Origin of the sequence: Natrinema salifodinae (assembly GCF_900110455.1) — an archaeon.
Taxonomy (GTDB): Archaea; Halobacteriota; Halobacteria; order Halobacteriales; family Natrialbaceae; genus Natrinema; species Natrinema salifodinae.
Genome location: NZ_FOIS01000001.1, coordinates 230,687 through 342,625 on the forward strand (window position 1 = coordinate 230,687; position 111,939 = coordinate 342,625).

112 protein-coding genes and 1 tRNA gene (1 of these 113 running past the window's edge) are annotated in these 111,939 nt (G+C 63.6%); 63 read left to right on the forward strand and 50 right to left on the reverse strand.

What is annotated here, in order from left to right; genetic code table 11:
* A protein-coding gene (larC, locus tag BMY29_RS01025; RefSeq protein ID WP_049990996.1) for a nickel pincer cofactor biosynthesis protein LarC crosses the window boundary here: on the reverse strand, positions 1 to 136 show its start. It extends 1,277 nt beyond the left edge of the window; the window shows 136 of its 1,413 coding nt (coding positions 1-136); the start codon lies at positions 134 to 136; its stop codon lies beyond the left edge, outside the window.
* Positions 137 to 361: 225 nt separating this feature from the next.
* Here larC and BMY29_RS01030 point away from each other — a divergent pair, with 225 nt between their 5' ends.
* A complete protein-coding gene (locus tag BMY29_RS01030) occupies positions 362 to 2,593 on the forward strand; it encodes a CDC48 family AAA ATPase (RefSeq protein WP_049990995.1) in 2,232 nt (743 codons plus the stop codon).
* A gap of 210 nt (positions 2,594 to 2,803) precedes the next feature.
* Here BMY29_RS01030 and BMY29_RS01035 read toward each other — a convergent pair whose 3' ends face one another.
* Together BMY29_RS01035 and BMY29_RS01040 are read right to left on the reverse strand one after the other, a co-directional pair.
* Positions 2,804 to 5,095, reverse strand: a complete 2,292-nt coding sequence (locus BMY29_RS01035) for an AAA family ATPase (protein ID WP_049990994.1) — start codon at positions 5,093 to 5,095, stop codon at positions 2,804 to 2,806.
* Positions 5,096 to 5,161: 66 nt separating this feature from the next.
* On the reverse strand, positions 5,162 to 5,800 hold the full coding sequence (locus tag BMY29_RS01040) for a helix-turn-helix domain-containing protein (RefSeq protein WP_049990993.1): 639 nt from the start codon (positions 5,798 to 5,800) through the stop codon (positions 5,162 to 5,164).
* An 86-nt stretch (positions 5,801 to 5,886) separates the two neighbouring features.
* Here BMY29_RS01040 and BMY29_RS01045 point away from each other — a divergent pair, with 86 nt between their 5' ends.
* Together BMY29_RS01045 and BMY29_RS21555 are read left to right on the forward strand one after the other, a co-directional pair.
* A complete protein-coding gene (locus BMY29_RS01045; protein WP_049990992.1) occupies positions 5,887 to 6,789 on the forward strand; it encodes a ribonucleotide-diphosphate reductase subunit beta in 903 nt (300 codons plus the stop codon).
* 61 nt (positions 6,790 to 6,850) lie between these two features.
* Complete coding sequence (locus BMY29_RS21555; RefSeq protein ID WP_049990991.1) at positions 6,851 to 6,985, forward strand: DUF7128 family protein; 135 nt, start codon at positions 6,851 to 6,853, stop codon at positions 6,983 to 6,985.
* A gap of 18 nt (positions 6,986 to 7,003) precedes the next feature.
* On the opposite strand, the gene BMY29_RS01050 is transcribed toward BMY29_RS21555, so the two are convergent.
* Both BMY29_RS01050 and BMY29_RS01055 read right to left on the reverse strand, forming a co-directional pair.
* Complete coding sequence (locus BMY29_RS01050; RefSeq protein ID WP_049990990.1) at positions 7,004 to 7,249, reverse strand: DUF7508 domain-containing protein; 246 nt, start codon at positions 7,247 to 7,249, stop codon at positions 7,004 to 7,006.
* Positions 7,249 to 7,737, reverse strand: a complete 489-nt coding sequence (locus BMY29_RS01055; RefSeq protein ID WP_049990989.1) for a DUF5796 family protein — start codon at positions 7,735 to 7,737, stop codon at positions 7,249 to 7,251. The genes BMY29_RS01050 and BMY29_RS01055 overlap by 1 nt, the downstream gene beginning before the upstream one ends.
* 139 nt (positions 7,738 to 7,876) lie before the next feature.
* On the opposite strand from BMY29_RS01055, the gene BMY29_RS01060 reads away from it, so the two are divergent.
* Positions 7,877 to 8,755 (forward strand): shikimate kinase, encoded by an 879-nt coding sequence (locus tag BMY29_RS01060; RefSeq protein ID WP_049990988.1) that lies wholly within the window; start codon positions 7,877 to 7,879, stop codon positions 8,753 to 8,755.
* On the forward strand, positions 8,752 to 9,108 hold the full coding sequence (locus tag BMY29_RS01065; RefSeq protein WP_049990987.1) for a chorismate mutase: 357 nt from the start codon (positions 8,752 to 8,754) through the stop codon (positions 9,106 to 9,108). Before BMY29_RS01060 ends, BMY29_RS01065 begins: the two co-directional genes overlap by 4 nt.
* Positions 9,109 to 9,130: 22 nt before the next feature.
* On the opposite strand, the gene BMY29_RS01070 is transcribed toward BMY29_RS01065, so the two are convergent.
* The 5 genes from BMY29_RS01070 to BMY29_RS01090 form a co-directional block, all read right to left on the reverse strand.
* The gene (locus BMY29_RS01070) at positions 9,131 to 9,514 is read right to left on the reverse strand and encodes a PIN domain-containing protein (RefSeq protein WP_049990986.1); all 384 of its coding nucleotides are present in this window, start codon (positions 9,512 to 9,514) and stop codon (positions 9,131 to 9,133) included.
* A complete protein-coding gene (locus BMY29_RS01075; protein ID WP_049923550.1) occupies positions 9,511 to 9,756 on the reverse strand; it encodes a hypothetical protein in 246 nt (81 codons plus the stop codon). The genes BMY29_RS01070 and BMY29_RS01075 overlap by 4 nt, the downstream gene beginning before the upstream one ends.
* A gap of 290 nt (positions 9,757 to 10,046) precedes the next feature.
* On the reverse strand, positions 10,047 to 11,030 hold the full coding sequence (locus BMY29_RS01080; protein WP_049990985.1) for a tyrosine--tRNA ligase: 984 nt from the start codon (positions 11,028 to 11,030) through the stop codon (positions 10,047 to 10,049).
* Positions 11,031 to 11,035: 5 nt separating this feature from the next.
* Positions 11,036 to 11,335, reverse strand: coding sequence for a hypothetical protein (locus BMY29_RS01085; protein WP_049991047.1), 300 nt, complete (start codon positions 11,333 to 11,335; stop codon positions 11,036 to 11,038).
* A gap of 275 nt (positions 11,336 to 11,610) precedes the next feature.
* Positions 11,611 to 12,258: a helix-turn-helix domain-containing protein gene (locus BMY29_RS01090; protein WP_074854598.1), complete on the reverse strand. Its 648-nt coding sequence runs from the start codon at positions 12,256 to 12,258 to the stop codon at positions 11,611 to 11,613.
* A 302-nt stretch (positions 12,259 to 12,560) separates the two neighbouring features.
* Here BMY29_RS01090 and BMY29_RS01095 point away from each other — a divergent pair, with 302 nt between their 5' ends.
* From BMY29_RS01095 to BMY29_RS01105, 3 genes are all read left to right on the forward strand, one after another.
* A complete protein-coding gene (locus tag BMY29_RS01095; RefSeq protein ID WP_206539064.1) occupies positions 12,561 to 13,058 on the forward strand; it encodes a hypothetical protein in 498 nt (165 codons plus the stop codon).
* A 613-nt stretch (positions 13,059 to 13,671) separates the two neighbouring features.
* Positions 13,672 to 14,934: an NRAMP family divalent metal transporter gene (locus tag BMY29_RS01100; protein ID WP_049990983.1), complete on the forward strand. Its 1,263-nt coding sequence runs from the start codon at positions 13,672 to 13,674 to the stop codon at positions 14,932 to 14,934.
* A 470-nt stretch (positions 14,935 to 15,404) separates the two neighbouring features.
* Positions 15,405 to 17,939 carry a BGTF surface domain-containing protein gene (locus BMY29_RS01105; protein ID WP_143067637.1) on the forward strand — a complete coding sequence of 845 codons (2,535 nt, stop codon included), beginning with the start codon at positions 15,405 to 15,407 and terminating at the stop codon, positions 17,937 to 17,939.
* A gap of 520 nt (positions 17,940 to 18,459) precedes the next feature.
* Here the strand turns inward: BMY29_RS01105 and BMY29_RS01110 are convergent.
* Both BMY29_RS01110 and BMY29_RS01115 read right to left on the reverse strand, forming a co-directional pair.
* Positions 18,460 to 19,785 (reverse strand): FAD-dependent oxidoreductase, encoded by a 1,326-nt coding sequence (locus BMY29_RS01110; RefSeq protein WP_049990292.1) that lies wholly within the window; start codon positions 19,783 to 19,785, stop codon positions 18,460 to 18,462.
* Between the two features lie 57 nt (positions 19,786 to 19,842).
* Entirely contained in the window at positions 19,843 to 21,159 is a 1,317-nt protein-coding gene (locus BMY29_RS01115) for a DUF389 domain-containing protein (RefSeq protein WP_049990385.1), read from the reverse strand.
* A gap of 123 nt (positions 21,160 to 21,282) precedes the next feature.
* Here BMY29_RS01115 and BMY29_RS01120 point away from each other — a divergent pair, with 123 nt between their 5' ends.
* The 4 genes from BMY29_RS01120 (at position 21,283) to BMY29_RS01135 (ending at position 23,581) form a co-directional block, all read left to right on the forward strand.
* A complete protein-coding gene (locus BMY29_RS01120; protein WP_049990293.1) occupies positions 21,283 to 21,570 on the forward strand; it encodes a DUF357 domain-containing protein in 288 nt (95 codons plus the stop codon).
* A 216-nt stretch (positions 21,571 to 21,786) separates the two neighbouring features.
* Positions 21,787 to 22,770: a transcription initiation factor IIB gene (locus tag BMY29_RS01125; protein WP_049990294.1), complete on the forward strand. Its 984-nt coding sequence runs from the start codon at positions 21,787 to 21,789 to the stop codon at positions 22,768 to 22,770.
* 112 nt (positions 22,771 to 22,882) lie between these two features.
* Entirely contained in the window at positions 22,883 to 23,062 is a 180-nt protein-coding gene (locus BMY29_RS21355) for a DUF7836 family putative zinc-binding protein (protein ID WP_049990295.1), read from the forward strand.
* Positions 23,063 to 23,344: 282 nt separating this feature from the next.
* On the forward strand, positions 23,345 to 23,581 hold the full coding sequence (locus tag BMY29_RS01135; RefSeq protein ID WP_049990296.1) for a UPF0058 family protein: 237 nt from the start codon (positions 23,345 to 23,347) through the stop codon (positions 23,579 to 23,581).
* A 277-nt stretch (positions 23,582 to 23,858) separates the two neighbouring features.
* Here the strand turns inward: BMY29_RS01135 and BMY29_RS01140 are convergent, their stop codons facing one another.
* The gene (locus BMY29_RS01140; protein WP_049990297.1) at positions 23,859 to 24,353 is read right to left on the reverse strand and encodes a DUF555 domain-containing protein; all 495 of its coding nucleotides are present in this window, start codon (positions 24,351 to 24,353) and stop codon (positions 23,859 to 23,861) included.
* A 206-nt stretch (positions 24,354 to 24,559) separates the two neighbouring features.
* Here BMY29_RS01140 and BMY29_RS01145 point away from each other — a divergent pair, with 206 nt between their 5' ends.
* Positions 24,560 to 25,441 (forward strand): DNA-3-methyladenine glycosylase family protein, encoded by an 882-nt coding sequence (locus BMY29_RS01145; RefSeq protein ID WP_049990298.1) that lies wholly within the window; start codon positions 24,560 to 24,562, stop codon positions 25,439 to 25,441.
* Positions 25,442 to 25,513: 72 nt separating this feature from the next.
* Here BMY29_RS01145 and BMY29_RS01150 read toward each other — a convergent pair whose 3' ends face one another.
* Entirely contained in the window at positions 25,514 to 25,762 is a 249-nt protein-coding gene (locus BMY29_RS01150) for a hypothetical protein (RefSeq protein ID WP_049990299.1), read from the reverse strand.
* A gap of 183 nt (positions 25,763 to 25,945) precedes the next feature.
* On the opposite strand from BMY29_RS01150, the gene BMY29_RS01155 reads away from it, so the two are divergent.
* Positions 25,946 to 26,482 carry a metal-dependent hydrolase gene (locus BMY29_RS01155; RefSeq protein WP_049990300.1) on the forward strand — a complete coding sequence of 179 codons (537 nt, stop codon included), beginning with the start codon at positions 25,946 to 25,948 and terminating at the stop codon, positions 26,480 to 26,482.
* Positions 26,483 to 26,535: 53 nt separating this feature from the next.
* Here the strand turns inward: BMY29_RS01155 and BMY29_RS01160 are convergent, their stop codons facing one another.
* Complete coding sequence (locus tag BMY29_RS01160) at positions 26,536 to 27,576, reverse strand: MBL fold metallo-hydrolase (RefSeq protein ID WP_241471284.1); 1,041 nt, start codon at positions 27,574 to 27,576, stop codon at positions 26,536 to 26,538.
* Between the two features lie 124 nt (positions 27,577 to 27,700).
* Between BMY29_RS01160 and BMY29_RS01165 the strand changes: the two genes are divergently transcribed.
* Positions 27,701 to 27,979, forward strand: a complete 279-nt coding sequence (locus tag BMY29_RS01165; RefSeq protein WP_049990386.1) for an acylphosphatase — start codon at positions 27,701 to 27,703, stop codon at positions 27,977 to 27,979.
* 27 nt (positions 27,980 to 28,006) lie between these two features.
* On the opposite strand, the gene BMY29_RS20810 is transcribed toward BMY29_RS01165, so the two are convergent.
* Complete coding sequence (locus BMY29_RS20810) at positions 28,007 to 28,165, reverse strand: hypothetical protein (protein WP_160290100.1); 159 nt, start codon at positions 28,163 to 28,165, stop codon at positions 28,007 to 28,009.
* Positions 28,166 to 28,349: 184 nt separating this feature from the next.
* On the reverse strand, positions 28,350 to 28,847 hold the full coding sequence (locus BMY29_RS01170) for a hypothetical protein (RefSeq protein ID WP_049990302.1): 498 nt from the start codon (positions 28,845 to 28,847) through the stop codon (positions 28,350 to 28,352).
* 75 nt (positions 28,848 to 28,922) lie between these two features.
* Here BMY29_RS01170 and BMY29_RS01175 point away from each other — a divergent pair, with 75 nt between their 5' ends.
* From BMY29_RS01175 to BMY29_RS01210, 9 genes are all read left to right on the forward strand, one after another.
* The gene (locus tag BMY29_RS01175) at positions 28,923 to 30,356 is read left to right on the forward strand and encodes a bifunctional ADP-dependent NAD(P)H-hydrate dehydratase/NAD(P)H-hydrate epimerase (RefSeq protein ID WP_049990303.1); all 1,434 of its coding nucleotides are present in this window, start codon (positions 28,923 to 28,925) and stop codon (positions 30,354 to 30,356) included.
* Entirely contained in the window at positions 30,349 to 30,864 is a 516-nt protein-coding gene (gene moaC, locus BMY29_RS01180; protein WP_049990304.1) for a cyclic pyranopterin monophosphate synthase MoaC, read from the forward strand. The genes BMY29_RS01175 and moaC overlap by 8 nt, the downstream gene beginning before the upstream one ends.
* A gap of 16 nt (positions 30,865 to 30,880) precedes the next feature.
* Positions 30,881 to 31,909, forward strand: coding sequence for an NAD(P)H-dependent flavin oxidoreductase (locus tag BMY29_RS01185; RefSeq protein ID WP_049990305.1), 1,029 nt, complete (start codon positions 30,881 to 30,883; stop codon positions 31,907 to 31,909).
* A gap of 190 nt (positions 31,910 to 32,099) precedes the next feature.
* Positions 32,100 to 32,609, forward strand: a complete 510-nt coding sequence (locus BMY29_RS01190) for an SHOCT domain-containing protein (protein WP_049990306.1) — start codon at positions 32,100 to 32,102, stop codon at positions 32,607 to 32,609.
* A 457-nt stretch (positions 32,610 to 33,066) separates the two neighbouring features.
* Positions 33,067 to 34,242, forward strand: a complete 1,176-nt coding sequence (locus BMY29_RS01195) for a sugar phosphate nucleotidyltransferase (RefSeq protein WP_049990307.1) — start codon at positions 33,067 to 33,069, stop codon at positions 34,240 to 34,242.
* Positions 34,243 to 34,244: 2 nt separating this feature from the next.
* A complete protein-coding gene (gene glmS / locus BMY29_RS01200) occupies positions 34,245 to 36,047 on the forward strand; it encodes a glutamine--fructose-6-phosphate transaminase (isomerizing) (RefSeq protein WP_049990387.1) in 1,803 nt (600 codons plus the stop codon).
* A 119-nt stretch (positions 36,048 to 36,166) separates the two neighbouring features.
* A complete protein-coding gene (locus BMY29_RS01205; RefSeq protein WP_049990308.1) occupies positions 36,167 to 36,994 on the forward strand; it encodes an undecaprenyl-diphosphate phosphatase in 828 nt (275 codons plus the stop codon).
* A gap of 94 nt (positions 36,995 to 37,088) precedes the next feature.
* Positions 37,089 to 37,253, forward strand: coding sequence for an HVO_A0556 family zinc finger protein (locus tag BMY29_RS20815; RefSeq protein WP_173424908.1), 165 nt, complete (start codon positions 37,089 to 37,091; stop codon positions 37,251 to 37,253).
* A 69-nt stretch (positions 37,254 to 37,322) separates the two neighbouring features.
* Entirely contained in the window at positions 37,323 to 39,776 is a 2,454-nt protein-coding gene (locus tag BMY29_RS01210) for a hypothetical protein (RefSeq protein WP_049990309.1), read from the forward strand.
* Between the two features lie 354 nt (positions 39,777 to 40,130).
* Here the strand turns inward: BMY29_RS01210 and BMY29_RS01215 are convergent, their stop codons facing one another.
* On the reverse strand, positions 40,131 to 40,532 hold the full coding sequence (locus tag BMY29_RS01215; RefSeq protein WP_049990310.1) for a DUF7522 family protein: 402 nt from the start codon (positions 40,530 to 40,532) through the stop codon (positions 40,131 to 40,133).
* A gap of 745 nt (positions 40,533 to 41,277) precedes the next feature.
* Positions 41,278 to 42,009 (reverse strand): histidine kinase N-terminal 7TM domain-containing protein, encoded by a 732-nt coding sequence (locus BMY29_RS01220; RefSeq protein WP_049990311.1) that lies wholly within the window; start codon positions 42,007 to 42,009, stop codon positions 41,278 to 41,280.
* Positions 42,010 to 42,725: 716 nt separating this feature from the next.
* Here BMY29_RS01220 and BMY29_RS01225 point away from each other — a divergent pair.
* On the forward strand, positions 42,726 to 43,145 hold the full coding sequence (locus tag BMY29_RS01225) for a type IV pilin domain-containing protein (protein ID WP_074854600.1): 420 nt from the start codon (positions 42,726 to 42,728) through the stop codon (positions 43,143 to 43,145).
* Positions 43,146 to 43,825: 680 nt separating this feature from the next.
* Here the strand turns inward: BMY29_RS01225 and BMY29_RS01235 are convergent.
* Positions 43,826 to 44,113 carry a hypothetical protein gene (locus BMY29_RS01235; RefSeq protein ID WP_244887440.1) on the reverse strand — a complete coding sequence of 96 codons (288 nt, stop codon included), beginning with the start codon at positions 44,111 to 44,113 and terminating at the stop codon, positions 43,826 to 43,828.
* A 381-nt stretch (positions 44,114 to 44,494) separates the two neighbouring features.
* Between BMY29_RS01235 and BMY29_RS01240 the strand changes: the two genes are divergently transcribed.
* The 5 genes from BMY29_RS01240 to BMY29_RS01260 all read left to right on the forward strand — a co-directional run bounded on the left by BMY29_RS01240 (position 44,495) and on the right by BMY29_RS01260 (position 50,578).
* The gene (locus BMY29_RS01240) at positions 44,495 to 44,803 is read left to right on the forward strand and encodes a hypothetical protein (protein ID WP_049990313.1); all 309 of its coding nucleotides are present in this window, start codon (positions 44,495 to 44,497) and stop codon (positions 44,801 to 44,803) included.
* A 146-nt stretch (positions 44,804 to 44,949) separates the two neighbouring features.
* Positions 44,950 to 46,761 carry an ABC transporter ATP-binding protein gene (locus BMY29_RS01245; protein ID WP_049990314.1) on the forward strand — a complete coding sequence of 604 codons (1,812 nt, stop codon included), beginning with the start codon at positions 44,950 to 44,952 and terminating at the stop codon, positions 46,759 to 46,761.
* Positions 46,762 to 47,189: 428 nt separating this feature from the next.
* Positions 47,190 to 48,356, forward strand: a complete 1,167-nt coding sequence (locus tag BMY29_RS01250) for a glycosyltransferase (RefSeq protein WP_160290101.1) — start codon at positions 47,190 to 47,192, stop codon at positions 48,354 to 48,356.
* Positions 48,357 to 48,438: 82 nt separating this feature from the next.
* Positions 48,439 to 49,377, forward strand: a complete 939-nt coding sequence (locus BMY29_RS01255; RefSeq protein WP_049990315.1) for an alkaline phosphatase family protein — start codon at positions 48,439 to 48,441, stop codon at positions 49,375 to 49,377.
* Between the two features lie 106 nt (positions 49,378 to 49,483).
* Entirely contained in the window at positions 49,484 to 50,578 is a 1,095-nt protein-coding gene (locus tag BMY29_RS01260) for a glycosyltransferase (protein WP_074854602.1), read from the forward strand.
* Here BMY29_RS01260 and BMY29_RS20475 read toward each other — a convergent pair.
* On the reverse strand, positions 50,570 to 51,721 hold the full coding sequence (locus tag BMY29_RS20475; protein ID WP_143067639.1) for a hypothetical protein: 1,152 nt from the start codon (positions 51,719 to 51,721) through the stop codon (positions 50,570 to 50,572). The two genes, BMY29_RS01260 and BMY29_RS20475, sit on opposite strands and share 9 nt — an antisense overlap.
* Positions 51,722 to 51,906: 185 nt before the next feature.
* Here BMY29_RS20475 and BMY29_RS01265 point away from each other — a divergent pair, with 185 nt between their 5' ends.
* Positions 51,907 to 53,370, forward strand: a complete 1,464-nt coding sequence (locus tag BMY29_RS01265; RefSeq protein ID WP_049990316.1) for a sulfatase family protein — start codon at positions 51,907 to 51,909, stop codon at positions 53,368 to 53,370.
* Here BMY29_RS01265 and BMY29_RS01270 read toward each other — a convergent pair.
* From BMY29_RS01270 to BMY29_RS01280, 3 genes are read right to left on the reverse strand one after another with little or no spacing between them, the layout of a single operon-like run.
* The gene (locus BMY29_RS01270; protein WP_049990317.1) at positions 53,364 to 54,455 is read right to left on the reverse strand and encodes a glycosyltransferase family 4 protein; all 1,092 of its coding nucleotides are present in this window, start codon (positions 54,453 to 54,455) and stop codon (positions 53,364 to 53,366) included. The two genes, BMY29_RS01265 and BMY29_RS01270, sit on opposite strands and share 7 nt — an antisense overlap.
* Complete coding sequence (locus tag BMY29_RS01275) at positions 54,452 to 55,414, reverse strand: NAD-dependent epimerase/dehydratase family protein (protein ID WP_074854603.1); 963 nt, start codon at positions 55,412 to 55,414, stop codon at positions 54,452 to 54,454. Before BMY29_RS01275 ends, BMY29_RS01270 begins: the two co-directional genes overlap by 4 nt.
* On the reverse strand, positions 55,411 to 56,898 hold the full coding sequence (locus BMY29_RS01280) for a sugar transferase (protein ID WP_049990318.1): 1,488 nt from the start codon (positions 56,896 to 56,898) through the stop codon (positions 55,411 to 55,413). Before BMY29_RS01280 ends, BMY29_RS01275 begins: the two co-directional genes overlap by 4 nt.
* Before the next feature lie 161 nt (positions 56,899 to 57,059).
* Between BMY29_RS01280 and BMY29_RS01285 the strand changes: the two genes are divergently transcribed.
* Together BMY29_RS01285 and BMY29_RS01290 are read left to right on the forward strand one after the other, a co-directional pair.
* Positions 57,060 to 58,046, forward strand: a complete 987-nt coding sequence (locus tag BMY29_RS01285; RefSeq protein WP_049990391.1) for a GDP-mannose 4,6-dehydratase — start codon at positions 57,060 to 57,062, stop codon at positions 58,044 to 58,046.
* A gap of 150 nt (positions 58,047 to 58,196) precedes the next feature.
* On the forward strand, positions 58,197 to 58,616 hold the full coding sequence (locus tag BMY29_RS01290) for a VanZ family protein (RefSeq protein ID WP_049990319.1): 420 nt from the start codon (positions 58,197 to 58,199) through the stop codon (positions 58,614 to 58,616).
* A 147-nt stretch (positions 58,617 to 58,763) separates the two neighbouring features.
* Here BMY29_RS01290 and BMY29_RS01295 read toward each other — a convergent pair whose 3' ends face one another.
* From BMY29_RS01295 to BMY29_RS01310, 4 genes are all read right to left on the reverse strand, one after another.
* Positions 58,764 to 59,123: a DUF7344 domain-containing protein gene (locus BMY29_RS01295; RefSeq protein ID WP_049990392.1), complete on the reverse strand. Its 360-nt coding sequence runs from the start codon at positions 59,121 to 59,123 to the stop codon at positions 58,764 to 58,766.
* A 59-nt stretch (positions 59,124 to 59,182) separates the two neighbouring features.
* On the reverse strand, positions 59,183 to 59,851 hold the full coding sequence (locus BMY29_RS01300) for a helix-turn-helix domain-containing protein (protein WP_049990320.1): 669 nt from the start codon (positions 59,849 to 59,851) through the stop codon (positions 59,183 to 59,185).
* Positions 59,852 to 60,132: 281 nt separating this feature from the next.
* Complete coding sequence (locus tag BMY29_RS01305) at positions 60,133 to 62,112, reverse strand: hypothetical protein (RefSeq protein WP_049990321.1); 1,980 nt, start codon at positions 62,110 to 62,112, stop codon at positions 60,133 to 60,135.
* The gene (locus BMY29_RS01310; protein ID WP_049990322.1) at positions 62,109 to 62,618 is read right to left on the reverse strand and encodes a hypothetical protein; all 510 of its coding nucleotides are present in this window, start codon (positions 62,616 to 62,618) and stop codon (positions 62,109 to 62,111) included. The genes BMY29_RS01305 and BMY29_RS01310 overlap by 4 nt, the downstream gene beginning before the upstream one ends.
* A gap of 222 nt (positions 62,619 to 62,840) precedes the next feature.
* Here BMY29_RS01310 and BMY29_RS01315 point away from each other — a divergent pair, with 222 nt between their 5' ends.
* From BMY29_RS01315 to BMY29_RS01330, 4 genes are all read left to right on the forward strand, one after another.
* Positions 62,841 to 63,374, forward strand: a complete 534-nt coding sequence (locus tag BMY29_RS01315; RefSeq protein WP_049990323.1) for an OB-like fold-containing membrane protein — start codon at positions 62,841 to 62,843, stop codon at positions 63,372 to 63,374.
* Complete coding sequence (locus BMY29_RS01320) at positions 63,367 to 63,855, forward strand: hypothetical protein (RefSeq protein ID WP_049990324.1); 489 nt, start codon at positions 63,367 to 63,369, stop codon at positions 63,853 to 63,855. Before BMY29_RS01315 ends, BMY29_RS01320 begins: the two co-directional genes overlap by 8 nt.
* 91 nt (positions 63,856 to 63,946) lie before the next feature.
* Positions 63,947 to 64,774 carry a DUF4330 domain-containing protein gene (locus BMY29_RS01325; protein ID WP_049990325.1) on the forward strand — a complete coding sequence of 276 codons (828 nt, stop codon included), beginning with the start codon at positions 63,947 to 63,949 and terminating at the stop codon, positions 64,772 to 64,774.
* 2 nt (positions 64,775 to 64,776) lie between these two features.
* Complete coding sequence (locus BMY29_RS01330) at positions 64,777 to 65,400, forward strand: hypothetical protein (protein ID WP_049990326.1); 624 nt, start codon at positions 64,777 to 64,779, stop codon at positions 65,398 to 65,400.
* Positions 65,401 to 65,503: 103 nt separating this feature from the next.
* Here the strand turns inward: BMY29_RS01330 and BMY29_RS01335 are convergent, their stop codons facing one another.
* From BMY29_RS01335 to BMY29_RS01355, 5 genes are all read right to left on the reverse strand, one after another.
* Positions 65,504 to 66,247, reverse strand: coding sequence for a beta-ketoacyl-ACP reductase (locus BMY29_RS01335; protein ID WP_049990327.1), 744 nt, complete (start codon positions 66,245 to 66,247; stop codon positions 65,504 to 65,506).
* Positions 66,248 to 66,399: 152 nt separating this feature from the next.
* Positions 66,400 to 68,034, reverse strand: coding sequence for a class III poly(R)-hydroxyalkanoic acid synthase subunit PhaC (gene phaC / locus BMY29_RS01340; RefSeq protein WP_049990328.1), 1,635 nt, complete (start codon positions 68,032 to 68,034; stop codon positions 66,400 to 66,402).
* Positions 68,031 to 68,582 (reverse strand): poly(R)-hydroxyalkanoic acid synthase subunit PhaE, encoded by a 552-nt coding sequence (locus BMY29_RS01345; protein WP_049990329.1) that lies wholly within the window; start codon positions 68,580 to 68,582, stop codon positions 68,031 to 68,033. The genes phaC and BMY29_RS01345 overlap by 4 nt, the downstream gene beginning before the upstream one ends.
* Before the next feature lie 43 nt (positions 68,583 to 68,625).
* Positions 68,626 to 69,111 carry a hypothetical protein gene (locus BMY29_RS01350; protein WP_049990330.1) on the reverse strand — a complete coding sequence of 162 codons (486 nt, stop codon included), beginning with the start codon at positions 69,109 to 69,111 and terminating at the stop codon, positions 68,626 to 68,628.
* Positions 69,112 to 69,119: 8 nt separating this feature from the next.
* Positions 69,120 to 69,434, reverse strand: a complete 315-nt coding sequence (locus BMY29_RS01355; protein ID WP_049990331.1) for an AbrB/MazE/SpoVT family DNA-binding domain-containing protein — start codon at positions 69,432 to 69,434, stop codon at positions 69,120 to 69,122.
* Positions 69,435 to 69,713: 279 nt separating this feature from the next.
* Here BMY29_RS01355 and BMY29_RS01360 point away from each other — a divergent pair, with 279 nt between their 5' ends.
* The 7 genes from BMY29_RS01360 (at position 69,714) to cdd (ending at position 77,682) form a co-directional block, all read left to right on the forward strand.
* Positions 69,714 to 70,358, forward strand: coding sequence for a MaoC family dehydratase (locus BMY29_RS01360; protein ID WP_049990332.1), 645 nt, complete (start codon positions 69,714 to 69,716; stop codon positions 70,356 to 70,358).
* A 202-nt stretch (positions 70,359 to 70,560) separates the two neighbouring features.
* Positions 70,561 to 71,952: a phosphohexomutase domain-containing protein gene (locus BMY29_RS01365; protein ID WP_049990333.1), complete on the forward strand. Its 1,392-nt coding sequence runs from the start codon at positions 70,561 to 70,563 to the stop codon at positions 71,950 to 71,952.
* Between the two features lie 168 nt (positions 71,953 to 72,120).
* Entirely contained in the window at positions 72,121 to 73,173 is a 1,053-nt protein-coding gene (locus BMY29_RS01370) for a BMP family lipoprotein (protein WP_049990334.1), read from the forward strand.
* A 4-nt stretch (positions 73,174 to 73,177) separates the two neighbouring features.
* The gene (locus tag BMY29_RS01375) at positions 73,178 to 74,869 is read left to right on the forward strand and encodes an ABC transporter ATP-binding protein (RefSeq protein WP_049990335.1); all 1,692 of its coding nucleotides are present in this window, start codon (positions 73,178 to 73,180) and stop codon (positions 74,867 to 74,869) included.
* Positions 74,866 to 76,095, forward strand: coding sequence for an ABC transporter permease (locus BMY29_RS01380; RefSeq protein ID WP_049990336.1), 1,230 nt, complete (start codon positions 74,866 to 74,868; stop codon positions 76,093 to 76,095). Before BMY29_RS01375 ends, BMY29_RS01380 begins: the two co-directional genes overlap by 4 nt.
* Positions 76,088 to 77,164, forward strand: coding sequence for an ABC transporter permease (locus tag BMY29_RS01385; RefSeq protein WP_049990337.1), 1,077 nt, complete (start codon positions 76,088 to 76,090; stop codon positions 77,162 to 77,164). The genes BMY29_RS01380 and BMY29_RS01385 overlap by 8 nt, the downstream gene beginning before the upstream one ends.
* Positions 77,165 to 77,274: 110 nt before the next feature.
* Positions 77,275 to 77,682 carry a cytidine deaminase gene (gene cdd, locus BMY29_RS01390; RefSeq protein WP_049990338.1) on the forward strand — a complete coding sequence of 136 codons (408 nt, stop codon included), beginning with the start codon at positions 77,275 to 77,277 and terminating at the stop codon, positions 77,680 to 77,682.
* Positions 77,683 to 77,738: 56 nt separating this feature from the next.
* On the opposite strand, the gene BMY29_RS01395 is transcribed toward cdd, so the two are convergent.
* Positions 77,739 to 78,173, reverse strand: coding sequence for a DUF488 domain-containing protein (locus BMY29_RS01395; protein ID WP_049990339.1), 435 nt, complete (start codon positions 78,171 to 78,173; stop codon positions 77,739 to 77,741).
* A gap of 59 nt (positions 78,174 to 78,232) precedes the next feature.
* Between BMY29_RS01395 and BMY29_RS01400 the strand changes: the two genes are divergently transcribed.
* Complete coding sequence (locus BMY29_RS01400; RefSeq protein WP_049990340.1) at positions 78,233 to 79,054, forward strand: nucleoside phosphorylase; 822 nt, start codon at positions 78,233 to 78,235, stop codon at positions 79,052 to 79,054.
* A 29-nt stretch (positions 79,055 to 79,083) separates the two neighbouring features.
* On the opposite strand, the gene BMY29_RS01405 is transcribed toward BMY29_RS01400, so the two are convergent.
* The 3 genes from BMY29_RS01405 to BMY29_RS01415 form a co-directional block, all read right to left on the reverse strand.
* Complete coding sequence (locus tag BMY29_RS01405) at positions 79,084 to 79,851, reverse strand: mechanosensitive ion channel family protein (RefSeq protein ID WP_049990341.1); 768 nt, start codon at positions 79,849 to 79,851, stop codon at positions 79,084 to 79,086.
* Between the two features lies 1 nt (position 79,852).
* Positions 79,853 to 80,665 carry a diadenylate cyclase DacZ gene (gene dacZ, locus BMY29_RS01410; protein ID WP_049990342.1) on the reverse strand — a complete coding sequence of 271 codons (813 nt, stop codon included), beginning with the start codon at positions 80,663 to 80,665 and terminating at the stop codon, positions 79,853 to 79,855.
* Between the two features lie 84 nt (positions 80,666 to 80,749).
* On the reverse strand, positions 80,750 to 81,274 hold the full coding sequence (locus BMY29_RS01415; RefSeq protein ID WP_049990343.1) for a hypothetical protein: 525 nt from the start codon (positions 81,272 to 81,274) through the stop codon (positions 80,750 to 80,752).
* A 261-nt stretch (positions 81,275 to 81,535) separates the two neighbouring features.
* On the opposite strand from BMY29_RS01415, the gene BMY29_RS01420 reads away from it, so the two are divergent.
* Positions 81,536 to 81,775 (forward strand): hypothetical protein, encoded by a 240-nt coding sequence (locus BMY29_RS01420; RefSeq protein WP_206539060.1) that lies wholly within the window; start codon positions 81,536 to 81,538, stop codon positions 81,773 to 81,775.
* Positions 81,776 to 81,988: 213 nt separating this feature from the next.
* Here BMY29_RS01420 and BMY29_RS01425 read toward each other — a convergent pair.
* Positions 81,989 to 82,073: transfer RNA gene (locus BMY29_RS01425), tRNA-Leu, on the reverse strand.
* Positions 82,074 to 82,130: 57 nt separating this feature from the next.
* Entirely contained in the window at positions 82,131 to 82,304 is a 174-nt protein-coding gene (locus BMY29_RS20820) for a hypothetical protein (protein WP_173424909.1), read from the reverse strand.
* A gap of 232 nt (positions 82,305 to 82,536) precedes the next feature.
* Here BMY29_RS20820 and BMY29_RS01430 point away from each other — a divergent pair, with 232 nt between their 5' ends.
* Entirely contained in the window at positions 82,537 to 82,845 is a 309-nt protein-coding gene (locus tag BMY29_RS01430) for a transcription initiation factor IIB family protein (RefSeq protein WP_049990345.1), read from the forward strand.
* Positions 82,846 to 82,985: 140 nt separating this feature from the next.
* On the opposite strand, the gene BMY29_RS01435 is transcribed toward BMY29_RS01430, so the two are convergent.
* A complete protein-coding gene (locus BMY29_RS01435; protein ID WP_049990346.1) occupies positions 82,986 to 83,453 on the reverse strand; it encodes a phosphopantetheine adenylyltransferase in 468 nt (155 codons plus the stop codon).
* 147 nt (positions 83,454 to 83,600) lie between these two features.
* On the opposite strand from BMY29_RS01435, the gene BMY29_RS01440 reads away from it, so the two are divergent.
* Together BMY29_RS01440 and BMY29_RS01445 are read left to right on the forward strand one after the other, a co-directional pair.
* The gene (locus tag BMY29_RS01440) at positions 83,601 to 85,856 is read left to right on the forward strand and encodes an NADP-dependent malic enzyme (protein ID WP_049990347.1); all 2,256 of its coding nucleotides are present in this window, start codon (positions 83,601 to 83,603) and stop codon (positions 85,854 to 85,856) included.
* A gap of 109 nt (positions 85,857 to 85,965) precedes the next feature.
* The gene (locus BMY29_RS01445) at positions 85,966 to 86,337 is read left to right on the forward strand and encodes a 30S ribosomal protein S8e (protein WP_049990348.1); all 372 of its coding nucleotides are present in this window, start codon (positions 85,966 to 85,968) and stop codon (positions 86,335 to 86,337) included.
* 114 nt (positions 86,338 to 86,451) lie between these two features.
* Here BMY29_RS01445 and BMY29_RS01450 read toward each other — a convergent pair whose 3' ends face one another.
* The 3 genes from BMY29_RS01450 to BMY29_RS01460 form a co-directional block, all read right to left on the reverse strand.
* Complete coding sequence (locus tag BMY29_RS01450) at positions 86,452 to 87,435, reverse strand: aldo/keto reductase (RefSeq protein WP_049990393.1); 984 nt, start codon at positions 87,433 to 87,435, stop codon at positions 86,452 to 86,454.
* A gap of 97 nt (positions 87,436 to 87,532) precedes the next feature.
* On the reverse strand, positions 87,533 to 88,528 hold the full coding sequence (locus BMY29_RS01455; protein ID WP_049990349.1) for a phosphate uptake regulator PhoU: 996 nt from the start codon (positions 88,526 to 88,528) through the stop codon (positions 87,533 to 87,535).
* A gap of 272 nt (positions 88,529 to 88,800) precedes the next feature.
* Positions 88,801 to 89,028 carry a DUF7511 domain-containing protein gene (locus BMY29_RS01460; protein ID WP_049990350.1) on the reverse strand — a complete coding sequence of 76 codons (228 nt, stop codon included), beginning with the start codon at positions 89,026 to 89,028 and terminating at the stop codon, positions 88,801 to 88,803.
* Positions 89,029 to 89,356: 328 nt separating this feature from the next.
* On the opposite strand from BMY29_RS01460, the gene BMY29_RS01465 reads away from it, so the two are divergent.
* Together BMY29_RS01465 and ggt are read left to right on the forward strand one after the other, a co-directional pair.
* Positions 89,357 to 90,022: a 2,5-diamino-6-(ribosylamino)-4(3H)-pyrimidinone 5'-phosphate reductase gene (locus BMY29_RS01465; protein WP_049990351.1), complete on the forward strand. Its 666-nt coding sequence runs from the start codon at positions 89,357 to 89,359 to the stop codon at positions 90,020 to 90,022.
* 221 nt (positions 90,023 to 90,243) lie between these two features.
* A complete protein-coding gene (ggt, locus tag BMY29_RS01470; protein ID WP_049990352.1) occupies positions 90,244 to 92,115 on the forward strand; it encodes a gamma-glutamyltransferase in 1,872 nt (623 codons plus the stop codon).
* A gap of 6 nt (positions 92,116 to 92,121) precedes the next feature.
* Here ggt and BMY29_RS01475 read toward each other — a convergent pair whose 3' ends face one another.
* On the reverse strand, positions 92,122 to 92,892 hold the full coding sequence (locus tag BMY29_RS01475) for an enoyl-CoA hydratase/isomerase family protein (protein WP_049990353.1): 771 nt from the start codon (positions 92,890 to 92,892) through the stop codon (positions 92,122 to 92,124).
* A 151-nt stretch (positions 92,893 to 93,043) separates the two neighbouring features.
* On the opposite strand from BMY29_RS01475, the gene msrA reads away from it, so the two are divergent.
* From msrA to BMY29_RS01490, 3 genes are all read left to right on the forward strand, one after another.
* Positions 93,044 to 93,577, forward strand: a complete 534-nt coding sequence (gene msrA, locus BMY29_RS01480; protein ID WP_049990354.1) for a peptide-methionine (S)-S-oxide reductase MsrA — start codon at positions 93,044 to 93,046, stop codon at positions 93,575 to 93,577.
* A 72-nt stretch (positions 93,578 to 93,649) separates the two neighbouring features.
* Positions 93,650 to 94,075, forward strand: coding sequence for a CBS domain-containing protein (locus BMY29_RS01485; RefSeq protein WP_049990355.1), 426 nt, complete (start codon positions 93,650 to 93,652; stop codon positions 94,073 to 94,075).
* A gap of 136 nt (positions 94,076 to 94,211) precedes the next feature.
* The gene (locus tag BMY29_RS01490; protein ID WP_049990356.1) at positions 94,212 to 95,444 is read left to right on the forward strand and encodes an FAD-dependent oxidoreductase; all 1,233 of its coding nucleotides are present in this window, start codon (positions 94,212 to 94,214) and stop codon (positions 95,442 to 95,444) included.
* Between the two features lie 103 nt (positions 95,445 to 95,547).
* Here BMY29_RS01490 and BMY29_RS01495 read toward each other — a convergent pair whose 3' ends face one another.
* On the reverse strand, positions 95,548 to 95,907 hold the full coding sequence (locus tag BMY29_RS01495; protein WP_049990357.1) for a winged helix-turn-helix domain-containing protein: 360 nt from the start codon (positions 95,905 to 95,907) through the stop codon (positions 95,548 to 95,550).
* 153 nt (positions 95,908 to 96,060) lie between these two features.
* On the opposite strand from BMY29_RS01495, the gene BMY29_RS01500 reads away from it, so the two are divergent.
* From BMY29_RS01500 to BMY29_RS01515, 4 genes are all read left to right on the forward strand, one after another.
* Entirely contained in the window at positions 96,061 to 96,774 is a 714-nt protein-coding gene (locus BMY29_RS01500; protein ID WP_049990358.1) for a cob(I)yrinic acid a,c-diamide adenosyltransferase, read from the forward strand.
* Between the two features lie 101 nt (positions 96,775 to 96,875).
* Positions 96,876 to 97,637 carry an ABC transporter ATP-binding protein gene (locus BMY29_RS01505; protein ID WP_049990359.1) on the forward strand — a complete coding sequence of 254 codons (762 nt, stop codon included), beginning with the start codon at positions 96,876 to 96,878 and terminating at the stop codon, positions 97,635 to 97,637.
* Positions 97,634 to 99,160, forward strand: a complete 1,527-nt coding sequence (locus BMY29_RS01510; RefSeq protein WP_241471287.1) for a hypothetical protein — start codon at positions 97,634 to 97,636, stop codon at positions 99,158 to 99,160. Before BMY29_RS01505 ends, BMY29_RS01510 begins: the two co-directional genes overlap by 4 nt.
* 60 nt (positions 99,161 to 99,220) lie before the next feature.
* Positions 99,221 to 100,900, forward strand: a complete 1,680-nt coding sequence (locus BMY29_RS01515) for a cobyric acid synthase (RefSeq protein ID WP_049990360.1) — start codon at positions 99,221 to 99,223, stop codon at positions 100,898 to 100,900.
* Positions 100,901 to 100,935: 35 nt separating this feature from the next.
* Here the strand turns inward: BMY29_RS01515 and BMY29_RS01520 are convergent, their stop codons facing one another.
* Positions 100,936 to 101,325 (reverse strand): ribbon-helix-helix domain-containing protein, encoded by a 390-nt coding sequence (locus BMY29_RS01520; RefSeq protein WP_049990361.1) that lies wholly within the window; start codon positions 101,323 to 101,325, stop codon positions 100,936 to 100,938.
* A gap of 227 nt (positions 101,326 to 101,552) precedes the next feature.
* Here BMY29_RS01520 and BMY29_RS01525 point away from each other — a divergent pair, with 227 nt between their 5' ends.
* From BMY29_RS01525 to BMY29_RS01540, 4 genes are all read left to right on the forward strand, one after another.
* Positions 101,553 to 101,801 carry an MTH865 family protein gene (locus BMY29_RS01525; RefSeq protein ID WP_049990362.1) on the forward strand — a complete coding sequence of 83 codons (249 nt, stop codon included), beginning with the start codon at positions 101,553 to 101,555 and terminating at the stop codon, positions 101,799 to 101,801.
* Between the two features lie 174 nt (positions 101,802 to 101,975).
* Positions 101,976 to 104,024, forward strand: coding sequence for a bacterio-opsin activator domain-containing protein (locus BMY29_RS01530; RefSeq protein WP_049990363.1), 2,049 nt, complete (start codon positions 101,976 to 101,978; stop codon positions 104,022 to 104,024).
* A gap of 254 nt (positions 104,025 to 104,278) precedes the next feature.
* Positions 104,279 to 104,539, forward strand: a complete 261-nt coding sequence (locus BMY29_RS01535; RefSeq protein WP_049990364.1) for a hypothetical protein — start codon at positions 104,279 to 104,281, stop codon at positions 104,537 to 104,539.
* Positions 104,540 to 104,614: 75 nt separating this feature from the next.
* A complete protein-coding gene (locus BMY29_RS01540; RefSeq protein ID WP_049990365.1) occupies positions 104,615 to 105,364 on the forward strand; it encodes a zinc metalloprotease in 750 nt (249 codons plus the stop codon).
* A 154-nt stretch (positions 105,365 to 105,518) separates the two neighbouring features.
* Here BMY29_RS01540 and BMY29_RS01545 read toward each other — a convergent pair whose 3' ends face one another.
* The 3 genes from BMY29_RS01545 to BMY29_RS01555 all read right to left on the reverse strand — a co-directional run bounded on the left by BMY29_RS01545 (position 105,519) and on the right by BMY29_RS01555 (position 108,768).
* Positions 105,519 to 105,869 carry a winged helix-turn-helix domain-containing protein gene (locus BMY29_RS01545; RefSeq protein WP_049990366.1) on the reverse strand — a complete coding sequence of 117 codons (351 nt, stop codon included), beginning with the start codon at positions 105,867 to 105,869 and terminating at the stop codon, positions 105,519 to 105,521.
* 410 nt (positions 105,870 to 106,279) lie between these two features.
* Entirely contained in the window at positions 106,280 to 107,131 is an 852-nt protein-coding gene (gene otsB / locus BMY29_RS01550) for a trehalose-phosphatase (protein WP_049990367.1), read from the reverse strand.
* A gap of 2 nt (positions 107,132 to 107,133) precedes the next feature.
* Entirely contained in the window at positions 107,134 to 108,768 is a 1,635-nt protein-coding gene (locus BMY29_RS01555; RefSeq protein WP_049990368.1) for an alpha,alpha-trehalose-phosphate synthase (UDP-forming), read from the reverse strand.
* Positions 108,769 to 109,025: 257 nt separating this feature from the next.
* On the opposite strand from BMY29_RS01555, the gene BMY29_RS01560 reads away from it, so the two are divergent.
* Positions 109,026 to 110,213 carry a M24 family metallopeptidase gene (locus tag BMY29_RS01560; protein WP_049990369.1) on the forward strand — a complete coding sequence of 396 codons (1,188 nt, stop codon included), beginning with the start codon at positions 109,026 to 109,028 and terminating at the stop codon, positions 110,211 to 110,213.
* A 246-nt stretch (positions 110,214 to 110,459) separates the two neighbouring features.
* Here the strand turns inward: BMY29_RS01560 and BMY29_RS01565 are convergent, their stop codons facing one another.
* Entirely contained in the window at positions 110,460 to 111,665 is a 1,206-nt protein-coding gene (locus tag BMY29_RS01565; RefSeq protein WP_049990370.1) for an orc1/cdc6 family replication initiation protein, read from the reverse strand.
* Positions 111,666 to 111,939 lie beyond the last annotated feature (274 nt).

A 111,939-nucleotide genomic window follows, 5' to 3' on the forward strand; every position in this document is an offset into this window, starting at 1 on the left:
CGTCGATCCGGTACTCCACGTCGAGGGCGTCGGTCACGGGTTCGAGGGCCGCCGGATCGGCCCCGGCATCGAGGAGCGCGGCCAGGATCATGTCGCCGCTGGCGCCCATCCGACCGTCGAAGGCGAGGAGTCGCATACGAACGACCCGGAGCGGAAGACGCAAAAAGCCACCTCTCCTAGCCCACCCGGGCGAGACGCGATAGGATCAAAACCCACCGAGGCCGGTACATCTTTGTAGCGTCCGGTCTCACCTACGTGTGATAGCTACTAGCACAGGTCCCTGACCTGGGTTAGCAAAAAACCTATCCGCTCACGAATCGGAGTCAATCACATCGCCGTCCATCCCTGAAAGCATTCAATCATGAACGAAGTCCAACTGGAGGTTGCGAAGGCGTACCCGAACGATTCGGGTCGTGGTATCGCCCGTCTCGACCCGGACACGCTGTTGCATCTGAAGCTCAGTCCGGGCGACATCATCGAGATCGAGGGTGCAGACACCACCGCCGCGAAGGTCTGGCGCGCAGACCGGCAGGACTGGAACACCGACACCGTCCGCATCGACGGCTTCACCCGACAGAACGCCGACGTCGGCATCGGCGAACGCGTCACCATCCGCAAGGCCGAAGCGACGAAAGCCGACAAGCTGGTGCTGGCCCCGCCGGAGGAGGCGTCGGTTCAGTTCGGCTCCGACGCCGCCGGCATGGTGAAACGCCAGATCCTGAAGCGCCCGGTCGTCGGCCGCGACATCGTCCCCGTCATGTCCTCGACGAACCACCCGTTCATGCGGTCGCCCGGCCAGGCGATCCCGCTGATCGCCGTCGAGACCGAGCCCGAGGGGGTCGTCCTGATCACCGAGGATACCGACGTCGAACTCCGCGAGGAGCCGATCTCGGGCTTCGAGAAGACCGGGGGCGGCATCACCTACGAGGACATCGGCGGCCTGCAAAACGAGATCCAGCGGGTCCGGGAGATGGTCGAACTCCCGATGAAGCACCCGCAGATCTTCAAGAAGCTCGGCATCGAGCCGCCACAGGGCGTCTTGCTGCACGGCCCGCCGGGCACCGGGAAGACGCTGCTCGCGAAGGCCGTCGCCAACGAGACCTCCGCCAGTTTCTTCTCTATCGCCGGACCGGAGATCATCTCGAAGTACTACGGCGAATCCGAACAGCAGTTACGCGAGATCTTCGAGGACGCCACCGAGGAGTCGCCCTCGATCATCTTCATCGACGAACTCGACTCGATCGCCCCCAAGCGGGAGGACGTCACCGGCGAGGTCGAGCGCCGCGTCGTCGCCCAACTGCTGACCATGATGGACGGCCTCGAGTCGCGCGGTCAGGTCATCGTCATCGCGGCGACCAACCGCGTCGACTCGGTCGACCCCGCGCTGCGTCGCCCCGGTCGGTTCGACCGCGAGATCGAGATCGGCGTCCCCGACGAGACGGGCCGCGAGGAGATCCTCCAGATCCACACCCGCGGCATGCCCCTCTCGGACGACGTCAACCTCGGCCACCTGGCCGACGAGACCCACGGCTTCGTCGGCGCCGACATCGAGAGTCTGACGAAGGAGGCCGCGATGAAGGCGCTCCGACGCTACTTGCCGGAGATCGATCTCGACGAGGAGGACATCCCGCCGAGCCTGATCGACCGGATGATCGTCAAGCGCGAGGACTTCCGCGGCGCCTTGAACGAGGTCGAACCCTCGGCGATGCGGGAGGTGCTGGTCGAACTCCCGAAAATCTCCTGGGACGACGTCGGCGGCCTGCAAGATGCCAAAGACCAGGTCAAGGAGTCCGTCGAGTGGCCGCTGTCGAACCCCGAACGGTTCGACCGGCTCGGCATCGATCCGCCGGCCGGCGTCCTCCTGTACGGCCCGCCCGGCACCGGGAAGACGCTGATGGCCAAGGCCGTCGCCAACGAGACCAACGCCAACTTCATCTCCGTGCGCGGCCCGCAACTGCTCTCGAAGTGGGTCGGCGAATCGGAGAAGGCCATCCGCCAGACCTTCCGCAAGGCCCGCCAGGTCTCGCCGACGGTCATCTTCTTCGACGAGCTCGACGCGCTCGCGCCGGGCCGCGGCGGTGAAGTCGGCTCGAACGTCTCCGAGCGGGTCGTCAACCAGCTCCTGACCGAACTCGACGGGCTCGAGGAGATGGAGAACGTGATGGTCATCGGCGCGACCAACCGGCCGGACATGATCGACCCCGCGCTCTTGCGCTCCGGCCGGTTCGACCGCCTGGTCATGATCGGCGAGCCCGACGTCGAGGGCCGCGAGCGGATCCTCGATATCCACACCCAGGACACGCCGCTGGCCGCGGACGTCACGCTGCGCGAGATCGCCGAGATCACCGACGGCTACGTCGGCAGCGACCTCGAGTCGATCGCCCGCGAGGCGGCCATCGAGGCCCTGCGCGAGGACGAGGAGGCCGACGTCGTCGAGATGCGCCACTTCCGCCAGGCCATGGAGAACGTCCGCCCGACGATCACGGACGACATCCTCGACTACTACGAGCAGATCGAAGAGGAGTTCCGCGGCGGCGCCAGCGGCGGGCCGGACCCGACCGGCCGCCGCGGCAGCCGGATCGGCTTCCAGTAGCCGCGATCGTCACGTTCGATTGAGCATGCGGATCAGCTCTATTTTTCGTCGCCGAACGCATCCCGGACGTTTTCGGAAGTAGAATTAGCAGTAGCTTGAGCGACCACGTCCCGATATTCGCTGACAGCTTCACTATCGGGATGAACGTGCCCATGAAGATTCTTGCGGACCGCGAGATCGGATCACTCAGTCGAATTCGGTGCATCCGAACTATCTCGTGTCCGTATTCTCTCGAGCCGCATCGAAGTGACGTCGCTCGATGCTGACCTCGTCGGCCTGTTCGTTCGCCGTCTCGGGGCCGTGCTCGGCGGCGACCTCGCGGATCGCCCACATCGAGGCGTCCCTGACCAGGGCCTCGATGTCCGCGCCCGTGTACCCCTCGAGTTCGGCCGCGAGGGTGTCGATATCGACGTCGTCGGCGAGCGGTTTGCCGTCGGCGTGGACCGCGAGAATCTTCTCCCGCGCCTCGCGGTCGGGTTCGTCGACGAAGACGTGGGTGTCGAGCCGCCCTGGTCGCAACAGTGCGGGGTCGATGTGGTCCTTCCGGTTGGTCGCGGCCAGGACGACCAGGTTGGGATTCTCCCGCATCCCGTCAAGTTCGGTCAGCAGCTGGGAGACGACCCGCTCGGTGACCTCGTGGCCCTCGCCGCGGGCGGCCGTGATCGCGTCGATCTCGTCGAAGAAGACGATCGACGGGGCCGCCTGGCGGGCGCGCTCGAAGACCTCCCGAATCGCCTTCTCGCTCTCGCCGACGTAGCGGTCGACGATCTCGGGGCCGTCGACGCGGACGAAGTTGACGTCCGTTTCGCCCGCGAGTGCGCGTGCGAGCAGCGTCTTCCCGGTTCCCGGGGGGCCGTACAGGAGGACACCGGAGGGCGGCGCGGTGTTGGTCTCCTCGAAGAGCCGATCGTAGGTGAGGGGCCACTCGACCGATTCCCGGAGCGTCTGTTTCGCGTCGTCTAAGCCGCCGACGTCGGAGAAGTCGGTGGACGGCGACTCGGCGACGTACTCGCGCATGGCCGAGGGTTCGACGGACGCGAGCGCGGCGTCGAAGTGGGTCTTTCGCACTGTCGGCTCGCGGTTCCATTCGCGGCGCTCGTCGGCGTCGGTCGGCCGATCGCGGATGGCGGCCATCGCGGCCTCGCTCGCGACGGCGTCCAGATCCGCGCCGACGAAGCCGTGGGTTCGCCGCGCGATCGCGTCGACGTCGACGTCGTCGGCCAGCGGCATGCCGCGGGTATGGACTTCGAGGATCTCCCGGCGGCCCTCCTTGTCGGGGACGCCGATCTGGATCTCGCGATCGAAGCGGCCGCCTCGGCGGAGCGCGGGATCGATGGCATCGACGCGGTTGGTCGCGCCGATGACGATCACCTCGCCGCGGGCGTCGAGGCCGTCCATCAGGGTCAGCAGTTGGCCGACGATCCGGTTTTCGGCGTCGCCCTCGTCGTCGCGCGTGCCGGCGATCGAGTCGATCTCGTCAAAGAAGATGATCGTCGGCGCCTCCTCGCGGGCTTTCTCGAAGGTTCGCCGGAGCTGCTCCTCCGACTCGCCTTTATACTTCGACATGATCTCCGGACCGGAGATCGTCTCGAAGCGAGCGTCGACCTCGTTGGCGACCGCGCGCGCGATCAGCGTCTTCCCGGTCCCCGGCGGCCCGTACAGCAACACGCCGGAGGGAGGTTCGACGCCGAGTCGCCGGAACAGGTCCGGCTCCGAGAGGGGGAGTTCGATCATCTCCCGGACGAGTTCGAGTTCCTCGTCCAGGCCGCCGATGTCCTCGTAGGTGATGCCGGAGCTCGGGGCCGGCTCCTCGGCCGTTCCCGTGGGTCCGACACCGGAGCCGGAACCGGCACTGGAACCGGATTCGGCGTCCGGTCCGCCCACCCCCGTCGAGCCACCGCCGCGATCACTGGACCCGGCTCCGGCTCCGGTTCCCGCTCCCCCCTCGCTTCGCGAACTCGCCTGGCCGCCCGCTCCCCCCGTCCCCCCGGCATCGACGATCCGGATCGTCGTCGCGCTCGTGATGCGGACGTCGCCGTCGGGGTCCGTGTCGGTGACCCGGAACGGCTGGTGGTCGAACCCCTCGATCCGGACCTGTTCGCCGGCCCGCACTGGTCGGTTGCGCAGCTTCTCGGTCGCCTCGCGCTCGGCCGCCTGGCGCTGTTGCTCGGCGAGGCTCGGCGGTGCGACCAGCGTGACCCGGTCGGCGTCGCTGATGGTGGATTTGTCCTTCGCGCGGACGGTGACCGCGTCGCCGACGTGGACGCCGGCGTTCGCGCGGGTGTCCCCGTCGATCTGGACGGCGTCGTCCGGGATCGAGGGATCGGCGGGCCACATCTTGGCGACGGTCGTCTCTGCGCCCTCGATCACGACGGCGTCGCCGCTCAGGATGCCGAGTTGGCGCCGCGCTGGCTCGGGGATCCGCGCGACGCCCCGACCCGCGTCTCCCTTTTCGGCAGCACGCACCGACAGCGTCACGCCGTCCGATTCCGACGAACTCATACCCGTTCCTTTCGCGCCAGTCGCCTTGAGAATTGTCCCGTCGAGTCCCGCATCGAGTCACGCGACTCAGAGGGCGTTCGCGAGGAGTCGATCGATGCCGCGGCGGATCCGTTCGGACGCCGACGGCGCCGAAATTCCCAGTTCGTCGGCGACCACCTCGGTCGAGGCCTCGCGCGGGACCGCGAAGTACCCCGCCTCGCGAGCCGCGATCAGGGCCTCGTACTGCTTGCAGGTGAGTCCGAACGGCGGGTCGTCGGACGACGGGTCGCGGGTGAGCCGTTCGAGTTTGAACGACGCGCCGCGGTCGGTACAGAACGCGCGGTACGACGCGAGCGCCTCCCGGTCCGGAAACCGCGCCCGCCCCCACCAGCCGTCGACGGTGACGATTCCGCTCAGGGGCGTCGCTCCCAGTTCGACGTACGTCCGGTAGATCGGCAGCGGCGGATCGCGGAGTCCGATCCGGTACAGCGCGTCGCCGTCGCCGTTGGCGTCGTCGACCGTCGCGTACGTCTCGACCGTTGGATCAGCCGCCAACGCCTCGTCGAACCCGTCGGGCTCCTCGAGCGCTCGACAGAGGACGATCGGCCGATCCGGATCGACGACCAGAATCCGTTCGATAGCGAGCGTCGTCTCCGGAACCGCCGCCACGGTGTCCGTTAGCGGCAGCTCCGTCGATTGCAGTCGGAACTCCGCGATGATGGCCATGGGTAGATTTCACCTCGAATGTACTTAAACACCCTAACGCATGAGAGACAGGCACATCGGCACACGTCGCATACGTCCGGGTGACCATGGGAACCGATGGCCAGCCCGCGATGCAACTCGACTCGACGGCGCGTCCGTACCGATACTACCGCAACGCGGTCGAGAAACACTGGGATCCCCACGAGATCGACCTCGAGGCGGACCGCGACGGCGTCGCCGACCTCCCGGACCCAGCGTTCGAGGGGCTCAAGCGCTCGCTCGCGCTGTTCGGCGCCGGCGAGGAGTCAGTGACCGAGGACCTCGCGCCGCTTTCGGTCGTCCTCGACGACATCGCCGACCAGCTGTTCATCACGACGCAACTGTACGAGGAATCGAAGCACACCGACTTCTTCGACCGGTACTGGCGCGCGGTGATCCACCCCGAAGCGGACCGGCGCGGCCAGGCGCGCTCGTCGCCGACCGACGAGCGGTGGTTCAACGAACCGTACGACGAACTGTTCGCGCGCAACGAGCGCGCGATGGCGCGGCTCCTCGAGGCCGACACCCCGGCGAACCGCGCGCGAGCCCACTGTCACTACCACCTGACGATCGAGGGGATCCTCGCCCAGACCGGCTACTACGGGCTCACCCTCGCGTACGGCGAGGATGAACCGGACTTGCCCAATCTGCCGGGCCTGGTCGAGGGACTCAAACTGATCCGCAGCGACGAGGGCCGCCACGTCGGCTTCGGCATGGCGAAACTCAAGTCGCTCGTGATGGCCGACGAGGTCGATCCCGACCTCCTCCGCGAGACGGTCGACGACCTGGTCCCGCTCGTCCAAGAGAGCCTGACCGGCGACGACGGTGCCAGTACCGAGGAGGGGCCCGGCCCGAGCCCGTCCGACCTGACCGGGTATGCAGCCGCGAAACACGAACAGCGAATGCGACAGATCACCACCGCGAGCGAGAAGATTCCGGACGTCGAGGAGCTAACCGAACTCGACGCGTAGCGACGGCGTACCGTCGCTCACCGGAGAAACGCCTTTTGTCGTTCGTGTCCGATTCACTACTATGGTCGTCCAAACCGAGCGCGACGACGCCACCTGGTACGAGTGCGAGACCTGCGGGCTGCTCTTCGACGAGCAGTCGGACGCGAGCGAGCACGAAAAGCGGTGCGACGGCTCCGATCCGACCTACATTCAGTAACGGGATTCGCCCGGCCGATCACCCGAGTCGCTCGCGGTGCTCGGCTGCGAGGTCGCGCGCCTGGTCGAGCGTGTGGGTCTCCGACCAGCGAACGCGGTCGCCGTCGCCGTAGGCCAGCGCACTTTTGAGTTCGTCACGGAGGACGCCGTGGTCGACCGCGACCACCGTCCCCGACTCGTCGCCCAGTTCGTAGACGCCTGGCCGGTCCGGAGCGGCGGCGATTGCGTCCCGGTCGAGGTCGCGCCAGGGCTTTTGGAGGGGCATCAGACTCCCTCGGCGTCCTCGGAGTCGCCTGCGCCGGTTTCGTCACCGGCGCCGGCGTCGCGGTCGCGCTCGACGAGTTCGTAGGCGTGCTCGCTCAGTTCGTCCTCGGCGAAGACGAACACGCGCCCGTCGACGACCGAGAGGTCCGCCTCGACGCGGATCGAATAGGCCTCGGTCGCGACGGTGACGCCGGGGAACAGCTCCTCCTCGTCGTTGCGCTCGAGCATCACCCGTCCGACGCCGGTCGTCTCGAGGATGTCGTCGTGGGTGTTCCGGTCGTTGACGTAGGTCATGACGCCCTCGACGCCGTCGGGGTCGGTGACCAGGACGTGGACCTCCTTGCCTGGCGGGGTCGCTACCGACTCCTCGACGGGTTTCGGCGGGCCGTGATAGAAGACCTCCCGTCCGTCGAGGTACTGGACGACGACGCCACCGTCGACGAGATCGACGCCGATCGTGCTGGGGGCGACGTTGTTGCGCGCGCTCATTGCCCGGCAGTTCGGTCGGATCGGGGAAAAGGGGTGCGTTCTCCCAACGGTCGCACGCCGCGGGGTGGGATTCGGACGACCCGTGTCGACGAGTTGCGCGGATCGTCAGCCGTAAGTAGCCGGTCTGAGAGTATTCGGTATGGACGGCCGTGCTGTCGCCCCCGCAGCCGGGACGGTGCTCAACGCGCTCGCGACCGGCACCGGGTCGGCGTTTGCGATCGACCTCGAGACGACGGCGACCGTCGAGCTCACCGACGACGGCGAGGTCGTCGGTGAGGTCGCCGGCCAGCCCGAGGCCGACACGACGCTCGTCGAGCGCTGTGCCGAACTGACGATCGACGAGTACGCCGACACGGCCGGGTTGGATGAGCCCGATGTAGGCGCTCGTATCGAGACCGAAAGCGAGGTTCCGATGGCCTCGGGACTGAAGAGTTCCAGCGCCGCGGCCAACGCGACCGTACTCGCGACGCTCGACGCCCTCGAGGTCGCCGACGCGGTCGAACGAATCGAAGCCTGTCGGCTCGGCGTGCGGGCTGCCCGCGATGCCGGCGTGACGGTGACCGGCGCGTTCGACGACGCCAGCGCGAGCATGCTCGGCGGCGTGACGGTAACCGACAACACGAGCGACACGTTGCTCGCCCGTGAGGAAATCGACTGGCAGGCGCTGGTTTACACGCCCCCGGAACGGTCCTACAGCGCCGACGCCGACGTCTCAGCCTGCGAACGCATCGCGCCGATGGCCGATCTCGTCGAAGAACTCGCGCTCGACGGCCGCTACGGCGAGGCCATGACCGTCAACGGTTTCGTCTTCTGTGGCGCGCTGGGATTCCCGACGGGTCCGATGATCGACGCCCTCCCCGACGTGACCGGCGTTTCGCTGTCCGGAACCGGGCCGAGCTACGTCGCCGTCGGGGAGCGGGAGACCCTCGAGACGGTGCGAGACCGGTGGGACGAACGCGACGGAACGACACGATTACTGCGGACGCGAACGGACGGTACACGAACGACCAGACCATGACTCGAGAGCCAACGATCGACACGAACACGAGCCCCGAGGTGGCGACCGACGGCGGCACCGACGAGGAGCGACGCACGCCGGACGAGATGAATCTCGACGAACTCCGCGAGGAGATCCGATCGATCGATCAGGAGATCGTCGAACTGATCGCCCAGCGAACCTACGTCGCGGACACCATCGCGGCGGTCAAGGAAGAGCAGGAGCTGCCGACCACCGACGAGAAACAGGAACAACAGGTGATGGAGCGGGCCGGCGAGAACGCCGAACAGTTCGACGTCGACGCGAACCTGGTCAAGGCGATCTTCCGGCTATTGATCGAACTGAACAAGGTCGAGCAACGCGAGAATCGGTAGCACGCGATAGAGATATTGCACGTCATTCATCAGCCGGTTCTAGCGGGACTCGTTCCACCTCGATGTCTTCGTAGTCTTTCTCCGATGAGAGCACGTTCAGCGTCCGTGTTTCTGCAGTCGCGGCGTGGAACGCATCGAACGCCGTCATTCCCTCGTCGTAGTAGTTGACGGCCTTCAGAACGATTTGTCGTTCTTCCTCGTCCCGGACAGGGACGAGTTCGAGCAGATTTGCCACGAGTGGGACGTAATCGAACTCGTACCGTTCTCGGGCGAGAAGGAGTTCGAGATAGGAGAAGGCCGACGTTTCTACGTCGTACTCGTCGAGTGCTTCTTCTGCTGATTGCTGCAACCAGTCCGAGTCTTTGACGAGTGCGAGTAAAAAGTTGGTTTCAACGTAGACCGTCATCTATCGTCTCCTTTCTCACGAGCCTCTGCTTTCGCTTCTGCTTCGATGTCCGCACGAATATCATCGACGGACGCGTCACGTAACTCGCCTGCCGCTTCGCGGACTGCAGCGAGCGGGTCGTCTGCAACCGGAACGAGTTCGATTCTGTCCTCGTACGTGACGATGTGGTACTTCTCGCCGTATTTTTCTCGTACGTCTTTGGGGATGTACAGCCTCCCCTGCCCGTCCGTTTCTGCTGACATAGATATGACTATGGTACCATAGACAAAGAATCTTACCACCAGCAGGGAACCAATGGTACAGTCATCAGTGTTTAATCTGTTTGCACATTGGATATTGTCTATCTGAACAAGGTCGAGCAGCGGGACAAGAGATAGCGCTAAATGGATTTCTGAGCGCGTATTTCACCAGATAACCGATCAGAAGTTTTCCGGTTGCTGTTCAGTTAGTTCGCGTCGGTTGGGAAAACGACGGGCAATGGCGGGAGTTCGAGCAGTGGACCAATACTACGTGCGAACTGAATGACGGTGGCTTATTTGCTCCGAAGGTCGCGGAGTTTCTCACGACCGGGGGCAATCAACTCGTCGAGATAGTCCGCTACCGTCTCTTTTGCGTCTGTTGGATGAAGTTCTTCAGTTTCGAGAGCCGACGCGAGATCATCGAAACACTCGTACGTGCGATTTCCGCCGTACCTTTCGGACCGTCTCACGGTCACTGACTCGAAGCGCGGAAACACGTAATACTCGAACAACTGAAGGACAGGGTTCTCACGGTCCTCTTCAGGATCACGAGTCGGGGGACAAAATGCCGACTCGATCTTCCGCTTCAGATCTACAGTGGAGTCTTCCATCGAGATTGTCGTCCCCTCGCTCGACGACATCTTTCCCTCGCCGGTTTCGAGATCGGCGAGGATGGGCGTGTGTAAACACGGTCGCGTCTCGTATCCCAGTTCCGGCAGTTTTTCCCGGGCGAGCATGTGTACTTTCCGTTGATCGGTTCCACCGACAGCGAGGTCGATGCCGAGGAACTCCAAATCGAGTACCTGCATCAACGGATACACCGTATGGCTCACCGTTGCGGTTTCGTCGCTTTGGAGTTCGGCAACCGCTCGCTGGGCACGGTTGAGCGTCGTCGAGACAGCGAGTTCGTAAAGATCGAGCGAATAGTACGCTTCGAGTTGGAAGTCGGACCCGTAGACGTATTCGACCTTGTCTTCGTCGAGGCCGTATGCGACGAACTGTGCTTTCATTCGTTCCGCCATCTCGTGTATTTCATCGAAACTACCCTTGTCGTTGAGATGTGCATGAACGTCTGCTAACAGAACGACGACGTTCATTCCAGCTTCCTGAAGGTCGATGAGCTTGTTCGCCGTCAGGAGGTGGCCGAGATGAAGGACGCCAGACGGTTCGTAGCCGACGTAGACTCGTTTGTCTGCCGGATTATCGGCAAGTTTACGTACCTCTTGCTCGGTGACGACTTCCGCCGTATTCTGGGTAAGTAACTCGTAGGTATTCATACCGATTACAGCCCCGCTGATTCGGAAATCTTCATATCATCCAACGCGTCAATCACAGACGCCAGATCATCGTTTAGCGTCTCGACGAATTGCTGGGCGTGATCTGTCGTCGTTGCACCTGCTGAACACGGTTCGATGAGGTCTTCTTCCTCAAGAACGCGCAGCGAGTACCGAACCTTGTGGTGCGGGAGATCAGTCCGGTCAGATAGTTCGACGATGCCAATTGGTTCGGCCTGCCAAACGAGTACGAATACCGCTAAATGCCGAGTGAGAACGTCGATCTCTTTGTCAAGGCGGTCAATTATGGTTTGTTCGACCATACCATCTTATCCTATTCACCGAGAGCATATAAAATAGTTTAAGGTATGATATGATGTCTCCATTACCAAATGCTATTCTACCACATGACGTCCAAACCGCCGGATGTGGTACCTCTACTGAACGCTAGGTATCAAATTCATCATACGTATGGGAGAGTAGTGAGCAGATAGCCGTTTTGCTGTTCTCCACCGTGTGGATCGGTTCGAGGAAAGCCACACTCGTGGATTCGTCTCTTCACTGACCGCTTCGGCGTCTCAGTCTATTCGACCGCCGTAGCGAAGAATTCCTTGACGATCGTTTCTTCAGCGCTGTGGAGTACGACGCTCGCCGTCGATTTGCTGACGTCAAGCGCAGCCGCGAGGTCAGTGAGCGAACACTGGCGTGGAGTATCGTAATACCCGCGTTCGATGGCTTCGGCCACGAACCTGCGTTGGCGGTCGGTTAAAAGGTCGGTCGAGTCGACCGACTGGATAACCCAGTTGACCTCGAACGCGAATCCGGTCTCTTCTAGCTCGTCTCTGAACTGCGACAGCCGGTCATGGGAGGTAGTGAGCTCACAGACAATCCAGCCGTCCTCGATAGTATACGGAAATTGTGGCAGATTGCCCGAGGCGAAGAGTGCGCGATACGGCGAAGGAACGAACGGCAGTTGGAACTGAAGCAAGACCGTCTGCTCGTCGGCGTGAAGGGCGTCGTAAGAGGGAACCCTTGATTGCGGCGCACTCTCGAACAGATCGAGAACGACCGCCGGATCTGCCAGCGTCGCTTCCAAGACGACGAGCAGTCCGTCCTCGGTTGGGTGGGCGCTCAGGATTCGAAACTCACCGTCCGGATAGTCGCTCGACAACCGGAACGGACCGCCACGCTGCGGTCCGGGTGGTTTGAATCGTACTCGCGCTCTGGGCATACGCTCTCCTACGGTGGTCACCCTTATCCACGTAGCTGCGAACATGTTGGCGTGAACGGCTACGACCAGGCCTCACCTCCACTGTTGTATGCGGTGACTTGATGAAAACGAAGCCGAGACCGGATCTGCCTTGCCAGCGCCGCGAAGCTGTTCGCGGAAGGCGTTCCGCGCGAGTGAATTACTACAAAATGCTCAACCGGGCATCAGGTTCGGCCGTTCGGTGGACGCCTGGCTTCTTTGAATCGTCCGTTCCGTAGTGTACGGAGAAGCTTCTTCGCCGATCGTCGATCCCGCAGTAGAACATGTTCGAGCGAACTCCCATTGCCACTATCCTCGTTCTATCCCCTATGGAACCGTCTAAGAGCGGAACGTCGAAGAGAACCTCGAACCACGGCGGGGCGGGCCCGTCCGATCAGGCCCGATGGACCGAGACGCTCCCGAGAACGATCCGCGTGTTGTTAGGGGTGGAAACGGTCTCCTTCTTCCTTGCCGCCACGGTCCACGCAGGTGTACTCGTCCGCGGGTACGAACATTCCGAAGCGCTGATCGCCGAGAGTGTACTCGGTGCTGTTCTACTCGGTGGCCTCCTGATGACCTGGGTCCGTCCGCGCTCGATGGTCACTGTTGCCGCTGGCGTGCAGGGATTCGCGCTCTTGGGGACGCTCATCGGTATCTGGACGATCATCGTCGGCGTCGGCCCTCGAACTGTTCCGGACATCGTGTACCACGTCGCCATCGCGCTCGTGCTGGTGGTCGGCCTTTGGGTAGCGTGGCGGGCCCGCGGAACTGAACCGGTCTGAACGACGAACGACGAATGACCACCCCTCGTAACCGAGGGAAGCCGATTTGGTCGTCTCTCGTCGACTGAACCAGGCTGTTGAACGGACCGGTGACCAGTCCGAAGCCGTCCACGGGTATTGCCATCCGACTGCCGCTGATCTAACTTCCGCCGCTCTCCATTATATACGGCTGAGCTACGGAACCCATATCCGCCTGTTTTCGTAGCTTCAGGCATATCTTTTAGCGGTATTGCTCCTCGTCGATCCGTCTCGTTGGAGATTCTCCATAGCAATTCCGAGATACATCTCGGGTTCGATGGGTGAGTTGCATTCATGCAACTTATCCCTCTTCAGTAACTATCAGCGATATACCCCACTCCCATTCTGTTCGATTGATTCGGATTGTCTGGCGCCACGAGTGCGTGGAGTAGGACCAGAGATTTCGTCAGCAGATGCACGAGTGAGACTAGACGGTCCTCTCAGAGCAAACCTGACCAGGCGGGAGATCCGACTCCCACCAACACAATACCATGAGATTCATCTTAACTAACGTCTCGTTTCGAAGAAGAGCGTGGGCGTGTATCGGATTCCAGTCGCTGTTGCAAATTGATCGTCGAAGAATTGCCGGCTGTATATGAGTACGAAAAACTTCACTCCGGTTCAGGATCTGGCGGGGATCTCGCAGAAGTATGGACTAGCGTTCGTGATGGTTGCCAGTTACTTCGGCTCCGGCTCGGTGTTCATTGCGAGCCAGGCTGGCGTCATGCACGGGTACACACTACTCTGGGCCGTCGTCGGAGCGGCGTTCCTCGGATTTATTGCCCAGGATATGAGCGCTCGACTGGGTATCCACGGCGAGTCGCTGATGGTGTTCACTCGCGAGAAACTGGGTCGGCCACTAGCAACGACGATCGCACTTTTCTTGTCGATCGGCTGCGTTGCCTGGACGCTCGGGCTCGTCGCTGCGGTCGGTGCTGGCATCTCGTTCCTGCTCGGAGGTGCTGTGGCGTGGCAGCCCATTGCCGTACTCACGACGGTCGCTGCGATCGGCGTCGGACTGCTCCACTACGACACCGTCGAGAACATGATGATCGCGATGATGGTCTCGCTAATGGTCGTCTACGTGGTCGTCGCCCTACCAAGCGGTGCCGACCCGACCAGTGTCACGACTGGATTCGTTCCGGGTACCGATACACTGGATGCGCTAGCAATGGCAGCAGGTCTACTCGGTACAACCGCACTATGGCCGAACTTCTTCCTGGAGTCGATTCTCGTCCATACCAAGGGCTGGACGAGCGAGAGCGACCTGCCGGCGGCTCGGACGGACCTGGCGATCGGCTATGCCGTCGGTGGGATCACGACGATCGTGATCTTGATCGCCGCGGCGGCGCTGTTGCGCCCGATGGGCTTTACCGAACTCGAGTCGTTCATCACGCCAGGCAAAGCGATGGTCGAGGTGCTCGGAAGGTGGGCGATGGTGTTATTCGTTGGCGGAGTAATTGCTGCGGCGTTCAACAGCATCATCCCGATTATGTGGGCGCCGGCGTATATTATCCCGCAGGCCGCGGGTTACACCGTTCAGAAGGGGGATCGGCTGTTCAACGTGCTGTTCGCGTCGCTGACCGGGATCGGCGTATTCTCGCCGTTGGTGAGCTGGTGGCTAGATCTCTCGGTCGTCGATATGGTGATCCTGTTTCCGATGTACAACGGAATCTTCGCGCTGCCGGTCGCGGCTACGTTGCTGTTCTGGGCGGTCAACGACCGTGAGATGATGGGTGAGTACCGCAACACCAAGGCACTAAACGTCGTCAATGCGTCGCTCGTACTCCTTGCGGTCATCTTGGCGGCCCTGTCGATTCAGGACTTTACTGAACTCATCACCGACGGCGGGTTCTAGCGCTCTACCCCCTTGTACTCCCCGTACTGTAAGGCCGAGCAGCGCGAGAACCGATAACGACGAGCGCGGTTCGAACTGCGCCGATTCGGTACCGTATTTTCGAGACTGTCGGTGTGTTCGAAGCTGTCGATACGAATCTCGGTCGCAGGCGAAGATTCGATTTCAGTAGCGACAACGATAGCTGATTGGGGGTGTCACTAAACTAACTTGCAGCAGTAGAGTTCGGTCTTCGAATTCAGTTGAAACAGACTGTCAGTTGTATAATAATATTACTACGTTCTCGGCGGCAGATATGGGATGTAACCTATCGATACCCGTGACTGCTTACTACTACAAGGCATCGCAGCCGTAGTACACGGATCAGGGCTCCATCCCCCGGTAATGAGATCTTTCTATATGTCGCTCCTGAAACGTGTGATACAGAAAGCTTATTACGGAGTTGTGTAAAGAACTGGTTACCCCTACCCGGTGTGAGCCTCTCCAGCCCGGTCGGACGTGGCTGGGATCGGCTCGCTCTCCAGCAGAACCGCGCGCTAACCAATCGAAACCAAACAAATAACACACAACATATGACAAGCGAAACGACCTACCGCGAAAAGGGACGTGCAGTCGTCCTGGCCGCGCTGATGGTCATGTCCGTTGTCGCAATGTCCGCAGCGTTTGCGGGCGGTGTGGCAGCAAAGCAACCAGCAAGTGCAACTAATGACGTAGTGTACACCTCCTCTGATGACTTAGACGGAGACGATCTTTGGCTAGGTCAAGAGGTAACTGTCGGCGATTCCATTAGCCAGTCCGGATTTGAGATCCACTCCGGTCTCTCTGGAAGCGATAACTACGTGACGACTGTCAAGGTCGATGAGGGTCAGGGTACTTTCGAGGTCAATCCTGATGACTTCGAAACCGGTGAACCGTACCACATTCAAACGGAAACCGGTGACACCTGGCACAACGTGGAATTCTGGGTTGAATCCGAGAACCTCAACGTCGAATTCACGCGTGACACCGTCAGCTCAAACGACGAAGCCGTTCCTGTTACCTTCGAGTCCGAGCGTGACGACCAGTGGGTGAACGTTACCGCTGATAATCTCGAAACGAGCGAACTCGAGCGACTCTTCCATAAGGAAGAGACCGAAACCAATGACGGTACGGTTGCGCTAGATGTCTCGGTCGACGGCTCGACGGAACTGACCGCCGACTTCAACAATGCTGACCTCGACACTGGTGAGTACAACATCACCTTCGATGTGACGGATTCGGCCGCATCCGACACTGCAACGGTCGAGGTAACTGATTCTCGCCTCGACTACGCCTTCGCTGACGTTGAGCAGACCACGCAGGGCGAGATCACCAACATCACCGTTGATGTTTCGGAGAGCAGCACCCCGGTTATTACCCTCGGTGGCACTGAATACGGATACGCTACGCACGCCAAGCTGACGAACGTCGAAGAGGAAGAAGTCGTCGTTCAGTTCGACACGCACGACGTGCACAGTAATCCGTGGAGCGTCCACGAGGATTCCGACGCTGAGATCGCTGAGAGCGACACGAGCGTCTACACCGCCGACGGGTTCGAATCTGGGGATCCGCTCCCCAGCTACAACTGGGACCTGTCGATCGGTGACGAACTTGACTCAAGCACCTCTGACGATTACGATCTCGTCAACGAACACGACCGAGATCGACTAGTCGTCCAGGACCGAGCGGCAATCGGTGACGTGACGACTAACACCGCGCCGGCAGCAGACACTCTGGAGACCCTCGACGACCTTGAGGACACCACGGTCACTGAAACGAACACGATCGCCGAAGGTGACCACCTCATCGTCAGCGTCGAAGACTTCGGCGCAGAGGGACTTGTCGAAGACATCGCGAACGATGACTCCGTTGCCCTCGAGAATGCCCTTACCAGCGAGGGTATCTTCGTGGAACTCACCGAACAGAACTCGGGCCCCATCGGCACCGCTACGGCCTGGAACTCGTCTACTGAGAACCCCGACGCCGAGCCGCTTGACCTCACCGGCATCACTGTCGATGAGTACAGTGGCGACCTCATCCTCAAAGTCGACGTCTCTGGGGATGCTTCCGAAGAGCTACAGACGGGCGAGACCTACGACTTCTCGTTCAACGTCACGCAGAAGAACACCTACGTTGACGATGAAGATGAGACATTCGGCCACGAGTCCACGATCTCGATCGAGGACCGTGAAGTCGAGTGGGACGCGATTGAGTCGCTCCCTGCTGCTGAAGACGCAACCGCAACCGGTACGACCACGGTCGCACCCGGTACGGAACTCAGCGCTGAAGCCGACTCGCCGACCGACCAGGGCGGCTTCGTTCAGGTGGCTGACGCAGTCGTCACCGCTGGCGACGACGGCAACCACCAGTTCGCCGCTGAGTTCGACCTCAGTGAGGAAACCCCTGGCGTTACCTTCGACCTCTACGTCGACGATCGCTATGAATCCTCCGTGAGCGACGAACTCTCGGATGTCAACCTCACGGCAGCTGACGAGCCTGTGGTCGCCATCGACGTCTCCGGTGACGCACCCTCGACCGTCAACGTCGACGAAGACGCGACGCTCAATGTGACCGTCACCAACAACGGCGACGCCACCGAGACCGTCGACTACCACATCGAAGTCAACGATGACACTGTTGTGAGTGACGAGCTCGAACTCGAAGCCGGTGAGGAATTCACCGACAGCTACGAGTTCGACACCAGCGAAGCTGGTGACCTCGTCTGGAACGTCCACGCGGGTGACGCCTCTGACTCCGGCACGCTGACCGTCGAAGAAGAGTCCACTGACGGCACCGGTGACGACTCCGGTTCCGACGACAGTGGCTCCGACGACAGCGGCTCGGACGACAGTGGCTCGGACGACAGTGGCACGGACGACAGTGGCTCCGACGGCGATGACGGCGAAGACGGCACCCCCGGCTTCGGTGTCAGCGTCGCTGCTGTCGCGCTGCTCGCCGCTGCGCTGCTGGCCCTGCGCCGCGACAACTAAGCTGTAGAATCACCGGACACACGTCCGGCTCCCTAATTTCCGCGGTTTTCTTTTATCGAACGCTACACCCGATAGCGCCGGCTCTTCTCACCACGACGATTGCACCACGATCGGTGGCTGTTCTCAACGGAGCGGTCAGCGGTGGCCCCGAGTGATCGATCCGTACGACCAGGCTCCACCTCGGATCCTGAACAGGTAATCGGTCAGAACGAAGCGACAGCTGTCAAGTTGCTGCGCGGCTCACAACAGCCCACTCGAACCGTCGCCGTGTCGGACGGACTGCGACCCTAAATAGTACGTTGGCCTCGGTTTCAGCTCCCCATCTCGAACTGTGACCGGTTCTCCGCAGCCAGGCGCTCCGCACGACGATACAAGCTCCATCGAGTGTCCGGTAACTATGAGACAATGGCTTCCGACCGGAGTAACTGATCCGAAGATCCGCGTACTCTACATCTCGCTCGTTTCGAACGGCAACAGAAAACCAGGCCAGCCAACGAGCGACTCGCCGTTTAGGTCGTAGTTAGTCGTCCGCGGTCGCGGGCTCGGCGTCCTCGGCGGTCGACTCGGCTCGCTCTAGGTCCTCGAGGTATTCGTCGGCGTCCAGCGCGGCCTTCGAACCCATACCGGCGGCCGTTACCGCCTGCTGGTAGTGGTAGTCGACGACGTCGCCGGCGCCGAAGATGCCGGGGACGTGGGTTTCGGTCTGGCCGCCGCCGTCGCCGCCGGTGGTCTTGAGGTAGCCCTCGTCGTCCATCTTCACGTCGGTGTCTTCGAGGTACTCGGTGTTGGGCGTGTGGCCGATCGCGAAGAAGACCGCACCGACGTCGAAGTCGAACTCCTCGGTCTCGGGGTCGTCCAGACGGTCGGTGGGGTGGCCCTTCTCGTTGCGGACGAGGGTGGCGTGGTCGACGCCCTCCGCCTGGGAGCCGTGGATCTCGATCAGTTCGGTGTTCTTCATGATCTCGATCTCGCCTTCCTCGACCTTCTCCTCGACGCGGTCGACCCAGTAGTCCTCCGCGCGGAACTCCTCGCGGCGGTGGACCAGGTAGACGGTGTCGGCGAACTTCGTCAGGAAGGTTGCCTCCTCCATGGCGGCGTCGCCGCCGCCGACGACGAGCATGTCCTCGCCGCGGAAGAAGGCGCCGTCACAGGTCGCGCAGGTCGAGAGCCCGTAGCCCATGAGCTCGTCCTCGCCGGGGATGTCGAGCGTGCGGGCGCTGGCGCCGGAGGCGGCGATGACGGCGTCGGCGGTGTAGACCTCGCCGTTGGTTAGCTCGACGCGGAAGGGACGGGTGGAGTCGTCGACGGACTCGATGATGCCGTTTTTCAGCTCGGCGCCGAACTGCGTGGCCTGCTCTTTCATCCGGTTGACGAGCTCCGGGCCGCCGATGCCGTCCGGGAAGCCGGGGTAGTTCGCGACGTCGGTGGTCAGGGTGAGCTGGCCGCCTGGCTCGTCGCCTTCGATGACCAGCGGGTCGTTGTTGGCGCGGCCGGCGTAGATCGCGGCGGTGAGCCCGGAGATGCCGGTACCGGCGATGATGAGCGTTCGGTGTTCGACGATATCGTCGTCGTCTTCAGTGGCGATACCGAGCTTCTCGTCGAGTTCGCCCGTCTCGTTCAGCGCTGAGGTGTCGTCCCAGCCGCCGATGAGTTCGTCGTCGATGAAGACTTCGGGTGCGGTCTGGCGGCCGTCAGCGCGCTCGACCATCTCCTCGAAGCGGTCGTCGTCGCCGGTGACGTTGTACGTCTCGTACTCGATGCCCTTGCTGTCGAAAAGGTCCTTAGCCTTCTCGCAGTAGGGGCAGTCCTCCTTGGTATAGATCTCGACGCGTGGCTGGTCGCTCATGTAGCAGGATTGGGATAGAGCGCCTAAACCCCTTGCGTTCTCAGCAACGCCTCCCTCTTACTGTGACGGACCGGGGCCGTCGTCCGCGGTCGTTCCGCCCTCCACAAATTCGATGGATACTACCACATCTCGGTCGGTGCGCTCCTCGAGGCGGCGCTCGAGCGTCTCCGTGAGCGTCGGATACGGTTGGTCCGCGGGCCGCTGGACGACGACGGTGACGGCGGCCTCGTCGCTCACGACGCCGCCGTCGTTGAACGCGGTGCGGACTTCGACGAGTTCGAGGGCGGCGTACTCCTCCTCGTCTACGACGGTCCTGACCTCGTCGTTGACGTCGTTCTCGAAGCCGACGTGGTGGCCGAGGACGACGGTGGCGCCGCTGACGACGACCGTGCCGAGAACGAGCACGACGGCGAGCGTGCCGATCCAGTCTCTGGAGACGTTGCCGCGGAGCGTCCCGCGGGTCCAGCCGTCCGGCCGGTAGCCGAGATACCAGAAGACGGCAAGTCCCGCCAGAAGGATCGACGCGGCGTTGACCGCGACCAGAACGGCGGCGCCGAGGGCGACGGTCGCGTGACTCCAGGCCAGGCCGATTCCCACGGCGGCCGCGGCCGGGATCAGGGCCACGGCGATCATCACGCCGACCAGCGAGACGGGAATCGCGGTCGCCAGGCCGAACGCGCCCGCGGCCCCGGCGCAGACGCCGACGACGAGCGCGAGCAAGCCGGGCGAGATCCTGTTTTGAACCTGGACGATGGCCGTGATATCGATCGTCGAGGGGATGGCGCCGCTAAAGCGCACGAGCCAGGCGAACGCGAAGGCGCTGGTGATGGCGACGACGAGGCCGAGTACGAGCGACGACAGGCCGTCGCGGACCATGCTTCGATCGTCGAGGACGAGTCCGACGGTGCCGGTGAGCGCGGCGCTGACCTGCGGGGCGATCACCATCGAGCCGACGACGATCGCCGGCGAGTCGAGCAGCAGGCCCGCCGTCGCGACCAGCGCGCTCAGGACGGTCATCGCGTAGTAGGTGAGCCGTCCCGGCGTCATGTTTAACGCGCGGCTCCGGATCTCCTCACGGGCGATGCTGTCGTCCTCCGCCTGGCCGTTGACGTATCGCTCCTCGAGGTCTTCGATCCGGGGCGTGCGGGCCGTCTCGATCGAGGAGACGATGATGAAATCGTCCTCGATCCCGACCTCACGCAGCGCCGTCAGCACGTGGTCGACGGCCTCGGTCGGCACCGGAAAGATGACCAGATCGCCGTCGGTCCGGGCGCTGCGCTCGGCGGTCATCACGTAGTCGAGACCCTCGTCGTCGAGCACCTCGAGCGCTGCATCACGCTTGTCGGCCGGGACGAACACCTGGAGCAATCGCACGCTCGTCGGCATCCACGACCGCCGTGAAACGTATACGGTCGTTACCCCCGTTCGCTGGCTGCAACGGTCGCCGCGGGCGCGGGCGGACGACGCACTTACGGGCTCGCCGACCGACCGTCGACCATGGCCGCCGATCTCGATGAGAAGACCGACCGATACGGGGAGTTACTCGCGCAAGCGCTCGAAGAAGCGACGATCGCGCCGCCGGAGGGCACGCCGATGGCGGAGGCAGCCGCCGACTGCTACGAGATGGCCGCCTCCTACCTCGAGGACGGGAACCACTTCCGAGAGCAAGAGGACCTCGTCAACGCCCTGGCGTCTTTCTCCTACGGCCACGCCTGGCTCGACGCGGGCGCCCGGGTTGGACTGTTCGACGTCCCCCGAGACGGGCACCTCTTTACCGTCGAGTAGCCGCCCCCATCTCGCAGCGGGCACGTGAACAACAGGCCTGCCATCTCTAACGATTAATAACTATGTAACCGGAACATATATAACAGGAAATCCAGTTGGTTTATAAAGTAGGCGAAACCTTTATATGCGTTACGGCCTAACTCTATGTTAGCTGAGGCGACCGGGTTTCTTCTGGTTACCCCACCCGGGAGCCCCGAGTAACCCACCCGATACACCATGCCTGACCAGAACATCCGAACCTATACGAACGAGCGAACGAGCGAAACCGAGGAGGAAGAAACCACAGCGGTATCCGACGAGCGGGAGCAATGTCCCGAGTGCGGCGGCCGTCTGGTCTCGGACGATGAGCACGCCGAGACGGTCTGTGAGGACTGTGGCCTGGTCGTCGAGGAAGACGAGATCGACCGCGGCCCCGAATGGCGTGCGTTCGACGCCGCCGAGAAGGACGAGAAGTCCCGCGTCGGCGCTCCGACGACGAACATGATGCACGACCAGGGGCTCTCGACGAACATCGGCTGGCAGGACAAGGACGCCTACGGCCGCGCGCTCTCGAGCCGCCAGCGCCAGAAGATGCAGCGCCTGCGCACCTGGAACGAGCGGTTCCGCACCCGCGACTCCAAGGAGCGCAACCTCAAGCAGGCTCTGGGGGAGATCGACCGGATGGCCTCCGCGCTCGGCCTGCCGGAGAACGTCCGCGAGACCGCCAGCGTCATCTATCGGCGCGCGCTCGAGGAGGATCTCCTCCCGGGCCGCTCGATCGAGGGCGTCGCCACGGCGTCGCTGTACGCCGCGGCCCGCCAGGCGGGCACGCCGCGGAGCCTCGACGAGATCTCGGCCGTCTCCCGCGTCGAGAAGATGGAACTGACCCGCACGTACCGGTACATCATCCGCGAACTCGGCCTCGAAGTCAAGCCGGCCGATCCGGAACACTACGTGCCGCGGTTCGTCAGCGATCTCGACCTCTCGGACGAAACCGAGCGGATGGCCCGCGAACTGCTCGAGTCGGCACGTCAGGAGGGCGTCCACAGCGGCAAGTCGCCGGTCGGCCTCGCGGCCGCCGCGGTCTACGCCGCCGCCCTGCTGACCAACGAGAAGGTAACTCAGAACGAGGTCAGCGAAGTCGCGAGCATCTCGGAAGTCACCATTCGGAACCGGTACAAGGAGCTGCTCGAGGCCTCCGACACGGCCGCACCTGCGTAATCGCCGTTCGCAGACAAGGCTGTCGCTCGGATCGACGCGGGTGGTCTTTTCCGTTTTCCATCGGTTTGAAATCGCGGCAAAGTTTTTCTGACCTCGTGTGTTGGATATTAACATGGACGAAACGACCGTCCGACTGTTGTGCCCCGAATGTGCGAAAGATTGGCAGGTTTCTCCGGGCGAACTTCCGATGGCCGCCGAGATGTTTCACTGTCCGAACTGTCACGCGTCGCGTCGGACTGCCGAGTTCATGCGGACGGACCGTGATCTTCAGACGTTGAAACAACTCGGTTGAATCCCCTCCCGATATCGGTTGTCGAATTCGCATTTTCGCCGCCGTCGTTACAGGAGTAATAACGGTTTAACTAGCAGCAATTCGCCTGTCGGATGCTGGGAAGAAACAATCAGTTACGGTGAGAAATAAAATTATAACGAGGTACCGGCGTGCGGTTTCGTTCGCGTAGGCACTGCATTCGAATCGTCTCGAATGCCGATACAGCGGTGAAACGATAGAGGTTGCGTGTTAACGCGACTCAAGATAATAATATAACCCTGCAGTGGGTAGGAGTGCATGGTTATGAAGAAACAGGAGCTCATTCACCTGCACGGCCTTCTGGCGGAGGTATCGAACCAGTGTAGCGAGTGGGACAATTGTCAGATCGACCTCGAAGAGTACGAGTCGCTCGGTATTCGACCGACATCGATCCACAAGTCGAAAACCGACCACAAAGCTGCTGTTTTTGCGCTCGCCGGGGGAATCACGAAGAACATGCGTGAAGGGGAGCAGGAAGCCGTCGCCGCAACCGCCGACTGAACATCTCGTCGCATCCTCCGATCGACTACAGTTCACACTGGCAAGGCTGCCGCTGAAACATCGTCTCGGGCACTCTCCCTTGTGTCTCTCACCGTCGTGCTGCGCTCATGCAGCTGCTCTCTGCCGCGTCCCCTCAGACGCTGCTCCGCCACCGCTGACTCCCCGTGCAGCGGGCTCCTCGTCACTGTCGGCTGCTGCCGGAAAATATGAACTGGAGAGGCGGTCGTCTCGCGGCCGACCCGCCGGAACCTCGGAGACCGGAAGTCTCAATCTGCGATTATTCGACGAGGTCCTCGAACTCGGGAAGAATTTCGTCGTCGTCCTCGTTCGTTTCGTCGGCGTCGTCGTCGGTCGCTGTAACACTCTCATCGGCCGATTCGGCGTCGGTATCCGAGTTCGACGACTCGTCGTCGGCCGTCTCGTCGTCGATCTCCTCTTCCTCGAGGACTTCGACGTGCGTGACCTCCAGGGGGATGTTTTCGAGTCGCTGGCCGATCTCCTTCCGTGCGATGCGCGAGGCGTGTTCCTCGCGCTCGACGTTGAAGACGGTCATCTCCAGTTCGAGCGCGACGAGCGCCTCGTCGGCCGCGATGAACGCGGGCGGAAGCTCCTCCCCCGATGGGGAGGTTCGCTCGCCCATGTTGATCTCGACGTAGTTCAGATCAGGGTTCAACATCTCTCCCGTCTTCGAGATGGCGATGCGGATCGCCTCGTCTTCCGTCTCAACGTCGAAGACCGGCACAGCAGCTTCGACGACAACCCTGCAATTCATACCTAGACATTGTATCGCCTACAGTAAGAAGGTTCGCCTCGTGAACGCGATCCATTCCACTTTTGTGGACCGTCACCGGCGGCCGATGGACGGATTCGGGTCGCGATCGAACCCGCCTGGCGATGCCTGACCACACGGGTGGCTGACGCCGGCGCAAGCACGCCGCTTCGAAAGGCAAATGCCTGCGCTCTCGAAGGGACGAACGAATGGCAACGGGAACGATCCCGATCGACGACCTCTCGGGCGGCCTCGATCTCTACCGGACCCTCGAGAGCGGACAGAGCTACCTCTGGCGGCGCGAGGACGGCGCGATGTACGGCGGCGAGCCCGCGCCCGGCGCCTGGTACTCGACGATCGTCGACGGCGACGTGATCCGCGTCAGGAGCCGCGACGGACTGCTGGAGTGGGAGTCGACGACCGACGCCGAGCCGCTCGTGCGCCGGCTGCTGCGTCTGGACGACGACCTCGAGGAAATCGTCGCGGCCGCGCCGGACGATCCGCTGCTCCGCGAGGCCTACGAGGCCCACCGCGGGCTTCGCTTGGTCGAAGACCCGCCGTTCGGAACGCTGATCGCCTTTATCTGCTCGGCCCAGATGCGCGTCGGTCGGATCCACACGATGGTCTCGACGCTGGCCCGCGAGTACGGCGATCCGATCGCGTTCGACGGCGAGACCTACCACGCGTTCCCGACCCCGGAACAGCTCGCGGCCGCGACCGAAGCCGAACTCCGCGACCTGGGGCTTGGCTACCGCGCGCCCTACGTCGTCCGGACGGCCGAGATGGTCGCGGACGGAGCGGCTCACCCGGCCGAGGCACGAGACATGGAGTACGAGGCGGCCCGGGAGTACCTCACGCGGTTCGTCGGCGTCGGCGACAAGGTGGCCGACTGCGTGTTGCTGTTCTCGTTGGACTTCGACCAGGCCGTCCCGCTCGATACCTGGATCAAGTCGGCGATCGAGGACTACTACCCGGACTGCGACTGCGGATCGTACGCCGCGACCTCGCGGGCGATCCGCGAGCGCCTGGGCGGCGAGTACGCGGGATATGCCCAGACGTACATCTTCCATCACCTGCGGACCGGCGAGTGAGGCCGATCCGCGGCGCTCGCCGCGACGAAACGAGGGCGTAACGGAGCCCGGCTACCGAGGGCGGACGCCGAGCTACTCCTCGTAATCCTCGCGGCCCGCCACGGCCCAGTAGGCCTGCGAGACGAGCGTGATCGCGAACACGACGACCAGCGCGCCGGCGACCCAGCGCGCGATCTCTGGGCCGAGCAGGTAGTACGCGAGCGCGCTCGCACCGACGACGAACAGGATCGCGCCGGCGAGCAACTCGAGCAGTTCGCGGAGCGTGGCACGCCTCCCCGAGACCTCGAGATACTCTTCCTCGAAGCGGTCGATGATCCCCACAGTAGTCGTTGTTGACAGTCTCGGCGGGCTAAAACCGTGGGGTTCCTCGGGGGTCGCGGTTACAGAGACCGCGAGTCGAGCGGCGCAGCGTCGGTCGAGAGACCGGCAGTCGTCCCCGACGACCGGACGCCGAGAAACGTAGGGTCCGACTAGCTATCCAAGCGAGTCGTATACGCGGATTCGATGTGGCCTTGGGGACACCTCGGCGTCGCGTACCTCCTGTATTCGATCTACTGTCACGGACGGTTTCGGCGGCCGCCGCGTCCGGGACCGGTACTGGCGGTCGTGCTCGGCTCGCAGTTCGCCGATCTGATCGACAAACCGCTCGCCTGGGGGTTCGGGATCCTTCCCAGCGGTCGAACGCTCGCTCACTCCCTGTTGTTCGCCGGAGCGTTGATCGGGATCGTCTACGCCGTTGCGCTCGTCCGCGGCCGAGTCGAACTCGCGACCGCGTTCGTAATCGCACACCTCTCTCACCCGCTGGCAGATCTGCCGCCGCGCGCGTTCCTCGGCTATCCCTTCGGCTCCGAGTTTCTGTTCTGGCCGTTCCTCTCCGCTCCCGCGTTCGATTACGGCGAGTCGCTTTTCGAGCCGCCCGCAGTCATCGAACTGGTCGCGTCTCCGTTCACCGATCCACTGCTGTTCTTCCTGGCTAATACCGCACTGTTCGTCTTCGCACTCGGAGTCTGGTGCGTCGACGGCTGCCCGGGCCTCCGGTAGCTTCGATTTCGGTTCGAACGGGGCGAAAGGAGCGAAAAGAGCGAACGACCGGATCAGCAAAACTCGTCCAACGTGGTCTGTGCTCGTTTCAACGGCTGCGCCCGATAGCCGTACTCGGTCGCGAGGACGTCCGCGAACGCCTCGTCGGCGCCGTGGTGCGTGTAGACGACCTCGGGATCGATCGCGCGGACCGCGGCCACGAGTTCGTCGAAATCGCAGTGATCCGTCAGCGGGAACGTGACGTCGTAATTCCCCCGATAGCGAAAGGAGTCGTCGACGGCCCACCCCGAGAAACCCGCCTTCAGCCCGTCCTCGCGGTCGACGGCCGTCTCGACCCAGTCGGCGCGCGCCTGGTTCGACGGGAGGATCACGAGCTCGTCGGTCAGACCGCGCAGCGAGTCGTAGGGCCGACCCGGGAACGAGAGTCCGTCCTCGTCGTCGGATCCGGTCGCGCGCTCGATCGCCTGGTTCACGTCGTGGATCGATTCGGAGACGAGGATTTCGCGGTCGGCGTCGGCGGTCGCCTGACGGGCCAGCCACTGCAGCTTCTGGGCACGGCCCAGCGAGTAGCCGAAGAGGAACAGCGGCCGGTCGTCGTTGTCGCGGAGCCAGTCGGCGATCGCGGCCTCGAGCTCGTCTTGGGGCGGGAAGCGGTATTCGGGCCGACCGTAGGTCGTCTCCATGACGAGCGCGTCCGCGTCGATGGCGCTGGGATCGAACCCGTCGAGGTAGCACCGGTCCCGCGTCGAGAAGTCGCCGGTGTAGCAGTACCGACCCGAGCGGCCGTCACCGTCGGCGGTCGCTTCCTCGACGTCGATGATCGCCGCGCGGGAGCCGACGACGTGGCCGGCCGGAACGAGTTCGATGCCGGGAGCGCGCTCGACGAACTCGAAGCCGGTGCCGGTCCGGGCCTCGGCGATCGCCGCGGTCTCGGCAGAGCAGACGACTGTCTCCGGCGTCGACCGGAACGTGTGATCGGCGTGGGCGTGGCTCACCACGTTGACCGCCCCGACGGCGCTGCGCGCGTCGGCGACGACGTGGGCCTGGCCGTCCTCGCGTTCGAAGTGGATGCCGTCGCGATGCCGTACGGTCACTGGCCGCAGTAGGGGCTCGAGGCATCTCCAGTTGTCGCTTCGCGCGGCGACCGTCGCGAGAGATGCGAGCGACGCGAACGACGAGAGAGCCGGATTTTTGTCCGCCGCCGTCGACCACTCGCGTATGGCGGACCGAACCCGCGCACACGTCTTCGTTTCCGGGACGGTACAGGGCGTCTACTACCGCGCGAACACACGCGATACGGCTCGCGAGAAGGGCGTCGACGGCTGGGTGAAGAACTTAGACGACGGCCGCGTCGAGGCGGTCTTCGAGGGGCCGGACGACGCCGTCGAGTCGATGATCGAGTGGTGTCACAAGGGTAGTCCGGCGGCCGACGTCGACGACGTCGAGTCCGAGTTCGAAGATCCGCAGGGAGAAGACGGCTTCGAGATCCGATACTGAGTCGATCACCGACGGGAACCGCGTCGGTTAGCGAAACAGCGCGTCGACTGCCAGTTCGACGTACTCCAGGAACCCGACGGTCGGCGTACCGGCCATATAGACCTCGAGCTCGGGCTGCTGGAACGGGATATCGGGATATTCGTTCGAACGGATATCGAGAGACGCATCGGTGTCGATCGGGTCCATACGGTGGGTACGAACCTGCGCTATTTAGGATTTCGTAACTATAGTTTTGCCATCGAGAACCAACGATCGGTATTGTGTAAGAGTCGCACGGGATCGAGAACCCCGAGCTCACGTTCGCGGCCAATCTCGTCCCGAACGACCACACCGGAGGCCGATAGAATCCGTGAGCGCGGCCCGGAACGCCTCACTTGATCTCGGCGCGGTACGACTCGAGCCACGGCGGTTCGTCTGTGTACTTCCATTCGGCCCAGTCGGCTTTCTCGCCGGCGTAGTAAGCCCGGTAGGCGGCCACCGGGTCGCCTGGCCGCTTGTACTCGTCGGGCATCGCCTGCGGGCGCGGCGTCGGCTCGTCGGACGGGAACGCGATCTCGTCGGGGTCGATGCGCTCGACCACGGTCCAACTGGCGTGATCCACGTCCTTCTCGTAGCGGTCGACGAACTCCGCGTTGAGGGCCGCGGCGTGCTCGCGCAGTTGGCGCCAGTTGGCTCGCGACGCCGCGGCCCACTTCGTCACGGGGTGGGAGACGTGCGTCGCGCTGTAGAGGAAGTCCGCCTCGTACCCGTTCTCCCGGGCCGCGGTGCAGAGCACCTGCGCGGCCTCGAGCAGCAGCTTGTTGACGTGCTGGTCGCAGTGATAGCGGGCGGCCAGGCGCGGGTCCTCGTCGAGCCAGAAGACGTTCACGACGTCCCTCAGGGCCGCGACCGTTTCAGCGTGTCGTCCGCAATCTTCAACGGTCGGCCGGTCGAACGCTCGCGTATGATTACGGGCGAGCGGATGGCCGCAGTCGACGAGAACGCCGCGGCGCTGGGCGTGCCGCGAAAGCAGCTGATGGAGTCGAGCGGGCACGCGGTCGCCGGGGCGGTCCGCGCGGTCGCGGATCCGGGCGATCGGGTCGTCATCGTCGCCGGGCGCGGGAACAACGGGGGCGACGCGTTCGTCGCCGCCCGCTTTCTCGACGAGTACGACGTCACGACGCTGCTGCTCGGTCGCGCCAACCTGATCGGCACCGACATCGCTCGCGAGAACTGGGACGCCCTTCAACGGGCGGACTACGACGCGCGGGAGGTGACGGATTCGGCGCAGTTCGAGCTCCCCGACGCGGACGTCGTCGTCGACGCGATGCTCGGCACGGGGATCAGCGGCGACCTCCGGGAGCCCGCGGCGACCGCCGCCGCCGAACTCAACGAGGCCGACGCGACCGTCGTCGCGGTCGACGTCCCCTCCGGCTTCGACGCCGACGCGGGCGACCACGCCGCCAACGGCGTCGACGCCGATCGCGTCGTCACCTTCCACGACACGAAACCCGGCCTGGCGGACCTCGACGCCGAGGTCACCGTCGCGGACATCGGCATCCCAGCCGCGGCCGAGCGGTTCGTCGGCCCCGGTGACGTGGCCCTCGCTCGGCCCGACGGACGCGACGGGCGGATATTCGTCATCGGCGGCGGGCCCTACACCGGCGCGCCGGCGCTGGCCGGCCAGGCGGCCCTCCGAGCCGGCGCGGAGCTGTCCTTCGTCGCCGCGCCCGAGTCCGTCGCCGGCGAGATCCAGGGGTACGCCGCGGACCTCATCGTCCAGCCTTACGAGAGCGAGCGACTCACGCCGGAGCAAGTCGACGGCCTGGTCGACACGGCCGAGCGCCACGACGACATCGTCGTCATCGGGCCCGGACTGGGAACCGCCGACGAGACCCTGGCGGCCGCTCGGGAGTTCCTCGAGTCCTACACGGGCCCGGCGGTCGTCGACGCGGACGCCCTCGAGATCGTCCCCGATATCGAAACGGACGCGACGCTGGTCTGTACGCCCAACCGTCGGGAACTCGCCCGGATGGGCGGACCCGACACCGACTCGCTGCGCGAGGCGGTCGACGAGATCGAGGCCTTCGCCGCCGACCTGGACCACGTCGTGCTCGCGAAGGGCGTCGACGACGTCGCGACCGACGGCGAGCGCACCCGGATCAGTCGGGCCGGCACAGCCGGAATGAAGGTCGGCGGCACCGGCGACACGCTCGCCGGCATCGTCGCAGCCTTGCTCGAGCACGCCGATCCACTCGATGCCGCGGCAGCCGGCGCGTACGTCAACGGCCTGGCCGGCGAGTCGCTCGCCGCAACCGAGACCCACGGCTTCCTCGCCTCCGATATGCTCACCGAAATTCCGACGGCCCTGTGGGACGGAGGTGAGTCCGATGACTGACGACGATCAGGCGGCGACTAGATCTGGAACCGGCGCCGACGACCTGACCCACACCACCGAGGAGGGCGACGTCCAGATGGTCGACGTCGGCGACAAGCCCGACAGCGAGCGCCGCGCGGTCGCGGCCGGCGAGATCCGATTGCAGCCGTCGACGATCGAGGCGATTCGAGCGGACCAAGTCGGCAAGGGTGACGTCCTCGCGACCGCCCGCGTCGGCGCGATCCAGGCGGTCAAGCACACCTGGGAGACGATCCCGATGTGCCATCAGATCCCGATCACGAACGTCGACACCGAGTTCGACCTCGCCGAGGAGCGGATCGAACTTCGGGTCGCCGTCGAGACCACCGGCAAGACGGGCTGCGAGATGGAAGCCCTCGAGGGCGTCACGACCGGCCTGAACGTCGTCTGGGACATGGTCAAGGCCGTCGAGAAGGACGACGCGGGCCAGTATCCCGACACCGGACTCGAAAACGTGCGGGTGCTCGAGAAGGAGAAACGCCGGCGGTAATCGACTGGTATCGGGAATGACGCTGCAGACACCGCTCTGTGACGCGCTCGATATCGAGTATCCGGTCGTCCAGGCGCCTATCGGAAGCGCGACCTGCCCCGAACTCGCGGCCGCCGTCTCGAATGCCGGCGGCCTCGGCCACCTGGCGGTGACCTGGCGCGACCGCAAGGACACGCGGCGGGTCGTCCGCGAGACCCGGTCGCTGACCGACGACCCGTTCGCGGTCAACCTCGTCCTGGACGACGCGACGACGGTCGTCGACACCGACGAGCACCTGGCGACCGTTCTCGACGCCGGGGCCGAGATCGTCACCCTCTCGTTCGGCGACGCGGCCCCCTACGTCGATCGAATTCACGACGCGGGCGCACTCGTCGCCCAGACCGTCGGCAGCGCTGATGCGGCGCGCGAGGCGGTCGAAGCCGGCGTCGACGCGATCGTCACGCAGGGGCTCGAGGCCGGCGGCCACGTCCAGAGCGAGGTGGCGACGACGGCGCTCGTGCCCCGCGTCGCGGACGTGGTCGGCGACGACGTGCCGATCGTCGCGGCCGGGGGAATCGGGGATGGCCGTGGAATCGCCGCCGCGCTCGCGCTGGGCGCTGACGGCGCCTGGCTGGGAACGCGGTTCGTCGCGACCGAGGAGGCGCGGGTCCACGACGAGTACCAGCGACGGCTCCGCGAGAGCGCGGAGACCAACACCGAGTATACGACGCTCTTCGACAAGGGCTGGCCCGGAACGCCCCATCGCGTGCTGCGAAACGAGACGATCGAGCGGTGGGAGCGCTCGGGCCGGCCGCCCGCGGGGGAGCGGCCGGGCGAGGACGACACGGTCGCGACGACCGAGACTGGCGAGCGGATCGAACGCTACGACGAGGCCCTCGCGACGCCGACCGTCGACGGCGATATCGGGGCCATGGCGCTGTTCGCGGGCCAGAGCGTCGGGCTGACGGACGACGTTCGGCCCGCCGGCGCGCTCGTCGACGATCTCGTTTCGGAAACGCGGACGGCGATTTCGGGGCTGCCCGGTCGGACGAACGGCGATGGCTGATCGCCAGGTTCTCGACGAGCGACACGGAGCCGCTGTCCGAACCGTTGAGTTAGCGGGCGGTAGCGGCACGATTTCGCTCTTCAAAACGCGGTCCGGAACTGAATTCCTTAATTCAGTGACCCCGTATGCGACTTGAACGACGTCTACCGGCTCCATACGTTTAACAGCGTTCCGTACTGATATCCCAAATATGGTCTCCCGTCAGTGGCTGTATTTCGGTGGATTCGTGACCACTGCGATCCTGCTGGTCGGCGTCGGTCTGATCGCAATACTGGACGGTCTGTCGGTGCTATCGGGGGGCGTGACTTACAGCGAGGAATTCGTGCTGTTGGCGATGCTCGGAGAAGCAGCGGAGTGGGTCGTCGTCGGGCTCGTCCTCGGGCTGTTCGCAGCGGTGTTTTTCGCTGCAACCGTCGTCTCTGTCCTCCGGAGCGCGTCACTCCCCCGTGACGATCGGCTGGTTTCTCTCGTCGAGTGGCTCGAACTGAAGTACCCGCACCTTCGCCGATTCGACGTCGCGCAAAAAGTAGAGCCGACGATCGAAGACCGGAAACAACAGCTCAAGGAGCGGTACGTCGCGGGCGAGATTAGCGAGGAAACGTTCGAACGGAAGATGGCGCAGCTGATGGACGATCCCTCCGCCGATTCGAAATCCTCGTCCGGAAATGAGACCTCCGTCGAAATAACGGACGAATCGTAGGAACGACCGCCATCTCGTAGTAACCGTACTCCCTGTATTTGCTGCGCTTTTCACGAGCGACTCTGGATACAGAAATCGGATCAGCGACTACTGTTAGTACACCCGGGCGCTGCCGGTGATAGCCGTTCTCCTCTTCGTCGCTCTCACGGTCGTTCTTCCACTGATCGCCCTGGCGGCGTACCCGGCGTACGGAGCGCGACTTCCGGATCGGGACGGGACGCCTGGCCGGACCGAGCGCTGCGTTGGCGCGTTCGGGATCGGCAGAGTCGCCGCGTCCGTCAGCGCGGCTTGCTTACGAGCGGGCCCGTTGAGTGGTTCCGACGGGAGGGAGGAGCCGTTTCGGCCGGTCCGTCGTCACCCGGCAGGTGGCGGCTGGTCGTTTCGATCAGGTGGCGGGAGCGACGACCGACACGTAAAGCCACAAGAATCATGGTCACCTGCGACTGTCACTCTCGGTATGACGATCCGTTCTGCGGTGGTTCTCGCGGCGGGCGAGGGGGCCCGGCTGCGGCCGTTGACGAAACACCGGCCGAAGCCGATGCTGCCCGCGGCGACCGCGCCGATCCTCGAGCACGTCTTCGACGCGCTTGTCGACGCCGGGATCACGGAGCTCACCGTTGTCGTCGGCTACGGTCGAACGCACGTGCAGTCGCACTTCGGCTCGACGTACCGCGACGCGTCGATCGAGTACGTCGTCCAGGACAAACAGCTCGGGAGCGGCCACGCCCTTCTGGCGGCCGAAGCCGCGGTTTCGGAGCCCTGTCTGGTCCTCAACGGCGATCAGCTCGTCGCGAAGGGGATCATCGAGGACGTTCGGGACGCCCACGACGGCGGCGCGGTCGCGACGCTGGGGCTCATCCGTCACGCGGACGTGGCAGACTACGGCGGCGTGATCCTCGACGATGACGGGGACGTTGCGGAGCTCGTCGAGCGCCCGCGTGACGATCGTAGCTATCGCCTCAACGCGGGCATCTACGCCTTCGAGCCGAAACTGTTCGAGTACCTGCGCGGTCCGGAGCCGCAGTTAACCGAATACTCGCTCGTCGACGGCATCGCGAACGCGATCGACGCCGGAGAGCCCGTCCGCGGGGTCGAATCCGACGGGCTGTGGATCGACGCCACGTACCCGTGGGACCTGCTCGACGTGACGGAGACGCTGTTCGAGAGCGACGCCGACGTCGAGCACCGAGTGTCGTCGGACGCTCGGGTCCACGAGTCGGCGACCGTCGTCGAACCGGTCGCGATTTCGGCCGACTGCGTTATCGGACCAGGGGCCGTCGTCGGGCCGCACGTCGCCCTCGGCGAGAACGCGACGGTCGGTGCGAACGCCGTCGTCGAGCGCAGCGTCGTTGACGCCGATACGCGCGTCGGCTCGAACGCCACGCTCGTCGACTGCGTCACCGGTCGCGGCGTCCGAATCGGCGCGGGCTCGACCGTCGTCGGCGGCCCGGGCGACGTCCGCGTCGGCGACCGGGTCCACGAGGACGAGCAGTTAGGCGCGTTGCTCGCGGATCGCGTCCGCGACGGCGGCGGGGTAACCTACGCGCCTGGCGCGATGGTCGGTGCCGACGCCGTCGTCACCGCCGGCGCGACCGTCCGGGGAACGATCGACGGCGAGACGGAGGTGCGGTGACCGTGTGCGGCATCATCGGATACGTCGGCTCGACCGACGGGGCCGACGCCGTGGACGTCGTTCTCGACGGGCTCGCGCGCCTCGAGTACCGCGGCTACGACTCCGCCGGCCTGGCCGTGCCGACGCCGTCGATGACGGTCCACAAGACCGAGGGCGAGCTGTCGGCGCTCGAAGCCGCGGTGCCGAGGGGTGAGCACGCGGGCGAACGCGTCGGGATCGGCCACACGCGCTGGAGCACCCACGGCGCGCCGTCGGACGTCAACGCCCATCCCCACAGCGACGACGAGGGACGGGTCTCCGTCGTCCATAACGGCATCATCGAGAACTACCAGCGACTGCGCGACGACCTCGCCGCCGCCGGCGTCGAGTTTCGAAGCGAGACCGACACCGAAGTCGTCCCGCATCTGATCGGCCGCTACCTCGACCGCGGCGCCGACCCCGAGGAGGCCTTTCGCCTGGCGATCGATCAACTCGAGGGCAGTTACGCGATCGCCGCGGTCTTCGACGGCGCGGAGACGGTGTACGCGGCTCGGAAGGACTCCCCGCTCGTCGTCGGGCTCGGCGACGACGGGACGTACCTGGCGAGCGACGTGCCCGCGTTCGTCGAGCACACCGATCGGGTCCGCTACGTCGAGGACGACGAGTTCGTCCGATTGACTGGGGACGGCGCGGTCGTGACCGATTCCGAGGGCGGGATCGTCGACCGCGAGCCGGAGACGGTCTCGTGGGACGCCGACGACGTCGGGAAGGGGGGCTACGACCACTACATGCTCAAGGAGATCCGCGAGCAGCCCACGGCCCTGCGCCAGTGTCTGCGAGGCCGGATCGACGAACTCGACGGGACGGTCGCCCTCGAGGATATCGCCGATCTCGATCACTCCGGCCCGGTCCAGTTCGTCGCCTGCGGAACCTCCTACCACGCGGCGCTGTTCGGCGCGGAACGGCTTCGCGCCGCCGGCGTGTCCGCCCAGGCGTTCCTCGCCAGCGAGTACACGCGCGAGCGGGTACCGGTCGATTCGGACACGCTCGTCGTCGGCGTCACCCAGAGCGGCGAGACCGCCGACACGCTGCGGGCCCTACGCGCGGCCGACGGCGCCGGCGCAACGACGCTGGCAGTGACGAACACGGTCGCGAGCTCGGCCGCGCGGGAGTGCGATCACGCCCTCTACATCCGGGCCGGGCCCGAAATCGGCGTCGCCGCGACGAAGACGTTCGCGAGCCAGCAGCTCGCGCTGGCGCTGTTGGCGTTCGAACTCGGCGGCGAGGCGACGAGGGCGGAACTCGAGGCGATCCGGGACGTACCCGGACACGTCCAGACCGTCCTCGAGACCACGACCGCGACGGAAATCGCCGAGGCGTACGTCGACGCCGACGCCTACTTCTTCGTCGGTCGAGGGTACCACTATCCGGTCGCCCTCGAGGGCGCGCTGAAGATGAAGGAGATCACGTACAAACACGCCGAGGGGTTCGCCGCCGGCGAGCTCAAACACGGCCCGCTCGCGCTCGTGAGCGAGAACACGCCCGTGTTCGCCGTCGTCACCGGCGACGACGAGGCCGCGCGGAAGACGATCGGGAACGTCAAGGAAGTCGAGGCCCGCGACGCGCCCGTCGTCGCGATCACCGACGGGGTCTCCGACGTAGCGCGCTACGCCGATCACGTCCTCGAGATCCCGGCCGTCGACGACCTCGGTGCGTCGGTGCTCGCGAACGTCCAGTTACAGCTGGTGGCCTACCGGGTCGCGAATCAGTTGGGCCGGTCGATCGACAAACCGCGGCACCTGGCAAAGAGCGTGACGGTCGAATGAGTCGGTCGCGGCGTATCGCTTTCGAACAGGCCGGTGAGTGACCGACCGTCGTTCTTCCTACTGCAGCCGTCGAATCGAATCGCACGTATTTAAGTACTGACAGTGTCGCACCATCACCAGTGAGTCGCGCGGAATTTCTCGTTGCGTTGCTGGCCGGCATCGTCCAAGGGATCGTCGAGTGGTTGCCCGTCTCGAGTCAGGGCAACCTGGCGCTGTTTCTGACGCTCGCGGGGACCGATCCGGCCAACGCGGTGCAGTTGGCGCTCTTCCTGCAGGTCGGGACGACGCTCTCGGCGGCGGTCTACTACCGGGACGATATCGCGACGGCCGTGCGGGCGGTGCCCGGTTGGCGGCCCGGCGCTGCGTACAGCGGCGAAAACGCCATCGCCTCGTACGTCGTGGTCGCCTCGCTCGTGACGGGCCTGGTCGGCATCCCGTTGTACCTGTTCGCGGTCGATCTGGCCGGCCAGCTCACCGGCGGCGTCTTCATCGCGCTCATCGGCGTCCTCCTGGTGGTCACGGGAATTCTCCAGTTGGGTTCGGAGTCGATGTCGATGGGGGTGCGCGACGCGCCGACGCTGCTCGACTCGGTTCTGGTCGGCGCCGTCCAGGGCGTCGCGATCCTGCCCGGGATTTCGCGATCCGGCGTGACGACGAGCACCTTACTGTTCCGGAGCTACGACCCGCCGGCGGCGTTCCGGCTCTCCTTTCTGCTGTCGATCCCCGCGAGTCTCGGCGCCGCTGCGCTCACCGTCGTGGGCGCCGGCGGCCTACCCGGAATCGCGCCGGGACCCGCCCTGGCGGCGCTCGGGATCAGTTCGGTCGTCGGCTACTGTACGATCGACGCCCTCATGCGCGTCGTCGATCGGGTCCCGTTCTGGGTCGTCTGTTTCGGACTCGGCGGCCTGGCGATCGTCGGCGGGGGCGTCGTCTCCGTCGTCGTGTGATCAGCGCTGTCGGGCCAGTAGGGGGCGGTCCGACCGAACGGAATTCGTTCTCCCCAGAAGGACTATAACGCGCTCGTGACTTGCTGCCAACTAGATGCAACTGACGGACGCTGATACTGTCGGTCATCCCGTCCTCGACGCGCTCGACGGGGCAGATTGCTCGTTCTGCGAGGAGGGGGTTCTCGTTCGGGACAGCTACCACGGAAATGCGGCGGTGATCTGTGACGACTGCCACACGCCTGGCGCGCAGGTGTGGTGACGGCGGTCCGAGGATCGGCGGCCGGCGGGAACGAAAGCATGATAGTCCCGACCACTCACCTGCAGGACGATGCCTACTGACGGCGACTCGGGCCGGATCGCGGACGCGACGGCGTCGTTTCTCGAGGACCGGGACGACGGCGACCGCGCGCTCGAGGCCGTCCTCGCGGTCGATTCCGAGCACGAGACCTGGTCGTTCGACGACGTTTCGCTGGACTCGGGGACATTCGGCGAACTCGTCTCTCGCGGTATCGTCGAGAACGCCGACGGCGGCTATCAGGTTGCGGACGCCGCCGTCGTCGAGGCGGTGGCGGCAGGTGAAGAACTCGAAGCAGACTCGGGCGGTTCCGATCTCGGGTTCGAACGGTTCCGGGAGGCCATCGATCGTCGCGCGCTGGCGGCGCTGCTCTGTTCGCTGGTCGTCGTCGCCGGGGCCCGGATGACCGCCTACCGATCGGTGTTCCAGCAGGGCTACGTCGTTTCGCCCGGGAACGATCCCTACTACTTTCGCTACTGGATGCGGGAACTCCTGGCGACCGCCTCGGGACCGACGGATTACGGCGTCGTGGGAGGGCCCTCGACCGGCGGCACCTGGACGCGACCGCTCGCACACGCGACGAACTGGTTTCTCGCCGAGTTGCTCGGCGGCGGAGAAGGGGCGGCCGAGACGGTCGCGGCCTGGTTACCCGTCGTCGCCTCCGTCGCGCTCGGACTCGTGATCTACGAGCTCGCCGTCTTGCTGACGCGGGACGTCCGCGTGGGGATCGCGTCCGTGCTCGTCTTCGCGGTGACGCCCGTCCACGCGGTCTATACGGGACTGGGCTTTCTGGACCACCAGCTCCACCAGTACGTCTGGCTCGGAATCACGCTGGTAACACTCGCCTGGCTCGCCGTCGATCTCCAGCGCCGCATCGAACGCGGTGTCGATCGGCGGGTTGCCGTTCGGGCGCATCTCCGGACACCGACGACGTGGGTCGTTGCGCTCGGGTTCGGGCTCTCGGTCGCGGCCGGGACCCACGCCTGGGGCGGCTCGCCGCTGCTGTTGGTGCCGCTGGCGGGATACATCGCGGTCCGCGTCGCGATGGACGCTCGCGACGGCGTGTCGCCGGCGCGGGCGAACCTGCCGGTGCTCGCCGGCCTGGCCGTCGGGAGCGCGCTCTCGCTGGCCCTGCACCACCGCTGGGGGTGGCACGCGGAGTTCGTCGCGACCACGCCGGCGCTGGTCCTCGGCGGGGCCGTCGTCGTGACCGCGCTCGGCGAACTGTGGCGGCGCCTGGACCGATCGGTCCACCACGGTGCCTTGCTCGCGCTCGACGGCCTGGTCGCGGCCGGCGGGCTGCTCCTCTTTCGGTGGGTGCGGCCCGAGGACTGGGCGGAAGCGATGGCCCGGCTCGACGACCTGTTCTTCCGCGAGGGGGCGACCGAGACGGCTTCGCTGTTCGCGACGGAGTACGCCGTCTTCTTCGGGCCGATGTACCAGCTCGGGATGGGATTCTACGTCGCGCTGGTCGTGTTCGGCTGGGTCGCCTGGCGCGTGTATCGGCAGTACGAACCCGGGTGGTTACTCGTCGGGACCTATACGGGGTACCTGCTCGTGCTCGCGGGGATCCAGGTTCGCTTCGCCGGGCAGTTGGCGATTCCGCTGGCCGTACTCACCGGGTTAGGGTTCGTGCAGTTGCTCGCGGTCGTCGACCTGGCGCGGACGCCAATGCCGTTCCGCGATGCGGACGCGGCTCTCGATGGCGGGTCTCGGGACGGTTCGGCGATCGTCTCCGACGGAGGCCGGGCGTCCGTGCCCGCGATTTCGCTTCCCGACGGGCGAGCGATCGGCTACCTGCTCGGAATCGGCCTGCTCGTGTTCGGCCTGAGTCTGATCTACGTGCCGGGACTGACGGGTGACGTGACACACGGCGACGGACAGGTCGCGGCGGCGAGCGCGATCGAGGACCACGCCGAGGCCGCGGACCGAACGTACCCGGAGACCTTCGTCTTGAGCGAGTGGGGCGACAACCGGATGTACAACCACTTCGTGAACGGCGAGTCCCAGGGTTACGGCTACGCTCAGAGCAATTACGGGGAGTTCCGGACCAGTTCCGATCCCGACGGCTGGTACGACCGGTTCGACGGGCGGGTCGGCTACGTCGTCGTGACCGATATCGACGGGGACCTGTCGGCCGACAGCGCACAGACGCGGTTGCTCGAGGACTACGGGACCGGCGGGGACGGGACGGACGGGCTCACGCACTACCAGGCGATCTTCGTCGGTGACGACGTCGCGGCGTTCGCGATCGTTCCGGGGGCGACCCTCGAAGTGAGCGGGACGCCTGGCGAGACCGTGACCGTCGAGACCGACGCGTCCGCGTCCGGGGAGTCGTTCACTTACGAGCGTGCGGTGGTCGTCGGAGACGACGGCCGGGCGACGGTGACGGTGCCCTACGCCGGCGACTACGCGGTCGGCGATCGGACGGCGACCGTCTCCGAGGCCGACGTCCTGAACGGCCAGTCGGTCTCGGTCGCGGTGTAAGCCGCGCCCTCTCGGTCTCGACCGATCGTCGCCGTCACTCGAACGCGTCCGGGACGGGCCCGAGCAGTGCTGTCGTTCCGGGCGACGATCGTCGGCACGCGCGGGTCGATGGACAAGAAACCGCGCGCTGCATCGGTCTCGGCTCGATTTCCCGCACGCGGCGCTCGTACTCTCTCGTCGATGGGGGGTCGAGATCGCCGTCCAGCTCGAACTACGCGAGTAGCCAGCTCGCTAGGCGATCCGATGGATTCGTGGTGAGACGTCGTCGTACTCACCGCGACGAGTGCCGTTCGGTCACGTCACAGTTGTTGATCCCTCTCGGAACACCCGATCGTTCCGATCGGGCACGACTCACTAGAACAAGCCGCGACTCCCTGCGGAGTCAGCACCGTCCATCGCACCGACTGCGGATTCGATCGTTCCCTGCAGATCGTCGATTGCGCCGGTCTCGACGGCAGCGACGACCCCCTTCTGTTGATTCTTGATGAGGTGTACCTCTATCGCCTTCTCGAAGCATCGCAAGACGCACTGCAACTCGCCGTGAACGTACAGCGATTCCTGGTGATCCTGATCGATCGCTTCGAGCCGGGCCTCTCGAAAGACGTTCTCCAGATCCGCAGCGTCGTACTCGGCTTCGATATCCTCCCGGATATACACGTGGTCGTTGTCTCCTTCGTCGTAGTAGCCGACGCTTCGGAGGTCATCACCGAATCTGGACGCAAGCTGGTCGCGAACCCGCTCAGCTTCGAGTATCATTGTGTGTGATCTGTCTTCTAACTATTATAAGGATAGGGGCCAGACGCCGTACTTGCCGTTATTGAGACGCCCTAGCAGCGCATCGCAGGGACAGCGAAACGAAGTGACCTGGTCATTTGCTCGCCCAACTTCCGACAGTAGCTCGTCGACATACTGCTCTTCCGCCTTGCGACGCGTTCCGATCGCGGCGTAACAGCGTGATCGCGTCAAAGTTCGTCCAGCCGCGGGCGACTGGGCGGCGGCCGTCTTCGGGAAGCCCGGTTGCGACCGACACCGGCGTAGAGGGTCACCCGTAGATCGGCGTGGACTCCCGTCCGGCCACCGGATTCGACGACGCGCTCGGACCGGCACCGCAGCGCACCGCGACTCCGACTCGGCCGATCGCGCTGACCGACACCATCGTGCTCCCTGCGGCCAGAACGATCAAGTCGATGGCGGCAACATCTTCGGCCGGTCGACCCGAGATCGGGAGTCCGTGGTCGGCCTCTCAGGGAATCGCAGGGAATCCGACCGCCACCCTCCGTCCACGACGGAGTCATTCTACTCGCGGTCGCTCGCCAGGCGGAGCCCGGGCGTGTTGCGGTCGGTTCTCGAGTTTCGTCTTCGAACGTCGAATCCATCTGGATGTTCGAGCGGATGGGTTTAGCGTTGGATTTGTCGATCTCTCCGTCCGGGTCTTCGGAGGTAGAATAGAGTGCTTCGATCGTCCGCCGTCTCCGACTGCCAAGGCGAGTGGGTCCGCGCGTTACGGGAGTTCAACGATCTCCAAATACGATCGACACTTTGCGAACAGGCAGCCGCGATTCGCTTGTAGCCATCCGACCGTCGTGAGAGCGGCAGCAGCAAGCGGTGCGACCGTCATCCCACCGGGATACACGAGATTGCTTCCGACGAGAGCCACTATCGTACTGATGCCGCCGACCATGTAAGCGCCGGTGTATCGGGTGCTGATCCCGGATTTCCAGGCTTCGGCAAACAGGGTCGTCCCCGCGCTGAACAAGACGATGAGGAACACCGTTTGCAGCCAGTACAGCGGTTTCGGGGTGATTTCAGCGAACGCGGGAAAAGCCGTCGTCTCGGCTAACGCAACCCAGTACAGTTCGTGTGCAGGGGACGTGATGACGAGAAAGATGTTGATTCCCACAAAGACGGCACTTATTCCGTAGATCAGCTGGTGATTCGGAACGGTCGTCGTACTGCTGGCAGTTCCGGCAAACAGAAACCAACCGAGCCCGGCCAACGAGGCGCCGACGATACTCAGCGAGAGAAAGAATCCTTTGACGAGCGGATCTTGATCCAACAGTTGCGCAGCGAACATCGCGTTCCAAATACCGACACCCATCACGAGAAGAATATATGCAAGCCCGTTATCACTTCCGCGATATGCGATCGCCGTTGCGGTGTAGGGGTAGATCGAGAGAGCAACGAGAACCGCTCCCGAAGCGAGTACCCACGGTATCCAGTGAATCGTGTTCATAACTGTGGTGAACAGTCGTCCAACTTGTATTTTCCTCTTTTCCGAACTACTGCGACGGCAACGGTGATGGTCGCCCGATAGCGAGTCGATACGAGCTCATACTCCCGCTGTGGCTCTTTGTTATATACTGTCAATTTCTCCGAAGTGATTTTTAGGCTACTGGTTTGAGACTGTGATCGCTACTGCAAGAGGTAGCTTCGTTTGGGTGGGATACGATGTTACCAGGTAGCGGAATGTAGTGTCAAAACTATGATTGCAAACACACAATCGATGAGAAGGATCTCTGGTCAAAATACGCGGTTATGCGACGATGGTGATTGATGTCATATCACGATGATTTCATCGCGTTGTCGGTGCGCGCGAACTATCTCTCGGTGATGAGTCCGCCCAAATTTATTGGTAGTGTCATGTAGGAATACAGTAGTGTATTCGCGCCGATTGAGCCGGCAAACGGAAAATCGCCAGACGGCGCCGCTTCAAGACGCCGCTGTAAGCGTTCTGCGGGGCGCTGATTATCAATACTGAAAGCCTTGTCAGAAAGAACGAGTTTCACTATCCACTAAGTATATATGGGGCGGGTTCCCTCGGATAATTAGCATCGGACAACACGGTGAGAAAGCAGGGACGATGTGGTAACCACATCCCGCTGACCGCACTCATCGATTGATAGAGACGTTAGATAAGCTTTCCCACTGTTCGCCGATGCGTGAGAACAAATGATCGACGGAAAAGCAGTCCAACGGAAGTTAGTCGGATCGGACGATGAACGGGCAGTCTCCCCCGTGATCGGGGTTATTCTTATGGTCGCTATCACAGTCATCCTCGCAGCTGTGATCGCCGCTTTCGTGCTCGATATGGGGAGCAGCCAGAGTCAGAACGCGCAGGCAGGTGTCAGTTTTGACGAAGAAAGTGATGTTGTCACTGTTTCAGTGACCTCGATGGATCGTGCTGAGAGTCTCGAAATCCAGTCTGGTGCTTGTGATAGTCCAGATTATAATAGTGGTAGTGCACTTGAGGGTGTTGGCGAAACGGCTACAGTCGACTGTAACTCTGCTGGAGACTCGACTACAATTCAAGTTATCGGGGAGTACGATGGCAGTGAGAACGTAATTACCACCTACGACTACGAGCCATAAGCACGTCTCTGACCACCTTCTTCTGTCACAAATCACTTCATTTACTTTCATCGTAGTAGATAGTCGCTCTTAAGTCCCAGCCTGACAGGCGACGTGATTAGGGGTATTATTTCATGTAAGTCGCACACCTGGTGCGCCGGCATCCCGATCGGGATCGCGCTGCTCAGTGTGGGCTGACGGCGTAGAATAGCTACCTTGCAATGGATTCGGAGCAAGTGGCCAGGCGTTTGCTAGACATCGTATAAGGAAGAAAGTATAGTAATTTCTTCTGATATCGGAATACTATTACTGCTCGTAGGCACGTATCAATGTCCGACCGCCAACATCGTCGAGAAATGGTGATACCTGGCCAGTGCACTGGCCAGGGATGAGTGGCTGAATGACCACAACGATCTGTGTGCGTAGTCCACGAAAAATACTGTGTCGCCCCGGACGCGGTATTAGTGAGTCTACCACTAGATTACAGCAATGACACCGCCCTCTTCACGTAATTACGCGGTGCATTCGAGGGCGTGGCTGAGGTGCGGGGTCGTCGGGACGATAACCGAGGAAACAGTGAGAGACCCCTACGCCGGTAGCTACGCGGTTGGCGCTCGGATGGCGGCCATCACCGAGGACGACGTCATGATCGGGCAGTCGGTCGCACTTGAGCGTACGCCGCGCCCGACTCTCCGTCGCCGCTAGTCGTTCTCGTCTGATCGCCGTCGCTCGAACGCATCTGGTTCTGGTCCGCGGTGTGAGGTCGTTCCGGGTCCTCGGTCGACGACCATCGGTACATCAGCGTTCTCCGGGCGCGGATCGACGGGCAACAGGACGCGCGCGGCGTCCGCCTCGGCTCTGATCTCGCGCACGTGACGTTTGCACTGCCTAGTCGATTCGGAATCGAGGTCGTTGTCTCGCTCGAGTTTGGTGAGTAGTCGGCAGACCAGGCGATCGATCCGCGCGAGGGTCACGCGGTAGATGGCCACGGGATCGTCGGCCTGGTCAATCGATGACTGCAGGGAGCTGGCCTGATTAGATAATGACGCCGGCGCGTCCGGCAGTTGGCCGTTAAACCGAGTTTGGCTTTCTCTCGATGCATACGATCGGTCGGGATTTTCAAGGTCCCGTAACTCATCGTCACACATGGCTTCCGTGGTGAAGACGGGAGCTGCCGCGGGTTCGGTGGGGCAAGCACCGGCCCGCTGATTTTCTGTACTCGCGATCATCAGCTCAGTGTCGCTCCCGTATCTAGTTCTATATGTTCTGTTCACTTATATCTCTAGCATATGTGGGTCATATTTGAGCTATTTGGCCCACATAGCAGGTGATCCGGTGCAGTTAATCGTGAAACCGACGATTCAAGCGGTATGCGGGCCCGCGTCTCGTGGATGAATGAGGTTGATGACGCGATTCTGGAATACCTACGAGAATTAGAGACGGAAGCGGGCCACCGGATTTCGCTCCCCCCAACTGCCGTCTGGTACAATCTGGTCAAGGGACTTGAGGTGCTAGACCGAAGTCAGAATACGATATCTCGACGAATGAACGTTCTCGGACGCGCGTCATTGCTCGAGAAAACTGACGAAAACCGCGGATACTACAGGATCACCGACAAGGGAATTGCATATTTAGAGGGTAATTTAGATGTAAGTGATCTCGAACTCGAAGAGAGGTGATTTAATATCACAATTTAGAAACTATAGGTTGACTACTCGAATACGGAGATAGTGATGTCATGTAACCTTTCACGATAGCGACGAAGATTTATACTCGGCTACGAGAGGGATGATCAACGACCAGCACCGCAATTTCCCATTCTACTATGCCAGACACTGATAACATTAATGTAGACCTCACTTGGCGTGAGAAAGTACAGGCATTGTACCGCGTCGCACAGTTCCAGCCCGTGTTCGCAACTGGAGTAGTCGTTCTTAGCGTGATCGCCGCGATCTTCGAAGGGTTCGGACTGAGTTTCATCATGCCGATCATTGAAGTTGCCCAGTCGAATGCCTCAGCAGAGGAGGCGGATGGACTGCTCACGGTGTTTCTCACGGTTTATGAGACACTAGGAATTCCGTTCACGCTTGGCTATCTCGTTGCAGGTGTTGCAGCGGTAATGATCGTCCGGTACACTGTATCGTTTCTCGTTAGCTGGTTTCGGGCTGCTATCGAAACGAAATACGTTCGCCATCTTCAAGAGGAGGCATTCGATAACGCGTTAGAGGCTCGTGTCGGTTACTTTGATAAGGAAGGATCCGATGACATTCTCAATGCTATCGTTACGCAGGCTGAGTACGCTGGTAGGGTAATCAGGTATACTCTTCATACTATTGAACAAGGCCTGCTTGCATCAATATATTTCATTATTGCTCTCTATATTTCTCCCTTGTTGACGCTCATTACTGCCGTGTTTCTCGGCTCCGTGACGCTCTTTTTCAGGTACGTACTTGAGACTGGTTACTCGCTTGGGGACCAAGTTGCGGATGCCAAAGAGGAGATTCAGTCTAATGCACAGGCGGGTACACAGGGAATCAGAGATGTAAAACTGTTCGGAATGATTGACGAACTTCGCTCCGGATTTGTCGAAGGTATCGAGAAGTTTGAGCGGTACCGGATCAAATTACAGCGAAATGAGTCGGGAATCAGCAACGCCTATCAACTTGCAACGGCAGTTTCGGTCTTCGTGTTAATCTATCTGGCATTGACCTTCGCATCAATGAGGATCGGCGAACTCGGCATATTCCTCTTCGCGATGTTCCAACTCGGTCCCAAGGTCAGTGCGTTGAATAAACACGCATACAGGGTAGAAGGAGAACTTCCACACCTCGTTCGGACGCAGAAGTTTATCGACGAACTTGAGCGAAACCGTGAACCGAATGAGCCGTCCAAGGAGGTTCCTATCTCTGTCGACACTATTGAATTCGACGATGTCTCGTTCAATTACGATACTGCCGACGAGACGGTACTCTGTGACATCTCCTTCTCCTTCGATCGAGGGGACTTCATCGCGTTTGTCGGTACCTCCGGGGCAGGCAAGTCGACAATCGTCTCGCTCCTTACCCGGATGTATGATCCAGATAGCGGTCAGATCCGAGCTGATGGAATCCCGATCGATGAATTTGACATTTATGATTGGCGATCACGAGTTTCGATCATCAGACAGGATCCCCACATATTCAATGATACTCTTCGACGAAACATTACTATCGGAAATCGCAATGAATCCCAAGAAAAAATTAAAAAAGTATGTGAGATCGCTCAAGTGACTGAGTTTCTTAACGAACTTCCCGATGGCTACGACACTATCCTCGGTGATCAGGGTGTTAAGTTGTCTGGGGGTCAGCGCCAGCGAATCGCGATCGCTCGAGCGCTGTTAAAAGATGCTGACCTATTAGTCCTAGATGAAGCGACAAGTGACCTAGATACGTCGCTCGAGAAGAGAGTTCACGAAGGTATTGAAGAGATGGATCGAGATTATACGATGCTCGTCATTGCGCATCGACTCTCTACTATCACAAATGCCGATCAAATCTATACAATGGACAAGGGAGAGATTCTTAAATCTGGTACTCACGAGAATCTTCTTTCTGAGCAAGGGAAATACTCCCACTTGTATTCACTACAGTCCAATTAGCTAACTTCTGTCCATTCCCAGTAGTAATTTCACCATCTAAAACAAACACTCCATAAATATTAGATAGATGTTACAAGTAGATTTTATATTATTTATATTCTTATATAGGTTATTCTTATAAGTGGATAAAATAGCCCACTGGTTAGGGGTATAAATGTTAATTCTTAGTTCCATAGGAGAGTTTCAGAATACAGTGGGATATCATTAGAGTAGAGGTGAAAGTATACCCAAAAATTTCCTGAACCTATCACTGTCTGTTGAAAGGATCACTGCGTTCTGTTGTTAAATATATGATAGTGGTCTCCTCTATTAGTTCACTTAAGCTTTCACGATATCTTAAGTTTCTGGACGATATTATATTCATTGGTAACGCCATAATTAAAACGAATCGAAATAGCTTTTGCGCTTTCTTTATCCAATTACAGCCAATGGAAACAATTTCCGTTGTTGGATATAGCGATGTTGGATCACAGACTGGGCAGGATTTGACTGAGCTATCAATTGGATTAAAACATCGTAATCTTCTCAATCATATATATTGCCGGGGTGTAGAGAAACGTGTAGTGCCTAATGATTTTATTACGACACCGATCCCCCTCGGCCGAACGATACCACGAGCGATGACCGGTATCAATCAGTTTCTTATGGAGGATTTCAACAATCGTTATTATTCAGAGCGAATTTTTGATTTCTTCGCATCCAAATCAATCAGCAATAGCGGCATTCATCTTCACCATACTCCCGGATATATCCGAACTCTTCGAGAAGGAAATAAAAATGGCAATAAGACGGTTGTAAAGGCAACCACTGAGTATACAGATAGTTTTTATCAAAGGGTTCTCAATGAGTCTGAGAAGATTGAAATAAGCTCTCCCAAGTTTCCAACAGAAAACAAACGATCCAAGTTCCGGAAAAAGACGCTCCAAGAATGCGATCAAATACTTGCCATATCTACATTTGTTAAAAACTCATTATTATCATCTGGGATTCAACCTAGTAAAATATCTGTCACACCCTTAGGGGTCAAACCTGAAAGATACCCGACTGGGTCTGAAAAAAACCACGATCACTTTACCGTCCTCTATGTTGGATCGGTTACCGTTGCAAAGGGCATTCCACATCTCCTTAAGGCATGGCGGCTAAATGAGTGGGGCGATGATAATCACATTCGCTTGCTACTCTGTGGCAGAGTTTCATCCACAATGCGTAAGATCTTATCGCAGTATGACTTTGATAATGTCCAAACACCAGGATTCGTAGATCCTCGAGAGTATTATCAAAACGCGTCTGTATTTGTGTTTCCCTCGATTTCAGATGGATTTGGAAAGGCACCACTCGAAGCGATGGCTGCGGAAGTACCAGTAATCACGACCGACCATACTGGTATGCCAGATATCATGAAAGATGGGAAAGAGGGCTTCATTGTTCCAGCTGCGGATGCCCAGGCTTTAGCAGATCGTCTTCGTCACTTGCGTGAGAATCCTGAAGTCTGTAGGAGTATGCGTGATCATGCGCTTAAAACAGCGCAAGAACAGACATGGGATCAGCACGCTGAGGCAGTTGCGGAAGCTCTTGATTTGGTAGAAATTAATTAAGTTATGACCATAATTCTGTGCTGCTCTCTATCTTTTGTACTGTATCCAAATATATATTGTTGCCTGAACAAGATTGACTGCCATGGAAACTAGCGAACGGATCAAACGTGCCTTGAAAAATCCGAAACTCTTTGCCCGTGGTATAAATAGGCTGTACCATCGACGTGGTGGACTTCGGTCTGAAAATACAGATGGTGTAAGTGTCTTCGACGAAGACTGGGATACTCTCGTCGTTCTCGATGCATGTCGATACGATATGTTCAAGTCGATAAATAATCTTGACGGTACTCTCATGTCGCGGGTTTCGAAAGCCTCGGCGACAACTGAGTGGCTTCAGGCAAATGCGGATGACCGTCTTCTTCGTGACACAGTCTACGTCACCTCGAATCCTCAACTGGAACGCAATCGCCAGCACTGGGATGTGAATTTTCACAAGGTAATCAACGTGTGGCTTGACGAGGGTTGGGATGACGAAATGGGGACCGTCCTTGCCGATACAATGACCGAAGCAGGGATCGAGGCGCATGAACAGTTCCCTCAGAAACGGATCGTCGTCCACTATATGCAACCGCACTATCCGTTCGTTCTCTCAGACACAGCTTTCGATAAGAAACATTTGGCGTCTATCAAGAGCGATGACGATGCTGCAGATGGTGAAAACGTTTGGGGACAGAAGTTCATGGGAGAGCTCAATATATCACGGGACGAACTATGGAACGTTTATGTTGAAAATCTAGAATACGTTCTGGAGCACGTGGAGAATCTTTTGGATATGATCTCTGGGAAGACCGTTATTACGTCAGATCACGGAAACTATGTCGGCGAACGGGCGTCCCCAATTCCAATTCGGGAGTACGGGCATCCGCGTGGGCTGTACGACGATCCTGTGGTTCATGTGCCATGGCTAGAATGTGAACGTGGGAAGCGGCGAGAGATCCGCGCTGAAAGTAGTGAGGGACATATTGATGATATTGAGTCGGAGGTTATAAATAAAAGATTGCAGCACCTCGGATATAAATAGAAGATAAATATAAATAAATTATCGTCATATTTGTAGTGAAAGGGAGGAGCAATAGTGAATAGGAATATATTTCAAGTTTAATATACCACTCCGGACACTGGTACGTATGAAAGTTTGTTATCTCATCAATCAACTTGCACCAGGAGGAGCGCCGACATTGTTGCTCGACATCATTCGCCAAAATAATAGTTCTGAAATCGAGTATACAGTTGCATTCATTGAGGGAGATAGTACGCTCATCGAAGACTTTCAAGAAACCGGGACACGTATAGTTAATTTTGATGCTGAATTCAAATTCGATCCGCGGGCAATGTGGCGTCTCGGTCGATTCTTCCATCGTGAATCATTCGACATTGTTCATACTCACCTACCCTATGCACAGACACTAGGCCGAGTTGCCACGTTACTTGGAGATCACGGCGCGATTATAAGCACCCAACACAATTTTTCTTATCATTATCATCCAGTAACACGAACAACTGAACGAATTACGCGTTCACTTGACGATGTTACGATTGCGGTTTCCCAAGCAGTTAAATCAGAATTTATTGGACAAGAAGAAGAACTCAAATCACAGTGGCAAACTATCTACAATGGGGCCAATGTGACAGAGATCGCTGCTAACGTTGATGCTGCTGATGGGACAGTAGTACGCGAGCGATTTAACATACCACGCCACCATGATTTATTTTTATGTGTCGGGCGCTATGTAGAACAGAAATCCCAGTCAGATATCATTCGTGCGATCTCTATTATGAATGCCTCAGACATTCACTTAGTCCTTGTTGGTTGGGGACCCTATGAAAATAAGCTTCGGACGTTAGCAGATAAATACGATGTTAGTGATCGTGTGACTGTCACGGGACGAGTACCGGAAGTGTGGCCATACTACGCTGCGGCCGATACATTCGTGTCGGCTTCAACAATTGAGAGTTTTGGTATCGTGCTTGTTGAAGCGATGGCTGCTGGATTACCGATTGTAGCCACTGACGTACCTGGCGCTCGAGAAGTACTTCAAAGCGCAAAACAGGGTGTCAAAGATGTCCCACCAAACGACCCAGAAGAACTTGCTGATGCTCTCACTCGAATTATGAATAATTCTCTGGATGTGGACTACGATAACGCATTAGAGAAATTTAATATTGAGAAGACGAGTGAGGCGCATTTAGAATTATATCAAGATATCCAAAAATCAAATTGAGCAGTGTTTGTGAGCTATACTGATGCCTCCAAAGACAAATACGACCCAGAGAAACATTGGGCGATGCCTCGCTGCAGTGCCGACGTTAGCTGTCCCAAACCCATAAAATACGATACCAACGAGGAATGCGATGACGAGAGTAACTGTTCTGATGGGATATCGTTGAACTGCAAGTGGTAATCCGACTATAGCAGCAATAGTATAGAAAATTGATATGATGGCTTCAGTACCAACAATGAAATCCCGTGGAAGTTCGATCATCCAAATAAACGGCGTATAGAGGAAGTAGAGCGCGCCGATCCAACTGAACGCAATCAAGTCCAAAAATTCCTCTATCGGTACGTCGATTAGGTATGCAGTCCTGCCTCGACCCCTCCTATCACGGATACTAAGAACGTAATTCATTGCGGAATTTATATATCGAACGGCAAAGAAGATTCCAACAGGGATCGAAGTCAATAATACTGGAATTCTATAGATTAGATCTGAAGTGAGTATCCACAAGAAGAGACCGACGCCAATTGCACCAGCGTAGAGAGGAGCATTTTCTGGTCTCAAAACAGTTGCAAATCCCAAACAGGTGAGCACGAGTGTACCTGTGTATCGGTCCTCCAATTGCGGTGGTGCTGCTAAAAGAAACCGCGCGGCGGACGTAATGCCGAAGAGTACTGCTGCTTCCCTCACAAGGGCAGCGTGCGTCATGACGATCGTCGGATAAAAAGAGAGAGGAAGTCCAGCGAACAACCCCGCCTGTGGTGAGTGATAGTGCTGGGCAATTACGGCGACGTTGTACACTGCAATTGAACCGAGAACAGCGACGAATACGTGGGCGTAAATTTCGCTTGGTCCCGGAAGTTGCCAGAAAGGCGATAGGAATGAACCCCAGATTTCATAGGTTAACGAATAATCAGACAGACTGAAGGGTGACTGTCCCGCTCTTGTCCGCTGTGCGATTAGACTTGCAGCATTCGCGAATCCGATTGCATCCGATGTAGCGTACGGGTTAAGCTGAATGAGTGATACAGGAATAGCGGCTAGCCGTACGACTAGAGCTAGTATAAAAGCTAGAATAGGTACAGAATAAACCGAATTAAAGCCGTTAAACATTCTCCGGACGAACGATTGTCTTGTCTGTTCTGTCATTAACATGAATTGATTGTGCTTTGAAGTATAATCTTTGCGGATCAATCTTCTCGCTTGGTGCTGGGGAATTTGATACTACAAATACCATTTTATACAAACACTACGGGCGGTCTTCAGGGATGATACCAACGTGATTTTATATCCTGATGATCGTTGAACACATCAAGGGTGTGTGTCAACTTCCTATGACCGGGCTTCCGAATATTGTTCTCGTCGTGATGGATACCGCTTGTTGGGACGTTGTCTCTAACGATCAGGAAGCGGCCCAAGAAATCAATCAACTCTCAAATCAAAGCACAACTTTCTCTACGTGTATTACATCTGCCCCGTGGACTCTTCCCTCTCATGCATCGCTGTTTACCAGCTGTACCCCTTCTCGAACAGGAACCCACGCAGGAAATAAGCAACTGGGAACTGAGTTGAAAACTCTTCCAAAAATTCTCTCGAATATGGGTTACGAAACCGTCGCAGTCTCGAATAACACATGGATTAGTGAGGAATTCGGTTTCGATCGTGGCTTCGAAACGTTTCGTAAGAACTGGCAATACGTTCAGTCTGACGTCGACATCGGTGAGATCGCCCGTCGTGAAGACGGAATAGATAAATATATCGAGGTGGGTAAGCGGCTTCTGGATGGCAACCCGCTGGTAAACACTGCGAATGCTGTCTACGGTCAGTTTTTCAGAAAACGTCAGGACGACGGAGCAAAACGAACGAACGAATGGATCTCTGAGTGGCTGACTGGACGTAATACCGATCAACCGTTCTTCCTTTTTATCAACTATCTCGAACCCCACCTTGAGTATCGCCCCTCACGTGCGTATGCAGAGCGGTTCCTCCCCGACGACACAAGTTACACGGAAGCGATGGAAGTTAACCAGAATGCATGGGATTACATCGCCGGTAACGTCGAAATGTCAGATCATGACTTCGAGATACTTCAAGCACTTTACCGTGCTGAGGTCGCTTACCTTGATGAACGGATCGGTGAACTCCGATGCTTACTCGAGGAATCCGGTGACTGGGATGATACGATATTTGTCGTCATGGGCGACCACGGAGAGAACATCGGCGACTATGAGTTGATGGATCACCAGTACTGCCTCTATGACACACTCCTCCACGTGCCGTTGATCGTTCACGGTGAACCGTTCACTGGCGGCCAGGAAATCGATGATCCTGTCCAACTCACCGATATTGCGCCAACGCTCTTTGATGCTACCGGTATCGAAGCACCGGAGTTTCGCGAGCAGGCCCAAGGTCGATCCTTCCATCCCGACGCCGATACGGAGCCACGAGAGTACACCTTCGCCGAGTACATGGCACCGCAACCGTCGATGGACGCTCTCGAAAAACGGGTCGGCGATCTCCCTGAGGAGGTCTACAAATACGACCGCTCACTGAGGGCGATTCGATCGACAGAGTGGAAGTATATCCGCGGCTCGGACGGCTCCGAGGAATTGTATCACGTCGCCGAGGACCCGGGAGAAACCGAGAACCTCATCGATACAGAACCAGAAAAAGCGAGCGAACTCGAGGAGGAGCTCGACACCTGGCTCCAGTCGTTCGAACACGCTGACGCCGATGGTGACGTCTCGATGCGTGAGGAAACGAAGGATCGACTTGAAGATCTCGGTTATCTTCAATAGGCAATCGATCGGAGACGATCGGTCGTCCGCTCGACGGTCGTTTGCCACGTATATTCGTCCTCGAGCGTCGCAATATCTTGACCGGAAGCTAACCAGTTAGAGACGGACTGCGCGATCGATTCACCTGCATCTATATCGACTAACGTACCGCGTCCTGCAACGAGTTCCTGTAACTGATCGAGTTGCGAACAGATGACTGGAAGACCGGAGCTAATCGCCTCGAGTACTGTCCGTGGTACGCCTTCCGCCCGGCTCGGTAACACGAGTACGTCACTGCTCCGGTACACGGTCGGCATCTCGTCATACGAGAGATGACCGAGGAAGTGAACCGATTCGGAAATATCAAGTTCAGCAGCGCGGCGTTCGAGATTGTCGCGCAACGGTCCCTCTCCACACAGATAGAGTTGCGCTGTTGGATGCCCCTGCTGAATCCGTTGTAGGGCCTCGATCGCAGCAGCGGGACGTTTCCCCTTTACTAAGCGTCCTACGAATAGTACTACCGGTCCGTCGTTATCGATCAACTCGCTCTCTGACCCATCGGGCGTGAACCGCTCCGTGTCAATCCCATTTGAGACGACTTCGATTCGACTCGAGACGCCGAACTCCTGCACTCGCCGTTTGTCCGTTTTCGTGTAACAGAACACGACGTCCGCCTGGTTGAACGTCCACCGGCCGAGTGTCCGCAGGTACCAGTCGAATACCCACTCGGGTGCGTTCTGCGAATACAGACCATGATTCGTGATGGCGAGCGGAATGTCCCCGACGAACCGTTTCAGTGCCGCCAGGTTCGTCGAAAAGTAGAGATGCGAGTGCGCGTGAATCACGTCGAAGTCTTCGGCGTCGGCTAGGTACCGAGCCAGACCGGGACTGATCTCGTTTCCGAGGACGGTAACCGCGGGGTCGTATCGAACGACGGTGTATCCGTCGCGTTCTTCCACGTGCGGGAGTTCTGAATCTCGCCGGACAGTCAGAACGGTCACGTCGTGACCCATCGCCGCCTGATCGCGGCTCATCGCGTGAACGTGGTACGCTCCGCCGCCCTTGACGTCGGGATACACCGTCTGTGCGACGCGGAGAATTCTCATTGTGAACTGTCGAGCGAGGATTCCGATGCGGTGGACTGAACGACCGTTTCCAATCCGTTCTTGAGCGAAACCGACGGCTCGAACCCGAGGCTCGATTCGATCGTAGAAATGCTGGCTCGACTTCGGTCGATGTCTCCGGACCGAGCCTCCGTGTGGGTGATTTCCGATTCGGAATCTGTAACGTCGCGAACGATTTCTGCGAGGTCGAGAATGGAGACGCTCTCGCCGGTGCCGACGTTGAACACCCCCGTCTCCTCGGACCGCGCTGCTAACAGGTTCGCCTGCACGATGTCCGTAATATGAACGAAGTCGCGCGTCTGCGACCCGTCCCCGTCGACTGTAATCGGCTCGGCGTTCGTCGCCTGGTCGACGAAGACGCTGATGACGGCGCTGTAATCGCTGTCCAACTGCCCTGAACCGTACGCGTTGAAGTACCGAAGTGCGACTGCCGAGAGATCGTACAACTCCGCATACAGCCGGACGTACCGTTCGGCGGCGAGCTTCGAGAGTCCGTACGGTGACGTCGGCTCGGTCGGCGCGTCCTCGGCGATCGGTACCGACTCCGGATGCCCGTACACGGCCGCACTCGAGGCGAACACGAATCGGGCGGATTCCTCGCGTGCGCGTTCGAGCAGCTTCACCGTTCCGGTGACGTTGATATCGTGAGTCCGCTCGGGATTCCGAACCGACTCCTCGACGCTAATCAACGCCGCCTGGTGAAAGATAAGATCGACGTCCGCAGTCGCTCGATCGAGCGCCTCGTCGTCCCTGATATCGCCCTCGATGAACGTCGCGTCGGCCGGCACGTTCGATCGGGAGCCGCTCGAGAGATTATCGAGCACTCGCACCTCGTTCTCGTCGACGAGTGCACTGGCGATGTTACTCCCGATAAATCCGGCTCCTCCGGTGACGAGAATCCGGATGCCGGAAATCGACGGCAGATCAGCCTGAGAACTCATTCGTCGGAAGCGAACTCCCTGACATCGGATAAGACTTTCCAGATTTGCCGAATGACGATCTTCACGTCGAACCAGAACGACTGGCGGCGGACGTACTCGAGATCGTACCGGAGTTTCTTCGCCGGTTCGTGGCCGGTCACGTCGTTGATCTGCGCCAGGCCGGTCAGGCCGGGTTTGACGAACCAGCGTTTCTCCCAGTCGATCCCGTCACTTTGGATTTCCGAGTCCAGCACCGGGCGTTCCGGACGGGGTCCGACGACGCTCATATCGCCGGCGAGGATCGACCACAATTGTGGAATCTCGTCGAGGTGCGTCCTCCGCAACATGCGCCCGACGCGTGTCACGCGAGGATCGACACCGCCCGCGTCCTCCTCGCTGATCGTCGCCCCGGTTTCCGACTCCGCGTTCTCGATCATACTCCGGAACTTGTACACCGGAAACGATTCGCCGAACACGGCGGTCCGCTCCTGCCGATACAGGAACGACCCGCCGTCATCGAGTTTGATCGCCGCGGAAATCGCAAAGAGTAGGGGAGACAGCGCGATCAAGCCAACACCCGCGAACACCACGTCGAAGATCCGCTTGAACAGATGATCCAGCGGATCCCAGGGCTCGAGATCCACGTCCACCAGCTCGCCCACGTCACCCTCCGACACCAGGACGCTATCTGCGTACTTGCGGTGGACCTTCGCGTCGACGCCGTGCTCGTGACACGCGTCCAGCGCGCCGAAGAACTCGGCGCGGTCGGCCTGGCGAAACGCCAGCACGACGGTGTCGATATCGTACGCCACCAGCACGTCCTCCAGCCGGGAGAGGCCGCCGAGACGAGCCATCGCGTCGAGCACGTCCGACTGCTTCGAGCCGCCCGTAAACTCGGAATCGTCGTGACGGAGTTCGATACCGCCGTCGGCGATCGCTTCTTCGGACGCCCCCTCCGCGACTGGCATCGCCGAAGGCTGGGTAACTGTCGGACAGAGGTAGCCGATCACGGGCGCGTCCACGGCGGGCGCCACGCGCTCGATCTGCGCGAGGTCGTCGCCGACGATCAGCGTCCGCCCGTCGGAGTCGGTCGGCCGCGCGCGGATCAGGAGAAACCAGGCGGGAAGCGAAATCGCCAACAGCCCGACGGCCATGACGAGCGTCGCCCGCGGCAGTCTGTGCGACCACTTGAAGTAGCCGAACGTCGCTAACACCAGTCCGCCGACGAGGACCCGCTTCTGGACGAGAAAGACCGTATCGAGGATCCGGCGGGGTCGGGGCTTGTACAGCGGCCAGGCCGCCCCCGCAATCGCGAGGACGCTCAGCACCAGGGCCCACCGCAGCGACGAGCCGCCGAGAACGGCCGGATCCAGTCGGTCGAAGAGGGGAACGATCGTCGTGAACGCAGATTGAGAGATCGAATGGTTGGCGACGAGAACTGCACCGACGACGAAACACGCCGTCCCGGTTGCGCTCGTCAGCCGATACCGCCAGCCGGTAAGCATCTGGTAACGCGAGGGGGCTGCACTTACATATAGTCTTTGAAAGAACTAGTGCGCCGACATGCCGATATTTAGGAATTGTGGCCGATCGCGGATCGACGGGCGTCCGAAACCCGATCGCGATGCGTATCGTTTTTGTAACGACCGTGATTCCTTCCCACTCGATGAACGTTCTCGTTACCGGCGGCGGCGGTTTCATCGGCGGTCACATCGCGGAAGCCGTCGCGCGGCGCGGCCACGACGTCACGGTTCTGGACAATTTCGAACCCTACTACGATCTCGGCATCAAGGAGCGCAACGTCGAGGCCGCGCGAACGGCCGCGGACGAGTCCGGTGCAACCTACGACCTCGTCGAGGGTTCGATCACCGACGAACCGCTCGTCGACGACCTGGTCGCGGACGCGGACGTCGTCTACCACCAGGCGGCCCAGGCGGGCGTCCGGAAGAGCGTCGAGCAGCCGCAGAAAGTCAACGAGTACAACGTCGACGGGACGATGAACCTCCTCGAGGCTGCCCGAGACCACGACCTCAAACGAGTCGTCCTCGCCTCGTCCTCCTCGGTGTACGGCAAGCCGGAGTACCTGCCCTATGACGAGGCCCATCCGACGAACCCGGTCTCGCCCTACGGCGTCTCGAAGCTCGCCAGTGAGCAGTACGCGCGCGTCTACAACGAGATCTACGGCCTCCCGACCGTCGCGCTACGGTACTTCACCGTCTACGGCCCGCGGATGCGCCCGAACATGGCGATGACGAACTTCGTCTCCAGATGCCTCCACGGCGAACCGCCGGTGATCTACGGCGACGGCACGCAGACCCGCGACTTCACCTACATTGACGACATCGTCGGGGTCAACGAACAACTCCTGACGGACGACAGCGCCGACGGCGAGATCCTCAATGTCGGGTCGACGGACAACATCGACATTCGCACGCTCGCAGAGGTCGTCCGCGACGAGATCGATCCCTCGCTCGAAATCGAGTACGGCGACCCCCGCGAGGGCGACGCCGAACACACCCACGCCGATATCTCGAAAGCGAACGACGTGCTCGGCTACGAGCCCACCGTCGACATTCGCGAGGGCGTCTCGAAGTTCATCGCCTGGTACCGCGACAACCGGGAGTGGTACGACCCGCTCGTCCGCTCCTCGTAACTACCGATGGGCAGACGGCCGGCGGACCGCTCACTCGGAATCGCACCGCCTCCCGTTCGAGGCGAAAACACGAAACCGCCCGAGTAATCGATTCCTGTCCGCAGTGCAGCCGCCACCTTACTATTCCGGACGAGCGTGTACGCGGGGCCAGTGTCGCTTCGGCTCCCCCTGTCACCGGCGGTTCGTCGGTGGACGCTGCCCGTCCTCGTAGCCGCTCTCATCTGCTACTGGTCGATCGTCGCGCCGCCGCCGTCGATCGTATTTGCGACGCCGCCTGGCGCGGACGCGATCACGAGCGCGACGGTCGCGAGCGGACTCGACCTGTCGTGGCTCGACCGGCGACACGGACTCGCCTACGCGAGCCTGGCGCTCGCGCTTCGGCGAGCCCTCGCGGATCGTGGCACGTCTCCGTGGCGGACGGGGCTCCTGATACTCGGCATCACGGTCGGCTACGGCACGCTACTGGAGATCGGCCAACTGTTCCGGCCTGGCCGCGTCGCCTCGCTGGCCGACGCCGCGAGTAACGCCGTCGGGGCCGGTATCGCGCTCGTCCTGTCCGGGTCCGAGTGATTAGCGGTAGTTTGTAACACGGTTGTTTTATTCAGGATAGAGATGTGAAACTGAAACGCCCGATTCGGTCAGCACGTCTGGTACTGGCCGAATCTCACATTCGAAATACTCCTGAAAAGTACTCCCTTCAAAGAGAACTAAACAAGTTCACAACGCAATTGGTGGTTCAAGACCGGGATCAGCGTCGAGGATGACCGACAGCTGGGGCTCTAACTGGTCGAACTGGATCGTTGGTTCCACCACTTGACGTTCCTGATCGTAGTCGACAAGCGAGAACGCTTCTAACTTTGGGATGTGTGTATGAATCAGTGAGAGCCGAATCTGCGTCGTTTCTTCTTCGGGAATCTCTGTAATGGGCTTGTGATGATTATGCTCGATAATCGTCTGCCTGAGATCGTTCACCGTCAACGACCGCTTCTCGTATGCGAGTACCGCAAGGATGATGCGACGATGCTGATCTTGACAGAGTTCGAGAACCGTGTCGAACTCGGTAGAGGACCCAACCATTATGTCTCTCATAGACGATCTGCACCGTTCAGGCTGCCTTTTTAGTATCCAAGACCTTTTTAAGTCGTATAGCAGGTTGGAGCCTGTACTTCAGAAAGCGACGTACCGATGATGTGTTTGATCCCGCGCCGGAGTCGAGACGCAACCGCCTGCTGTGTGATTCCGAGTTCGTCACCGAGTTCTTCCATCGTCACGTCACGAGGGGAGTTGAAGTAGCCGTGATTGTAGGCGAGCACCAACGCCTCTTGTTGTGTATCGGTCAACGCTGCCTCGGTATCCGACTCAATCAGCGTGAGTGCGTGAAGTTGCGTCAGGGTGATCGGGATATCTAATTCGCGACAGCGTTGCTGAAAGGCTGCGATGTCCTGTTGGTCGTCTCCACGAATATCGAACGTCCACTGCTGGTTCGTGCCTTCCGCCTGAATGAGTGGGACTTCGGTCTCCGCCAACGTGCTCAAAACACCGTCGTACTCCACTGACCATTTTACACGTAACAGATACTGATCTTCAACAGAATCGACGAGGTGTATCCCCACTACTCCCGGATGATCGGAAAATACACTCTCAATATCGTCAACTTCCGTTCCCCGAACCCAGAAGTAGGGAACGACCGTGTCCTGTCCCGGAATAATTCGTTCTAGTTCAACCGTCACTCCCGGCAGTTGTTCGAATATGCTCCCCAAAGGGAACCGTTCGGACGGAACCGTAAACGTCGCTTCAGTAGCCATTGACCGAAACGTTGTGTTCTGTCCGTAAATGCTTCGTATGGACATATGCAAGAGACAAACAGAGCATTCAGAAAGGTGGATCCGAATTCGGGCTTCGGAGCCGACCCGTTTTGAAGGACTGATACGGTCTGCTGTAACGATTTACCGGAGCAACCACAGGACGGTCGCGGTTGCTCCGGAAATGACTTACAGCAGTCCGTCTGAGAGACGGGGTCGGAGCGCTCGCGGCCCGCGACCCGACAACGAAGGCGCGAGTCGGGCCGAATCGTTCCCTCGTCAAGCTACACCGGGACCAGCGGAAGGACGAACTCGGCGGTCGGACCGAAAAACGCGACCGCGAACGCGACCGCGAGAATCGTGGCGAGTCCGCTCCCCAGGCCTACCAAAACAGCACCGACGGACGTGTTCGTGCGGTCGGCCGCCGCGGCGAGACTCCACAGCCCGGTCGCCGTCGCGACGACGAGCCCGAGGAGCGCGAGCCCCTGGATCGTCTCGTCAGCAGTGTAGTTCCCCATTACGACGGCGACGAGGACGAGTTGGCCGCCGACGAGAACGCTTCCCACATAAGAGAATCCGAGCCACAGCGGTCGGGCGGCCACAGTCGCACGCACCCACGGGAGACGGGCGACGGCGTAGACGGCCAGCGGGAAAAGTGGATACACGTACCGAACGGTGAGCATTGCGTGAAGCGGGAGCCGGTAGATGTACAGGAGCGTGAGCAGGGCCGCATAGACGGTGACGAAGATGTCGGCGGCACGGACCGGACGGGATCGAAGGTCCGGCGACGCGGATTCAGAGACCGTGGCGACCAGCGTACGGACCGCGAGGACGGGGGCGGCGATCAGCGCGCCCGCGATCGGAAGCGCCTCCGAGAAGGCGACGTTGATCGCAAGTCCGGTTGCCCCGCGCGAGGGAAACTCGAGGTAGCCGCTCCGAACGAACGTGTGGTACAGTCGGCCCGGCTCCTGGCGGACCGCCTCGAGCCCGTGAGAGAGAAACTCCGTGAAGAGCAGCGCCCTGTCGATGGTGCCGATCAGCGGCTTCGCGACTCCGCTCACGAGGCCCTCGAGAATGCCGCCGTCAGAATCGGTACTGCCCCCTCCGCCGCCGGTACTGTCCGCTCCCCCTCCGGACTCCGCTCCGCCGCCGGTACTGCCCCCTCCGCCGCCGGACTCCGACCCGCCGTTCGTCGCAGCCATATCTTCCGACACCGGCGTCCCGATCGCGTCGGCACCGTAGCGGTCGAGCATTCGCGGCGGCGTGAACGGGTCGCCGGAGAGCAAGTAGTTCGTCAGGAAAAACGGGAGCAGCGAGACGAAAAACCCCGCCGCAACCGTCGCGAGCGTTCGGACGCCGTTTTCCCGAGCGGTGGCGAAATCGGCGGCGGCGAGCGCTCCGAGCAGAACGAGCCCTTCGGACGCGTTTAGCCACGCGGTGAGGCCCACCGGAACGTAGGCGACGGCCCTGTATCGCCGGTACGTCGACACGCGGTCGGTCTCTCGGCTCCGGTAGAGGAAAAACAGCGTGAGCAGCGCGAACAGGGCGGTAAGAACGTGCCGTTTCGGAATCGTCGCCCAGAGCAGCGCCGGTGATGCGACCCCGGCAGCGATGCCAGCCGCGAACCCGACGTCGGACGAGTGAACGCGTGCGAGCAGCCGATAGAGGACGAGCGCGCAGCCGGCGGCCGCGAGCATCGTCGCGAGCTGAAGGGCGAGGTACGCGAGGTGTGTGAGAGGAAACGGCGTCGCCACCGCCACGCTGGCGATGAAGCTGCCGAGCGCGACGACACCGCCGACGAGGTGGGCCGTTTCGTGACGGGCGACCAGGCGTCCGCCGACGCTGATCGTAGCGAACACTGAGAGACACCACAGCGCCGCGAGCGCGACGCGAACGTCCGCGACCGCGGCGACGCCGTCCAGTACCCAGAGGATCGGGAGCGCGACGACGATGTGCGCGAAGTTCCGCGGGAACGCGTTGCCGTCGTACTCGGCCATGCCTGGCGTCCTGAGCGTCTCGCCGTACGTCGGCGTGGCGACGTTGAGGTGCCCGTCGCTCAGCGCGGCCAGCCCGTTGGCGATGGTCAGGTTGTCGTTGATCGAGAACGTCGTCCGCCAGAGCACCATCGCCGCGCTACACGAGAGGAGAAAGACGAAGACGCCGCGGTAGTCTCCGAACACCAGGCGGCCGAGACGATGGGCGACGGCGGTCACTCGCTCCGAACGCTCGTCGAGAACGCTGCGGTACCGCGATCGGGTGCTCATTCCGTCACCTCCACCGTGATGGATCGGTCGACCACCGCTCGCTCGACGGCGGTCCCGTTCTCTACGCCGTGATAGACCAGGCGAACCTCCGCATCGTACCGCTCCTCGCTGACTCGGTCCGGCTCCAGAGTGGTTTTCGGGATGGACAGCCGATGCCGCTCGGGCGAGTCGTCGCTCACCGTCGTCGTGGACATCGAGGAGATTCCGAGCGCGTCGATTGAGAGCTCGTAGGAGAGCCGCACGCATCCCCGGACGTCGCTCGCTCGCAGTTCCGCATCGGGCGCGTCCAGTTTCCACACCTCCGCGCCGAACGCCGACCGCGTGAGGGTCGCCGATTCGGGGATCGACGCCGGCTCGATCGTCGCACTCCCCTGGCTGGAGAGCGCACCGCCCTCACAGGGCCGGTCGTAGGACGTAAAATCCACGGGTACGAAGGGGCCGGAGGCGAGCACCGTCGCGGTAACGACGCCGACGACGACGAGCGACACGACCCGATGTCCGATCATTCTGGTTTCCTATCTCGAAGTGACCGGAATAAGTATACTGGTGTGATACGACAGCGCTTAGCTCTCGCCGGGCGGCGTCACACGGCGGTCACTCGCGTTCCGTCTCACGCCGCAGTACCGGCCGTGAGCGGGACGGTCGGACCGGGGTGGATGGTCCGAATCCCGGGTAGCGAACGCCGGAAACGGAACTATCAAGTAAGGGAGCCGTCAGTACGGAGACGAATGCGTCCCGCGGCCAGGCTCGCAGCCGTCGTCGTCTTCCTCGCCGTCCTCGGCGGGCTCTGCGTTCACTACGGCGCGACCTACGACGACAACTGGCCCCATCCGACCGGCGATCAACTCCAGGAGCGGGGGCCCGAACCGTACGTCGGCGAGCGCGTGCTCCTGTTCGGCGAGGTCCGAGCCATCGACGCCGGCGCGGAGACGATTACCATCCGCGTCCCGGACGACAGCGACGAGGTCGCGGCCGAGTTCACGGTCCGCGGCGTCGGTGATCGCATCGATGTCGAACCAGGCGGCGTCGTTCAGGCCTACGGGGTGCTCGAGTCCGAGACGGAACTGCAGGCAGACCGCCTTGTCGTGGTGAACCGCGACCCGTCGGCGACCGCGTTCAAACTCGGGACATCAGTTATCGGCCTGGCGCTCGCGGCGGGCGTCTTCCTCCGCCACTGGCGCGTGAACGTCCGCAAACTCGCCTTCGAGCCACGAGCCGCCGACGCTACGACCGCAGAACCAGGAGGAGACCGCGATGGCTGACCTCCTCTCGCACGTCCTCCTCGCGTACGCGGGCTGTACGATCGCGGCCTGGTACCGGCCGATCCCGGATCGCTGGGTGGCCGTCGTCGCGGTCGGTGCGGTCCTCCCGGATCTCAATCGCGTCAGCCTGGTCGTCGCGAACGGGACCCTCGAAGCGATCCTCGGCGTGCCGTTCGATATCGACGCGCTGTCGACGCTCGGCGGGACCGTCGTCCTCGCCGGGATCGGCGCGATGGTCGTCGCCGATCGCCATCGGCGGACGTTCGCCGCCCTGGGTGCGGGCGCGGCCTCGCACCTCTTCGTCGACGGGGTCAAGGTCTACGCGGACGGCGCCGCCGGCGCCTGGCTGTACCCGCTTACCTGGGTCCGTCACCCGACGCCGAACCTGTACGTCTCGTCGGATCCGACGGTCCTCGCGGTCGCGGTCTCGATCACGGCGATCGTACTCGCAATCGACCGGTATGCGATTCGAACGCGGTAAGGCCCGATGCCGGAACCACAGAAAACGATGACATGACAATACCTATAGTGCCGGAACCGACTCTCACCTCCATGAACGTTCGGAGGAAGCTATGCCGTTAATCGACGACGAGGGGAACCTCTTCGGCGTCGTCAACGTCATCGACGCGCTCGCGGTCTGTCTCGTTCTCGCCGTATTGGTCGCCGGAATTGCCGTTGTCGGCGTCCTCGGTGACGGTACCGGGACCTCCGGTCCCGAAGCCGAGACGGAAGACGACGACGCGAGCCAACAAGCGACGCGGTACGCCACGATCGATCTGGGAACCCAACCCGATTACGTCGCAGACGCCATCGAGGAAGGCGACCAGGCGGCCGTCGCCACGGACGGCCACAACCTGACGATCACGGACGTCCACGTCTCGCCGACGAACGGCGGCGACGGACACGTGGTCGTTCGCGCCGAAATCGACGGCGAGTACCCGCCGGCGACCGCCGACGAGACGGCGTTCCGGTTCAACAACGGCTCGGTCCGGATCGACAGCGCCGTGACGATCGATACGACCGACTACGAGCGACAGGGGACGGTCCAGCGGCTCGAGGACGAGGGTCCGACGCTTCGCACCGAGCGAACGACCGTCCAACTCGAAGCGAACGTGTCCGCGACGACGGCCGATGCGATCGAGGCGGGCGACGAGTTCCGGTTCGCCGGCCGAACGGTCGCGACGGTGACCGACGTCGCGACGACCGAGTTGGAGAACACGTCTCGAGAGACCGCCGAGCTCGAGGTCGACCTCGTGACGGTCACCCGGGCCGGCACGCAGACGTTCGGCGATCGATCGGTCGAAACCGGCTCTCACATCCCGATCCGAACCGACCGGTACGACCTCACCGGGGAGGTCGTCCGCCGCGGTCCGTCGGTCCCGATCGACGAGAGCGAGTAGCGATGTCGGTGCTAGACGCCGCGATCGAGCGCTCGACGGTCGTTCGCCTCCTCGACACCCTCCCCGACCGAGTCGCGTCCGCCGTCGAGGACAGCCGCCTCCACGCCCTCGGCGATCGGCTCGCCGGGTGGGTTCGAGCGTCGTACTGCTACCGGTGGCTGACGGCCGAGCCCGACCCGGACGTCATCGTGATCGATCTCCGGGAGACCTACACGGTCGGCCCGATCGTTCGGCTGCTCGAAGCGGTCGGAACCGGGCTCGCCGACGGCTACGCGAACTCGCGAACCGAACCCGTCGTCGCGACGGCCGCCGCGGCGCTTCGCGCGCGGCCGATCCGCACGCTCGGCGCCGTCGGCCTGGCCGTCGTCCCCGTCTCGCTGCTCGCAACCATCCTGACCGGCGGCCATTCGACAGTACTCTTCGTCGGTCACCTCCTCGTCGCGGCGCTCTCGGCCGCTGCCCTCCGATCGACGCGCTCGCTGGCGGACCTGGTCGAGAGCCGACCGATACAGCTCCTCGTCGCGACCGTCGAACCGCCGGAGCCGCCGGCGGAGACCGAGACGGCATCGGCGGACGTCTCCGAGCCGGCGGAGACGACCGGTAACGGAGAGTCGGCTCGAGACTAACGTCCGCGCAGGAAAGAACGACTGCCGAATTTCGACGCACGGTGTCCGACCGCTCCCGTCGCTACCCGAGCGGGCGCTCGCCTGGCGATCGAACGACCGAGACCTAGAGGTCCATGCCCCCGTTGACGTCGATCACTTCTCCCGTTACGTACGACGACTCCTCGCTGGCCAGGAACCGAACGACCGCCGCGATGTCTTCGATCTCCGCGAGGCGTTCGAGCGGAATGCCCGAGACGATCCGATCGAGCACCGAGTCAGGGATGCTCTCGACCATGTCGGTCCGGGTAAAGCCGGGGGCGACGCAGTTGGCCGTCGAACCGCCCTGGGCGAGTTCGAGGGCGATCGTGCGGGTAAACCCGAACATGCCGCTTTTCGCGGCGGCGTAGTTGGCCTGGCCGAAGTTGCCCTGTTTGCCGACGACGCTGGAGATGTTGATGAGTCGGCCCTCGTGGGCGTTCCAGATGTCGTCGTAGAACTCCTGGGTGCAGTTGAACATCCCGCCGAGGTTGACGTCCATCACGCGGTCCCACTCCGTGCGGGACATTTCGGTGAACTGCTTGTCGGCGGTGATACCGGCGTTGTTCACCAGGACGTCGCACTGTCCGAAGGCCTCGTGGCAGGCCTCGCGCATTCGTTCGACTTCGTCGCGGTTGGTGACGTCGGCCTGAACCGCGATGGCGGACCCGCCGGCCGACTCGATAGCGTCGGCGGCCTCGTGGGCCGGCCCCTCCGACGAGCGGTAGTTGACGACCACGTTCGCACCCTCTTCGCCGAGGTGTTCGGCGATCCCCCGACCGATCCCTTTCGCCGAGCCGGTGATGACGCAGGTACGATTATCCATGGACATAGTTGGCACGTCCAACGCCCGGCGATAAATAACGACCTGCTACTGTAACTCATATATCAATTTTACTTCACGGATGAGTGGTCGTTACTTCACGGACGAGTGGTCAGATCCGACCGTTCGGCGGACGCTCGCGGGAGAAAGTACCTGAGCCGCTATCGCTCTCGGACCTGGTCGATCCAGTCTTCGAGCCGGCTCGGGGAGATGCCCGTCTCGGCGGCGAGGTCGGCGACGTCGGCGTCGGCGAGCTGATCGAAGGTCTCGACGCCGGCGGTGGTCAGCGCGTCAGCGTAGGCCTGGCCGACGCCGGTCAGTTCGGTGAAGTCGTCAGTTTCGGCCTCGATCTCCGAGGGCTCCTCGGCGGCGGCATCGCCGACGGCGTCCTCGTCGGTGACGTCCTCGACGACCTCCTCGTCGACGGTCATCTCGCCAGGCTCGGCGGGCTCGTCCTGAATGTCGTCCTCGGCGCGTTCGGCGAGCTCCTCGTCGGAACGGTCCTCGCCGTGGAACTCGCTCGTCTCGGCATCGAGGTCCTCAGACGCGGACTCCGGTTCGGACTCGCTCTCGGACACCGTCTCGACCTCGATGCTCGAACCGCCGTCCGCGAGGTCGTCGGCGCCCGTCTCGTCGCCGGTGACGTCCTCGGCGAGGGCGGCGTCGGTCTCCTCGGGTGCGGGCCGTTCGGGCTCGCTCTCCACGTCGGTTCCGTCCGACCGCTCCTCGAACCACTCGCAGACCCGGGGCCACAGCTCCTCGTGGCTCCGCGAGGAGACGGACATCCCGATGTGGCCGGTCGCGAACTCCAGGATCTCGGTGTCCTCGGAGGCGACGACCTCGTTGAACGGTTTGGAGGCCCCCGGCGGGATGAGGTGGTCGTACTCGGCGACGATCTGGAGGACGGGCATGTCGATGGTCGAGACGTCGACGCGCTCGCCGCCCAGTTCGAGCTCGTTGTTGTACAGCTTGTTGTCCTGGTAGATGTCGCGGATGAACTCCTCGTAGACCTTGCCGGCGACGTCGATGCCCTCGTCGAGCCAGCGCTCCATCCGGGCGAAGTTCTCGACGAAGTCCTCGTCCTCGACGTTGTCGTAGAACCGGACGTACTTCGTCACGTTGTTCGCGATGGGGTCCATCAGCGCGAAGCCGACGTCTAAGAACTCCGCCGGGACGTTGTCGTGGGCGTCGGTGATCTCCTCGGGGTCGTAGTAGTCCTCGCTACCCCACAACTCGAGGACGCCGCCCTCGCCCGCAAAGCACAGTCCCGCGGCCATCAGTGCGAGGTTCTTGACCTTCTCGGGGTAGAGGGCGGCGTACATCGCCGACTTGGTCCCGCCCATGCAGTAGCCGAGGATGTTGATCTCGTCCTGGCCCGACCGCTCGCGGACGACGTCGACGCAGTTGTCGATGTACCGATTGACGTAGTCGTCGAGGCTCAGCGACCGATCCAGCTTCGAGGGCTCGCCCCAGTCGATCAGGTAGACGTCGAACCCGGCCTCCAGCAGCGTCTGGACGACCGACCGGTCGGGCTGGAGATCGAGGATGTACGGCTTGTTGATCAGCGCGTAGACGATGAGGATCGGCACGTCGTGTTGCTCCTCGGTCATCGGCTCGTAGTGGAGCAACTCCAGCTTGTTCTCCTCGTAGACGACCTCGCTTGGCGTCTGGCCGACGCCGATGTTCTCGACGGTCTCGGTGCGGTCAGGCGCGACCCGGGTCTTGTCCGCCAGCTCGGCGGTCGCCTCCCAGGCCTGGCGCTGCATGTCCAGTGCGATCGAGTAGGGGTTCTTCATTCTTCCTCGTCTTCTAGGTGGTCGAGCACGCGGTCGAGTTTCCGCTCGACGGCGTGCTGGCGGCGCTCGAGTTCGACCAGGCGGTCGCCGACTTCGACGATGTCCCCCTCGGTCGCGAAGCCGAGCGTCCGCAGGGTCTCCTGGGACGTTTCCTCGGCCTGTTGCTGGAGTTCGAGGACGTCGCCGACGGTCTCGCCGGTCATTCTGGCGAAGGCGGTCGTCGACATGACGTCCTTGAACGCCTCGTTGGCCGTGTTGAGCCAGATGTCTCGGAACTCCTCGACGTCGACGTCCTCGCCCTCGAGCTGGTCGTTCATCCGGTCGACCATCTGCTTCGAGGCGTTCATCCACGTCTCGTAGGCGCGGGCGTATCCCTCGACGCCGTCGGAGATCTCTTCCTCACCGCTGAGTTCCTCGACGGTCTCCGACCAGCTCTCGACGAACTGCGCCTGGGCCACCATGTTGTCCTCGAGTGCCTCGAGGAATTGCTCGTTCCACTGTTCGACGAACGCGTTCCAGTCCTGTGCCTGGGGCCGTGAGTCTGACATGTATGAAAATTGGTGACGGATAGTGAAAAATTGAGCGCCTAATTCAGGCCGGTGCGTCGAACTCGTCGGCGGCCGCGTCGACGTTGTCGGCGACGGTCTCGACGTTCTCCTCGACCTGCTCGTGGGCCTCCAGGGCGGCGTCGAACGACGTGTCGACGACCTCGGTGTAGCTGGCGGCGAACTCCTCGTACGCGACCTCCGACTCCTCGATGGCCTCGAGGACGGCTTCGAGCGACTGAGATTGGGCCTCAGTCGCCGAGTCGAAGCCCTCGTCGACGAGTTCGCGAAGGTCGTCGAAGTCGGCGGCCTCCGCGGGCAGCGACGCCTCGAGCGCGTCGAAGTACGCGTGAACGGCGCCGCGGGAGAGTTCAGCGTTGGACTCGGCGAGCGCGCCGGAGGTCTCGACGAGGTCCGCGAACGCGCCGATGGAAGTCTGCTGGGCCTCGATGGCGTCGTGAGCGAACGCCTGGCTCTGTTCGATTGCGGTGCGCTGTGCCTCGAAGACTGCGGTGAATGGGTTCTGGGTCATGGCTGTGATTACTCCTCTCGGTTGCGTTTGACGGGAACGACGATCGTCTGGACGATATCGCCCTCTTCGATGTCGAGGGCCTCCCGTTCGGGACCGGGAATGCTGATCCGACCGCCGCTCTGGACCCGCGCCTTGAACGTGGCCGTGCCCATGTTCATCGGCCCGAAGGCCGACGTGTTCTCGAGCGGGTTCGCCGACGTGGCCTGGAGCAACTGCTTCATCATCTCCTGCTGGGACTCTGCGACTTGCTCGCCCGCCTCCTGCATCTGCTCGGTGAACATCGAGGGCGGGAACCAGAGCGATCGATCGGAGTCGTCCGTCATCACCTGTTCGTTGGCTCGCAGACACAATAAGGCTTTCCACTAGATACCATTTGCTACCAATCAATGGTATAGAACGGATCAGTTCACCCGGTATCGGTTCGGATGAACGTCGCGATCGACTGAATAAGTACTCTAACTGTCGCGCTACCGAGAAAGAAATTTCGCGTTAGCGGCCTTCGTAACGGGAAATTACGGTAACAACCCAGTGGTAAAATCCGCTTGGAATCGCCGCAGAAGAGCCAAAGAAGTCATATGCACCCCGCACATACCCGCTCGTAGATGTCCCACCAGAACGCTGGCGAAAGCAACTTCGCCGCGATGACGAACGCCTGGTCGGCGATGACGCGTGGGTTCCTACGGACCGCGACCGCCGCGAACCGTGCGGCCGCTTCCGCGATGCGCTCTCCGATCGATGCGGCCAACGGCGCGGAAGATGACAGAGTCGCGCCGTCGGTTCCCTCGATCAACTACTCGGATCTCAACTGGCAGTTCGACCGCACCGTCGACGATCCCGATCACATCTCCGTCGGCGATACCGTCACCTTCGAGAAGGCGCTGACCGACGAGGACGTCCGCGCCTTCGCCGCAGTCAGCGGCGATACGAACCGACTCCACCTCGACGAAGCGTTCGCGGGCGAGACCCGCTTCAGCGAGCGCATCGTCCACGGGACGCTCGTCTCCGGACTCATCAGCGCCGCCCTCGCCAGGCTCCCCGGGCTCACGATCTACCTCTCTCAGGACCTGGAGTTCAGCGGCCCCGTCGGCATCGGCGACCGCGTCTCGGCCCGCGTCGAAATCGTCGAGGACCTCGGGAACGACCAGTATCGACTCGAGACGGTCGTGCGCAACGAGGACGACGACGCGACCGTGATCGACGGCGAGGCGGTCGTGCTGATCGACGACCTGCCCGCCGACGCGGACTAGACGAGCCGATCAGCAGCGAGTTCCGGGACGGGCCGGGTTGCGGTTAGCGCCGGTCGTCGGGCGCCGGACGCCGGTCGAATCGATGTGAGATCGATCGAGCAGATTCGCGCTCCGAGCCGGCGCCGCCGGCCCACGACGGCCGCTTTTTTCGCCTCCGAATCAGTACAACGGTGCTAAGTACCTCCTCGCGGAACGGAGGGATATGACGCTCTTTGGGACCGCAGGAATCCGCGGCCCGGTCGAGGAGGTATCGCCCTCGCTCGCGCTCGCCGTCGGCCAGGCCGCCGGCGACCCCGGGGAAACGTTCGTGGTCGGCCGCGACGGTCGGGAGACCGGCTCGGCGCTCGCGGCGGCGATGGAGGCAGGCCTCGAAAGCGCCGGCGCCGACGTCCGACGCGTCGGCCAGGTGCCCACGCCCGCGCTCGCGTTCGCTTCACAGGGACGACGAGGCGTGATGCTCACCGCGAGCCACAACCCGCCCGAGGACAACGGGATCAAACTGTTCGACGACGGCGTCGAGTACGACAGCGACGCCGAAGGAACCATCGACGACCGCGTCGCGAGCGACGACCCCGGGCTCGCCCGCTGGGACGAGTGGGGCGACGCCGAGCGGCTCTCGGTGCTCGACCGATACCGCGACGCCGTCGTCGAGTACGTTCGCGATCGCTTCGGCGGTCGTGACGGGGACGATGCAACCGCGGACGCCCCCCTCGCCGGCCTCCGAATCGGCGTCGACTGCGGGAACGGCATGGGCGCGGTCGCGACGCCTCAGGTCCTCGAACGCCTCGGCGCGACGGTCGTCGCGATCAACGCCACCGTCGACGGCCACTTCCCCGGCCGCGAGAGCAAGCCCACCCCCGAGACGCTGTCGGACTTCTCGGCGTTCCTCGCCGACGGCGCGTTCGACCTCGGCCTGGCCCACGACGGCGACGCCGATCGCCTGGTCGTCCTCGGTCCCGACGGCGACGTGATCCACGAGGACACGGTCCTCGCGGTCGTCGCGGCCCGATACGCGGCCGACAGCGACGCCGACGACCCGGTCGTCGTCACCACGCCCAACGCCTCGGCGCGCATCGACGAGCGGGTTCGCGCGGCCGGCGGCCGGGTCGAGCGCGTCCGGTTAGGATCGCTCCACGAGGGGATCGCGCGCGAGCGGGCCGCCGGGGACGAGGCCACCGAGATCGTCTTCGCGGCCGAGCCCTGGAAACACATTCACACCGCCTTCGGCGGCTGGATCGACGGCGTCGCGAGCGCCGCGGTCGTCGCCGCGCTGGTCGCCGAGGCCGGCGACACCGCGGCGCTTCGCGAACCGGTCACCGAACGCCCCTATCGGAAGGTCAGCGTCGAGTGTCCGGACCGGGCTAAGACGGACGTCATGGCCGCTCTCGAGACCGACCTGCCGTCGGCGTTCCCCGAGGCTGCCGTCGACACCGACTACGGCGTCCGCCTCGAGTTCGAGGACGCGTCGTGGCTGCTGGTCCGGCCCAGCGGGACGGAACCGTACGTGCGCCTCTACGCCGAGAGCGATTCAGTCGACGACCTGGTCGCAGAGGCACGGGCGGTCATCGAGGGAGCCGTCGCGGACGCGACGTAAGAGCGACAACAACGCCGCGGCGCTCGGGCCGAAATCGACGGACAGAGCGTACTGGACAGGCGTCGATTCGTCGCTCACCCGCTCGAAAACGGAACAGTTTACTGGTCTGATCCTTCAGATCCGTCGATTTCGACGGGTATAAACCGGATGTTTGCGCTAGTCCGCTCCATGGCACGAGATCGACGACAGTTTCTTACAGGTGCGGGTGCGGTCGGACTCGCAGGCATTGCTGGCTGTGTCGGTGGGTTCGGCGACGAGGGGGACGCCGACGTCCAGGTCGGAATGGTGTACGCGACCGGCGGCCTCGGCGACGACTCGTTCAACGACATGGCAAAGCAGGGCATCGAAGAGGCTTCCAACGAGTTCAGCCTCGCGTTCGACGAGACCGAACCGAGTTCCGAGGGCGAGTTCGCCGGCGCACAGCGGGACTACGCGGAGTCCGGCGAGTACGATCTGATCTGCTGTATCGGCTACGCGCAGGTCGAAGCCCTCTCGGAGAACGCGCCGGAGTATCCGGACCAGAACTTCATTATCGTCGACGAGACCGTCGAGGAGGACAACGTCCGGAGTTACCTGTTCGGCGAGCCCGAGGGCTCGTTCCAGGTCGGTCACCTGGCCGGCCTGCTGACCGACGAGGAGTTCGCGGCCGGGGCCGGCGAGACGAATCCGAACGAGAGCGTCGTCGGCTTCGTCGGCGGTACCGAATCGCCGCTGATCGAGTCGTTCGAGGCCGGCTTCCGTGCGGGCGTCGAGTACGCGGACACCGGCGCCGAGGTCGCCTCGACGTACGTCGGCGAGTTCAACAACACCGCCGGCGGACAGGAGGCCGCCCGGTCGCTGTACCAGAACCGGGGCGCCGACATCATCTTCCACGCGGCCGGCCGGACCGGGATCGGCGTCTTCCAGGCGGCGCAGGAAGAGGGCCGGTTCGCGATCGGCGTCGACGACGACCAGTCCGAGTCCAACCCGGGCTACGCCGACGTCATCCTCGCGAGCATGGTCAAGCGCGTCGACACCGCGATCTACTCCGCCGCCGAGGCCGTCGTCAACGACGAGTTCGCGGGCGGCGAAACCGAGACCCTCGGCCTCGAACAGGACGGCGTCGGCGCCGAGTACGGCGCCGAGATCGGCGGCGAGATCCCCGAGGAGATCAAATCTCAACTCGAGGAGTCCGAGCAAGCGATCATCGACGGCGAGATCGACGTCCCGAACGAACCGTAATCGCATGACGGAGCCGGGAATGGGAACGACTGACGGGACGGGACCGACCGAGGGGACGGGGGTGCGCGCCGCCGATCAGCGAACCACCGGCAGCGACCTCGCCATCCACCTCGACGGCATCACGAAGCGATTCCCCGGCGTCGTCGCCAACGACGACGTCGATCTGCGGGTTGAGCGGGGCACCGTCCACGCCCTGCTCGGCGAGAACGGGGCCGGGAAGACGACCCTGATGAACGTCCTCTACGGGCTCTACCAGCCCGAAGAAGGACGGGTCGTCGTCGACGGACAGGAGCGATCGTTCGACTCGCCGCGAGACGCCATCGACGCCGGCATCGGGATGATCCACCAGCACTTCATGCTGGTTGATCCGATGACGGTCGCCGAGAACATCGCCCTGGGCAACGAGCCGACGAAGTGGTTCGGCATGGCCGTCGACCGCGACCGGATCGACCGCGAGGTCCGGGATCTCTGCGATCGGTACGGGTTCGACGTCGATCCACAGACGACCGTCGAGGATCTGAGCGTCGGCGTCCAACAGCGCGTCGAAATTCTCAAGGCGCTGTTCCGGGGCGCGGACGTGCTCATCCTCGACGAGCCGACCGCCGTCCTCACGCCCCAAGAGGTCGAGGACCTCTACGACGTCCTCGACGAACTCACCGCGCAGGGGAAGACGATCATCTTCATCACGCACAAGTTAGAGGAGGCGACCCACGCCGCCGACGCGATCACCGTCCTTCGGGATGGCAAGTCCGTCGGCACGGTCGACCCCGAGCGCACGAACCGAGAAGACCTGGCCGAGCGCATGGTCGGCCGGGAAGTACTGCTGGAGGCCGAATCCGACCCGGTCGAGACGGGCGACGTCGTCCTCTCGACGGAGAACGTGTCCGTCGAGGACGCCCGCGGGGTCGAGGTCGTCTCCGGTATCGACCTCGACGTCCGCGCCGGCGAAATCGTCGGCATCGCGGGCGTCGACGGCAACGGCCAGGCGGAACTGATCGAGGCGATCACCGGCCTTCGGACGCCCGACGAGGGCACGGTTTCCTACGAGGGCGCGAACGTCACCGACTGGTCGCGCCGCCGGCGGATCGAGAACGGGATGGCGTACATCCCCGAGGACCGCCACGAGCGCGGCCTGGTCATGTCCTTCGACCTCGTCGAAAACGGCGTTCTCGGGAGCCAGCGGTCGCCGGAGTTCGCAAGCGGCGGGCGCATCGACTGGCCAGGCGTCCGCGGCCACGCCGAGGAGATCATCGAGACCTACGACGTCCGGCCGCCGAACGCCGACGCCGACGCCCGCTCGTTCTCCGGCGGGAACCAACAGAAGTTCATCGTCGGCCGCGAGTTCGAGCGCGACCCCTCGCTGGTCGTCGCGACCCACCCCACCCGCGGGGTCGACATCGGCTCGACGGAGTTCATCCACGACCGGCTGCTCGACCTCCGCCAACAGGGGGTCGCGGTCCTGCTGGTCTCCTCGAATCTCGACGAAGTCCGCTCGCTCTCGGACCGCCTGGCGGTCATCTACGAGGGCGAGTTCATCGACGTCACCGACCCCGAAACGGTCACCGAGGAGGAGCTGGGGCTGCTCATGGCCGGCCAGCGGCCGGGAGTTGACGGTACCGGTACCGGCGCCGACGCCGACGCTACCACCGGAACCGGTGACGCCGCCGGGACCGGAAACGGAGGTGAACTGCGATGAGCGCGGCGAAAGACCGGCTCGATCGGCTCCTCGAACGCCTGATCCAGGCGTCGGTCCTCGAACGCGTCGTCATCAGCGTCGCGGCGCTGTTCGCCGCCGTCCTCATCGGCGGCGTGCTGGTGTTCATCTCCGGCGGCTTCGCCTCCTGCCGGTCCGGCCTCGACGTGGCCGGGATGACGTTCTGTTACAACCCAATGCAGGTCTACTACGAGCTGTTCCTCGGGGCGCTGGGCCACCCGCTCGACGGCGGCTGGAGCCCCGTGAACTACAGGCTCGCGACGACGCTCCGAGAGGCGACGCTGCTGATCTTCGCGGGGCTGTCGGTCGCGGTCGCGTTCCGCGCCGGCCTGCTCAACATCGGGACGCAGGGCCAACTGGTCGTCGGCGGGCTCGCGACGGCCGTCACGGTCGTCTACGCCGCGTCGATCGTCCCCGGCGGCTTCGTCGGGACGGTCGTCCTCATCCCGCTCGGCGTGCTCGCGGGTGCGATCGCCGGCGGGCTCTACGGCGCGCTTCCGGGCGTCCTGAAGGCCTACGCCGACGCCAACGAGGTTATCACGACGATCATGCTCAACTTCGTCGCGGCCGGCGTCACGTCGACCATGCTCTCTCGGTGGTTCCAGGATCCCGACAGCACCAACCCGCGGACCGAGCCGGTCCCCGAGTACGCCGAGATCCCGAGCATCGGCTTCCAGGCGGGCTTCTCGGTGCTCGCGCTCGCGTTCGCCGTCGCGCTCATGCTCGGAATCGCCTGGCTGCTCGCGCGAACCTCGTTCGGGTACGAACTCCGGACGAGCGGCATCCAGCCGGCGGCGGCAGCCTACGGCGGTGTCGACGAGAAGCGGATGACCGTCGCCAGCATGACCCTCTCGGGGGCGCTGGGCGGCGTCGCCGGCGCCTTCTGGGTCCTGATGGTCCACGGCAGCTGGCTCGAGAACGTGCCGTCGATCGGTTTCGACGGGATCGCAGTCTCGGTGCTGGCCGGCAACAACCCGTTGGGCGTCGGCGCGGCGGCGTTCCTGTTCGGCGTCCTCCAGAGCGGCTCGAACTCGATCGGGACGACGACGGACGTTCCGCCCGAACTGGTCGGCATCCTCACCGGGCTGATCATCCTCTTCGTCGCGATGCCGGAGTTCTTCCGGATGGTCGGCCAGCGCTACCTCGACGTCGGGGCCGGACAGCCGGTTCGCGCCGACGGCGGCGACGGAGGTGAGACCGATGAGTGACCTGCGCGATCGGCTCTCGCGCCGGTCGATCGGCGCGGGGCTGGGCGCTCTCGCAGTTCTGTGGGTCGTCGTCGGTCTCCTGGCCCCCGACTCGTGGCCGGGCGTCCTGCTCTCGATCGCGGCCAGCCCGAGCACCCACACGGCGACGCTCCGACTCGCCGTCCCGATCGCGCTCGCGGCGATCGGCGGCATCTTCGCCGAGAAGAGCGGCGTCATCAACATCGGCATCGAGGGGCTGCTCATCGTCTCGGCCTTTAGCTCGATCATCGCCGTCCACCGGCTCGGCGACGGCGGCGCGACGCTTGGCCTGCCGAACCTGTGGTGGGGGCTCCTGGCCGGCGTGGCCGTCAGCGTGCTCTTCGCGTTGCTCTTCGCGATCGTCTGTATCGAGTTCAAGGCCGACCAGATCATCGCGGGCCTGGCGATCTGGCTCATCTCGCTGGGCCTGGCGCCGTTCGCCTCGCGGATCGTCTTCGGCAGTCCGAACATCCCGGGCGTCACGCGGTTCGGCGACGTGACGATCCCGGTGCTGTCGGAGATTCCGCTGCTTGGCTACCTGCTGTTCGACACCGAACCGCAGGTGTACATCATGCTCGTCGGCGCCGTCGCGGGCTGGTACCTGCTCTCCCGGACGAACTTCGGGCGGTGGGTGGTCGCCAGCGGCGAGAACCCGAAGGCCCTGGACACGGCCGGCGTCGACGTCCGCAAGGTCCGGTACGCCGCCGTGCTCCTCTCAGGTGTGTTCGCCGGTCTGGGCGGCGCCGGCTTCGCGCTGGGCCACCTCGGCACGTTCGCCGGCGGCGGCGACACGGCGATCGGCGGCCGCGGGTTCATCGCGATCGCGACCTACCTGCTCGCGAACTACCATCCGATCGGCGCCCTGCTCGGCTCGTTCCTCTTCGCCGGGCTCAACTCGGTCCAGACCACGCTCCAGTCGGCCGGCTACGCGATCCCGACGGAGCTGATCCGCACCATCCCGCACATGACGGTCATCGTCGTCCTCGTGTTCGTCGGTCGCACCCGCCTGCCCGACGCCGCCGGCGACCACTACGAGTCCGGCGAGGACTGACCGCTCACCGTCTCCTTTTTCCTCCGTTCGCGGGTCGAGAGTCGGCAAACCGGAGACGCCGCGCGAGGACAGCCGATGCCTTCTTGCACCCGCTCGGGGTACGTCACAGCGTGACCGAAGCAACGGAACGCGATCTCATCGACGCCGCGCGAGACGTCCAGTCGGCCGCCCACGTCCCCTACTCCGAGTACGCGGTCGGAGCCGCCCTCGAGACCGCCGACGGCGAGGTCTTCGTCGGCTGCAACCTCGAGAACGCGAACTTCAGCAACAGCCTCCACGCCGAGGAGGTCGCGATCGCCGAGGCGGTCAAGACCGGCCACCGCGAGTTCGCCAGGCTCGCGGTCAGCTCGAGCCGCCGCGACGGCGTCACCCCCTGTGGAATGTGCCGCCAGACGCTCGCCGAGTTCTGCGACGACGGCCTGGTCGTACTCTGCGACGAGGGCGAGGGCGAGGAGCCGACGGAGTACACGCTCGGGGAACTCCTGCCGAACACGATCACCCAGGAGACGCTCGAGTGAGCGGTGAGCGGGCCGCCCGGTCCGGTGCGGGCCGAGAGAGCGATCGCGCCGCGGCCCTACGACACCGATTCCTCGAGTTCGTCGCGGAGGATCGTCCGGTGGCACCGCTTCTTTTCGGTGTTCTCGAAACAGACTAAGACCAGCGACTCTCCCGAAGCCAGGCGATCTTCGAGTTCGGCGAGCGCGGCCCGCGCGTCGTCGTCGGTTTCGAGGTGGTCCCGATAGGCCTCGTCGAATCCGACCTGGTCCCAGGCGGCGTTGTGGGCGCCCTCCTCGCACAGACCCCGCATCTTCATGTCCTCCTCGATATCGCGCAGCGAGTCGAGCAGGTCGGCGGGCGGGCCGAGGTCGGGGCGGTTCTCGTCGACAGCCGCGTGGAACCACGACGTCGGCTGCCGGACGACGCCGATCCGCGTCGCGTCCGCCGGCAGGTCGGCCAGGTCGTGCTGGATCGCGGCGACGTAGGTGTCCGCGAGCGTTCCCCGTGCCATACGCTCGCTACGCGGGTCCCGCATTTATATACGACGCCGGATCGAATCGCCGCCATTCGATGACCTCCGACAGCGAAGATCCGAACGCGGACGTCCAGTATCACCTCGAAGTGAGCGCCGACGACGTCGCCGACACCGTGCTCCTGCCGGGTAACCCCGAGCGCCTCGAGAAGATCGTCGCCTTCTGGGACGACCACGAGATCCGCGCACACCACCGGGAGTATCGCACCGCGACGGGCAGTTACGAGGGGGCGCCGATTTCGGTCACCTCGACCGGGATCGGCAGCCCCTCCGCGGCGATCGCCGTCGAGGAACTCGCCCGCGTCGGCGTCGACACCTTCATTCGAGTGGGCTCGTGCGGCGCGATCCAGCCCGAGATGGACGTCGGCGACCTGGTGATCACCTCGGGCGCAGTCCGCCAGGAGGGAACCAGCGACGAGTACGTCCGCGAGGACTACCCGGCCGCGGCGGACCACGAAGTCGTCGCCGCGCTGGTCGCCGCCGCCGAACGGCTCGGCTACGACTACCACACCGGCGTCACGATGAGCGCCGACTCGTTCTACGCCGGCCAGGGCCGACCCGGGTTCGACGGGTTCGAGGCCGCCGGCGCGGACGGCCTGGTCGACGAGCTCAAGGAAGCGAACGTCAAGAACATCGAGATGGAGGCCAGCGCCATTCTCACGCTCGCGAACCTCTACGGGCTGCGGGCCGGCGCGGTCTGTACCGTCTACGCCAACCGCGAGACCGGCGAGTTCCGGACCGAAGGCGAATCGCGCGCGGCCGAGACGGCGTCGCTCGCGACGCATCTCCTGGCGAAGATGGACGAGGTCAAGCGCGAGGCCGGCGCCGATCGGTGGCACGCCGGACTGTCGATCGAGTAACGCCGAGCGGCTGAACGGCCGTTTTCGTCTCAGTCTCGCATCCGAACGATCCCGTCCTCGAAGACCTTCCGGTTCGGCACGATGTACTCCTCCGAATCGTCCTCGATCTTCGTGACGAACAGATCGACCTCCTGAACGATCCCGGTCTGCTCGCCGATTCGGACCTGGTCGCCGATCCCGTAGGGCTGGTTGAGCAGGAGGTAGATCCCCGCCGCGCTCGAGACGAGGAAATCCTTGAAGGCGACGGTGCCGACGATGACGACGCCGACGGCGTACACCGTCAGCAGGATTAGCAGCGCCAGGACGTGGACGCCGATCTGGCCCAGGGCGATGATGAAGGTGACGTAGAGGACGGAGTACTTGACCACCTTCGGGAGCAAGGAGACCTCGGGGAGTTTGACCCCGCGTAAGTACTCGCTGACGATCAGCTCCGACTTGTCCGCGACGATGAACCCGAGGATGAGCACTAAGACGGCGATGAACAGCTGTGGGATGAACTCCGTGACCCGCAGCCAGAAGGCGTCCGTGTCCAGCAGCTGCGCGATGTGGATCGCGGTCAGGACCGCGATGCCGTAGATGAACCACGAACTCAGCCGCGCGACGATCTCGACCGTCGAGGTGCCGATCGACTGGGCCGTCCGCTCGAACGGCGTCCCTTCGACGGCCCCGGGCACGCCCGAGGCGGCCAGCAACTCCTCGTTGAGCCGGCCGACGAGATAGCCGACCACGAGTCCGAGCGCCAGTACCGCCGCCGCGATGACGGCCGGCTCGTTGACGAACGACTGCCAGTTGACCATATCAGTACGCCTCCGGATCGACCTCCAGAATGAGCTCTCCGGCCTTGAACGCCCGGACGAGTCCGTCGCTCTCGGAGAGAACGATCGAAATCGCATTGGTGTCCCGCGTGATCGCGGCGCCGGACATGTGCCGCGCCCCCAGCCCCTTCGGAATGTCGATCCCCTCCGCGGACGGCTCGAGGTAGCGGTACGCCGAGACAATCTTGCCCGCGTCGGAGATGACGAACGCGCCGTCGAGCCGCGAGAATTCCTTGAGCATCACGTTCACGATCGGATCGCCGACGTGGACGTGAGACTTCTCGAAGGGGTTGTACGAGAGGGGCCGAGACTTGTTCATCACCTTCCCCGCGTCGCCGACGACGAACAGCGCGCCCACGGGCTTGCCCTTCTGTCCCTTCTGGCCCAACTCGATCGCCAGTTCGAGGACCGCCTTGGTCACCTCCGAGTCGGCCCGGGACTTGACGAACATGTCGTAGATCCCCGTGTGGGTCTCCGCGTCCGCCCGGACGCGCGAGACGGTATCGATCCCGTCTCCGAAGACGCTCGTCGCGCAGGCCAACTCGTCGCCGTCCTCGATCACTCCTTGTTCCAGCGCGCCTTCCAGGCCGAAGCGGATGCGCTCCGTGATGGCTTCGAATTCCAGGGGGAGTTCGACGAACGTCTCCGCGCCCACGGCGTTTTCCGTGCCGACGACGATCACATCGACGTCGTCGACCGACGCGAACTGTTCGTAGTAAGATCCGCTCGGCGAAAAGAGAACGACTGCATCGATACTCGCAAAGAGTTCCCCGAAGACGTCGTCTAACCCGGCCATTGCTCGTATAAGTCGTTTCCGCGCGAATAAGCGTTGTGGGACGTCAGACGCTTGTCTGTCGATTATCTACGGATTTAACTGGGTTCAATTATCTGTCACTGACTCGTCGGTCGGCTCGGAGTCCGTCCCGTCGCGGTCGCCATACTCGCGTTCGAAAGCGATCGGATCGGGGCCGAGAACCGTCGTGACGCCACCGCCGCGGCGACGGATCATCGGGACGCCCCCGCGGTCGGGATCAGACCCGGGCCCTTCGTCGCCACCGTCACCGTCGGCGCCCCGATCACCGTCCGTCCCGTCGGTCGGCCGCCTGGCGTCGCCCGCCGCGGACTCAGATTGCGCGAGTGCGCGGCCGGCCCACGCGGCTTCCGCGCGGATTTCGCGGAGGTGCCGAACCGCGTCGCGACGCGTCGCGGGTTCGAGGTCACCGTCGCGGGCGGCCTGGCGGACGGTCGCGAGGAGCGTCCGCGCCGTCGCGTCGATCGTCGCGAGCCGCACGCGGAAGGCGGGCCGGACCGCGTCGGAGCCGGACCCGTACGCTCGGACGATCGAGTCGGTCGATACGTCTCGTCGGTCGGGGCCTTCGAGACCCCGCGAATTGTCGTCTGACATGGCGTTCGTCGTTCGAATGCGGGAGTTGGCGCAGATCGGTGTGAGGACACCTTCTGTCTGTTTTGTCGTTGCTCGTTCACTCCGCGTACCGTCCCGCTGTCCAAATATTATAGTAGCATAACAAAAAACTATGCCCCGCAGTCCTATTGGTACCCTAAATTGGATCAAAGAACTGCTAGAACGGTTAGTAGAACTGCTATTGCGTACCTTCATGGAACTCTGCTCAGCATAGCTTTATAGATGCGAAAGCGTGCTGAGTGGATGACTCGGGCAGATGACGAGATACTGGAGTACCTCGCATCGGAGACGGCCGGGACTCCGAAAGTGATCGCAGATGCGCTCGATCGGAGCAACGACTACATCGGCGTTCGCTGCCGCAAACTCGCCTCGTACGGCCTGGTCGAGCGTCCCTCCCGCGGCTTCTACGTGATCTCCGATACGGGGGCATCGTATCTCGACGGGGAGTTAGACGCAAGTTCGCTGACGGAAGACGGGGACTGAGTTCGGGGGCCAGGCGACTCGTCGGAGACGGAGATAGTAAACTCGAGGAAAAGGGTACGGAAAGACCGAAATTTAGAGTGACGGCAGTATACTGTGCGGGACCGGATTCGAACCAGAGCAAGAAATGCTCGCTCCCGTCGGTCGCTGCGCGTTCCTTGCAGGGTTCGAATCCTCATCGCGATGCGTCTCCTCGCGGAAGTGCTCGGAGAAGCATGCGCGGGACCGGATTCGAACCGGCGGACCCCTACGGGACAGCGTCCTAAGCGCTGCGCCGTTGGCCTAGCTTGGCTACCCGCGCTCGGTTTTGGATTTTCACGAATCGAGTAAGTACCTGTCGGTCCGCGATGATCGCGGGTCACCCGTGTTTCACCGGCTCCTCCGGCGACCAATCCGGGGGAACGATGAACGTCACGTGCTCCGAATCCCGCAGCTGGTGGAGCTCCGCGGCTCGTTCGGCCAGCGACCGCTCCCGGTAGGGCATCTCGAGCCCGCAGCCGGTACAGACGAGTTTGCAGGTTGGCTCTTTCATGTGGCTCGCGAACCGCCCCCGATGGTGGTCGTCGCATTGGTCTTCACCCTACAGGTGGTTTAGTAGTTATCTCCTAGTGTAATCGACCGAGAACGGCCGCAGTACCGAACTATCCGTAGCTGGACGTTGCCATTCGTAGTACTGCATTGGAGCGAGCCGCCGACACCGACGGCCGGTGGCCCGACGACCGCCGGTCCGTACGTTTATCTCCATCGATCCGATATCCGGTCGTATGCACAGCGCCCGGGACCGTGTCGAATACGAACCGTGGCTCGAGAAACTCCAGACCGTTGCCGACCGACTGGAGCTATCGGCGGAGGCGCGATCGTGCGCGGTCGATCTCTTCCTCACCGACGTCCCCGCGTCAGATCGCTCGAAGCGAGCGGTCCTCGCCGCCAGCCTCTACGCCGGCTCACTCGTCGCCGGTGACGGCCGCACGCAGGGCGCGGTCGCCGAGGCCGCCGACGTCTCACGGCTCTCGATCCAGTCCCGCTGGAAGGAACTCCTCGAGTCTGCCGGCCTCGAACCGCCGCGGTGGTAGGGAGCACGTACGGCCGTTTCACTACCATAGGTCGCCACTGACCGACCGTAACAAGTCGGTACGCGGACTGAAACAGCTATTACGCGGCGATCGGAAATAGCGGCCGCAAACGAGGCGCCGCGTCGCCAGGCGTCGCGCCGTCAGTCCTCGTCGACGACGGTCCCGTGTTCGTCGATCTCCCCCTGGACGATCCGCGTACTCGAGATGATATCGCCGTCGTCGGCGAGGAGGTGCGGGACGACGACGACCTCGAGCGGATCGTGGCCGCGTTCGCGGCGAATTTCGTTGATCCGGTCGCCACCTTCGCGCGTCTCGGGGGAGACGATGAGGTAGTCGAACTGGGGTTCGGTTGCGATCCCCGTCGGCTTCGTCAGTTTCCGAATCTCGAACTCGCGGTCGTAGTCGGCCGCGATCGCTTCGAGTTCGTCCGCGAGAGCCGCCTTCCGCTCGTCGAACGGCCGAACGTTCCGATCGACCGATCGCGTCTTCGGCGCGAGCTCGTCGCTGGTCAGCCCGACCGTCACGTCCCCGAGTTCGAACGCCCGTTCGAACAGCCGTCGGTGGCCGTCGTGAACGGGGTCGAAGGTCCCACCAAGCGCGACGTCCATACCCCACCCCACTCCAGCGGCGCGTATAAAACGGTCGAATCAACGCATTTGTACGGGGCCGCTCGGCGGCCGTCCGAAACCATATTTTCGACATGTGTCGAAGATACCCTCCACATCGTTTTTGTAGTATCCTGTAGTGTCCCCGATATGGGACTAGACGAGGACGCACTGGAGTACCATCGGACCGATCCGCCGGGGAAGATCGAGATTTCGACCACCAAATCGACGAACACCCAGCGAGACCTCTCGCTGGCGTACTCGCCTGGCGTCGCGGCGCCGTGTCGCGAGATCGACGAGGACGAGACCGACGCCTACAGCTACACGGCCAAGGGCAACTTGGTCGGCGTCGTCTCGAACGGCTCCGCCGTCCTCGGACTGGGCGACATCGGTGCCCAGGCGTCGAAACCCGTCATGGAGGGGAAGGGCGTGCTATTCAAGCGCTTCGCCGACATCGACGTCTTCGACATCGAACTCGACGAGGAAGACCCGCACAAGTTCGTCGAGGCCGTCAAGATGATGGAACCGACCTTCGGCGGGGTCAACTTGGAGGACATCAAGGCGCCCGAGTGTTTCACCATCGAGGAACGGCTCCGCGAGGAGATCGACATCCCCGTCTTCCACGACGACCAGCACGGGACCGCGATCATCTCCGGCGCGGCGCTGCTCAACGCCGCGGACATCGCCGGCAAGAGTCTCGACGAACTCAAGATCGTGTTTTCGGGCGCGGGCGCGAGCGCTATCGCGACGGCGCGGTTCTACGTCTCGCTGGGCGTCCGCCGGGAGAACATTACCATGTGCGACTCCTCGGGGATCATCACCGAGGAGCGCGCGCGCCAGGACGATATCAATGAGTACAAGCGAGAGTTCGCCCGCGACGTTACAGAGGGCGGCCTGGCGGACGCGATGGAGGGCGCCGACGTCTTCGTCGGCCTCTCGATCGGCGGGATCGTCTCCCAGGAGATGGTCCGGTCGATGGCCGACGATCCGATCATCTTCGCGATGGCGAATCCGGACCCCGAGATCGGCTACGAGGAGGCCAAGGAGGCCCGCGACGACACCGTCATCATGGCGACCGGCCGTTCGGACTACCCGAACCAGGTCAACAACGTGCTCGGGTTCCCCTTTATCTTCCGCGGCGCGCTGGACGTCCGCGCGACCGAGATCAACGAGGAGATGAAGGTGGCCTGCGCCGAGGCGCTGGCGGAACTCGCCCGCGAGGACGTCCCGGACGCGGTCGTCAAGGCGTACGGCGACGAGCCGATCCAGTACGGCTCCGAGTACATCATTCCCAAGCCCGTCGATCCGCGGGTGCTCTTCCGCGTCGCGCCGTCGATCGCCGAGGCGGCGATGGAGTCCGGCGCCGCCCGCGCGGAACTCGACACCGACGAGTACGAGGAGGAACTCGAGGCCCGCCTCGGAAAGTCCCGCGAGATGATGCGGGTCGTCCTCAACAAAGCCAAGAGCGACCCCCAGACGGTCGCGCTCGCCGAGGGTGAAAACGAGAAGATGATCCGCGCGGCCTACCAGATCCAGGAGCAGGGGATCGCCCTGCCGGTGCTGATCGGCGACGAGGGAGAGATCCGCCAGACGGCGGCAAATCTCGGACTCGACTTCGATCCGACCGTCGCGGATCCCGCCGTGGGCGACTACGAGGAGTACGCCGACCGGCTCCACGAACTCCGCGCCCGCAAGGGGATCACGCGGACCGAGGCCGGCGAACTCATCGAGCGCGACACGAACTACTTCGGCAGCATCATGGTCGAACAGGGCGATGCCGACGCCCTGCTGACCGGCCTCTCGCACCACTACCCGTCGGCGCTGCGACCGCCGCTGCAGGTCATCGGCACCGACGAGAACGTCGACTACGCCGCTGGCGTCTACATGCTCACGTTCAAGAATCGCGTGGTCTTCGTCGCCGACGCGACGGTCAACCAGGACCCCGACGAGGAGGTCCTCGCGGAGGTCACCAAGCAGACGGGCAAGCTCGCGCGCCGGTTCAACATCGAGCCCCGCGCGGCCCTGCTCTCGTACTCGAACTTCGGCAGCGTCAACAACGAGGGGACGCGCAAGCCCCGCAAGGCGGCCTCGATGCTGCAGGACGATCCCGAGGTCGACTTCCCCGTCGACGGCGAGATGCAGGCTGACACCGCCGTCGTGGAGGACATCCTCCAGGGCACCTATGGCTTCTCCGAACTCGATGACCCCGCGAACGTGCTGGTCTTCCCGAACCTCGAATCGGGTAACATCGGCTACAAGCTGCTCCAGCGCCTGGGCGGGGCCGACGCCATCGGCCCGATGCTCGTCGGGATGGACAAGCCGGTCCACGTCCTCCAGCGCGGCGACGAGGTCAAGGACATCGTAAACCTGGCCGGCGTGGCGGTCGTCGACGCACAACAGGAGTAACTCGCGCGGTTGGCCCGTGCGCGGTTTTTAGCGGTCCGCGGAGCGGCCGAGTCCGAACCGATCGAGACGAAAGCGTGGATTCAAGTATGCGCCGGGACTTTTGCCGCGTATGCAAGATCAGGGACGCTCTACGCGCAAGCGAACCGGTGGCCGACTGAAGAACGTTCGAAAGCGCCGCAAGGACGAGCTCGGCCGGCTCCCGACCGAGACGCAGGTCGGCGAACCCCGATACCGGACCGTCGACGTGCGCGGCAACGACACGAAGACCCGCGCTCTCGCGACGAACGTCGCCAGCGTCAACAAGGGCGGAGAGACGGTCTCCGCGGAGATCGAGGACGTCGTCGAGAACGACGCCAACCCGAACTACGTCCGCCGGAACATCATCACGAAGGGCGCTGTCATCGAGACGAGCGAGGGCCGCGCTCGCGTGACGTCCCGACCGGGCCAGACCGGACAGGTCAACGCCGCTCTCCTCGACTAACGCGAACTGCGAACTGAGCGCCGTTTTTCGGTTCTCACGGCCGATGCACGCCCGAAAGCGGCCGGTATACTCGTCGCCGACCGCCGAGCGCTCGCCGGCCGTCGCTCCCTCCAGCTACACGTCCCCGATCTCGCGGTTCCAGACCGGCGTCACGGGCGCTTCTAACCGATCGATCTCCGCGTCGGTGAGGTCGACCGCGAGCGCGCCAACGTTGTCTTCGAGGTGATCGATCGTCCGCGGACCGACGATCGGCGCGTCGACGACCTCCTTGTGGAGCAACCAGGCGAGCGCGACCTGCGCCGGCGTCGCGTCGTTGGCGTCGGCGATCTCGCGGAGTTCCTCGACGACGGCCCAGTTCTCGTCGGTGAACCGTTTTTCCATGAACTCGTCCGTCGCGGCCCGGCCCGAGTCGGGGTCCCCGTCGCGGTCGTACTTGCCCGTCAGGAAGCCGCCGGCCAGCGGCGACCACGGAATAACCCCGATCTCTTGATCGGCACACAGCGGCAGGACGTTGGCCTCCTCGTGGCGGTCCACGAGGTTGTACTCGCACTGCATCGAGACGAACCGCTCGTAGTTGTCGACGTCCGCTTCGTGCAGGGCCTTCATGAACCGCCAGGCGGGCATCGTGCTCGCGCCGACGTACCGGACTTTTCCGTCCTCGACGAGGCGGTCGAGCGCCGAGAGCGTCTCCTCGATGGGCGTGTGCTCGTCCCAGCGGTGGATCTGGTAGAGGTCGATGTAGTCGGTGCCGAGTCGCTCGAGGCTCGCCTCGGCCTGGTCGAGGACGTGCTTGCGGGAGAGGCCCTGTCCGTTCGGTCCCTCGTGCATCTCGCCGTAGACCTTCGTCGCGACGACGAGTTCCGCCCGGTCGCGGTCCGCGTCGGCGAGGACGTCCCCGAGGATCGACTCGCTCTCGCCGTGGGAGTAGACGTTGGCCGTGTCGAAGAAGTTGATCCCGAGGTCGAGCGCTCGCTCGATCACCGCGCGGGCCTGGTCGCGGTCGTGGACCATCCAGGGTTGCTCGGTCCCGAAGTTCATGCAGCCGAGACAGAGTTGCGACACTTCCAGACCAGTGTCTCCGAGGTGCGTGTACTCCATCGCGCCGACCTTCATCGCGAGCGGGGTTAAACCCACCTCGAAGGTGCAGTTCGCTGCTTGGCCCGCGATATCGACGCGGTGATCGGAAGGGAAGCGGTTAGGGTCGCGGCGCCGCCTTCTGTAACGCCGTCTCGGCGACGTTGCCGCCGTAGTCGGCGCTTCGGGACAGCGAGTCGACGATCAGCCCCAGCGACTGGGCCTGTGCGGGTTCGAGATCGCGGAGCATGTCGTCGATCGCCCGGGTGTGTTCGTCGATCTCGACGACGGCTTCGAGCGCGTCGTGGCCGAGGCGGTTGGCCTCGTCGGCGTCCTCGGCGAACAGCGCGTCCGTGGCCTGTTCGAAGACGGTCGCGGCTTCGGCGTGGAGGCCGTGGATGGCGTCGGCAACGTCGGCAGGGAGGTCGTCGAGTTTCAGCGCGATGTCGCAGATCTTGACGGCGTGATCGGCGATCCGCTCGAGTTGGCGGGCGCTGGAGTGGAAATCGAAACAGGCCTCGCGCGAGACGCCGAGTTCCTCGACGGCGCGGGGCGATCGCAGCGTCGCGCGGAAGATCCGCGAGACGACGAGCCAGAGGCGGTCGACGTCGTCGTCGCGCTCGATCACGTCGTGGGCGATGGCGTCGTCGTTCTCGATCAACGCGGTCACCGCGTCCTCGAGCATCGACTGGGCGATCAGTCGCATCCGCGTGACCGCGTTGACGATCGACAGCTCCGAGGAGTCCAGTAAGTCCTGAATGACCACGCTGTCGTTGGTTTCCTCGAGCACCTCGACGCCGACGAGCCGCTGGGTCGCGTTCCGAATCGCGCCGCGCTGGTTGGTCGCGATGCCCCCCGCCTCGAGCCGGATGATATCGAAGCCGCTGACGTACATCGTCATCACGGCTCGCTTCAGCTGTTCGTCCTCGAGACCGGAGACGTCTAAGGTCCCCTCTTGTCGCCGCGTCTCACATTCAGGAGTCAGGAGGAGTTCGTCGTCTTCCGGATAGAACTCGACCGTCGTGCCGCTGCTGACGTCGTTGTCCGTCGCCCACGTCTTCGGCAGCGAAACGGTGTACGTCGACCCGCCCGTCACCTGAACCTTGCGCGTCTCCATACGTCCCACTTCCTCCTGAAACAATATAAATCTACTAGCCTATAGAGTGATATTGATTTGAGGTTTTTCGAAGAATAGGAGTCTTCTACCGGCATTTTTGGTATTGACTAGTTGGTACGTATCCCTCGACTAAGATTGTCGAACGTAGAACTATATAGAATATATTCGGATATATACCCTTCGTGAGCGACAATGATTCGCCCGTTCGCGGGGCGGGTATCGAGTTCTCGACCGCCGATACCAGGCGAGCGGCGTCGACCCGTCGCCGAGCATCAGCGCGCGTCGGCGAGGTCGACGAACGCCGCGGCGTCCGCCGACAGCCAGGTCGTCAGCTGTTCGGCCTCGGAACACTCGCGGGGAGTGATCGTACACCGGTCGGCTCGGTCCTCGTATCGGACGACAATCGCCTCGAGATCGAGCGACTCGGTTTCGCGTTGCGCCGCCGCGGCCAAGCGCCGTCGGGCCGCGCGATCGTCGTAGTCGCTGGTAGATCCGGTCATGGGTTCGGGGGTGCAGGTCGTACGCGAATCGACCGGCGACACGTACAAAGCCGCTGCTAGTTGTGCTATTGAGTAGTCCATACGAGTGGGAGGTGCTCCGTATCGGTCGGGGCCGACGGGGACGGGTTCGGTCTCGAGCGATCGGCAGTCGGGACGGTGTGACGGGAACGCGCCGCGGCGACCGCCTGGCGCGGCCGAGCGCGTCCTTGCCGTCCGGCCCCGTTCGCGTCAGGTCGCCGACGACGCGGACGTCACCGCGGGTCGCGAGATCGCCGCCTCGAACCGGACGAGACGGTGTTTTCTTTAGACGGGATCCCGCAGCGGGAGTATGCACGTCGTCGTCAACGCCGCCGTCAGCGCGGACGGCAAACTCTCCTCGCGCCGGCGCGAACAGCTCGCGATCAGCGGCGCGGACGACTTCGCGCGCGTCGACCAGGTCCGAGCGGCCAGCGACGCCATCGTCGTCGGCGTCGGGACCGTCCTCGCGGACGATCCGCACCTGACCGTCAAGGACGAGGACCTGCGCGAGCAGCGCCGCGAGGACGGTCGCCCGCCGAACCCAGCGCGCGTCGTCGTCGACTCGAACGGGCGCACGCCGACGGACGCGGAAATCCTCGACGACGAGGCCGCGACGTACGTCTGTCTGAGCGAGGCCGCGCCGGTCGACCGACGGGCCGATCTCGCCGACCGCGCCGAGCTGATCACGGCCGGCGACGAGCGAGTCGACCTCCTGCGCGCGTTCGCGGCGCTCCGAGAGGCGGGCCTCGAGCGGATCATGGTCGAGGGCGGCGGCGAACTCATCTTCTCGCTGTTCGAGGCCGGCCTGGTCGACGAGCTCCGGACCTTCGTCGGCCCGAACGTCATCGGCGGTCGCGACGCTCCCACGCTCGCGGACGGCGAGGGGTTCGTCGCGGACTTCCCGACGCTCGACCTCGAATCGGTCGACAGGCTCGACGACGGCGTCCTGTTAACCTGGCGCGTCGACGAACGATAGGCTCGTCGCGTCGTCCCGGCGGCACTCGGTCGAGCCGGGTCGGAACGGGACGTTCGTACCGATTCACGGCGACAGACGACGCAGATTAGTCCCTGTACGAGCACGTTAGGACGGGCGTCGGTCGAGCGACGCCGGCGATGAATCTCGGTCCGCCAGTAACCGCACCATATCTCCCGAAGGAATTTTTATCGGTAATAGTGTCGGTTCGACGGTATTCGTCCATGACACGACAATCCGATTCGAACGAAATCGATCGAAATTCGAACCGAGGCGGGGCGGCGCGCTTCGACCGTCGCGCGTTCCTGGCGAACGCGGGGGCGGCGGCCGGTGCGCTCGGGCTCGGGGCGACCAGCGTCGCGGCGAGCGAGACCGGGCCGGAGACGATCGTCCCCGGATTCGCCTGCGACCGGCGCCAGTTTACGTGCGGTCGCCAGGCGACCGCCGGCGGCGGCATGGTTTCGAGCGTCGATTCGATCGCCTCCGGCGTCGCCGCGGCCGTCCTGCGCGAGGGCGGCAACGCCGTCGACGCCGCCGTGGCGCTCCAGTACGTCCTGACCGTCACCCAGCCCCACGGATCGGGGATCGGCGGCGGCGGATTCATGGTCGTCTACGACGCCGACGCGGACGCGGTCGACGTCGTCGACAGCCGCGAGCGCGCGCCCCGCGGCGCGACCGAGGACATGTTCCTCGACGAGGACGGCGAGCCGATCCCGTTCGAGCGGCGGATCCAGATGGGGGAGGCCGTCGGCGTTCCGGGGACCGTGATGGGGCTGGAGACGGCGCTGGCCCGCCACGGCTCGCGGCCGCGCCAGCGGCTGGTCACGCCCGCGATCGAACTCGCTCGCGAGGGCTTTCCGATCGACGAAGTCTTCGCGGACCAGATCGCCGAGAACTGGGACAAGTTCAACGAGGCGGCCAAAGAGGCCTACTCCGACGAGAACGGCCGCCCGCTCGCGGCGGGTGATACGCACGTCAATCCCGACCTCGCGGACACGCTCGCGGCGATCAAACGCGGCGGCGCCGCGGCCTTCTACGAGGGACCGATCGCGGCCGACCTGACGGCGACGGTACGGGGCGCCGGCGGCAGTATGACCATCGCCGACCTCGCGGACTACGACGTCACGATCGACGACCCGGTCCGCGCCGAGTGGCGCGACGTCGAGATCGTCGGCCAGCCGCTCCCGAGCTCGGGACCGAGCACCGTCGCGTATATCCTGAAACTGCTCGAGTTCCTCGACGTCGGGCGGTACGATATCCGCTCGCCGGAGAAGTACCACCTGCTCGGCGAGGCGACGAGCCTGGCCTGGGCCGACCGGAACGAGTACATGGGCGACCCCGAGTTCGTCGACGCCCCGATCGCGGGGCTGCTCGACGACGGGTACCTTCGGGACCGCGCGGCAAAAATCAGCGTCGACGACACGCTCGCGGACTACGAGGCGGGCGAGTGCGTCGATCCGGGCGTGCCGCCTGGCGCCGAGCCCGCTCGGGCGCCGACGCCCGACAAGGAACACGGGTCGACGGCCCACTTCTCCGTCGTCGACGCGGACGGGAACGCCGTCTCGTACACCTCGACCATCGAGCAGTTCATGGGCTCCGGGATGATGGTCCCGGGCCGCGGGTTCATGCTCAACAACGAGCTGACTGACTTCAGCGCCGTCCCCGACGGACCGAACAGCGTCGAACCGTGGAAGCGGCCGCTGAGCAGCATGAGTCCGATCATCGTCGTGCGCGACGGCGTCCCCGAGTTCACCGTCGGCTCGCCTGGCGGGTGGACGATCATCACCTCGGTCGCCCAGACGCTGCTGCACCGCTACGTGTACGGCCTCGACCCGCTCGAGGCGCTCTCCGAGCCGACCGTGTTCACGACCGACTGCCCGCCGATCATGTGGGAAGACGGCGTGCCAGCGCGCGCCCGCGAAGCAACTGCAGGGGCCGGCCAGGTCTGGGAGGACGAATCCAGCGGCGACTTCGGCAACGTGCAGGTCATCGAGATCGGCGACGACGAACTGGTCGGCGCGGCCGATCCGACTCGCGACGGCCTGGCCGTGGGCGTCGACCGCGGCGGAGTCGGTGAGTGCGGGCGAACCGACTGACCGACCTCACTCGAACTCCGGTTCCCGGTCCTCGACGAACGCCGCCATCCCCTCGCGCTGGTCGTGCGAGCCGAAGAGACTCGCGAACGCGCGCTTCTCGTACTCGAGGCCGCTCGCCAGAGATCCCTCGTACCCCTGGTTGAGCGCCTGCTTGGCGGTCCGCATCGCGAACGCCGGTTTGCCGGCGAGTCGATCGGCCAGCTCGGCGGCGACGTCGTCGAGTTCGTCGTCGGCGACGACCTCGCCGACCAGATCGGCCTCGGCCGCGGAGTCGGCGTCGAGGCGTTCGCCGAGGAAGATCATCCGGCGGGCGGTCTCGTCGCCGACGAGCCGCGGCAGCCGTTGGGTCGCGCCCCAGCCCGGAATGATGCCGAGATCGATCTCGGTGTTGCCGATCACGGCCGACTCGCTGGCGATCCGCAGGTCGCAGGCCAGGGCCATCTCGCAGCCGCCGCCGAAGGCGTAGCCGTTGACCGCGGCGATCGTCGGCGCCGGGAACGTCTCGAGCGCGTCGGCGACGGCGTGGCCGAGTTCGCCCCACTCCTGTGCTTCCTCGGCGGAGAGCTCTCGCATGTACTTGATGTCCGCGCCGGCGATGAACGCGTTGCCGGCGCCGGTCAGGACGAGCGCGCGGGCGTCGTCGTCCGCGGCTTCCTCGAGGGCCTCGCCCATCGCTTCGAGGGTCGCCACGTTCAGGGCGTTGAGCGCGTCGGGGCGGTCGACGGTCAGCGTCGCGACGTCGCCGTCCCAGTCGAGTCGGACTGTGTCCCAAGACATACCCCGGCGTTCCACAGCCACTGTGAAATCCTTTCCCACGGGTTTCGGCTCGCGAGCACGCGCCGGATCGCAAGCAGGCGTGCGACGGACGGCCGGACGGGACCGCGCACGTCCCGTCAGGTCTTTCCTCGGGCGCACCCTACGATGGGGTATGGAACGAACGACATTCGGCGGCGGCTGTTTCTGGTGCGTCGAGGCGGCGTTCAAGCCGCTCGACGGCGTGGAATCGGTGACCTCCGGCTACGCCGGCGGCCACACCGAGGACCCGACCTACGAGGCGGTCTGTTCCGGAGAGACCGGCCACGCGGAGGTCGTCCAGATCGAGTACGATCCCGACGCCATCGCCTACGAGGACCTGCTCGAGATCTTCTTCACGATCCACGACCCGACGACGAAAGACCGCGAGGGGCCCGACATCGGCTCCCAGTACCGGTCGGCGATCTACGCCCACGACGACGAGCAACTCGAAATTGCCAGGGCGTTCGCCGAGGAACTCGAAAACGAGGGGCTCTACGACGGCATCGTCACCGAGATCGAGCCGCTCGAGACCTTCTACGAAGCCGAGGAGTACCATCAGGACTACTTCGAGAAGAACCCCAACGACGCCTACTGCACGATGCACGCGGCCCCGAAGGTCGAGAAGGTCCGCGAGAAGTTCGGCGAGAACGTCGCCGCGGAACACTGACGGGACCGCACCCCTGCGTTCACTCGAAGGCTCCAATTTGAAGCCCGTACCCGTCCTCTAATTATCCGAACCATGTCTGTTGGCCAACTCGGTCCCCAGAACGTCGCCACCACGAGCCGGGACAGCGACCTCGAAGAAGTAACGGAGACGCTGGCCGAAGAGAACGTCGGCGCGCTCGTCGTCACGGAGGACGACGAACCCGTCGGCATCGTCACCGACCGCGACGCCGCGCTCGCGATCTACGAGTACGACGACGTCGGCTCGGTCTCGGTCGAGGACGTGATGACCGCCGATCCCGCGACGGTCCACGAGGACGACGACCCGATCGCCATCTCGAAAGCCATCGGCGAGTACAACGTCCGTCGCCTCCCGATCGTCGACGACGACGGGAAACTCGCCGGCATCGCGACGCTGGACGACCTGGTCGCGACGATCGGCGAGGAACTCGACAACGTCGCCAACACGATCGAAGTCCAGTCACCCGACTACAGTCCGTAAACGGTTCGGTGCGTCCGTCATCGCACGGCACCGTCACCCGATTGCTCCCGGTCGCGACGCGAACGCGCTCGCGTCGCGACGACCGGTTTTCCGTCGACAATGAAAGGTTCGTCAGTCTGGACCCCGTCGATCCCGTATGGACGTAGACAGCAGTCCGACCGTCCTCGTGATCGGAGGCGGCGCAACCGGGGCCGGAATCGCCAGGGACCTCGCGCGCAGGGACGTGGACGTCACGCTGGTCGACCGCAACGGGCTCTCGTCGGGCACGTCGGGGCGGTCCCACGGCCTGCTTCACAGCGGGGCGCGCTACGCCGAGGCCGACGGGCCGGAGGCCAAGGAATGCCTCGAAGAGAACCGCATTCTGCGCCGGATCGCAGGCGCGTGCATCCGAGAGACGCAGGGCCTATTCGTCCAACTGGCCGACGACGATCCGGCGTACTTCGACGTGAAGCGGGCCGCCTGCGAGGACGTCGGCATTCCGGTCGAAGTAGTCGACGGCCAGGCCGCCCGCGACGAACTCCCCGACCTCGCCGCCGACGTCGAACGGGCGATGCGGGTCCCCGACGCGGTCGTCCTCCCGTCTCGCCTGGTCGCCGCCAACGCGGCCGACGCGCGCGACCACGGCGCGCACATCTATCCCCACGCACCCGTCACGTCGATGGACCGCGAGGACGGGCGGATCGCGAGCGTCGCGCTGGGCGGCGAGGTCGACGAGACCGTGCGACCGGACTACGTCGTGAACGCGACGGGACCCCATGCCGGCCGTATCGCGGCGATGGCGGGCCTCTCCGTCGAGATGCGCCCGACCCGCGGCGTCATGGTCTCGGTGGCGTACGACGGCCTCGAGCCGGTGCTCAACCGCTGTCGCGAGCCCGCCGACGGGGACATCGTCGTTCCCCACGAGGGCGAGGCCGTCCTCGGCACGACGAGCGTCCCGGTCGACGACCCCGACGACTACGAGCGGCCCGATTGGGAGGTCGAGCGCACCGTCGAGGAGTGTGCGGCGATGCTCCCGCCGGTCGCCGACGCCGAGCGCGTGCGGACCTGGTGGGGTGTCCGGCCGCTGTACGAACCCGACGAGGCGTCCCGCGGCGGCCGCGGCATCTCGCGGGGGTTCCACCTGCTCGATCACGCGGATGACGACGACGGCGTCGCGAACTGCTGTAGCATCGTCGGCGGGAAGCTGACGACCTACCGTCAGATGGCCGCGGCGACCGCCGACATGGTCTGCGATCGACTCGGCGTGGACGCCGAGTGTACCACCCCCGAGGAGCGACTCCCGGGCGCGACCGACCCCGACCGGCTCGACGCGTTCGTCCGCGAATTCGACGGCCAGGGGCCGACGGACGCCGACGTCGTCGGCCGATAGGTACGGGCGCGGACGCAGAGTCCGGTACGAGCGCACTGGGGGTCAGCGACCGGAGAAGGTGAACGGGCGATCGGAACTCGCGGCGATGGCCGTTGACGTGCGGTCAGAACTCCCGTTGAATGTTAGACCAGAGGCCCAGGTTCGCCGCGCGGTCGACGTCGACGCGCAACTCGTTGTCGTCGTCGAGGCCGATCGAGATCCGGTCGAGGTTCGCGACGTACCGGGACTTCTGGTGGCGGCCCTCCCGGACGCCGACGGCCTCTTGGACCAGGCCGGCCTCGGTCAGGCGGTCGAGTTTCCGATAGGTCGTCGAGAGCGGCCGGTCCGTCGCCTCGGCGACCTCGTGGGCTGTCATCGGCTCCTCGAGGATCGCGATGATCTCCCGGCAGCCGTCGTCGTCGAGCGCGGCGACGACGTGCTCGAAGGCGGGAGCATCGCCGGACGAGGAGAACTCGAGTGACATGGAGTGCATTCGGGTTGGGAGCGAAGCCTAAAGACACGTTTGGTTGGGCCACTCATCCGACCTGAATCCCGAGTACCGGACCCGTGACGAACCGGGGCGAGACGACGGGGCGACTGGACTACTTACATATGCGATCGGTCCGATCGGTCGCGTATGAGCGACGAGCGGACGCCCGAGTCCGAATCCGAACGCGAGGTCGAATCCACGATCGAGAACACGCCTGGCCAGGGGCGAACGCCGGAACCCGAAGGCATCGAGCCGGCCGCGCCCGAGGAGTTCGGCCTGGTTCAGGTCTGGTGGGGCGACGGAAAGGGGAAGACGACGGCCGCGCTCGGCATGGGGATGCGCGCGGCGGGCCACGGCTACCGCGTCCATATGCTCCAGTTCATGAAGGGCGGGGCGTCGAGCGTCGACGCGGTCCGCGGCGAGTACAACGCGATCGCCGCGCTTCCGGGGATCAGCTACGAGAACCTCGGCCACTACGGCTGGCACGGGATGGCGGACGGGTCCGACGAAGCCGATCACGAGGCCGAGGCCAAGGCCGGTCTGGAACGGGCCCGCGAGTTGCTCGCGGCCGCGGGCGACGCCGACCTCACAGAACCGATCGCCCTCGACGCCGAGCCGGACGCGGGGATGCACATGCTGATCCTCGACGAGGTGCTCTACGCCGCGGACCGGGACCTCATCTCCGAGGACGACGTGCTCGACCTGATCGACGCGAAACCGGCGAACCTGGAACTGGTGCTGTCGGGCAGCCACGCCGAGCCGGCATACCTCGCGGACCGCGCGGACCTCGTTACGAACGTCCGGAAAGTGTCCCATCCGATCGACGACGGGCAGCGGGCGCGCCGCGGCGCCGAGTTCTGACCGACGTGACAGCGGGCGCGGCGATTGGGAATCGACGACCGCTGTTATTATTTCTCTACCAACACAGTTATTATCAGATACTGAGAACGCTCGGGCGTTCAATGGGAGCGATTCGAGTCGACGGACTGCGGAAGTCCTACGGATCCGTCGAAGCGGTGGCGGGGATGGAGTTTACCGTCGAACGGGGAGAGTTGTACGGGTTTCTCGGGCCAAACGGGGCCGGCAAGACGACCACGATCCGGACGCTGACCGGGCAGATCGAACCCGATTCGGGCTCGGTCCGCGTACTCGGCACCGATCCGACGACCGAGCCGCTCGCGACGCGCCAGGCGGTCGGCATCCTGCCGGAGCAGGGCTCGCCGCCGAGCTTTCTCACGCCCCGCGAGTACTTCGAGTTCGTCGGGGAGGTGCGCGACCTCGATTCGGAGCGCGTCGCCGACCGGATGGCTGCGTGGGCCGACCGACTCGGCTTCGAGAGCAAGCTCGATACGCTGCACACCGACCTCTCGCGGGGCCAACAGCAGAAGGTGATGATCACCCAGGCCTTCCTGCACGAGCCGGACGTGGTCTTCATCGACGAGCCCTTGGCGAACCTCGACCCGCTGGTACAAGAGCAGGTCAAGCAGTTTCTCGTCTCCTACGCGGCGGGCGACAACGCCGTCTTCGTCTCGACGCACAACATCGACGTCGCCGAGGAGATCTGCACTCGCGTCGGGATCGTCGCCGACGGGCAACTCGTGACCGAACGCACGCTCGACGGCGACGAGGACGACGAGTCGCTGCTCGACGTGTTCCTCGACCGCGTCGAGGGGACCGCCGAGCGAGACGTTCCGACGCCCGGACGAATGGACACGGAATCATGACCGGAACCGGTGCGGCGACCGATCGGTCGGGCGGACGGTCGAACGGGAACGGCCTCGGGGCCGGAAACGAAGACGGGAGCGGTTCCGCAACCGGATCGGGACTGTCCACCACGGGGCTGCTCGCGATCCTCTTCCGCGAGGAGTGGCGGCTCCACACGCAGCTATTCGGCGGCTGGCGGTTCGCGCTGTTCCCGGTCGTGATCGCCCTGTTCACCGTCGGCGCGACGGTCGCGCTCGTCGAGACCGGCACCGCGCCGGGAACGATCGTCGGCGGCCTCCACGTCCTGGCCCTCGGCTTCGGGCTCTACAGCGGCACCGCGGGGTTCGCCGGCTCGGACATGCTCGAGAACGTCTTCGGCCGACTGTCGCTGTTGCTCTCGTCGTCGACCACGCTGCCGCTCTCGCGGCGGCGCCTGCTGAGCGCGTTTCTCCTGAAGGATGCGCTCTTTTACAGCGTCGCGTTCGTCCTCCCGATGGCGCTGGGAAGCGCCGCCTTAGAGGGCCTCTCGGCCGCGACGCCGCTCGCGGTCGGCCTGTTCTGGCTCTCGCTCTGTCTCGTCTTCGCGGTCGGCATGACGACGACCGTCGCGCTGATCGCCGTCCGAACTCGGGGCGTCCCGCCGTGGGCGATCGGCCTGGCCGTCGGTCTCGCAGCCGTCGGGGGCTGGGCGACCGGGAGCCTCGATCTCGTCCGGACCGTCCTGATGCCGATCGAGGGCACTCCGCTCGCGGCGGGCGGCCTGGCCGTCGGGACCGTCGCCGTCGCGCTGGCGTCGCTGGTCGCCTACGATCCGACGTACGGGCGTCCCTCGCGGACCGCGACGGATCGGTTCGCCGACCTCACCGAAACGATTCCCGTCGAGCACGACGCGCTCGTCACGAAGACGCTGCTCGATCTCGCGCGCTCCTCGGGTGGCGTCTGGAAGCCGTTCGTCTCGGCCGGCATCCTGCTCGCGCTCGTCGCGGCGCTCGTCGGCGTCGTCGACGCGATCACCGGCGTCGCACCCGCGCCGGGGATCTTCTTCGGTGGCGTCCTCGGGCTGACGGCCTTCACGACGTACAACTGGCTGACCCAGTTCGACTCGCTCGAGGCCTACCTCGCCTATCCCGTCTCGATCGAGGCCGTCTTCCGGGCCAAGCGGATCGCGTTCGTCCTGGTCGGCGCGCCGACCGTCGCCCTCCCGTACCTCGCGGCCGTCGCCTGGTTCGACGCGACGCTCGTCGACGCCGTCGTGGGAGCCGTGTTGCTGGCCGGCTACGGGCTGTACTACTACGGGCTGACGGTCTACATTGCCGGCTTCGATCCCAACGAGTTCCTCTTCGACGCCGTCCGCTTCGTGACCTTCACGGTCGGCGTGGCCGTCGCACTCGTGCCGACGCTGGTCGCCGGCTTCGTCGTCGTGCCGCCCTCGACGGACGTCGCCGCCGTCCTCGCGCTCGCCGGGGTCGCGTTCGGGGCCGTCGGGCACGTCCTCTCGAGTCGCGCCGGCCCGCGCTGGGACGCGCGGTATCGGACCGACTGACGGGGAGCGCGTCGAACCGATAGGACGATACCGTCGTCCGTTCGAATACGGCCAACGCGGATGACCAGAACGCTTCTCGTCGCCGGAACCGCGAGCCACGTCGGCAAGTCGACGGTCGCGGCCGGCCTCTGTCGGCTGCTCGCCGACCGTGGGGTCGACGTCGCGCCGTTCAAGGGCCAGAACATGAGCAACAACGCCCGCGTCGTCGTTCGACCGGAGAGCGATTCGAACGACGACCGCGCTCGCGCCGCCGACGGCGCCGACAGCACCGACGGCACGGACGACACCAATGATCGGTGGGGCGAAATCGGTGTCTCCCAGTTCGTCCAGGCCCGCGCGGCCCGGACGACGCCGACGACCGATTGCAACCCGGTGTTGCTCAAACCCCGCGGCGACGGGGAGAGCCAACTGGTCCTCCAGGGCCAGGCGCACGAACACGTCCCCGCCGGGACCTACTACGAGGAGTACTGGGACCGGGCGCGCGCGGCCGCCGAGGAATCCTACCGACGCCTGGCGGCCGACAACGACGTGATCGTCGCCGAGGGCGCGGGGAGTATCGGCGAGATCAACCTGCACGACCGGGACCTGGCGAACGTCGAGACCGCTCAGTTCGCGGACGCCGACATCCTCCTGCTTGTCGACATCGAACGCGGCGGCGCGTTCGCCAGCCTCTACGGGACGATCGAACTCGCGCCCGACGCCGTCCGCGAGCGCATCGTCGGCGCGGCCATCACCAAGTTCCGGGGCGATCCGACGCTGCTCGAGTCCGGTATCGAGGAGATCGAATCCCGTACCGGCGTGCAGATCCTTGGCGTCCTTCCGTACGACGATCCCGGGCTCCCGGAGGAGGACAGCGTCGGTCTGCCCGGCACCGAGGAGCAGGGCGTCGTCGGCGACGACGACGGCGTCCCCGACGACCGCCGCGTTCGCATCGCTGTCCCCCGGCTCCCCCGGATCTCGAACGCAACCGATCTCGAAGCGCTGGCGGCCGAACCGGGCGCCTCGGTCGTCTACGTCCCGGTCGATGGGGACGCGGGCGACGGCCGAACGGCCGATCCGCTCGACGGCGTCGACGCCGACGCGGTCGTGCTTCCGGGGACGAAGAACACGGTCGACGACCTCCTCGCACTGCGGGCGGCCGGCTTCGCCGACGCGCTCGCGGCCTTCGACGGCCCGATCGTCGGCGTCTGCGGCGGCTACCAGCTACTCGGCGAGCGGATCACCAACGCCGCGCTCGAGGGAACGGGCGACGACGACGTCGTCGAGGGGCTGGACCTGCTGCCGGTCGAAACCCGATTCGAGGGGGACAAGCGCCTCGAGCAGACGACGGTTCCCGTCGACGGGTCGGCGTCGCCGCTGCTCGCCGGCGCCGACGGGACCGCGTCGGGCTACGAGATCCACGCCGGGCGGACCCGAGCGCTCGCGGACGTGACCAGGCCGCTGGGCGAGTCGAGCGCGGCCCGCGGCGAGGTCCTCGGAACGTACCTGCACGGCCTCTTCGACAACGAGTCGGTCCGGACGGCGTTTCTCGATCACGTCGCGGCGACGGCGGGCGTCGATCGACCGTCGCAGGCGGACGCGGACGAGCCCTCGTCACCGGGGACGGCGGAAGCCGCCACCGCTACCATCACCGACACCGGACCCCCAGCCACGCCCGCCGACCGCGCGGCGCGCCTGGTCCGCGAGCACGTCGACCTGGCGGCGTTGGGCGAGCCGTTCGACCGAGTGCAGGAACAGTAGACGGATCGGCAAGAAGGAAGCGGTGCGGCGGTCGGCTACGTCGGCCCGTCGCGGTAGGTGCCGAGCAGTTCCTCGAGGATGATACACTCCTGGTCAGTCTCGTCGTAGTGAGTGTCGATAAACCGCTCTGCGGCCTCGTAGTTCCCGCGGAGACCGTGTTTGCGGATGGTGATGACGGCGTCGAGGAAGAAGGTGCCACCGTCGGCCCCGAGCGCTTTCGCGTGGTCGCTCTCGCTGATGTCGAGTTCGGACTTGATCTCGTCGAAGTTGAACGTCTTGACGTCGTGATCGTCGTTGATCAGCGTGAGAACGTACTCCGCGGAGAAGCGGTAGAACTCGGATTTGCTCTCGAACATACCGTCTTCGACGAGCGCGTCGATCTCTTCGACCACGTCGTCCGGGTACCTGACGGTATCCTTCGCCATGTCCCGACACTGCTCGGCCCTGATTAATTACTGTTTCGAACAGGTTTCTCCCGTGGTACGGCTGCCGTCGGGATTCGCTCGAAATTCATGCGGCGGCTTTAATCGTTCCGGCGGGGAACACTGTCCCATCCGCGGCCGAGTCGCTCGGTCGCACGGTCGCTCGGTCGACCGAGCACGCAGAAACTACCTGCAAATTTATTATTTATCGCACGGAAGGACGGAGCGTCATGGCAGACGAAGCCGAACTCCGCGAACAGTTGATCGACGCCTTCGAGGACGCAGACTACCCCGTTTCGAGTCCGATGGACCTCGTGCCGGCGCTCCCGAACGGGCCGGGCACGAAGTTCGAATCGGGCGACTTCTCGATGACTGCGATGGAACTGAACACCAAGGCCTCCGGTGACTTCCCCTACGAGAACGTTGACTCCCTCGTCGACGATCTGATCGCGGAACTGAACGAACAGGGCGAACTGTAACCGAATTGGTTCGGGTGACCGCTGTCCACGTCCGCCGTCGGCCATCCGGGTCGCAAACTTGTCGAACGAACGATACGATACCAGCAGCCTTTTATTCTATATAGCCCATTATGTAGAAAGAACGGAGCGACAGATGGGGTCGGCGACAGCCGACCGAACTGGGGAGGGACACGGATGACTACGACACAGCGAGCTGGACCGATCGTCCTCGTGGTGGACGCCACCGACCGAGAGAGCCGTCTACGGACGCGTCTCGAGAAGGCGACCGACCGCGACGTGCGACCGGTGCCGGCGACCGGAGACATCGAAGGCGTTCTCGAAGCGGACGCGACGAATGCGACCGACAGTAACGACGACCCGACGACGTCGGACGGCAGCGAGACCGGATCAGCCGACCCCAGCGCCGTCATCGTCGAACTCGACTGCCCGGGCGAGATACAGACGATCCTCCAGCGCATTCACGCGACCGCACCGAGCGTTCCGACGATCGTCGCGCCGCGCGAGGGCAGCGAACGACTCGCCACGGTCGCGCTCCGGGCCGATGCGACCGAGTACGTGCCGACCGAACGCGACGAGGATCCGATCGATCGGATCGTCTCGACGATTCGTTCCCAGCCCGAGACCTCGTCCGACGGCGACGGCGGTGGGTATCACCGGATTCTGGCCAACGAACTCCCCGACGAAGCCTTCGTCATCGGCGAGGACGGCACCTACCTCGAGGCGAAGGCCCGGCCCGAGTCGGCCGACCTCTACACCGTCTCCGCCGAGGATCTCCCCGGCACCTCGCTGGTCGACGCCTTCCCCGACCAGGTCGCCGCGCGGCTGCAGGACTGCATCGACAAGGCGATTCGGAGCGGCGACGTTCGGTCCGTCGAGTACGACGCGGAGACGACCGACGGGCGGCGGCGGTTCGAGGCCCGCGTCGTACCGATCGACCAACGGATTCAGGGCCGTCGCGCCGTCGTCTGGCTGGCCCGAGACATCACCGAGCGGGTCGAGCGCGAGCGACAGCTCCGCTCGCGTCAAGACCAGCTCGAGACACTCAACCGGATCAACGCGGTCGTCCGTCAGGTGATCGAGACGCTAGTCGAGGCGCCGGCCCGGGACGCCATCGAAGACGAGGTCTGCGACCAACTGGTCGACTCGGACCTGTACTGCGGCTCGTGGATCGCCGAACGGACCGGCGACGGACGGATCGCCTACCGGACCGGCGCGGGCGAGGCCGAGACCTACCTCGCCCGCATCCGCGAACTCGACATCGGCCGCGAACGCCCGGTCAGCCGAGCGGCGCGGACGGGCGAGTTGCAGACCACGAACCGAATCCTCGCGGACGAGTCGGTCCCTGAGTCCTTGCAGGACGCGGCCCGCGAAAACGAGGTTCGGTCCGCGATCGCCGTGCCGATCTCCCACGAAGACGCGACCTACGGCGTGCTCACCGTACTCGCGAGCCGGGACGATGCGTTCAGCGAGCGCGAACGGGCCGGGTTCCGGCTGCTCGGCGAGACCATCGGCTTCACGATCATGGCCGTGAAGAACCGCCAACTGCTCTTTGCCGACACCGTCGTCGAACTCGAGTTCCGCATCGACGGCGGCGACACGTTCTCGTTCGACCTCTCCGAGGAGTACGGCTGTACCTGCTCGCTCGAGTGGGCCGGCACGACCGCGGAGGGGCGGACCTTCCAGTACGTGACGATCGACGGTCTCGATGGCGACACGGTGCTCGAGGAGGCAGAGGCCCACGACTCCGTCGAGCGGTGTCGGCTCATTCACGACGGCGACGAGCGCTGTACCATCGAGATGCGCCTCTCGAAATCAGGCGTCCGCACGCTCGAGAACCACGGCGCGACGATCCGAGACATCACCGTCGAGGACGGCGTCGGGACCTGCCTGGTCGAGGTATCGCAGGACGCGGACATCCGGGAAATCGCGGAGGCGTTGACCCTCGTCTACGAGAACACCGAACTCGTCGCCAGGCGGGAGGTCGACCGGCCGGTCCGAACGGCGGCCGAACGGCGTAACCGGATCCTCGATCAGCTCACCGATCGCCAGCTCACGACGCTGCGGCTCGCGTACTACGGCGGGTTCTTCGACTGGCCGCGCGAGAGCACCGGCGAGGAGATCGCCGAGGCGATGGGCATCTCGCCGCCGACGATGCACCAGCACCTCCGAAAGGGGCACAAGTCGATTCTCGGGGAGTTCTTCGAGGGCGGCAGCACGAGGTAGGTGCGATCCGTCGTCCACGATTCAGGATCCACGGTCCGCGGTCCGCGATCCGACGCAGTTAGCCGCGACACTATGGACTACGATACCGAGTTCCACGGTTCGTACTCTCCCGGAGAGTGACTCTCAGATTTTCTTAAACGTCGTCCATATGAATCCGAGCGTCGATGCGGTCGCCGACTAGTCGATCGGGTAGGAATGACGACGATCGTTCGGGCGACCGCAGGCGTCGCTCGATTGTTGGAGGTGAGCCAGTCGTGGGCGAACCGGACGTAAGCCTCTACGAGGGCTCGAACGGACGGTATTACACCGCGTGGCAAGTGCGACGGCGGCTGCGGTCCGGCGAGTGGACGCGCTGTCTCCGCCAGCGACAGCCGGATCGGCGCCTGGTCGAAACCGGCGACGGCACGTTGCTCTTGCTCGTGTCGGTCGAGCCGGACGCGTTACCGGGCGGCATCGACGTCCGCGTCGCCGACGGCCGCGCTCGCATCGTCGACACCCGCCGGACGCCGCCGTGATCGCGTGCGGCGGACTGTAACCCGTGTCCATGTTCACCCGAACGAACTGGGCGCGCGACCGCGAGACTCGGAGCCGTGAAGCGCCGCGCGTTTCTCGGAGCGGTTGGGTCGACGGTCTCGTTCACCACGTTGGCGTACGCGACGGGCGATTCGGGCGAGACGCTCGCTGTTCAGGTCCGGCTCTCGGAGCGGGCCGCGACCTACGACGGGGTCGGCGACCGTATCCGCGAGTATCTCGGACGCATGCTCGCGTTCGGCCGCTGGACGCTCGACCTCTCGATCGGCGACACCGTCTCGGTCTCGACCGAAGACGCCGCGCGGGTCACCAGGCGCGGCGAGTGGCCGATGACCGTCGCGCGGGAGACGCTGGGCGATCGCGAGCGCGAGTCGGCCGCGGACGTCAACCTGCTGGTGACCGACGGGGGAATGGACGAAGCGCCCACCGGGTACGGGTTCCCCCACGTCGCGTCGGTCGGCGGCGCCCGCCACATCGCCGCGCTCGAACCGTTCGACGAACTGGTCGTCGACGACGCGCGGCGGATCGTCCCGCACACGACGCGGACGCGAACGATCCAGGTGCTCGCCCACGAGGTCGGCCACGCGCTCGGGCTGCGCCACGATCACGGGGTCGCGTTCCTGTCGGGCGATGCCGTCGTCGCAACGCCGATGCTCAGCGCGTACGCCTGGGATTCCGACTACACCGCCGACGCGTCCCGTTGCGGGACGACGATTCCGGCGACCGACGGGCGGGAGCAAAAACTGAGCCTGGCGTTCTCCGCGTGTGCTCGTCGCGCACTCGCGGACGATGACGACGTCCCGCCATAACCGCAGTTACCGTCACGACAGTCGATCGGAGATAGCGGACGTGCGTGGACAGCTACGCCGCTGCTGAAGCCACGGTCGGATCGCCCGAAGCGGAGTACAATCGAGACTGAGCGCGGCGGGCGGGCGAACCGGTGTGGCCATGTCTGTTCGCCCGTTATTCGTCTTCGTCGCCCTCATCCTCACCGCGGGCGAAGCTCGCCTGCGCCTCTCCATCCTGTTCGGCGCCGGCGTTTGGCCCTTCGATGAGCGACTCGAAATCGTCGACTTCGTCGTACTGGTCGCGGTACACCAGCGCCGCTTTCCCCTTCGAGGAGATCTCGTAGAGACCGGACCGTTCGGCGGGACCGATCTTGCGGACCAGGCCGTAGTCCTCGAGGACCGGTAGCCTGGTGTTGATGTTCTTCCGGCTCTTCCCCGTGTGCGCGGACAGATTCGTCGCGACGTTTCGCCCCTTGTCCTCGAGCGCTTCGAGGATCAGGAAGTCAGTTGGTTGACGGAGTTTCACTCTCGTTCACTCTCGTACCGCACTATATTTCCAGTGGTAACTAATACTTTCGGCTCGAACCGGAGTGTTAGTAATAGTAATAGGCATCGGTATTATTAAGTGGGATGGGAACGAACGAATAGGTGGGTGGACGGGTCGAGTACTCCCTGACGGTATCCCCTGACCGTACCACGCGGATGCGCCCGGATCGGAATCGTCGCTGTCCGTCCGGGCGCGGTTACCACTCCCGAACTCGTGCCCGTCCCTCCCCTTCCCCCCTTTCCCCCTTTCCCAGTACCGTCCCTTCTCTCACCCGTTGACCGGTATCGGCCCTCCGTTACAGTCATAGCCATTAGAGGCGAGTCGTCGGCCGAGACTCGATCCATGACGGGGTCGAGAGTTACCGCCGGCCCGCTCGATTCGCCAATGTGCTACTGCGCTTCGACGGGCGGTGCGGCAGGCGATCCGGTTCGATCGACCAGATCGGCGCCGGTCGAGCCAAGCCAGGCGAGGAAGTCGGCGACCTCGGTCGGCGAGTCGACGCGACAGGAAGCGCTCGACGGCTCGTCGTCGTCCCCGACGCGGATCCCGATTCCGTCGGGTTCGACGGCTCGGAACGCCGATTCGTCGGTGACGTCGTCGCCGATGTAGACCGGGACCGTCTCGGAAGGCTCGTCGGCTGCGATCAACTCGACGGCGTTGCCCTTGCCCCACGGGATGTCCGGCCCGATTTCGAGGATCCGTTTGCCGGGCGAGAGTTCGAGGTCGTCGCCGCCGAACCGCTCGACGACGGTGTTCGTGATGCGGCGGACGATCGGCTCGGCGGCGTCCGGGACGGATCTGTAGTGAACCGTTCCGGTCAGGCGCTTGTTCTCGACCCGACAGTTCGGAACGGACGCGAGCGCGGTCTCGAGGATCGAACAGATCCGCTCGATCCGGATCGCGCGCTTGCGCGCCACCGGGTGGACGGCGATCGATCCCTCGCGGGCGAGTTCGAGTCCGTGGTTGCCGGCGTAGATCGACGGGCCGTCGACGCGCGCGCGGACGTCTCGCAAAGCGCGTCCGCTGACGACCGCTGTCGTCACCGCCGGCGTCGCGGCGAGCGCGGCCAGGGCCTCCCGGTTTCGCTCCGTTGGGGCCGCAGCGTCGGGATCCTCGACGATCGGCGCCAGCGTGCCGTCGAAATCGAGACAGACGAGTAACTCGGCGGCCCCGTCGAGTCGCCCGCGGAGCGTCGGCAGCCGCTCGTCGAGCGGTCGCGGAGGTGACTCGGTTCGCGACACGGCTACACCGACGGGGTCGGTTCCGTCGAGTCGGAATCGGTCCGTCGGCGCTTCCGGCCGGGATCGCCGTGCACGCGGCGGATCCAGTCGAACTGCGTGGACATCCACGACTCGATGTCCCCGTTGAAGACGCGCTGGCGGAGCGTGTTCATCCGGCGGCGGCGCTCGTGGGGCGGCATCGAGAGCGCGTGCTCGAGCTGGACCGCGAACCCGTCGGTGTCCGTCGGGTCGATCGTCAGCGCGTGCGACCCGAGTCGTTCGTGGGCGCCGGTCCGGTCGCTCAGCACCAACGTTCCGTCGCCGTCGACGCTCGCGGCGACGTACTCCTGGGCGACCAGGTTCATCCCGTCGACCAGCGGACTCACGACCATCACGTCCGCGCGGCGGTAGAGCGCACAGAGAGCCTCGTTGGGCAACACGTCTTCGGTGTAAACGATCGGCTGCCAGGCGTCGGTCTCGAAGCGGCGGTTGATCCGCTGGACCTCGCTGCGGACGAGTTCGCCGTGTCGCTCGTAGGTCTCGATGTTCGTCCTGGAGGGCGTCGCCTTCTGGACGAAGGTAAACTCGCCGCGCCAGTCCGGGTTCCACTCGAAGAATCGTTCGATCGCCGCCAGGCGCTCCGGAATCCCTTTCGTGTAGTCGAGCCGATCGAGACCAAGCCCGATCGCGGTGTCCTGCGGAATGTCGTACTCCTCGAACAGCGACGAGACCTGCTCGAAGTCGGCCGACCGGGCGACCCGGTCGTACGAATCGGCGTCGACGCCCATCGATGTCGCGACGACGCGGGTCGTCCCCCCGTCGTAGCTGACGGTTCGTTGTGCCCGGTCGACGGTGGCACCGGGGAGGAACCGGTCGACGCAGTCGAGGAACCGATCGGCGTACCGCTCGACGTGGAAGCTGAGCAGGTCGTTGCCGAGCAGGCCTTCGAGGAGATGGCCGCCCGCGGGACAGTGCTGGTAGGTCGTCGGCGACGGCCACGGAATGTGCCAGAAGTGGGCGATCGTCGCGCCAGGCGGCACCGACTCACGGATCATTCGCGGCGCGAGCGCAAGGTGGTAGTCCTGCAGCCAGATCACGGAGTCGTCGGTGGCGTGGTCGGCGACCGCGTCGGTGAACTGCTCGTTGACCGTCCGATACCACTCGAAGTCGTTCGAACGGTCCTCGATCAGGTCCGGGAAGTCGTGACAGAGCGGCCAGAGCACGCGGTTGCTGAAGCCGTAGTAGTAGGAATCGACCGCCTCTTCGGAGAGTTCGAGCCGACGGAGCGTGTACTCCTCGTCCTCGGGCGGGACGGCGACGCAATTGCGCTCGTCCGTGACGTCGAAGTCCGCGTCACCGTCGCCCCAGGCGATCCAGGTGCCGCTGGTTTCCTGCATCACGGGATCGAGACCGGCGGTCAGGCCGCCGGTCGGTTCGTCGACGGAAATCGACGTGTCGGAAGCCGTCTCCGCGTCTGCGTCCGTCGGTGGCTCGTCTTCGTACGCATGACGATACGGTTCCCGGTTCGAGACGACGATCAGCGAACCGGGGCAGTCGGGGCCGTCGGACGCGGCCGCCTCGTCCGTTCGGCCGCGCCCGTCGCCTCGTTGCTGTCGGTTACGTACAGTCGTCGACGACAACCGCTCGGTGTCTCGCATTCGCTGAAATACCACAGTGCCCCGACGGGTTGCTTCGCGGCCTGCGAACGCCGGGGCTCTAATATGTTTCCAGTAGCAATCACGAGATCCAAAGTATTTGGAGGCTGTGACTGTCCAGCTGCCCGGAACGCGATGGCTGCGCGTAATAGCGGACTACGCGAGACCGCGGTGCCGACGATCGGAGGAGCTACTGACCGGACGGGGCGGTGTCGTCGCCGCAACCAAACGTTGATTTCTCGCTCGCACGAACGGTCGCCATGGACTCCCCGTTCGAGCAGCGGATCGCAGCCTGTCGGCGACGGCTCGCGGCGACCGGGGCCGACCTGGTCGTCTGTTTCCCGAGCCCGAACCTCACCTATCTGACCGGGTTCGAGGAGTCGCCGTCGGAACGGCACCTGTTGCTGTTCGTTCCCGAAACCGGCGAGCCGGCCCTCGTCGCGCCGGCGATGTACGAGGCACAGCTGTCCGAACTGCCGATCACGGGCCTGCGACGACGCTACTGGACCGACGCGGAGGACCCGCTCGCCCTCGTCGCCGAGGTAATAGACGACTATCCGCTCGGAACGGATGCGGACGCGGACGGAGACGGGTCGGCGACCGTCCTCGTCGACGACCGCATGTGGGCGACGTTCACCCACGACCTCCGTGAGGTGCTGTCGGCCGCCGTCGACGTCGACCTCGAGTTCGGCCTGGCGAGCGCCGTCCTCGAGCCGCTGCGGATCCGCAAGGACGAGGTTGAACTCGAGACGCTCCGGCGGGCCGCTGACGTCGCCGACCGAGTGGCGCTCGAAATCCGCGAGCGCGGCGACGACCTGATCGGCACGACCGAAGCCGAACTCGCGAGCGAGATCGATCGGCTGCTCGCCGCGGCGGGCGGCGAGGAACCGGCCTTCGAGACGATCGTCGCCGCCGGGCCCAACGGCGCCAGGCCCCACCACCACAGTGGGTCGCGAGAGATTCGGGCCGGCGACCCGATCGTCCTCGACTTCGGTGCCTTCGTTTCGGCCGATGTGGGGGCCGCGGCCGGAACCGCCAGGTACCCGGGCGATCAGACCCGGACGATCGTCGTCGGCGAACCGCCGGCCGGGTACGAGCGCGTTCACGAAATCGTACGAGAGGCCCAGCAGGCCGCGGTCGACGCCGTCGAGCCTGGCGCGACGGCCGGCGAAATCGATCGCGCCGCCAGGTCGGTCATCGAGGACGCCGGCTACGGCGACGCCTTCGTCCACCGGACCGGCCACGGCGTCGGCCTCGAGGTCCACGAGCCGCCGTACATCGCGGACGGCAACGACCGCAAGCTCGAGCCAGGCATGGTCTTCAGCGTCGAGCCGGGAATGTATCTGGAGGGCGAGTTCGGCGTCCGGATCGAGGACCTGGTCGTTGTAACTGAAGACGAGGCCGAACGGCTGAACGACACGCCACGGGGCTGGGAGACCGGCGGCTGATTCGGGACGAACTCGATTCGAACGGAGACGGATCGAGAGACCTGACTCCGAAGACACCGGGTTTCCGGTGAAATGTCGGAGGATTGCCGACTGAGGTGTCCGATCTGACAGGTCAGTCGGATCGCGGAAACGCGGTTCAGAACGCTCCGAGTACTGGTATTGCCGGTTGACGGCGCTCTGGTGACCGGACGGATCACCGTTCCCAGTTATGGATCACCGTTCACAGTCACGGATCGCCGCGCCTGGTCACGGCTCACCGGTTTCGACCAGGACCTTCCGCACTACTTCAGGGTCCTCCAGTAACTGGTGTTCGGTGTAGCTGCCCTCCGCGCTGCCGCCGCTCCGGCGGGTCTGCTCTAAGATGTCGAGGAAGGCGTGTTCCTTCAGGAGATCGCGAACCCGTCGCAGCGAGAGCGGGTCGGAACTCTCCTGGCGACAGATCTCCTCGTAGACATCGTAGATTCTGGTCGTCCGGAACCCGTCCTCGTCGGGCGTGTTGAGCGAGAGCACCGCAAGCGCCTGAAGGACGTACCGTGAGTGGGGCGTCGAACCGCGGATGAGCTCCCGGAAGCGATCAGTCTCGGCCCGCTCGCGGGCCTGGACGACGAACTCCTCGCGGACGGTCTCGCTGCCCTTCGACTGGGCGATCTCGCCGGCGTACCGGAGGATGTCGATCGCCTTCCGCGCGTCGCCGTGTTCGCGTGCGGCCAGGGCGGCGGCGCGGGGGATCACCGACGGCTCGAGAACGCCGTCCTTGAACGCGTCGCTGCGGGCCTCCATGATGTCCCGCAGTTGGGTCGCGTTGTATGGCGGGAAGACGAACTCGCGCTCGCAGAGGCTGGACTTGACGCGCTCGTCCAGTCGGTCCTTGTACTTGATCTTGTTACTGATTCCGATGACACCGATTTTACACGATTCGAGCTTGCCAGCCTCGCCCGCGCGCGAGAGTTGCATGAGGATGTCGTCGTCGTCGAGCTTGTCGACCTCGTCTAAGATGACGAGCACGACGTCGTACTGGGAGTCGAGCACCGTCCAGAGGCGCTTGTAGTACGTCGAGGTGCTGAGCCCCTTGTCGGGAATCTTCACGTCGGTCATCGCCGGCTCGTTTAACGTGTGGGCGATCGTCTGGACGGCCTGGGTCTCCGTGTTGTCCTGCGCGCAGTCGACGTAGGCAAAGGCCGAGGTGATGCCCTCGTCTTCCGCGACGCGAACGAGCCGCTCGGAGATGTACTTCGCACAGAGGGACTTGCCCGTCCCCGTCTTGCCGTAGATGAGGAGATTGCTCGGACTCTGTCCGAAGATTGCGGGGTTGACCGCGTTCGCGAGTTCGGAGATTTCGTCGTCCCGGCCGACGATCCGACCCTCCTCGGGGAGGTGATTGATCTCGAGTAGCTCCTTGTTCTCGAAGATCGGATCGTCGCGAGTGAACAGGTCGTCGCCGGAACTCGACATGAATGGAACACCGTGTTTCCGGTGAAATAGCCTTTCCGTTTGGCGTCGCAGCCGCGTGCGTCGAACCGAGACACCGTCTCGCGGCCGTCAACTGCCGATTCGACGGCGTAGTTCAACTCGAACGGACCGCCTGGTCGGGAGAGCGAGTCGAGAAGCGGCCACGGAGACAGACGTTCACAAATATACACGACCACAGACACACACCGCATTTCCGGTGAAAGGCGGGGAACAGTGGGGGAACGTCCAGTTGAAATGGCGGTTCGATTCACCGGAA

Excerpts from the sequence above, each read along its gene's own strand:
- BMY29_RS01030 (WP_049990995.1), top strand. The coding sequence starts at position 362 with ATGAACGAAGTCCAACTGGAGGTTGCGAAGGCGTACCCGAACGATTCG.
- BMY29_RS01035 (WP_049990994.1), bottom strand. The coding sequence starts at position 5,095 with ATGAGTTCGTCGGAATCGGACGGCGTGACGCTGTCGGTGCGTGCTGCC.
- BMY29_RS01040 (WP_049990993.1), bottom strand. The coding sequence starts at position 5,800 with ATGGCCATCATCGCGGAGTTCCGACTGCAATCGACGGAGCTGCCGCTA.
- BMY29_RS01045 (WP_049990992.1), top strand. The coding sequence starts at position 5,887 with ATGGGAACCGATGGCCAGCCCGCGATGCAACTCGACTCGACGGCGCGT.
- BMY29_RS21555 (WP_049990991.1), top strand. The coding sequence starts at position 6,851 with ATGGTCGTCCAAACCGAGCGCGACGACGCCACCTGGTACGAGTGCGAG.
- BMY29_RS01050 (WP_049990990.1), bottom strand. The coding sequence starts at position 7,249 with ATGCCCCTCCAAAAGCCCTGGCGCGACCTCGACCGGGACGCAATCGCC.
- BMY29_RS01055 (WP_049990989.1), bottom strand. The coding sequence starts at position 7,737 with ATGAGCGCGCGCAACAACGTCGCCCCCAGCACGATCGGCGTCGATCTC.
- BMY29_RS01060 (WP_049990988.1), top strand. The coding sequence starts at position 7,877 with ATGGACGGCCGTGCTGTCGCCCCCGCAGCCGGGACGGTGCTCAACGCG.
- BMY29_RS01065 (WP_049990987.1), top strand. The coding sequence starts at position 8,752 with ATGACTCGAGAGCCAACGATCGACACGAACACGAGCCCCGAGGTGGCG.
- BMY29_RS01070 (WP_049990986.1), bottom strand. The coding sequence starts at position 9,514 with ATGACGGTCTACGTTGAAACCAACTTTTTACTCGCACTCGTCAAAGAC.
- BMY29_RS01075 (WP_049923550.1), bottom strand. The coding sequence starts at position 9,756 with ATGTCAGCAGAAACGGACGGGCAGGGGAGGCTGTACATCCCCAAAGAC.
- BMY29_RS01080 (WP_049990985.1), bottom strand. The coding sequence starts at position 11,030 with ATGAATACCTACGAGTTACTTACCCAGAATACGGCGGAAGTCGTCACC.
- BMY29_RS01090 (WP_074854598.1), bottom strand. The coding sequence starts at position 12,258 with ATGCCCAGAGCGCGAGTACGATTCAAACCACCCGGACCGCAGCGTGGC.
- BMY29_RS01095 (WP_206539064.1), top strand. The coding sequence starts at position 12,561 with ATGTTCGAGCGAACTCCCATTGCCACTATCCTCGTTCTATCCCCTATG.
- BMY29_RS01100 (WP_049990983.1), top strand. The coding sequence starts at position 13,672 with ATGAGTACGAAAAACTTCACTCCGGTTCAGGATCTGGCGGGGATCTCG.
- BMY29_RS01110 (WP_049990292.1), bottom strand. The coding sequence starts at position 19,785 with ATGAGCGACCAGCCACGCGTCGAGATCTATACCAAGGAGGACTGCCCC.
- BMY29_RS01120 (WP_049990293.1), top strand. The coding sequence starts at position 21,283 with ATGGCCGCCGATCTCGATGAGAAGACCGACCGATACGGGGAGTTACTC.
- BMY29_RS01125 (WP_049990294.1), top strand. The coding sequence starts at position 21,787 with ATGCCTGACCAGAACATCCGAACCTATACGAACGAGCGAACGAGCGAA.
- BMY29_RS21355 (WP_049990295.1), top strand. The coding sequence starts at position 22,883 with ATGGACGAAACGACCGTCCGACTGTTGTGCCCCGAATGTGCGAAAGAT.
- BMY29_RS01135 (WP_049990296.1), top strand. The coding sequence starts at position 23,345 with ATGAAGAAACAGGAGCTCATTCACCTGCACGGCCTTCTGGCGGAGGTA.
- BMY29_RS01140 (WP_049990297.1), bottom strand. The coding sequence starts at position 24,353 with ATGAATTGCAGGGTTGTCGTCGAAGCTGCTGTGCCGGTCTTCGACGTT.
- BMY29_RS01145 (WP_049990298.1), top strand. The coding sequence starts at position 24,560 with ATGGCAACGGGAACGATCCCGATCGACGACCTCTCGGGCGGCCTCGAT.
- BMY29_RS01155 (WP_049990300.1), top strand. The coding sequence starts at position 25,946 with ATGTGGCCTTGGGGACACCTCGGCGTCGCGTACCTCCTGTATTCGATC.
- BMY29_RS01165 (WP_049990386.1), top strand. The coding sequence starts at position 27,701 with ATGGCGGACCGAACCCGCGCACACGTCTTCGTTTCCGGGACGGTACAG.
- BMY29_RS20810 (WP_160290100.1), bottom strand. The coding sequence starts at position 28,165 with ATGGACCCGATCGACACCGATGCGTCTCTCGATATCCGTTCGAACGAA.
- BMY29_RS01175 (WP_049990303.1), top strand. The coding sequence starts at position 28,923 with ATGATTACGGGCGAGCGGATGGCCGCAGTCGACGAGAACGCCGCGGCG.
- moaC (WP_049990304.1), top strand. The coding sequence starts at position 30,349 with ATGACTGACGACGATCAGGCGGCGACTAGATCTGGAACCGGCGCCGAC.
- BMY29_RS01185 (WP_049990305.1), top strand. The coding sequence starts at position 30,881 with ATGACGCTGCAGACACCGCTCTGTGACGCGCTCGATATCGAGTATCCG.
- BMY29_RS01190 (WP_049990306.1), top strand. The coding sequence starts at position 32,100 with ATGGTCTCCCGTCAGTGGCTGTATTTCGGTGGATTCGTGACCACTGCG.
- BMY29_RS01195 (WP_049990307.1), top strand. The coding sequence starts at position 33,067 with ATGACGATCCGTTCTGCGGTGGTTCTCGCGGCGGGCGAGGGGGCCCGG.
- BMY29_RS20815 (WP_173424908.1), top strand. The coding sequence starts at position 37,089 with ATGCAACTGACGGACGCTGATACTGTCGGTCATCCCGTCCTCGACGCG.
- BMY29_RS01210 (WP_049990309.1), top strand. The coding sequence starts at position 37,323 with ATGCCTACTGACGGCGACTCGGGCCGGATCGCGGACGCGACGGCGTCG.
- BMY29_RS01215 (WP_049990310.1), bottom strand. The coding sequence starts at position 40,532 with ATGATACTCGAAGCTGAGCGGGTTCGCGACCAGCTTGCGTCCAGATTC.
- BMY29_RS01220 (WP_049990311.1), bottom strand. The coding sequence starts at position 42,009 with ATGAACACGATTCACTGGATACCGTGGGTACTCGCTTCGGGAGCGGTT.
- BMY29_RS01225 (WP_074854600.1), top strand. The coding sequence starts at position 42,726 with ATGATCGACGGAAAAGCAGTCCAACGGAAGTTAGTCGGATCGGACGAT.
- BMY29_RS01240 (WP_049990313.1), top strand. The coding sequence starts at position 44,495 with ATGCGGGCCCGCGTCTCGTGGATGAATGAGGTTGATGACGCGATTCTG.
- BMY29_RS01245 (WP_049990314.1), top strand. The coding sequence starts at position 44,950 with ATGCCAGACACTGATAACATTAATGTAGACCTCACTTGGCGTGAGAAA.
- BMY29_RS01250 (WP_160290101.1), top strand. The coding sequence starts at position 47,190 with ATGGAAACAATTTCCGTTGTTGGATATAGCGATGTTGGATCACAGACT.
- BMY29_RS01255 (WP_049990315.1), top strand. The coding sequence starts at position 48,439 with ATGGAAACTAGCGAACGGATCAAACGTGCCTTGAAAAATCCGAAACTC.
- BMY29_RS01260 (WP_074854602.1), top strand. The coding sequence starts at position 49,484 with ATGAAAGTTTGTTATCTCATCAATCAACTTGCACCAGGAGGAGCGCCG.
- BMY29_RS20475 (WP_143067639.1), bottom strand. The coding sequence starts at position 51,721 with ATGACAGAACAGACAAGACAATCGTTCGTCCGGAGAATGTTTAACGGC.
- BMY29_RS01265 (WP_049990316.1), top strand. The coding sequence starts at position 51,907 with ATGACCGGGCTTCCGAATATTGTTCTCGTCGTGATGGATACCGCTTGT.
- BMY29_RS01270 (WP_049990317.1), bottom strand. The coding sequence starts at position 54,455 with ATGAGAATTCTCCGCGTCGCACAGACGGTGTATCCCGACGTCAAGGGC.
- BMY29_RS01275 (WP_074854603.1), bottom strand. The coding sequence starts at position 55,414 with ATGAGTTCTCAGGCTGATCTGCCGTCGATTTCCGGCATCCGGATTCTC.
- BMY29_RS01280 (WP_049990318.1), bottom strand. The coding sequence starts at position 56,898 with ATGCTTACCGGCTGGCGGTATCGGCTGACGAGCGCAACCGGGACGGCG.
- BMY29_RS01285 (WP_049990391.1), top strand. The coding sequence starts at position 57,060 with ATGAACGTTCTCGTTACCGGCGGCGGCGGTTTCATCGGCGGTCACATC.
- BMY29_RS01295 (WP_049990392.1), bottom strand. The coding sequence starts at position 59,123 with ATGGTTGGGTCCTCTACCGAGTTCGACACGGTTCTCGAACTCTGTCAA.
- BMY29_RS01300 (WP_049990320.1), bottom strand. The coding sequence starts at position 59,851 with ATGGCTACTGAAGCGACGTTTACGGTTCCGTCCGAACGGTTCCCTTTG.
- BMY29_RS01305 (WP_049990321.1), bottom strand. The coding sequence starts at position 62,112 with ATGAGCACCCGATCGCGGTACCGCAGCGTTCTCGACGAGCGTTCGGAG.
- BMY29_RS01310 (WP_049990322.1), bottom strand. The coding sequence starts at position 62,618 with ATGATCGGACATCGGGTCGTGTCGCTCGTCGTCGTCGGCGTCGTTACC.
- BMY29_RS01315 (WP_049990323.1), top strand. The coding sequence starts at position 62,841 with ATGCGTCCCGCGGCCAGGCTCGCAGCCGTCGTCGTCTTCCTCGCCGTC.
- BMY29_RS01320 (WP_049990324.1), top strand. The coding sequence starts at position 63,367 with ATGGCTGACCTCCTCTCGCACGTCCTCCTCGCGTACGCGGGCTGTACG.
- BMY29_RS01325 (WP_049990325.1), top strand. The coding sequence starts at position 63,947 with ATGCCGTTAATCGACGACGAGGGGAACCTCTTCGGCGTCGTCAACGTC.
- BMY29_RS01330 (WP_049990326.1), top strand. The coding sequence starts at position 64,777 with ATGTCGGTGCTAGACGCCGCGATCGAGCGCTCGACGGTCGTTCGCCTC.
- BMY29_RS01335 (WP_049990327.1), bottom strand. The coding sequence starts at position 66,247 with ATGTCCATGGATAATCGTACCTGCGTCATCACCGGCTCGGCGAAAGGG.
- phaC (WP_049990328.1), bottom strand. The coding sequence starts at position 68,034 with ATGAAGAACCCCTACTCGATCGCACTGGACATGCAGCGCCAGGCCTGG.
- BMY29_RS01345 (WP_049990329.1), bottom strand. The coding sequence starts at position 68,582 with ATGTCAGACTCACGGCCCCAGGCACAGGACTGGAACGCGTTCGTCGAA.
- BMY29_RS01350 (WP_049990330.1), bottom strand. The coding sequence starts at position 69,111 with ATGACCCAGAACCCATTCACCGCAGTCTTCGAGGCACAGCGCACCGCA.
- BMY29_RS01355 (WP_049990331.1), bottom strand. The coding sequence starts at position 69,434 with ATGACGGACGACTCCGATCGATCGCTCTGGTTCCCGCCCTCGATGTTC.
- BMY29_RS01360 (WP_049990332.1), top strand. The coding sequence starts at position 69,714 with ATGTCCCACCAGAACGCTGGCGAAAGCAACTTCGCCGCGATGACGAAC.
- BMY29_RS01365 (WP_049990333.1), top strand. The coding sequence starts at position 70,561 with ATGACGCTCTTTGGGACCGCAGGAATCCGCGGCCCGGTCGAGGAGGTA.
- BMY29_RS01370 (WP_049990334.1), top strand. The coding sequence starts at position 72,121 with ATGGCACGAGATCGACGACAGTTTCTTACAGGTGCGGGTGCGGTCGGA.
- BMY29_RS01375 (WP_049990335.1), top strand. The coding sequence starts at position 73,178 with ATGACGGAGCCGGGAATGGGAACGACTGACGGGACGGGACCGACCGAG.
- BMY29_RS01380 (WP_049990336.1), top strand. The coding sequence starts at position 74,866 with ATGAGCGCGGCGAAAGACCGGCTCGATCGGCTCCTCGAACGCCTGATC.
- BMY29_RS01385 (WP_049990337.1), top strand. The coding sequence starts at position 76,088 with ATGAGTGACCTGCGCGATCGGCTCTCGCGCCGGTCGATCGGCGCGGGG.
- BMY29_RS01395 (WP_049990339.1), bottom strand. The coding sequence starts at position 78,173 with ATGGCACGGGGAACGCTCGCGGACACCTACGTCGCCGCGATCCAGCAC.
- BMY29_RS01400 (WP_049990340.1), top strand. The coding sequence starts at position 78,233 with ATGACCTCCGACAGCGAAGATCCGAACGCGGACGTCCAGTATCACCTC.
- BMY29_RS01405 (WP_049990341.1), bottom strand. The coding sequence starts at position 79,851 with ATGGTCAACTGGCAGTCGTTCGTCAACGAGCCGGCCGTCATCGCGGCG.
- dacZ (WP_049990342.1), bottom strand. The coding sequence starts at position 80,665 with ATGGCCGGGTTAGACGACGTCTTCGGGGAACTCTTTGCGAGTATCGAT.
- BMY29_RS01415 (WP_049990343.1), bottom strand. The coding sequence starts at position 81,274 with ATGTCAGACGACAATTCGCGGGGTCTCGAAGGCCCCGACCGACGAGAC.
- BMY29_RS01420 (WP_206539060.1), top strand. The coding sequence starts at position 81,536 with ATGACTCGGGCAGATGACGAGATACTGGAGTACCTCGCATCGGAGACG.
- BMY29_RS20820 (WP_173424909.1), bottom strand. The coding sequence starts at position 82,304 with ATGAAAGAGCCAACCTGCAAACTCGTCTGTACCGGCTGCGGGCTCGAG.
- BMY29_RS01430 (WP_049990345.1), top strand. The coding sequence starts at position 82,537 with ATGCACAGCGCCCGGGACCGTGTCGAATACGAACCGTGGCTCGAGAAA.
- BMY29_RS01435 (WP_049990346.1), bottom strand. The coding sequence starts at position 83,453 with ATGGACGTCGCGCTTGGTGGGACCTTCGACCCCGTTCACGACGGCCAC.
- BMY29_RS01440 (WP_049990347.1), top strand. The coding sequence starts at position 83,601 with ATGGGACTAGACGAGGACGCACTGGAGTACCATCGGACCGATCCGCCG.
- BMY29_RS01445 (WP_049990348.1), top strand. The coding sequence starts at position 85,966 with ATGCAAGATCAGGGACGCTCTACGCGCAAGCGAACCGGTGGCCGACTG.
- BMY29_RS01450 (WP_049990393.1), bottom strand. The coding sequence starts at position 87,435 with ATGGAGTACACGCACCTCGGAGACACTGGTCTGGAAGTGTCGCAACTC.
- BMY29_RS01455 (WP_049990349.1), bottom strand. The coding sequence starts at position 88,528 with ATGGAGACGCGCAAGGTTCAGGTGACGGGCGGGTCGACGTACACCGTT.
- BMY29_RS01460 (WP_049990350.1), bottom strand. The coding sequence starts at position 89,028 with ATGACCGGATCTACCAGCGACTACGACGATCGCGCGGCCCGACGGCGC.
- BMY29_RS01465 (WP_049990351.1), top strand. The coding sequence starts at position 89,357 with ATGCACGTCGTCGTCAACGCCGCCGTCAGCGCGGACGGCAAACTCTCC.
- ggt (WP_049990352.1), top strand. The coding sequence starts at position 90,244 with ATGACACGACAATCCGATTCGAACGAAATCGATCGAAATTCGAACCGA.
- BMY29_RS01475 (WP_049990353.1), bottom strand. The coding sequence starts at position 92,892 with ATGTCTTGGGACACAGTCCGACTCGACTGGGACGGCGACGTCGCGACG.
- msrA (WP_049990354.1), top strand. The coding sequence starts at position 93,044 with ATGGAACGAACGACATTCGGCGGCGGCTGTTTCTGGTGCGTCGAGGCG.
- BMY29_RS01485 (WP_049990355.1), top strand. The coding sequence starts at position 93,650 with ATGTCTGTTGGCCAACTCGGTCCCCAGAACGTCGCCACCACGAGCCGG.
- BMY29_RS01490 (WP_049990356.1), top strand. The coding sequence starts at position 94,212 with ATGGACGTAGACAGCAGTCCGACCGTCCTCGTGATCGGAGGCGGCGCA.
- BMY29_RS01495 (WP_049990357.1), bottom strand. The coding sequence starts at position 95,907 with ATGTCACTCGAGTTCTCCTCGTCCGGCGATGCTCCCGCCTTCGAGCAC.
- BMY29_RS01500 (WP_049990358.1), top strand. The coding sequence starts at position 96,061 with ATGAGCGACGAGCGGACGCCCGAGTCCGAATCCGAACGCGAGGTCGAA.
- BMY29_RS01505 (WP_049990359.1), top strand. The coding sequence starts at position 96,876 with ATGGGAGCGATTCGAGTCGACGGACTGCGGAAGTCCTACGGATCCGTC.
- BMY29_RS01510 (WP_241471287.1), top strand. The coding sequence starts at position 97,634 with ATGACCGGAACCGGTGCGGCGACCGATCGGTCGGGCGGACGGTCGAAC.
- BMY29_RS01515 (WP_049990360.1), top strand. The coding sequence starts at position 99,221 with ATGACCAGAACGCTTCTCGTCGCCGGAACCGCGAGCCACGTCGGCAAG.
- BMY29_RS01520 (WP_049990361.1), bottom strand. The coding sequence starts at position 101,325 with ATGGCGAAGGATACCGTCAGGTACCCGGACGACGTGGTCGAAGAGATC.
- BMY29_RS01525 (WP_049990362.1), top strand. The coding sequence starts at position 101,553 with ATGGCAGACGAAGCCGAACTCCGCGAACAGTTGATCGACGCCTTCGAG.
- BMY29_RS01530 (WP_049990363.1), top strand. The coding sequence starts at position 101,976 with ATGACTACGACACAGCGAGCTGGACCGATCGTCCTCGTGGTGGACGCC.
- BMY29_RS01555 (WP_049990368.1), bottom strand. The coding sequence starts at position 108,768 with ATGCGAGACACCGAGCGGTTGTCGTCGACGACTGTACGTAACCGACAG.
- BMY29_RS01560 (WP_049990369.1), top strand. The coding sequence starts at position 109,026 with ATGGACTCCCCGTTCGAGCAGCGGATCGCAGCCTGTCGGCGACGGCTC.
- BMY29_RS01565 (WP_049990370.1), bottom strand. The coding sequence starts at position 111,665 with ATGTCGAGTTCCGGCGACGACCTGTTCACTCGCGACGATCCGATCTTC.